This window comes from Paenibacillus sp. LjRoot153, assembly GCF_964253085.1.
Taxonomy (GTDB): Bacteria; Bacillota; Bacilli; order Paenibacillales; family NBRC-103111; genus Paenibacillus_E.
This window is the reverse complement of sequence record NZ_CAXUQH020000001.1, coordinates 6,338,014-6,453,356: the sequence shown is the minus strand read 5'-3', so window position 1 is coordinate 6,453,356 and position 115,343 is coordinate 6,338,014. Positions and strand designations below refer to the sequence as shown.

The 115,343-nt window shown below is 44.2% G+C and carries 93 protein-coding genes and 3 riboswitches (2 of these 96 only partly in view); of the genes, 75 read left to right on the top strand and 18 right to left on the bottom strand.

Going from position 1 to position 115,343, the window contains the following annotated elements:
* From ACSQ8P_RS27795 to galE, 28 genes are all read left to right on the top strand, one after another.
* A protein-coding gene (locus tag ACSQ8P_RS27795; protein WP_436238158.1) for an extracellular solute-binding protein crosses the window boundary here: on the top strand, positions 1 to 759 show its final stretch. 819 nt of this gene lie to the left of the window's left edge; the window shows 759 of its 1,578 coding nt (coding positions 820–1,578); the start codon falls outside the window, past its left edge; the stop codon is at positions 757 to 759.
* A 165-nt stretch (positions 760 to 924) separates the two neighbouring features.
* Positions 925 to 1,887 (top strand): Gfo/Idh/MocA family protein, encoded by a 963-nt coding sequence (locus tag ACSQ8P_RS27790; RefSeq protein WP_436238157.1) that lies wholly within the window; start codon positions 925 to 927, stop codon positions 1,885 to 1,887.
* Positions 1,888 to 1,905: 18 nt separating this feature from the next.
* Positions 1,906 to 4,026, top strand: coding sequence for a TIM-barrel domain-containing protein (locus ACSQ8P_RS27785; protein WP_436238156.1), 2,121 nt, complete (start codon positions 1,906 to 1,908; stop codon positions 4,024 to 4,026).
* A 79-nt stretch (positions 4,027 to 4,105) separates the two neighbouring features.
* Entirely contained in the window at positions 4,106 to 5,125 is a 1,020-nt protein-coding gene (locus ACSQ8P_RS27780; protein WP_436238155.1) for a response regulator transcription factor, read from the top strand.
* Complete coding sequence (locus ACSQ8P_RS27775) at positions 5,122 to 6,957, top strand: cache domain-containing sensor histidine kinase (protein WP_436238154.1); 1,836 nt, start codon at positions 5,122 to 5,124, stop codon at positions 6,955 to 6,957. The genes ACSQ8P_RS27780 and ACSQ8P_RS27775 overlap by 4 nt, the downstream gene beginning before the upstream one ends.
* Before the next feature lie 11 nt (positions 6,958 to 6,968).
* A complete protein-coding gene (locus tag ACSQ8P_RS27770; RefSeq protein ID WP_436238153.1) occupies positions 6,969 to 9,257 on the top strand; it encodes a glycoside hydrolase family 95 protein in 2,289 nt (762 codons plus the stop codon).
* Positions 9,258 to 9,434: 177 nt separating this feature from the next.
* Positions 9,435 to 11,330: a PrkA family serine protein kinase gene (locus tag ACSQ8P_RS27765; protein WP_056624593.1), complete on the top strand. Its 1,896-nt coding sequence runs from the start codon at positions 9,435 to 9,437 to the stop codon at positions 11,328 to 11,330.
* Between the two features lie 149 nt (positions 11,331 to 11,479).
* On the top strand, positions 11,480 to 11,701 hold the full coding sequence (locus tag ACSQ8P_RS27760) for a hypothetical protein (protein ID WP_436238152.1): 222 nt from the start codon (positions 11,480 to 11,482) through the stop codon (positions 11,699 to 11,701).
* Complete coding sequence (locus tag ACSQ8P_RS27755) at positions 11,673 to 11,996, top strand: hypothetical protein (RefSeq protein WP_436238151.1); 324 nt, start codon at positions 11,673 to 11,675, stop codon at positions 11,994 to 11,996. Before ACSQ8P_RS27760 ends, ACSQ8P_RS27755 begins: the two co-directional genes overlap by 29 nt.
* Positions 11,997 to 12,449: 453 nt before the next feature.
* Positions 12,450 to 13,220, top strand: a complete 771-nt coding sequence (locus ACSQ8P_RS27750) for a tyrosine-protein phosphatase (protein WP_436238150.1) — start codon at positions 12,450 to 12,452, stop codon at positions 13,218 to 13,220.
* 41 nt (positions 13,221 to 13,261) lie between these two features.
* Positions 13,262 to 15,706, top strand: coding sequence for an S-layer homology domain-containing protein (locus ACSQ8P_RS27745; RefSeq protein ID WP_436238149.1), 2,445 nt, complete (start codon positions 13,262 to 13,264; stop codon positions 15,704 to 15,706).
* Between the two features lie 122 nt (positions 15,707 to 15,828).
* Positions 15,829 to 16,584, top strand: a complete 756-nt coding sequence (locus ACSQ8P_RS27740) for a YveK family protein (RefSeq protein ID WP_436238148.1) — start codon at positions 15,829 to 15,831, stop codon at positions 16,582 to 16,584.
* Positions 16,565 to 17,254: a CpsD/CapB family tyrosine-protein kinase gene (locus tag ACSQ8P_RS27735; protein WP_436238147.1), complete on the top strand. Its 690-nt coding sequence runs from the start codon at positions 16,565 to 16,567 to the stop codon at positions 17,252 to 17,254. The genes ACSQ8P_RS27740 and ACSQ8P_RS27735 overlap by 20 nt, the downstream gene beginning before the upstream one ends.
* Positions 17,255 to 17,761: 507 nt before the next feature.
* Positions 17,762 to 18,637 (top strand): UTP--glucose-1-phosphate uridylyltransferase GalU, encoded by an 876-nt coding sequence (gene galU / locus ACSQ8P_RS27730; protein ID WP_436238146.1) that lies wholly within the window; start codon positions 17,762 to 17,764, stop codon positions 18,635 to 18,637.
* 893 nt (positions 18,638 to 19,530) lie between these two features.
* Positions 19,531 to 20,181 carry a sugar transferase gene (locus ACSQ8P_RS27725; RefSeq protein ID WP_436239618.1) on the top strand — a complete coding sequence of 217 codons (651 nt, stop codon included), beginning with the start codon at positions 19,531 to 19,533 and terminating at the stop codon, positions 20,179 to 20,181.
* Positions 20,182 to 20,203: 22 nt separating this feature from the next.
* The gene (fcl, locus tag ACSQ8P_RS27720) at positions 20,204 to 21,133 is read left to right on the top strand and encodes a GDP-L-fucose synthase (protein WP_436238145.1); all 930 of its coding nucleotides are present in this window, start codon (positions 20,204 to 20,206) and stop codon (positions 21,131 to 21,133) included.
* A 57-nt stretch (positions 21,134 to 21,190) separates the two neighbouring features.
* Positions 21,191 to 22,186 (top strand): GDP-mannose 4,6-dehydratase, encoded by a 996-nt coding sequence (gene gmd, locus ACSQ8P_RS27715; RefSeq protein WP_436238144.1) that lies wholly within the window; start codon positions 21,191 to 21,193, stop codon positions 22,184 to 22,186.
* A 32-nt stretch (positions 22,187 to 22,218) separates the two neighbouring features.
* Positions 22,219 to 23,667 (top strand): lipopolysaccharide biosynthesis protein, encoded by a 1,449-nt coding sequence (locus tag ACSQ8P_RS27710; protein ID WP_436238143.1) that lies wholly within the window; start codon positions 22,219 to 22,221, stop codon positions 23,665 to 23,667.
* A 170-nt stretch (positions 23,668 to 23,837) separates the two neighbouring features.
* Complete coding sequence (locus tag ACSQ8P_RS27705) at positions 23,838 to 25,013, top strand: glycosyltransferase (RefSeq protein ID WP_436238142.1); 1,176 nt, start codon at positions 23,838 to 23,840, stop codon at positions 25,011 to 25,013.
* Between the two features lie 6 nt (positions 25,014 to 25,019).
* Positions 25,020 to 26,255, top strand: a complete 1,236-nt coding sequence (locus tag ACSQ8P_RS27700) for a glycosyltransferase family 4 protein (RefSeq protein ID WP_436238141.1) — start codon at positions 25,020 to 25,022, stop codon at positions 26,253 to 26,255.
* Between the two features lie 30 nt (positions 26,256 to 26,285).
* On the top strand, positions 26,286 to 27,092 hold the full coding sequence (locus ACSQ8P_RS27695) for a glycosyltransferase family 2 protein (protein WP_436238140.1): 807 nt from the start codon (positions 26,286 to 26,288) through the stop codon (positions 27,090 to 27,092).
* A gap of 25 nt (positions 27,093 to 27,117) precedes the next feature.
* Positions 27,118 to 28,191, top strand: coding sequence for a glycosyltransferase (locus ACSQ8P_RS27690; RefSeq protein ID WP_436238139.1), 1,074 nt, complete (start codon positions 27,118 to 27,120; stop codon positions 28,189 to 28,191).
* 24 nt (positions 28,192 to 28,215) lie between these two features.
* Positions 28,216 to 29,400, top strand: coding sequence for an acyltransferase family protein (locus tag ACSQ8P_RS27685; protein ID WP_436238138.1), 1,185 nt, complete (start codon positions 28,216 to 28,218; stop codon positions 29,398 to 29,400).
* Positions 29,401 to 29,422: 22 nt separating this feature from the next.
* Complete coding sequence (locus ACSQ8P_RS27680; RefSeq protein ID WP_436238137.1) at positions 29,423 to 30,517, top strand: glycosyltransferase; 1,095 nt, start codon at positions 29,423 to 29,425, stop codon at positions 30,515 to 30,517.
* Positions 30,517 to 31,833 carry an O-antigen ligase family protein gene (locus tag ACSQ8P_RS27675; RefSeq protein ID WP_436238136.1) on the top strand — a complete coding sequence of 439 codons (1,317 nt, stop codon included), beginning with the start codon at positions 30,517 to 30,519 and terminating at the stop codon, positions 31,831 to 31,833. The genes ACSQ8P_RS27680 and ACSQ8P_RS27675 overlap by 1 nt, the downstream gene beginning before the upstream one ends.
* The gene (locus tag ACSQ8P_RS27670; RefSeq protein ID WP_436238135.1) at positions 31,808 to 32,941 is read left to right on the top strand and encodes an acyltransferase family protein; all 1,134 of its coding nucleotides are present in this window, start codon (positions 31,808 to 31,810) and stop codon (positions 32,939 to 32,941) included. Before ACSQ8P_RS27675 ends, ACSQ8P_RS27670 begins: the two co-directional genes overlap by 26 nt.
* Positions 32,942 to 33,082: 141 nt before the next feature.
* Positions 33,083 to 34,459 carry a sugar phosphate nucleotidyltransferase gene (locus tag ACSQ8P_RS27665; RefSeq protein ID WP_436238134.1) on the top strand — a complete coding sequence of 459 codons (1,377 nt, stop codon included), beginning with the start codon at positions 33,083 to 33,085 and terminating at the stop codon, positions 34,457 to 34,459.
* Positions 34,460 to 34,634: 175 nt separating this feature from the next.
* A complete protein-coding gene (galE, locus tag ACSQ8P_RS27660; RefSeq protein WP_436238133.1) occupies positions 34,635 to 35,672 on the top strand; it encodes a UDP-glucose 4-epimerase GalE in 1,038 nt (345 codons plus the stop codon).
* A 2,196-nt stretch (positions 35,673 to 37,868) separates the two neighbouring features.
* On the opposite strand, the gene ACSQ8P_RS27655 is transcribed toward galE, so the two are convergent.
* The gene (locus ACSQ8P_RS27655; protein WP_436238132.1) at positions 37,869 to 38,036 is read right to left on the bottom strand and encodes a hypothetical protein; all 168 of its coding nucleotides are present in this window, start codon (positions 38,034 to 38,036) and stop codon (positions 37,869 to 37,871) included.
* An 887-nt stretch (positions 38,037 to 38,923) separates the two neighbouring features.
* Positions 38,924 to 39,012, top strand: a riboswitch (cyclic di-GMP riboswitch).
* 48 nt (positions 39,013 to 39,060) lie between these two features.
* Here ACSQ8P_RS27655 and ACSQ8P_RS27650 point away from each other — a divergent pair.
* From ACSQ8P_RS27650 to ACSQ8P_RS27620, 7 genes are all read left to right on the top strand, one after another.
* The gene (locus ACSQ8P_RS27650; RefSeq protein WP_436238131.1) at positions 39,061 to 39,189 is read left to right on the top strand and encodes a hypothetical protein; all 129 of its coding nucleotides are present in this window, start codon (positions 39,061 to 39,063) and stop codon (positions 39,187 to 39,189) included.
* Positions 39,190 to 39,592: 403 nt separating this feature from the next.
* On the top strand, positions 39,593 to 47,488 hold the full coding sequence (locus ACSQ8P_RS27645) for an immunoglobulin-like domain-containing protein (protein WP_436238130.1): 7,896 nt from the start codon (positions 39,593 to 39,595) through the stop codon (positions 47,486 to 47,488).
* Between the two features lie 319 nt (positions 47,489 to 47,807).
* Positions 47,808 to 47,896: riboswitch (cyclic di-GMP riboswitch) on the top strand.
* 48 nt (positions 47,897 to 47,944) lie between these two features.
* Entirely contained in the window at positions 47,945 to 48,073 is a 129-nt protein-coding gene (locus ACSQ8P_RS27640) for a hypothetical protein (RefSeq protein ID WP_436238129.1), read from the top strand.
* Positions 48,074 to 48,416: 343 nt separating this feature from the next.
* The gene (locus ACSQ8P_RS27635) at positions 48,417 to 49,265 is read left to right on the top strand and encodes a hypothetical protein (RefSeq protein WP_436238128.1); all 849 of its coding nucleotides are present in this window, start codon (positions 48,417 to 48,419) and stop codon (positions 49,263 to 49,265) included.
* 31 nt (positions 49,266 to 49,296) lie between these two features.
* Positions 49,297 to 49,869: a hypothetical protein gene (locus tag ACSQ8P_RS27630; protein ID WP_436238127.1), complete on the top strand. Its 573-nt coding sequence runs from the start codon at positions 49,297 to 49,299 to the stop codon at positions 49,867 to 49,869.
* A gap of 23 nt (positions 49,870 to 49,892) precedes the next feature.
* Positions 49,893 to 50,843, top strand: coding sequence for a copper amine oxidase N-terminal domain-containing protein (locus tag ACSQ8P_RS27625; RefSeq protein ID WP_436238126.1), 951 nt, complete (start codon positions 49,893 to 49,895; stop codon positions 50,841 to 50,843).
* A gap of 107 nt (positions 50,844 to 50,950) precedes the next feature.
* Positions 50,951 to 51,208 carry a hypothetical protein gene (locus ACSQ8P_RS27620; RefSeq protein ID WP_436238125.1) on the top strand — a complete coding sequence of 86 codons (258 nt, stop codon included), beginning with the start codon at positions 50,951 to 50,953 and terminating at the stop codon, positions 51,206 to 51,208.
* Here the strand turns inward: ACSQ8P_RS27620 and ACSQ8P_RS27615 are convergent.
* The gene (locus ACSQ8P_RS27615) at positions 51,185 to 51,514 is read right to left on the bottom strand and encodes a hypothetical protein (RefSeq protein ID WP_436238124.1); all 330 of its coding nucleotides are present in this window, start codon (positions 51,512 to 51,514) and stop codon (positions 51,185 to 51,187) included. The genes ACSQ8P_RS27620 and ACSQ8P_RS27615 overlap by 24 nt on opposite strands.
* 298 nt (positions 51,515 to 51,812) lie before the next feature.
* On the opposite strand from ACSQ8P_RS27615, the gene ACSQ8P_RS27610 reads away from it, so the two are divergent.
* The 9 genes from ACSQ8P_RS27610 to ACSQ8P_RS27570 all read left to right on the top strand — a co-directional run bounded on the left by ACSQ8P_RS27610 (position 51,813) and on the right by ACSQ8P_RS27570 (position 61,351).
* The gene (locus ACSQ8P_RS27610; protein WP_436238123.1) at positions 51,813 to 51,980 is read left to right on the top strand and encodes a hypothetical protein; all 168 of its coding nucleotides are present in this window, start codon (positions 51,813 to 51,815) and stop codon (positions 51,978 to 51,980) included.
* Between the two features lie 63 nt (positions 51,981 to 52,043).
* Positions 52,044 to 52,808, top strand: a complete 765-nt coding sequence (locus ACSQ8P_RS27605; RefSeq protein WP_436238122.1) for a peptidylprolyl isomerase — start codon at positions 52,044 to 52,046, stop codon at positions 52,806 to 52,808.
* A 55-nt stretch (positions 52,809 to 52,863) separates the two neighbouring features.
* The gene (locus ACSQ8P_RS27600; protein ID WP_436238121.1) at positions 52,864 to 55,890 is read left to right on the top strand and encodes a peptidase domain-containing ABC transporter; all 3,027 of its coding nucleotides are present in this window, start codon (positions 52,864 to 52,866) and stop codon (positions 55,888 to 55,890) included.
* Positions 55,891 to 56,005: 115 nt separating this feature from the next.
* Positions 56,006 to 57,793, top strand: coding sequence for a histidine kinase N-terminal 7TM domain-containing protein (locus ACSQ8P_RS27595; protein ID WP_436238120.1), 1,788 nt, complete (start codon positions 56,006 to 56,008; stop codon positions 57,791 to 57,793).
* Positions 57,794 to 57,802: 9 nt separating this feature from the next.
* A complete protein-coding gene (locus ACSQ8P_RS27590) occupies positions 57,803 to 58,951 on the top strand; it encodes a response regulator (protein WP_436238119.1) in 1,149 nt (382 codons plus the stop codon).
* A gap of 219 nt (positions 58,952 to 59,170) precedes the next feature.
* Complete coding sequence (locus ACSQ8P_RS27585) at positions 59,171 to 60,094, top strand: NAD(P)/FAD-dependent oxidoreductase (RefSeq protein WP_436238118.1); 924 nt, start codon at positions 59,171 to 59,173, stop codon at positions 60,092 to 60,094.
* 27 nt (positions 60,095 to 60,121) lie between these two features.
* Positions 60,122 to 60,361, top strand: a complete 240-nt coding sequence (locus ACSQ8P_RS27580) for a glutaredoxin family protein (protein ID WP_056624514.1) — start codon at positions 60,122 to 60,124, stop codon at positions 60,359 to 60,361.
* 31 nt (positions 60,362 to 60,392) lie between these two features.
* Positions 60,393 to 60,962 carry a peroxiredoxin gene (locus tag ACSQ8P_RS27575; RefSeq protein WP_436238117.1) on the top strand — a complete coding sequence of 190 codons (570 nt, stop codon included), beginning with the start codon at positions 60,393 to 60,395 and terminating at the stop codon, positions 60,960 to 60,962.
* A gap of 77 nt (positions 60,963 to 61,039) precedes the next feature.
* Positions 61,040 to 61,351 (top strand): hypothetical protein, encoded by a 312-nt coding sequence (locus tag ACSQ8P_RS27570; protein ID WP_436238116.1) that lies wholly within the window; start codon positions 61,040 to 61,042, stop codon positions 61,349 to 61,351.
* A 348-nt stretch (positions 61,352 to 61,699) separates the two neighbouring features.
* On the opposite strand, the gene ACSQ8P_RS27565 is transcribed toward ACSQ8P_RS27570, so the two are convergent.
* Both ACSQ8P_RS27565 and ACSQ8P_RS27560 read right to left on the bottom strand, forming a co-directional pair.
* Positions 61,700 to 62,218: a DUF4916 domain-containing protein gene (locus ACSQ8P_RS27565; RefSeq protein WP_436238115.1), complete on the bottom strand. Its 519-nt coding sequence runs from the start codon at positions 62,216 to 62,218 to the stop codon at positions 61,700 to 61,702.
* Positions 62,219 to 62,595: 377 nt separating this feature from the next.
* Positions 62,596 to 63,669 carry a LacI family DNA-binding transcriptional regulator gene (locus tag ACSQ8P_RS27560; RefSeq protein ID WP_436238114.1) on the bottom strand — a complete coding sequence of 358 codons (1,074 nt, stop codon included), beginning with the start codon at positions 63,667 to 63,669 and terminating at the stop codon, positions 62,596 to 62,598.
* A gap of 246 nt (positions 63,670 to 63,915) precedes the next feature.
* Here ACSQ8P_RS27560 and ACSQ8P_RS27555 point away from each other — a divergent pair, with 246 nt between their 5' ends.
* The 7 genes from ACSQ8P_RS27555 (at position 63,916) to bioC (ending at position 73,173) form a co-directional block, all read left to right on the top strand.
* Positions 63,916 to 67,032, top strand: coding sequence for a beta-galactosidase (locus ACSQ8P_RS27555; RefSeq protein ID WP_436238113.1), 3,117 nt, complete (start codon positions 63,916 to 63,918; stop codon positions 67,030 to 67,032).
* A gap of 208 nt (positions 67,033 to 67,240) precedes the next feature.
* Positions 67,241 to 68,602, top strand: coding sequence for an adenosylmethionine--8-amino-7-oxononanoate transaminase (gene bioA / locus ACSQ8P_RS27550; RefSeq protein WP_436239617.1), 1,362 nt, complete (start codon positions 67,241 to 67,243; stop codon positions 68,600 to 68,602).
* Positions 68,599 to 69,342, top strand: coding sequence for a dethiobiotin synthase (bioD, locus tag ACSQ8P_RS27545; RefSeq protein WP_436238112.1), 744 nt, complete (start codon positions 68,599 to 68,601; stop codon positions 69,340 to 69,342). Before bioA ends, bioD begins: the two co-directional genes overlap by 4 nt.
* A complete protein-coding gene (gene bioB / locus ACSQ8P_RS27540; protein ID WP_436238111.1) occupies positions 69,339 to 70,337 on the top strand; it encodes a biotin synthase BioB in 999 nt (332 codons plus the stop codon). The genes bioD and bioB overlap by 4 nt, the downstream gene beginning before the upstream one ends.
* A 13-nt stretch (positions 70,338 to 70,350) precedes the next feature.
* Positions 70,351 to 71,523: an 8-amino-7-oxononanoate synthase gene (gene bioF, locus ACSQ8P_RS27535; RefSeq protein WP_436238110.1), complete on the top strand. Its 1,173-nt coding sequence runs from the start codon at positions 70,351 to 70,353 to the stop codon at positions 71,521 to 71,523.
* 2 nt (positions 71,524 to 71,525) lie between these two features.
* Complete coding sequence (locus ACSQ8P_RS27530; RefSeq protein ID WP_436238109.1) at positions 71,526 to 72,314, top strand: alpha/beta hydrolase; 789 nt, start codon at positions 71,526 to 71,528, stop codon at positions 72,312 to 72,314.
* The gene (gene bioC, locus ACSQ8P_RS27525; protein WP_436238108.1) at positions 72,304 to 73,173 is read left to right on the top strand and encodes a malonyl-ACP O-methyltransferase BioC; all 870 of its coding nucleotides are present in this window, start codon (positions 72,304 to 72,306) and stop codon (positions 73,171 to 73,173) included. Before ACSQ8P_RS27530 ends, bioC begins: the two co-directional genes overlap by 11 nt.
* Before the next feature lie 48 nt (positions 73,174 to 73,221).
* Here bioC and thiC read toward each other — a convergent pair whose 3' ends face one another.
* On the bottom strand, positions 73,222 to 74,997 hold the full coding sequence (thiC, locus tag ACSQ8P_RS27520) for a phosphomethylpyrimidine synthase ThiC (RefSeq protein WP_436238107.1): 1,776 nt from the start codon (positions 74,995 to 74,997) through the stop codon (positions 73,222 to 73,224).
* Between the two features lie 93 nt (positions 74,998 to 75,090).
* Positions 75,091 to 75,200: riboswitch (TPP riboswitch) on the bottom strand.
* Between the two features lie 42 nt (positions 75,201 to 75,242).
* Positions 75,243 to 75,479 (bottom strand): AbrB/MazE/SpoVT family DNA-binding domain-containing protein, encoded by a 237-nt coding sequence (locus ACSQ8P_RS27515; RefSeq protein ID WP_436238106.1) that lies wholly within the window; start codon positions 75,477 to 75,479, stop codon positions 75,243 to 75,245.
* Between the two features lie 279 nt (positions 75,480 to 75,758).
* Here ACSQ8P_RS27515 and ACSQ8P_RS27510 point away from each other — a divergent pair, with 279 nt between their 5' ends.
* From ACSQ8P_RS27510 to ACSQ8P_RS27480, 7 genes are all read left to right on the top strand, one after another.
* The gene (locus ACSQ8P_RS27510; RefSeq protein ID WP_436238105.1) at positions 75,759 to 76,613 is read left to right on the top strand and encodes a sugar phosphate isomerase/epimerase family protein; all 855 of its coding nucleotides are present in this window, start codon (positions 75,759 to 75,761) and stop codon (positions 76,611 to 76,613) included.
* 2 nt (positions 76,614 to 76,615) lie between these two features.
* A complete protein-coding gene (locus ACSQ8P_RS27505) occupies positions 76,616 to 77,632 on the top strand; it encodes a Gfo/Idh/MocA family protein (protein ID WP_436238104.1) in 1,017 nt (338 codons plus the stop codon).
* A gap of 18 nt (positions 77,633 to 77,650) precedes the next feature.
* Positions 77,651 to 78,433, top strand: a complete 783-nt coding sequence (locus tag ACSQ8P_RS27500; RefSeq protein ID WP_436238103.1) for a glucosamine-6-phosphate deaminase — start codon at positions 77,651 to 77,653, stop codon at positions 78,431 to 78,433.
* Positions 78,423 to 79,598: an N-acetylglucosamine-6-phosphate deacetylase gene (locus ACSQ8P_RS27495; protein ID WP_436238102.1), complete on the top strand. Its 1,176-nt coding sequence runs from the start codon at positions 78,423 to 78,425 to the stop codon at positions 79,596 to 79,598. Before ACSQ8P_RS27500 ends, ACSQ8P_RS27495 begins: the two co-directional genes overlap by 11 nt.
* A gap of 98 nt (positions 79,599 to 79,696) precedes the next feature.
* Entirely contained in the window at positions 79,697 to 80,602 is a 906-nt protein-coding gene (locus ACSQ8P_RS27490; protein ID WP_436238101.1) for an AraC family transcriptional regulator, read from the top strand.
* A 26-nt stretch (positions 80,603 to 80,628) separates the two neighbouring features.
* Positions 80,629 to 81,708: a Gfo/Idh/MocA family protein gene (locus tag ACSQ8P_RS27485; protein ID WP_436238100.1), complete on the top strand. Its 1,080-nt coding sequence runs from the start codon at positions 80,629 to 80,631 to the stop codon at positions 81,706 to 81,708.
* 654 nt (positions 81,709 to 82,362) lie between these two features.
* The gene (locus ACSQ8P_RS27480; protein ID WP_436238099.1) at positions 82,363 to 83,334 is read left to right on the top strand and encodes a GNAT family N-acetyltransferase; all 972 of its coding nucleotides are present in this window, start codon (positions 82,363 to 82,365) and stop codon (positions 83,332 to 83,334) included.
* 54 nt (positions 83,335 to 83,388) lie between these two features.
* Here ACSQ8P_RS27480 and ACSQ8P_RS27475 read toward each other — a convergent pair whose 3' ends face one another.
* Positions 83,389 to 83,706 (bottom strand): helix-turn-helix domain-containing protein, encoded by a 318-nt coding sequence (locus ACSQ8P_RS27475; RefSeq protein ID WP_436238098.1) that lies wholly within the window; start codon positions 83,704 to 83,706, stop codon positions 83,389 to 83,391.
* Positions 83,707 to 83,977: 271 nt separating this feature from the next.
* Between ACSQ8P_RS27475 and ACSQ8P_RS27470 the strand changes: the two genes are divergently transcribed.
* A complete protein-coding gene (locus tag ACSQ8P_RS27470) occupies positions 83,978 to 85,204 on the top strand; it encodes a GNAT family N-acetyltransferase (RefSeq protein WP_436238097.1) in 1,227 nt (408 codons plus the stop codon).
* Between the two features lie 530 nt (positions 85,205 to 85,734).
* Here the strand turns inward: ACSQ8P_RS27470 and ACSQ8P_RS27465 are convergent.
* Genes ACSQ8P_RS27465 through ACSQ8P_RS27455 form a run of 3 tightly spaced genes read right to left on the bottom strand, consistent with a single transcriptional unit; the run spans position 85,735 to position 89,043 of the window.
* Positions 85,735 to 86,598, bottom strand: coding sequence for a transglutaminase family protein (locus ACSQ8P_RS27465; protein WP_436238096.1), 864 nt, complete (start codon positions 86,596 to 86,598; stop codon positions 85,735 to 85,737).
* Positions 86,595 to 87,554 (bottom strand): alpha-E domain-containing protein, encoded by a 960-nt coding sequence (locus ACSQ8P_RS27460; protein WP_436238095.1) that lies wholly within the window; start codon positions 87,552 to 87,554, stop codon positions 86,595 to 86,597. Before ACSQ8P_RS27460 ends, ACSQ8P_RS27465 begins: the two co-directional genes overlap by 4 nt.
* Before the next feature lie 34 nt (positions 87,555 to 87,588).
* Positions 87,589 to 89,043 (bottom strand): circularly permuted type 2 ATP-grasp protein, encoded by a 1,455-nt coding sequence (locus tag ACSQ8P_RS27455; protein WP_436238094.1) that lies wholly within the window; start codon positions 89,041 to 89,043, stop codon positions 87,589 to 87,591.
* Between the two features lie 349 nt (positions 89,044 to 89,392).
* Between ACSQ8P_RS27455 and ACSQ8P_RS27450 the strand changes: the two genes are divergently transcribed.
* Positions 89,393 to 91,600: a methyl-accepting chemotaxis protein gene (locus tag ACSQ8P_RS27450; protein WP_436238093.1), complete on the top strand. Its 2,208-nt coding sequence runs from the start codon at positions 89,393 to 89,395 to the stop codon at positions 91,598 to 91,600.
* A gap of 154 nt (positions 91,601 to 91,754) precedes the next feature.
* A complete protein-coding gene (locus ACSQ8P_RS27445; protein ID WP_436238092.1) occupies positions 91,755 to 92,321 on the top strand; it encodes a hemerythrin domain-containing protein in 567 nt (188 codons plus the stop codon).
* 314 nt (positions 92,322 to 92,635) lie between these two features.
* On the opposite strand, the gene trhO is transcribed toward ACSQ8P_RS27445, so the two are convergent.
* Positions 92,636 to 93,541, bottom strand: a complete 906-nt coding sequence (trhO, locus tag ACSQ8P_RS27440) for an oxygen-dependent tRNA uridine(34) hydroxylase TrhO (protein ID WP_436238091.1) — start codon at positions 93,539 to 93,541, stop codon at positions 92,636 to 92,638.
* Positions 93,542 to 93,624: 83 nt separating this feature from the next.
* Complete coding sequence (locus ACSQ8P_RS27435) at positions 93,625 to 97,419, bottom strand: response regulator (protein ID WP_436238090.1); 3,795 nt, start codon at positions 97,417 to 97,419, stop codon at positions 93,625 to 93,627.
* Positions 97,420 to 97,493: 74 nt separating this feature from the next.
* Here ACSQ8P_RS27435 and ACSQ8P_RS27430 point away from each other — a divergent pair, with 74 nt between their 5' ends.
* From ACSQ8P_RS27430 to ACSQ8P_RS27405, 6 genes are all read left to right on the top strand, one after another.
* Positions 97,494 to 97,841: a hypothetical protein gene (locus tag ACSQ8P_RS27430; RefSeq protein ID WP_436238089.1), complete on the top strand. Its 348-nt coding sequence runs from the start codon at positions 97,494 to 97,496 to the stop codon at positions 97,839 to 97,841.
* A 117-nt stretch (positions 97,842 to 97,958) separates the two neighbouring features.
* Positions 97,959 to 99,074 (top strand): stalk domain-containing protein, encoded by a 1,116-nt coding sequence (locus ACSQ8P_RS27425; protein ID WP_436238088.1) that lies wholly within the window; start codon positions 97,959 to 97,961, stop codon positions 99,072 to 99,074.
* Positions 99,075 to 99,211: 137 nt separating this feature from the next.
* A complete protein-coding gene (locus tag ACSQ8P_RS27420; RefSeq protein WP_436238087.1) occupies positions 99,212 to 99,532 on the top strand; it encodes an SPW repeat domain-containing protein in 321 nt (106 codons plus the stop codon).
* A 189-nt stretch (positions 99,533 to 99,721) separates the two neighbouring features.
* The gene (locus ACSQ8P_RS27415; RefSeq protein WP_436238086.1) at positions 99,722 to 100,270 is read left to right on the top strand and encodes a cysteine hydrolase family protein; all 549 of its coding nucleotides are present in this window, start codon (positions 99,722 to 99,724) and stop codon (positions 100,268 to 100,270) included.
* Between the two features lie 53 nt (positions 100,271 to 100,323).
* Positions 100,324 to 101,784 (top strand): nicotinate phosphoribosyltransferase, encoded by a 1,461-nt coding sequence (locus ACSQ8P_RS27410; RefSeq protein WP_436238085.1) that lies wholly within the window; start codon positions 100,324 to 100,326, stop codon positions 101,782 to 101,784.
* 120 nt (positions 101,785 to 101,904) lie between these two features.
* A complete protein-coding gene (locus tag ACSQ8P_RS27405) occupies positions 101,905 to 102,744 on the top strand; it encodes an aldo/keto reductase (protein ID WP_436238084.1) in 840 nt (279 codons plus the stop codon).
* Positions 102,745 to 102,845: 101 nt separating this feature from the next.
* Here ACSQ8P_RS27405 and ACSQ8P_RS27400 read toward each other — a convergent pair whose 3' ends face one another.
* Entirely contained in the window at positions 102,846 to 103,637 is a 792-nt protein-coding gene (locus ACSQ8P_RS27400; RefSeq protein WP_436238083.1) for a hypothetical protein, read from the bottom strand.
* 156 nt (positions 103,638 to 103,793) lie between these two features.
* Positions 103,794 to 104,006 (bottom strand): hypothetical protein, encoded by a 213-nt coding sequence (locus tag ACSQ8P_RS27395; RefSeq protein ID WP_157257133.1) that lies wholly within the window; start codon positions 104,004 to 104,006, stop codon positions 103,794 to 103,796.
* Between the two features lie 228 nt (positions 104,007 to 104,234).
* Between ACSQ8P_RS27395 and ACSQ8P_RS27390 the strand changes: the two genes are divergently transcribed.
* From ACSQ8P_RS27390 to ACSQ8P_RS27370, 5 genes are all read left to right on the top strand, one after another.
* Positions 104,235 to 105,182: an ABC transporter ATP-binding protein gene (locus tag ACSQ8P_RS27390; protein ID WP_436238082.1), complete on the top strand. Its 948-nt coding sequence runs from the start codon at positions 104,235 to 104,237 to the stop codon at positions 105,180 to 105,182.
* Positions 105,179 to 106,282, top strand: a complete 1,104-nt coding sequence (locus tag ACSQ8P_RS27385) for an ABC transporter permease (protein WP_436238081.1) — start codon at positions 105,179 to 105,181, stop codon at positions 106,280 to 106,282. The genes ACSQ8P_RS27390 and ACSQ8P_RS27385 overlap by 4 nt, the downstream gene beginning before the upstream one ends.
* A 256-nt stretch (positions 106,283 to 106,538) precedes the next feature.
* On the top strand, positions 106,539 to 107,129 hold the full coding sequence (locus tag ACSQ8P_RS27380; protein ID WP_436238080.1) for a DUF1989 domain-containing protein: 591 nt from the start codon (positions 106,539 to 106,541) through the stop codon (positions 107,127 to 107,129).
* A 69-nt stretch (positions 107,130 to 107,198) separates the two neighbouring features.
* Positions 107,199 to 107,825, top strand: coding sequence for a LysE family translocator (locus ACSQ8P_RS27375; protein ID WP_436238079.1), 627 nt, complete (start codon positions 107,199 to 107,201; stop codon positions 107,823 to 107,825).
* Between the two features lie 102 nt (positions 107,826 to 107,927).
* On the top strand, positions 107,928 to 108,701 hold the full coding sequence (locus ACSQ8P_RS27370) for a YqcI/YcgG family protein (RefSeq protein ID WP_436238078.1): 774 nt from the start codon (positions 107,928 to 107,930) through the stop codon (positions 108,699 to 108,701).
* A 7-nt stretch (positions 108,702 to 108,708) separates the two neighbouring features.
* On the opposite strand, the gene ACSQ8P_RS27365 is transcribed toward ACSQ8P_RS27370, so the two are convergent.
* A complete protein-coding gene (locus ACSQ8P_RS27365; protein ID WP_436238077.1) occupies positions 108,709 to 110,043 on the bottom strand; it encodes an amino acid permease in 1,335 nt (444 codons plus the stop codon).
* A gap of 86 nt (positions 110,044 to 110,129) precedes the next feature.
* Positions 110,130 to 110,768, bottom strand: a complete 639-nt coding sequence (locus tag ACSQ8P_RS27360; RefSeq protein WP_436238076.1) for a spore coat protein — start codon at positions 110,766 to 110,768, stop codon at positions 110,130 to 110,132.
* Positions 110,769 to 110,994: 226 nt separating this feature from the next.
* Between ACSQ8P_RS27360 and ACSQ8P_RS27355 the strand changes: the two genes are divergently transcribed.
* Positions 110,995 to 111,279: a Uma2 family endonuclease gene (locus ACSQ8P_RS27355; RefSeq protein ID WP_436239616.1), complete on the top strand. Its 285-nt coding sequence runs from the start codon at positions 110,995 to 110,997 to the stop codon at positions 111,277 to 111,279.
* Between the two features lie 43 nt (positions 111,280 to 111,322).
* Here ACSQ8P_RS27355 and ACSQ8P_RS27350 read toward each other — a convergent pair whose 3' ends face one another.
* Both ACSQ8P_RS27350 and yhbH read right to left on the bottom strand, forming a co-directional pair.
* Positions 111,323 to 112,756, bottom strand: a complete 1,434-nt coding sequence (locus tag ACSQ8P_RS27350; protein ID WP_436238075.1) for a SpoVR family protein — start codon at positions 112,754 to 112,756, stop codon at positions 111,323 to 111,325.
* On the bottom strand, positions 112,753 to 113,910 hold the full coding sequence (gene yhbH / locus ACSQ8P_RS27345; protein WP_068662927.1) for a sporulation protein YhbH: 1,158 nt from the start codon (positions 113,908 to 113,910) through the stop codon (positions 112,753 to 112,755). Before yhbH ends, ACSQ8P_RS27350 begins: the two co-directional genes overlap by 4 nt.
* Positions 113,911 to 114,132: 222 nt before the next feature.
* Between yhbH and ACSQ8P_RS27340 the strand changes: the two genes are divergently transcribed.
* Complete coding sequence (locus ACSQ8P_RS27340) at positions 114,133 to 115,179, top strand: Wadjet anti-phage system protein JetD domain-containing protein (RefSeq protein WP_436238074.1); 1,047 nt, start codon at positions 114,133 to 114,135, stop codon at positions 115,177 to 115,179.
* Positions 115,167 to 115,343: the beginning of a replicative DNA helicase gene (locus tag ACSQ8P_RS27335; RefSeq protein ID WP_436238073.1), read on the top strand. Its footprint extends 1,350 nt past the window's final position; only the first 177 of its 1,527 coding nucleotides appear in the window; its start codon is at positions 115,167 to 115,169; its stop codon lies off the right edge, out of view. Before ACSQ8P_RS27340 ends, ACSQ8P_RS27335 begins: the two co-directional genes overlap by 13 nt.

Genomic DNA, 115,343 nt, shown 5'->3' with positions numbered 1-115,343 from the left:
ATCAGTTCTACCGATTTCACGAAAAGTATTGAATCAGGCAAAGCGGGCATCTGGTCGCAAAATGCTTCGGGATTACCTGGTTACCGTACGAAGATCCAACAAGCTGCTGCAGGGTCAAAAGTTGATATCATTCCATCACCTAAAGGACCTGAAGGAAAAGGCGGATATTTCTATTATTCACCTGTCATTCGTTCCTTCTTTGTTAATAAAAATGTGAAACCAGATACGGCTGCAGGTATTATTAAAATGTTTGATTGGATGGTTTCGCCAGAAGCTGAGACATTCTTCACCTTTGGGATCGAAGGGGATACCTATACGAAGGATAGCAGCGGGAAAATCACATATAAATTCCCGACGACAAAGGAACAGACGGATGAAGAGGGGTTCCGTAGCGGAACGATGTGGGCTGTGCATGACTCCACCTATAATAAACCTAGATTGCTGCTGAACGAAGATGGAAAAGCAACGCTGAAAGCATTCGATGACGTTCTCGCTAAAGAAGGTTTGCCTGGTATCGGATTTTATCCGGATTTGAGCAGCTTTGCTAAATTCCCGGATCTTGCAGCTCCGCAGCCTGACGTAGGCCCGAAAATCGTCATTGATCACATGATCAAAATGATTTATGGCAAAGAACCAATCACGGATTGGCCGAAGGTGATCGAAGAGTATAAAGCCAAAGGCGGCAACGAAATTATTAAAGAAGCGACTGATCGTTGGAACAAGAAGCAAGGCGCGATTATGATTGACATAAAGAAATAAACAGTCTTTCCAAAGAGGCATCCCACATGCAGAAGAATCTGCGGAGGGATGCCTTTCATCTGCCGAAATCGTAAAAAAACACATGTGGTCTTAATTTAGTCCGTTCTGCTTGGATGAATATTCCCCTATAATGAAATCCATTGAAGCCTTTGGGAGGTCGAACATATGAAAGCGATATTGGTTGGTTTAGGTTCAGCTGGGTTCAGCTGGTATAAACGTCTGAGAGATCAAGGATTATTAGCAGCTGTTGTTGAAGTTGATATAACGATGAAAGAGAAGATGCAGGATGATCCGTTCCCCTTTTACACCTCATTGGAAGATGCTCTGCAGAACGAACAGGCTGATTTTCTAGTAAACGTGACTTCGCCTATGATGCACACCGTGGTGAACCATGCGGCGTTTGACCATAAGTTAGCCGTATTGTGCGAGAAACCGATTTCCTTTGATTATGAGGAATCCATTGATGTCGTCGCTCGAGCGGCTAGGGAAAAGATCCCCTTTATGATCGCAGAGAATTACCGCAGGATGCCTTATATTCGTAAAATGAAACAGCTTTTGGACGAAGGTGTCATCGGCAGTATTTCGTCAATGGATATTCAGTTCTACAGATATCACCATGTAGAGCGGAGATATACCGTTAGTATTCTGGATGACATCGGGGTACATCACTTAGATATGATCCGCTATTTTACTGGAAGAGAAGGGAAGTTGGTTCAATCGAAGCTGTACAATCCAATTGGCGCTTGGCAAGAGGAAGGAGCGCTTATTAATGCCTATGCTTTCATTGAAATGGAGGGCGGCATCACAGCGGCCTACAACGCATCTATCTCTGCAAGAGGGACGGAAACGCCTTGGAGCGGCAATTGGCGAATTGAAGGAACGGAAGGTGCAATAGAAGTCATCGATAAAGAAATTCGCCTCATTCGTGACGGCAAAGTCGTGGTCGTTGATGATAGAAGCGGTATAGATGAAACAGATACATTGGCTGAATTTCTGGCATCACTCCGTGAGGGACGCGAAGCGGAAACGAGCGGAAGGGATTATTTAAAAACCCAAGCACTTGTTCATTACACGAAGCTGGCTAATAAGTCCGGCAGAACGATGTCCATTGAGGTTCCAACAATATAAATGAATGGGGAAATTAAAATGCAGACAACGAATTGGCAACAGTCGGCACCAGGCGTGTGGCGCCTTACGATAGGAGATCCGCAGGGGATGACGCCACTCTCTTTGATGGGCGTTTCACCGAAATCAGAGGCACTAGAACAGCTGCCACAAGTGAATCCTCCCTTTTCAAGGGAAAGCATTGAAATCGAGGATCTAGGTGATTATCGCATTCTATCTATACCGCTTAATCGTACGGAAAAACTGTATGGGACAGGCCTTCAATTATTAAGAATGAATCAACGCGGAAGAAATCGTTATTTGCGGGTGAATAGCGATCCCAAACAGGATACAGGAGAGACGCATGCGCCAGTGCCTTTCTACATAAGCGATCTCGGGTATGGCGTGTTGGTGGATACTTCGCGAATCGTTACCATGTATCTCGGTTCAACCGTGAGACAAGAAGAAACGGTAAGCGAGGATATACGTGATCGAAACAACGATAAGGGATGGAAAGCGACTTTAGTCGCATCGCGTGTAGAGATTAAGATACCTAGTGAAGGTGCAGATATTTACTTGTTTAGCGGACCAACCCTCTCGGATGTAGTTGCTAGATATAATTTATTTTGCGGTGGAGGAACTTTGCCTCCGAAGTGGGGACTTGGCTTCTGGCACCGTGTTCCAACGCTATATACGGATGGGCAAGTGCTCGAAGAAGCAGAGCAGTTCCGTCAGCACGATATGCCCTGTGATGTGATCGGACTCGAACCTGGTTGGCATAGTCAGAGTTACCCGGTCAGTTATGAATGGGAAAACAGCCGTTTCCCTGAACCTGAACAATTCGTAAAAGCACTGGATCGTAAAGGCTTTCGTGTGAACCTCTGGGAGCATCCTTTTGTATCCCCGAAGAGTGAATTATATGAGGAATTGAAGCCGCTATCGGGGAGTCACTCGGTATGGGGAGGGCTTGCTCCTGATTATTCGCTGCCTGAAGCAGTGGCGCTTTATAAGAAGCAGCATGAAGAGCAGCATGTCAATATCGGGGTAGCTGGTTACAAGCTGGATGAATGTGATGGCAGTGATTTGACCAACAACTCGTGGATGTTTCCAGGACATGCTCAGTTTCCATCCGGTCTGGACGGTGAGCAGATGAGACAAATGTATGGGTTAATGTTCCAAAAGATGACGACGGAGCTATTCCGCAGCAAAAATCGGAGAACGTATGGGCTTGTCAGGGCTTCGAATGCCGCGGCTTCCTCCATGCCGTATGTCTTGTATTCGGATCTGTATGATCACAAGCAATTTATTCGCGGGATATGCAGCGCCTCTTTCAGCGGGCTGCTGTGGACGCCAGAAGTGCGAAGAGCCAGAAATGCCGAAGACTGGGTTAGACGGATGCAAACGGTTATCTTTTCGCCACTCGCGATGCTTAATGCTTGGGGAGATGGAACGAAACCGTGGTCTTTCCCAGAGGTTGAGGACACTGTTCGCCATTATATCAAGTTGCGGATGAGACTGCTACCTTATTTGTATACGGCTTTCGCAGCTTACCGAGAGATAGGAATTCCTCCTTTCCGTGCCATGCCATTCGTAATGTCCCCAGCAGAAATCGCTGCAGCCGAGGCAAGGGCAAACGAATTGGCTGAACAAACCTTGAACACGACAGATGGCGCATATGGCAAGAAAAAGGTGAGAGAATGGGATGACCAATACATGGTCGGCGATGCCCTGTTAGTAGCCCCTCTTGTCGAAGGCGAATCTGAGCGAGAAGTCCTACTCCCCCCGGGAATCTGGTATGGATTAGAGACTGGGGAACGATACGAAGGTGGATGCATCATTCGGATTCATTGCGGTTTGGAACGCATTCCCGTATTTGTTAGGAACGGAGCTGTCATTCCGATGATGCCTGCGTTATCGTATGTCCCACGCATGGGTACACAAGTCCCGCTTGAGATTGTTCATTTCGGTGATGCAGCAGGTGAAGGGAATTTGTATGACGATGACGGGGAAACTTTTGACTATGAAGCGGGTAAATGCGGCTTGTGGAGAGCATCTGTCACCCAACAAATAGATGGCTCCTATGTGGGGCAGCTTACTGGACCGGCTGATAAGCCGCAAGCCTACAGTGCTGTCACATGGTGCTTCGCACAAACGCGTTTGTAGTTCCTTCCGTTGAAGAACCTATCACGGTGAGTTATCATAATTGGATATTGATTCTGAGACATGGCAAGGAGGACTGGACATGCATGTATTAATTGTCGACGATGAACCTGTCATACGCAGAGGGATCGTAAAGATGGCGGAAATGTACCAACCTGCTTTCTCACGCATTCAGACGGCTGAGAATGGCCTGGATGCGTTAGAACGAATTCGTGCCTGCGAGCCTGATCTTGTGCTGGTAGACGTTCGTATGCCGAAAATGGACGGATTAGAGCTCTGCAGAATCATTCATGAGGAATTCCCGCAAATCAAAACGGTCGTAATATCCGGATACAGTGATTTTGAATATGCGCAAAAAAGTGTGAATTATGGTGTTCGTCATTATATGTTGAAACCAGTCACGACAGCAGATGTACATGACATGCTGAATCAGTTAATTAAAGAGTCTTCACGCGGCTACATGCCGCCCTCCCGTTACATTGAGTGGATCGATCAAATGGAGCAGCAAATATGGGCTTTGCAAATGGAGGAGCTTGGCAGCTTAATCGATCGTTGGCGAGACTATTGTCTCTCAGTGAATGTATCGCTGGCTGGACTTAAAGAACTATTGGATGATTGCCATGCCCTGTTAGTCAAGCGCTTCCAAGCCCGCAACTACTCACCGTCTATCACGCAAGCCTATAGGAAGGCAGATAGTGTGAAGGAAGCCTTAGACATGTTTAATAGAGGTTTGATTCAAATGGCCAAGGGACTGCAAGCTGTTCGAACCGGAAGCTTCAAAGATCCGATGGAAGAGGCCAAAAGTTATATTGACAGCAGATTATCGGAAGACATTTCGTTAGATCAAGTTGCTGCCATGGTCGGATTGACACCGACGTACTTCAGCTCGCTTTTTAAAAAAGTCACGCATGAGACCTTTGTTCAGTATCGGATTAACAAAAGAATGATGAAGGCGAAGGAAATGTTGGCCATTCCTTATGTTCGAATCGTGGATGTAGCTGCAGATGTCGGGTACGACGATTACCCGCATTTTACGAAAACCTTTAAAAAAATTGTAGGCGTATCGCCTTCTGAATATCGTGCAGGACTTGGTATCAAATGAAAATTAGAGGGTTAACGAAGAAGATATTTGTTTATTTTTTGATCGTTATCATTCTTTCACTTAGCAGTGTTGGTATTTTCTCCTACATGACTTCTTCCGGTGAATTAACGGAAATGGTTGAGAATCAAATGAACCAGATCGTCGGAAATGCGGTTCATCATACCGATCTGTATTTGAAAGATTATGAACGCTCCATTGTATCGCTTTTGACGAACAGACAGGTCATGGAGTTTATTGACTTGAAGGCCGATCGAGAGGAATATGACTATTATATTGCTCGGAAAACGATTCTCGAACTAAGTGTCGATCCGTTATTTATTCGTAATCCGAAGTTGGCTTCTGTCTATTTGCTCAGTGATAAGCTGAATGCGGTTTATTACTATAATGGTGTGAACGAGCAATCTTTCAATTTGGAGGATAAGCGGAAGCAGCGCGAATATTTTCTTGCCAATACAGCGGCTGATGGCAAATTAAGTATTTTGAACCATACAATCATTGAAGGTCAAAATAATCAAATGCTTACGTTAGTTCGCCGTTTTCGAGGATTCACCTCACCTGAATTGAGTGGCATCCTCGCCATCGAGATGCGATCAGCTGATCTGTCCGCCCTATGGAAAGGGATTGATTTAGGCAAATATGGGTACCTATTTATCATTGATAATAAAGGCCGATACATCTATCATCCAGATGGGGAGAAAGTAGGGTCCGATGTCCCAAATGAGTTTGTAGAGAAGATGGAAAAGGCAGGCACTTCTTCCTTCATCGACAGCAGTGAGGGGGATGAACGGATGTATGTGAGTCGGAGGTCCGATTATTCGGATTGGCAGCTTGTCGTATCTATGCCGCTGCATGAACTGCGTAAACCATTGACTAACATTCGCTCGACAACCTTAATTGTCGGTTTATTTACATTGGTGCTGGCGATTTTACTTGCATACCGATTCGGCAAGTCGATTACGAAGCCGATTCAAGTGTTGAAAAATGGGATGAGAGAGACGGAGAAAGGGAATTGGGCGACGATTCCGTTACCCCCTCACAAGGATGAGATCGTTGAGCTCATGGTGCGCTACAATTTGATGGTTAATCGGCTATCCGAAGCCGTTGACCGCGTAGTGCAGGTTGAAATCAGCAACTCTGAGATTCGGATGGAGCGTCAGCAAGCGGAGTTTCAATCTCTGCAGCTGCAGATCAATCCTCATTTTATGTACAACACACTCGAGACGATTGTTTGCTATGCCACGATCCAAGAATCAGAGGAGATATCGGAAATTGTGAAGGCTTTGGCCTACATGCTGCGATACTCGGTTCAAACCAATCTTGAGGAAATAACGGTAGCGAACGAATTGAAGCATGTTTTGTATTATATTGTTGTTCTGAAGCATAGAATTGGACGCGAATTCGAGATTGATGTTGCAATAAAGCCGGAGTACCTGCTTCATGTCATGGTTCGTTTGACCCTCCAGCCTTTAGTCGAAAATGTGTTCCAGCATGCCTTTCCAGATGGGTTGGAAGATTATCACTTCGTTCGCATTGACGGAGGCATTGTTGACGGGATTTTCTGGATCAGTGTTGAGGATAATGGTTCAGGGATGACGGAGGCAAAATTAGCACAGCTCCAAGAGAAATTGAGCGCCAACCGGCTGGCTGATGCGGAAACGGATGAAGCGGGCAAAAAGGGCGGCATTGGCGTGCTGAACGTCCATCGCCGTATTCAAATGGTCTATGGGGAGAGCTACGGCTTAAGGATTGAAAGTGTGGCTGAGCAGGGTACCAAAATGATCATGGTGATGCCAGCATCGTCTAAACAGGGTGATAAACCAAATGTTGGATAGGGGGCGTATTCTTGAATAATCGTGAGAAACTGTGGTATCTGCAACCTGCTAAGGAGTGGGTGGAGGCGCTTCCGATCGGGAACGGTCGGTTGGGCGGGATGATCTTCGGTCATGTCCAGGAGGAACGAATTCAGCTCAATGAAGATTCCATCTGGTACGGAGGTCCTAAGGATGGACTGAACCCTGATGGGCCTCGTTATTTGGCACAAATTCGGGAACTGTTATTTGGCGGGAAGGTGGAGGAGGCCACGCGATTGACGCGTTTGGCTCTTTTCTCCACGCCTAAATATTATAATCCCTATCAACCTTTGGGAGACCTGCGGCTTTATTTTCATGGTCACAAGGGTGAAGTTGAAGGATATCGGCGAGAGTTGGATGTCAAGAATGCCATAGCTCGGACGAGCTATAAGGCAGGCGGAGTCACCTATCATCGTACGATGTATGCCAGCTATCCCGATCAAGTGATCGTCATGCGACTTACGTGTGATCAGCCAGGGCAGCTGAATTTCTCGGCAAATCTCAATCGCAGACCTTACGAGGGGGAAACGGGCAAGTTATCGGCTGACAGCATCTGGATGAGCGGCGAATGCGGGAAACACGGTGTCGAATATGCCTGTGTGTTGAAGGCGAAAGCTGAGGATGGTAGTGTCTCCGTCATTGGCGATTTCCTGTCTGTGGAAGGGGCTAGTTCCGTGACGCTGCTGCTTGCCGCAGCCAGCACATTTCGAGAGTCGGATCCATTAGCTGCATGTCAGCTGCATATCGAGGCCGCGGGGCAGTTTAATGCGGAAGAACTGGAGAGCCGGCATATCCACGATTATCAAACGTTGTACGACCGGGTAAGTTTGCAACTGACGGAACATGATCCGTTAGATGACTTGGCAACCGATGAGCGATTAAAGCTGCTGCAAGAGTCACATTCGAATGGGGACATTGGATTGACGGAGCTTTACTTTCACTACGGCCGGTATTTGCTTATCGCCAGCTCCCGCCCTGGATGCTTACCAGCCAATCTTCAGGGCATATGGAATGACAGCTTTACTCCGCCATGGGAGTCCAAATACACGATTAATATCAATACGCAAATGAATTATTGGCCAGCGGAGGTATGCGGACTATCCGAGTGTCATGAACCTCTGTTTGATCACATAGAACGCATGCAAGTTAGCGGTCGGCAAACAGCAAGGGAGCTGTACGGATGCTCCGGCTTTGTCGCTCACCACAACACAAACCTATGGGGAGAAACACGACCAGAGGGCTTGTTTCCGACTTGTGTGATTTGGCCAATGGGAGCAGCATGGCTGAGCTTGCATCTTTGGGAACAATTTCTGTTTACGGCAGATAAGGATTTTTTACGGGGGAGAGCCTATCCGATCTTGAAGGAAGCCGCGGCTTTTTTCTCCGATTATTTGGTGGAATCGCCGAATGGGCAGCTTGTGACAGGCCCCTCTGTCTCACCAGAAAACCTGTATGTATTGGTGGATGGAACTAGAGGGGCATTGACTATGGGGCCTGCTATGGATTCGCAGATCATCCATGAGTTGTTCACAGCATGTATCCAGAGCATCGATCAGCTACAGGTGGATCGTGAGCTGCGAGATCAGCTCAAAGCGCTTCTAGAACGGCTGCCTAAGCCTCAGATTGGCAGACACGGTCAGATCATGGAATGGTTGGAGGACTATGCGGAGGAGGATCCTGGTCATCGTCATATTTCACAGTTGTTTGCCCTGCATCCGGGAACGCAAATAAGCCCGCACCGCACGCCGGAATTGGCCAAGGCCGCAGCAGCGACCCTTCAGCGCAGATTGGAAAATGGAGGCGGGCATACGGGCTGGAGCAGCGCCTGGATAGTCAATATGTATGCGAGACTTGAAGATGGTGAACAGTCGCATGCGCATCTGAGTCATATGCTGCGGAAATCAACGTATCCCAACCTCTTTGATGCGCATCCCCCCTTTCAGATTGACGGCAATTTCGGAGCGACAGCTGGTATCGTGGAGATGCTGCTGCAGTCACATGCCGGTGAGCTATCTTTGCTGCCAGCTCTTCCTTCTGCGTGGCGACAGGGGGCTGTGAGCGGCCTGAGAGGACGTAATGGATATGTGATTGATCTTACGTGGTCCGATGGCCAATTATCGGAAGCGGTTATCCGTTCAGCCGAGTCTGGCTCATGCAGAGTCCGTACTCGCGAAGCAGTTCTGGTACGCTGTGGAGGAGAGGACATACTTGTGAACAGGGATCATTCGGTTATCGAATTTCGTGTTGAAGCGGGCTGCAGGTATGACATTTTCAGAAAATAGGGAACATTGATTTGATATCCTAGTCATTTCCATTTTCATAAATCGATAAGAGAGAAATCCGTGACATTTTAAAATTTCGGGCAAGTTATCCTTCTTGGGTGCATAGGATTGTAGTACACAATTCACCATCACGAGCTGACCTATTGCCAGTAAAGGCAGCAGTGAAAGGAGGTACCCATGGACATATTCAAAAGAATTTCAGAGCATCGTACGGAGAAGGATTCATTGAGCTGGACCGGTACGTTCGCGGAGTACATAGAATTGCTTCGCAGTAATCCTGGACTCGCGAGAACTGCGCATTCAAGGGTCTATGACATGATTGCTTCGCAAGGGATCAACGATCAAGTTGGCCACAAATCTTACAAATTTTTCAACCAAGAGATCTTTGGCCTGGATCGTGCCGTTGAGAAGCTAGTGGAAGAATATTTCCATTCCGCAGCCCGTCGATTGGATGTTCGTAAACGTATTTTGTTGCTAATGGGTCCTGTAAGCGGTGGGAAATCCACAATTGTGACCATGCTGAAACGCGGATTAGAGCAGTTCGCCAAAACGGATTTAGGGGCAGTCTATGCGATCAAAGGGTGTCCGATGCACGAAGAGCCGCTTCATTTAATTCCGATGGAGCTGCGACCAGAGATTGAGCGCGAGTTGAATGTGAAAATCGAAGGCAGCTTATGCCCATCGTGCCAAATGCGTTTGAAAACGGAGTACAATGGTTGTATTGAAGATGTGCATGTGGAGCGTGTTTTTGTCTCCGAAGAAGGCCGGGTGGGGATTGGTACCTTCAGTCCTTCCGATCCCAAATCGCAGGATATCGCGGACCTAACGGGAAGCATTGACTTTTCAACGATTACAGAGTTTGGTTCTGAGTCGGATCCGCGGGCTTATCGCTTCGATGGCGAACTGAATAAGGCGAACAGGGGGATCATGGAGTTCCAGGAAATGCTGAAATGTGATGAGAAATTCCTCTGGAATCTACTTTCACTTACGCAAGAGGGGAATTTCAAAGCGGGTCGCTTCGCCCTAATTAGTGCGGATGAGTTAATCATCGCGCACACGAATGAAACAGAGTATAAGTCTTTTATCGCGAATAAGAAAAATGAGGCCTTGCAGTCTCGTATGATTGTTATGCCGATCCCTTATAATTTGCGTGTATCCGATGAAGAGAAAATTTACTACAAACTTATTGGACAGAGCGATATGTCACACATCCATATTGCACCGCATGCACTTCGTGTGGCCGCGATCTTCTCGATTCTCACGCGTTTGAAGGAAACGAAGAAGCAAGGTATGGATTTGATCAAGAAAATGCGGATGTACGACGGTGAAGTTGTCGAGGGCTACAAAGAGGCAGATCTGAAGGAAATGCAAAATGAATATCAAGAAGAAGGCATGAGTGGAATTGATCCGCGTTATGTTATTAACCGAATCTCTAGTGCCTTGATCCGCCAGGATCTCCAGTGTATTAATGCCCTAGATGTGCTGCGAGCTTTGAAAGACGGTCTGGATCAGCATCCATCGATTACTAAGGATGAGCGGGAGCGATTCCTCAATTTCATCTCGGTTGCCCGTAAGGAATACGACGATATTGCCAAGAAAGAAGTGCAGAAAGCGTTCGTCTACTCCTTCGAGGAGTCGGCTAGAACCATTTTCGATAACTACTTGGATAATATTGAGGCTTATTGCAACTGGGGGAAAATTAAGGATCCGTTGACCGGTGAGGAGATGGATCCAGATGAGCGCCTCATGCGTTCCATTGAAGAGCAAATTGGTATTTCGGAGAATGCGAAAAAAGCATTCCGCGAAGAAATATTAATCCGTATCTCCTCTTACTCACGCAAAGGCAGAAGATTCGACTATAGCAGTCACGAACGGCTGCGTGAGGCGATTGAGAAGAAGCTATTCGCTGATCTGAAGGACATCGTGAAGATTACGACCTCAACGAAAACGCCAGATGAGAAGCAGCTGAAGAAAATTAATGATGTGACGAAGCAGCTCATCGATGAGCACGGATATTGCCCGGTTTGTGCGAATGAATTACTGCGGTATGTAGGAAGCTTATTGAATAGATAGGCTAACATGCTTGAAGCCAAAGACCTGAGTGGGTGACGACCCCTTAGGTCTTTTTTCCTGTGCTGAGGATGCCGATTGTTGCCTAACACGTAATCTATTAATCTCTCATATACTACTTTAGCTTCATAATAGAGGAGGTGTAGAAGATCATGGCAGGGAACTCAATAAAAATAACAGGCGCTTGTATTTTAATCGTAGTAAGCTTTCTATCGATTATCTTGACATTGGAATTGAAGCTATTGTCACCATTGGGGGGGATTTTCATTGCAGGTGTAAGCTTCGTAGGGGCCGTTCTGATGTGGCAGGATGCCGTCGAGTCAATGCAAGGAGTTGGCACGGAAAATGACAACCGAGCCAAAGCCGATCGCTGATAAACAAGAGGATATTGACAAAACCCCCCAGAAGTCGAAGTCTGAATCCGGGAAGTGGAGTGATTTATTTGGATTCGGCAAAATGATGGACAAACTCCCACTTCATAAACTCTCAGCAAGAATGGCTTATTGCATGTTTTTCGATTTGGTTTTATTGTTTTTTGTTCTCATTCTACGTGTGACAGATACCAAAATGAATGAGTTTCCGAATGCTTGGGATTTCAGACTAATCGTACTCACTACCATTGTTGTTTTCTTCGTAGGGCTGTGCGATTTGATGAAATTCAAGAAATAATCGGGATTATAGTAATAAAGACGAATTCGTTCTAGCCTCATTTGTAGAAAAAGTGCATAGGAGGCTTCTTTTCTAGAAAAAAGACTGATTAAACTGTATGCTACAATTTACAGAAAATTCAACCGGCTATTCTACTTGAAAATCCTTGTCGAAATCACGCGTTTTTTGTCGTATAATGTCGAACTAGAGGGGGTCTTGGTAGTAAATATAAATATACGAAATGAGTCGTAACTTTAGTCATGAATTGTATAAAAATTCGGAACAATTACAAAGATGTAATTTTCATAAAAATTCCACAAAAAAGATGATGTAGTGCTATTTTCCTAGTTTTAGAGGTAGGCAAGAAATGACATTTATGCTATACTTTCGTAAGGCTTTAGTGCGGTAAATTGCCGAAATTACTTATTTTTTGTCGCAATATTACAAAGTAGTCCGAGTGATTGGGGTTTCAGAATGATTGAAATACATAGTCATATACTACCAGATTTAGATGACGGGGCATCTAATTTGGAGCAAGCTGTTCTTATGGCAAGGGAAGCTGTGGAACAGGGTATACATACGGTTATTGCCACCCCACATCATGAGAATGGTAGATTTACGAATGACGCAGGCAGCGTAGAGCTGCAGGTTAAAGCGTTTCAAGAGGAACTGAATAGAAGGAATATCCCTCTACACATACATGCTGGTCAAGAGATCCGAGTGTACCGAGATTTAATTGAAGATGTGGAAACAAAACGTTCAACCACCTTAGGTGGTTCTCGTTACATACTATTGGAATTCCCGTCTGACCAAATACCTAAAGGTATAAATGAAATTGTGTATGAATTACAACTTATGAAGCTAGTGCCGATTATTGCACATCCTGAGCGTAATCGTGAGATCATCGCTAATCCGATGAAACTACTCGAGTTAGTGCAACTCGGGGCTCTGACACAAGTAACAGCTCATTCGTTGCTAAGTCATTTTGGTAAATCCATACAGTCATTTACGTTGGATCTATGTAGGAATAACCTCGCCCACTTTGTATCGTCAGATGCACACAACACGACGAATAGAGGGTTCGCTCTTTCCGAAGCCTATGATGTTTTGCGAACGGAGCTAGGCGATCCATATGTGATTACCTTTCAAAACAATGCCAACAGGGTTATACATAACCTATCTATCGAAACGCAATTCCCTGTCTGGATGAAGCCGAAATGGTTTCAGTTTTGGAAATCTAAATAAAGCAAGACAACTAATTTGAAGAGGTGAAAGTTAGCATGACGATGAAAAAGAAATTAACCGTAACAACGCTAGCGGCAAGTATGCTGTTTGCATCCATTGCAGGACTTCCATTAAGCGAGAAAGGTTTGGCTAGCAAATTAGGAGTTACAGCCGGTGTGGCATCTGCAGCAACTGTTCAAGATCAATTGAATGGCCTACGCACCGAACTTGCAAGAGATACACAAGGAATTGCTGATGTAAGAGCGACTAGAGATTATATTAAGAATAATACCGATACGACAACATTTAATGATGCTAAGAAGATAGAGCTTCTTGGAAATATTTGGACGAAAATTAGTGCGAAATCAACGACTCCAATTAATTTAAATCCAGTATTTACACTTTTCAATGGATTAGAGTTGTTCTATGACGAGTCAGGCGCAATGGTTGATGAATTAATTAATGCTCCTGCTAATAGAACTGTTATTAATGATTTGTTTCTAAAAGTAGGTTTGCCTGGAATTGATGATCCGCAAGGATTAACTAAACAGAAAGTCATTGATTTCCAACAAGCTGCTCTTGCAGCCTTGCAACAAACGGATAGCAAAACAGCGCTTAAAATAGCAATCGCTACTGCATTTCTAAGCGACGGCAGCAATTCACAAGTTATCAAAGATGCAGTAAATAATATCGTTGCGAATAAAGTGTTGAATCAGGCTGTTGATAAGACGAATCCTGCTCTTTTGATTAGCAACTTCTTAAATCTCTATGACATAACCTTAGGCGATCTGAATGCTTTCCAAAACAATGTAGCTAATGAAATTGCACGAGTAGACGCACCAGCCGGTCTAAAAGCTAAAGCAGCTAGATCTGCCATCGAATCTGCCGGAGTAAGATACCTGCTTGCAGGTGAGATTCAGCCTGTACCCGTATCTAGTACAACGACTTCCCTACAACCAGGACTTAAAGTTTTCACACAATCGGTCAATAACTATGTTACTTGGACGTTGCAAAGTGGAACAAACGTTTCCATGAGTAGTGGTGCTAGTGCTGTACTCTCACTTAACAGTGGATCAACTACGGGATCAGGTATTATTCAAGCACGTGACAATAAATTTGGACTTCTTCTATACATCTCCAGCCCACTAACATTAACACAGACATCTACAGGTGGTCCTAGCGGCGGCCCTGGCGGCGTTCAAAGCGATGCTGACAAAGCAATCTCAGAAATTACGGATCTTTTCAAAGACATCGCTGGAGCATCTGCAGAGAAGAAAGATGCGATTCTCAAAGAAGCTCAAGAGAAAGTCAATGAAGCAATCGCAAAACTGTCTACCCTGGATCTTGCTTCATTAGTTACTGTAGAAAATGGAACTGCTAAACCGAAGCTTGATGTTGCTGGATTAGTTAGCAAAGTTAAAGATATCGCAGCACAGGCTAAATTACTTAACGATAAATTGAAAGCATTGAATCCAAATGCAAAAACAGAAGAAGTTACACTTACACTCAACTTTGGCACAATCAGTGCGAAATCAACAGAAATTCCGTTCCCGAAAGATTTGCTTGCCGCTGCAATTGCCGCTGGCGTTGATAAAATTGCAGTTGGCTTAAATGGGCTTACACTTGCTGTAGATCCAGCTGAATTTGGTGCTGATGCAACACTTAAAGTAACAAGTCAAGATGCAACAGTTGCAACGAGCGTAACTACACTTGCTGTAGCATCGGGGGTATATGAATTTGAGTTCACTTCGGGTGGTAACAAAGTTGAAAGCTTCGATACACCTGTTGAAGTAAGCATCCCAGTTCCAAACGGCAAAAACTTCGATACAGAGTTACTTACACTTGCCAAAATTGTTGACGGAAAATTAGAGTTCTACGGTGGTAAATTCGAAGATGGTGTGTTGAATGGTGTTCGTAACTCCTTCTCAACTTACACCGTTGTTGAAAACAAAGTATCCTTCAGCGATACAGCTTCTGTTAAAGCATGGGCTGGAAGACAGATCGAAGTAGCAGCGGCGAAAGGTATTCTTGAAGGTCGAGCTGATCAAGTCTTCGAACCGAATGGATTAGTAACACGCGCTGAATTTGCTAAATTGATTGTTAAAACGTTCAACTTGGAAAATGCAAGTGCAACAGAAAGCTTCAGCGACGTCAATGATTCGGATTGGTTCAAATCCTATGTAGCAGCAGCTGTGAAAAGCGGAATCGTTAACGGGAAGTCCGATGACAAATTTGATCCGAATGGACAAATTACACGTGCTGAGATGGCAGTTATGTCTTCAAGAGCATTGGCGCTTAAAGGTGCATCCCTTGAAGTAAGTAAGATTGATGATGTTCTTAAAGGCTTCAAAGATGTAGATACAATTAATTCTTCATTGAAAAATGGTGTTGCTCTCGCAGCAAGCGAAGGTATCATCGTTGGTGAAGATGGCAATCTTTTCAATCCTAATGCTAACTCCACTCGCGCTCAAGCAGCTGTTGTGATTTATCGCTTATTGAATAAATAATATAGATTTAAATTAGGAGGAATCCTCCTCTCTTCATAAGGGGGGGATTCCTTGTATTGTCTAAGATGAACAATTAAACAATCGATGACGATATTCGACATCATAGCTGCGGAGGGAAAGTAATGGAACTCGAATTAAAGGATTACTTGAAAATATTGCAAAAAAGGGTGTGGATGATTATCGCAATTGTTGTACTGGCGACAGTGACAACAGGAATTATCAGTTACTTTTTTATGCAGCCCGTGTATGAAGCTTCAACAAAACTTATTGTCAATAAATCAAATGACCAAGTGGGCGTAAGTCAAGTGGATATCAATTCGGTTAACTTGAACATCAGATTAATTGACACTTACAAAGAGATCATCAAGACGCCAAGAATCATGGATAAAGTTGTTGCAGATTACCCAGAATTGAAAATTAGTGCCGAGCAATTAGTCAATACGGTCAAAGTCAGCTCGGTTAACAATACACAAGTTATGACCCTTGTCGTACAAGATCCCTCGTATGAGCGAGCAGCGAGCATTGTGAATGCCGTGTCTATTGTCTTCCAAAGTGAGATCCCCAAGATTATGAAAGTGGATAATATCTCCTTATTGAATGAGGCCAAGGATATCGAACTTCCAGTCCCTGTTAAACCGAATAAAACGCTAAATGTTGCCGTCAGTTTCGTTGTGTCTCTCATGATTGCATTAGGAATTGCATTTTTGCTGGAGTATCTAAATGATAAATTAAAGACTGAGGAAGAAGTCGAACAGTACCTAGGTTTACCGACCTTAACCATGATCATGAAGATGAAACCAGAAGATTTTCAACATCATAGCAAGCAACAGAAAGAACAAAGGGTAGGGGAACAATCAAATGTTAAACTCAGTCAATAAGAGACCTATTATTACACATCAGAATCCCAAATCTCCAATTTCTGAGGCATATCGGACGCTGAGAACGAACATCCAATTTTCTTCAATCGATGAAGAGTTGAGAGTTATTATGGTGACATCGGCAGGGCCCGGGGAAGGGAAATCAACGACGTTGATCAACCTAGCAGTCGCCTATGCGCAAACGGACAAGAAAGTATTAGTTATTGATGGGGATCTGAGGAAACCTACCATGCACCATGCTTTACATGTATCTAATCGCTCGGGTCTAACTAATCTATTAACGAATCAACTTACAATTGCTGACGTATTGCAGAGCTCATTTGTTCCCAATTTGCAAATTATCACTTCGGGACCGATTCCACCTAACCCATCTGAAATTCTCTCTTCCAAAAAGATGTTGAGTGTACTCGATGAGTTAAAGCAGCAATTCGATATTATTCTTATCGATGCTCCCCCGGCAATTGCCGTAACTGATGCTCAGATCATAGCTACTCGCTCAGATGGTGTCATAATTGTTGTTAATTCAGACAAGACGAAAAGAGAAGTAGTGCTCAAAGCGAAGCAGAACATGGATAACGTACGTGCAAGAATACTCGGTGTTGTTCTCAATAATGTAGATCGTAATAATAAAGATGCTTACTATTACTATTACTACGGTGAAAATCAATAAGAAGATCCACAGAGACATAGAACATTAACGACTACTTATTCGGTAATACAAGCATTACAGGCGCAAAAAAGACAATTGCTGAATTTATTATTCGAAATTTGCATCGAGTGAGTATGTGGCACCGAATTAGTAGTTTTGTGAACAAGGGGCAATATCGAAATCACAGTATACTTAGCTATAACTATGATTATCTCTCAAGGTAATGTCTACTAAACCTGTATCACTGTAGGTACTCAGTCAAGCTGTTGGTGGTCACCTTAGACATTTTTTGTCGATTGATGGATTGATGTGATGGAGCGTTAGATGCCCATTAATTAAGCTTTTCATGTTTTCCAGTATGAGCTTATTCAAAATAATGGGCTGATTTGAAAATTTTAATCAGTTAATATCACGAATTTTGAAATGAGTCTTTTATTAAAATGAGCTCATATGATGTAAAAATAAAAACAAACCAAATGTTGATTTGGTGTGGCAGATGTTAATTAGGCTATCAAGGGAGAGTAAGTAATGAAAAAAGTAAGAAAAGCGATTATTCCTGCAGCTGGTTTAGGGACAAGATTTTTGCCTGCTACTAAAGCTATGCCGAAAGAAATGCTGCCGATTGTAGATAAGCCAACCATTCAATACATAGTGGAAGAAGCAGTGGAATCCGGTATAGAAGATATTATCATTGTTACGGGAAAAGGAAAAAGAGCTATAGAAGATCATTTTGACAATCATTTTGAGTTGGAACAAAATCTTTTAGAGAATCAAAAACTTGAACTTTTAGAGGTAGTTAAACGCACATCAAGTGTTGATATTCATTATATTCGTCAAAAGGAACCTAAGGGATTAGGGCATGCAGTGTGGTGCGCTCGAAAGTTTATCGGGGACGAGCCATTTGCAGTATTATTGGGAGATGATATTGTTCAAGCTGATACCCCTTGCTTAAAGCAACTTATGAATCGATATGAAGAGGTACAAGCTTCTGTTATTGGGGTTCAAACTGTCCCGGATAATGAAACCAATCGCTATGGAATTATCGATCCATATGAAAATTACGGTCGACTATATAAAGTTAGAAATCTCGTTGAGAAACCTAAGAAAGGAGAAGCTCCCTCCAATTTAGCAATAATGGGACGGTATATTCTTACTCCTCAAATCTTTGAATTCCTTGACAGACAGGAAAAAGGAGCAGGGGGAGAAATTCAACTAACAGATGCTATTCAAAAGCTAAATGAAATCGAAGGCGTATATTCCTATGATTTTGAAGGTACACGCTATGATGTTGGTGAGAAATTTGGCTTTATTAAGACAACAATTGAGTTCGCCTTAATGAAGGAAGATTTAAGATATTCCGTATTAGAATACCTAGAAGAATTACTAAAATATCAAAAATCATAAATTTAGTTCCTCTAGTTTTAAATCAATTTTCTCTGAATCTTCATTATTTTCCGTTTTACTACCGTAAATGGCACAAAAGCTGGTGTACATGAACGATGAGACTGTTGTGCCTGAGAAGATTATCCTGATGCCAGCTAAGAATATGACCGGGGTCAGTTGGATGCGTTAGTCGATGAAGTCGGTCTCACTTATGTGTACGACTGAGGTTACATCGACTACGCCAGGTTCGACGAATATTGTGATCGCGGCGCTCTCTTTGTTGCCCGAACGAAAAAAACGTGTTGCGTCTCATCCACACCGTTGATTCCGAAGTCAAGCAAGTTACCATTCTAACCAACAGGTTTGATTTGAGTGTGTATGAAATCAGTCAGATTTACAGATAGCGATTGCGATAGAGACCTTCTTTAAATGGAAGAGGCAACTAGTTCGGATTAAAAATTTTCACGGAACAAGTGAACAAGCGGTGGTTATGAACCAGGTATGGCTGGCGCTTATTGGCTTTGCCTGCTTGTGCTCATTAAGATGGCTGCGGGCACCAAACAAAGTCTTCTAGGTCTTTATCGCTGGCTGAAGGTCTTGTTATGTTATTTTGCATTGAATTGGATGGTACAGATTCATTTCATGTCAAGTTAATCAACTGCAGGAAGACAAAGCAAAGTTAATAAGATTAGTTGACGTAATCGATGGCTAATTATTACATAAATCACCAAATGAACAGGCTACCTGTAGATAAGATCGATTATTTGGCGAAATGATTCAAAAAAGATTGTTCGGAGTTTTCCGACTACTGTACCTAATAAGTTTTATTCAACGTTAGTGAATTTAGTAAAACATTCTCAGTGATTATGGGGAGAGATTACATGTCATCGTATAATACGGGTAGTGGTTTAAATATGCTGATCAAAGAAGAAAGTTCGAATCATTTTAGTGTCTCCGATAATAGAAGTTATTTACTAATAAAAAGGTTAATAGATATAACGGGATCATTATGTGGATTATTTATTCTCTCACCTGTATTTGTATTGGTAGCATTAATAATTAAACTTGAAGATCCTAGTGGACCTGTATTCTTTAAACAAGTCAGAGTAGGGAAATATGAAGAAGATTTTAATATGTATAAATTTCGTTCTATGGTTTCTAATGCAGAGGAATTGTTAAAAGAACTTTTAGAGGAAAATGAAATTAAAGGTGCTATGTTTAAAATGAAGAAGGATCCTCGCATAACTAAGATTGGACGTTTTATTAGAAAAACAAGTATTGATGAGCTTCCTCAATTATTGAATGTATTGAAAGGTGAAATGAGTTTAGTAGGCCCGAGACCCCCCCTACCCCGTGAGGTTGCTGAGTATACAAGCTATGATAAACAGAGGTTGCTAGTTACCCCTGGATGTACTGGATTATGGCAAGTTAGTGGTAGGAATAGTCTCAGTTTTACTGAAATGGTAGAACTTGATTTGAAGTATATTAAATCAAGAACAGTCTATTGGGATGTCAAGATAATCCTTAAAACGTTCAGTGTATTATTTGGGAAAAATGCTTACTAGAAAATAAGCAAGGGTGAAACTAATGGAGAAACAAGAGAAAATATTTATTGCTGGTCATAGGGGATTAGTTGGTTCGGCTATATTAAGAAACCTTGAAAATCAAGGTTATTCTAATTTATTATATCGGGCAAGTTCAGAAATGGATTTAAGAAATCAACAAGAAGTATTAGAGTTTTTTAAATCTGAAGAACCAGAGTTTGTTTTTTTGGCTGCTGCAAAAGTTGGAGGGATTATTGCAAATAATACATACCCTGCTGATTTCATACGTGATAATTTGATGATACAAAATAATATTATAGATGCCTCTTATAAGTTTGGAGTCAAAAAGTTATTGTTTTTAGGTAGCACATGTATTTACCCGAAATTTGCTCCGCAACCGATGAAAGAAGAGTACTTATTGACTGGTGAATTAGAACCAACCAACGAACCGTATGCAATCGCTAAGATTGCAGGTATAAAAATGTGCCAATCCTATAATCGACAGTATGGTACAAAATATATATCGGTAATGCCTACTAACCTATATGGACCATATGATAATTTTGATTTAGAGACATCACACGTTATGCCAGCATTGATTCGCAAGTTTCATGAAGCGAAAGAAAATGAATCATCTTTTGTAGAAGTATGGGGAACTGGTAATCCAAAACGAGAATTTCTCTATGTGGATGAATTAGCAGATGCCTGCGTTTTCATAATGAATCATTATGAAGAAAATGAAATTGTAAACATAGGTGTAGGTGAAGATATTTCTATCGGAGATTTAGCGAGGTTAATAAAAGATATAGTTGGTTTTAAAGGCGCTATAAGGTTTGATTCATCGAAACCTGATGGAACACCAAGGAAGCTAGTTGACGTAACCAAGTTAAATAAATTAGGCTGGAAAGCAGAAACTTCTTTAGAACAGGGTATAAAGCAGGCGTATAAATGGTTTATGGATAACCAACTCTAAAATCCAACTATATAATATTAATTTTTTGAAAAATGGAATTTAATTAGTGGAGGGAACATGAAAAACGCATTAATTACTGGTGTTACTGGACAAGATGGATCCTATTTAGCAGAGTTTTTACTTAAAAAGGGCTACAAAGTGTACGCTTTAAGACGACGTACTAGTACTCCAAATTATATTAATGTAGAACAAATTAAAGATGATATTGAGTGGATAGATGGTGATTTAACGGATCTAGCTTCTTTAGTGCATGCAGTAACCATTTCAAAACCTGATGAGGTCTATAATTTAGCAGCTCAATCGTTTGTAGCAACATCTTGGCCACAACCTTTAGCAACGGGACAAATTACAGGCCTTGGTGTAACCAATATGCTAGAAGCAGTACGTATAATCAAACCCAATGCGCGATTTTATCAGGCCTCTAGCAGTGAAATGTTTGGGAAAGTTGTTGAAGTACCTCAACGAGAAACAACTCCTTTTTATCCTCGTAGTCCCTATGGTGTAGCTAAGGTATATGGTCATTGGATTACAGTAAACTATCGAGAAAGTTTTAACATGTTTGCTTGCTCAGGGATATTGTTTAATCATGAATCTCCGCGTAGGGGGCTTGAGTTTGTTACACGCAAAGTATCCGATGCAGTGGCTAGAATAAAATTAGGGATTCAAAAAGAGTTGCGAATGGGGAATCTGGATGCAAAACGAGATTGGGGGTTTGCTGGTGATTATGTAAAGGCAATGTGGTTAATGCTACAGCAAGAAGTTCCAGATGATTACGTAATTTCAACTGGAGAAACACATACAGTAAGAAGATTATTAGAGATTGCATTCTCTTATGTCGGATTAAATTATGAAGACCATGTTGTAATTGATCCTAAATTTGCTAGACCTGCAGAAGTTGATTTGCTCTTAGGAGATTGTAAAAAAGCCAAGGATAAACTTGGTTGGGAGTTAGAAGTGACTTTTGAAGGTCTAGTCAAGATGATGGTTGATGCAGATATAAAAAGAGTTAAGGCAGAAATGGAAAGTAATAATATAATTTTAAGAGATTTCTAAAAAAAGGTACTTAAGATGGAGTCTACTCGATAATGGGTAAAAGTTCTTTAGGATCAAAAGTTATTGCTGCTTCCAAATGGTCGATGCTATCAGAACTAGGAACCAAAGCATTTACCCCTCTAATTTTTGTAATACTTGCTAGGATACTAACACCTGAGGACTATGGGGTTGTGTCAATTGCTGCGATGGTAATAACTTTTTCTCAAATTTTTTGGGATACTGGTTTTAGTCGTATAATAATACAGTATAAGTCTGAGGAAGGAATTGATAAAATTGCTAATGTGATATTTTGGGTGAATATCATATTAGGGATTGTTATCTATATTTTTATCTTTTTTTCAGCCGATTTATTTTCTCAATGGTTTCATGATTATAGGATAAAAGATGTACTTCGTATGCAAGGTATTCAAGTGGTATTTTCTTCGTTTAGTTCTATACAAAGTGCAATATTTCAACGTGAGTTTAATTATAAACCATTAACTATTATTCGAATTGTAAGTATAATTATTCCTGGTATAGTCTCACTCTCTTTATCATTGTTTGGTATGGGATACTGGTCTCTAGTTTATGGAACTTTAGTGGGTTCGGTATTACAAAGTATTATCATGTGGAACTTGAGTTCTTGGAAGCCAAAGTTAAGGTTTGAAACGAAATTGTTAAAGCATTTGACTAATTATGGAATTTGGATAACGTTAGAAGGACTGTTAACCTGGTTTTTTTCTTGGATTGATTCTTTTGTCGTAGGTACTTATTTTAATACTCATGATTTGGGTGTATATCGTACTGGAAATACTTTTGTATCAATGATTTTTGGACTTCTTTTAAGTCCGATTTTACCAGTGTTATTTAGTATGTTTTCACGCTTACAAGATAATCCAGAAGAATTTAAAGAAAAATTGCATAAAGTTAGCAAATTTGCCTCTCTGATTTCAATTCCAATAGGTGCAGGATTATTTTTAACTGCGGATAATATATCATTTGTTGTTTTTGGTGAAAATTGGACTGGTGTTTCCCAAGTAATTGCGTTCTTGGGTTTAGCAAACGGAATATCATGGATTGTAGGAGCGAATGAAGAAGCATATAGGGCCATAGGCCGAGCAGATATTAATACTAAACTTATGATTTTTCGTATAATTTTGTATTTACCTACTCTCTTTTTGATTCAAGATTACGGAATGCAAGCCGTTTTATGGACTCGTATTTTTATTGTACTATTAGTAATCCCAATTAATATAGTTCTTGGTAAACGATATTTTGACATTGATTTAAAACCAGTAGTTAGAAATATTAGTTGGATAGTTATTTCTACTTTAGGTATGGTAATTTTACTTACTCTAATAAAAAATGGGCTCTTTTTATCTGGTTTATCTACACTAATAATATTAGTCGTTTGCGGTGCTAGTTGTTTCATTATGTTACTTGCAGTTAAAGAGAAATCATTTATAAAAGAATGTATAAATTTATTGATTAGGAAGACATAAATATGTAGTTAATTAAGCTTAGATATTATGCCGTTTATATGCTTATGCAATAAACGGCATATGTTATTATCTCAAGAGTATATATGAATAATTAAAATGAAAATAAATGTTAAACCTCAAAATTCCTTTTATCAATATGAGATCATTATTCTAGATGGTTAGGGGTTATAATGAAAAAAATTATTAAGAGGTATTTACCAATAAATTTAACAAGAATACTGATGAAATATGTTAAAAAATATTATTTATTCCAAAATATTAATCTCGATGAAACTTTATTAAATCAGAAGAGGGTTTTGATTTCCTATATAACAGATCCAATTAGTAGAGATCAAAATACTTGGTATACACACACAAATATTGCGGAATGTTCACAGATTATCCGTTGTTTTATTGAAATGGACTATATAATAGATTTGATCCATTGCGAAGATCATAAGGGTCTGAATTCAATTATTAATCGGAAATACGATGTTGTATTTGGTTTAGGAAGACCCTTCTATGAAATATCTAAACAAAATCTAGATGCAAAAAAAATTATATACCTCACAGAGTCACACCCTGAATTTTCTTTAAAACAAGAAACAGAAAGAATGGATTACTATTATGAGCGAAATAAAAAAAGATTAAAACATGTAAGATCAAATGCATATTTAAAGAACGATTACATTAATATTGCAGATATAGGGATATTAATTGGAAATAAATTTACATTACAAACATATCGTCAATTTAATTATACAAAAGATATTTTTACTATTACACCTACAGGAATGAGAAATAGAAAATATATTAATGGGGAAAGAAATTATAACTCTACCAAAAAAAATTTTCTATGGTTTGGATCAAGTGGTGCAATACACAAGGGGCTTGATGTTATAGTTGAAGCTTTTAGAGAGATTCCTGATTGCAATTTGTATATTGGCGGATTGCATGAAAATGAGAAGAGATTCATTAATTTAAAAGGTCATAACATCATAGATTTAGGATTTGTTAATATTCAGTCAGATGCTTTTTTAGAACTGATTAATACATGTAGTTTTGTGATATTACCCTCATGCTCTGAAGGTATGGCTACTTCAGTATTAACTTGTATGAATCATGGATTAATACCGATTATTACCAAAGAAACTGGAATTGATCTAATCGACAGTGGATTTTATCTTCATGATTATAGAGTAGAATACTTAAAGGATTTTATTAAGGATTGTTCTAGATTACCAGATGAAATAATAGCTGATGAGCATGTTAAAGTTTATAACTACGCGAAAGACATATTTAATATATCCAATTATTCCAAGCAATTAAAGAAGACACTACAAGATGTACTTCATATTAAAGGATGAGAAACAATGAAAATACTACATTTATCCACTAGTTTTTCAACTCAGAGTGCAGGATATCGTTTACATCAAGGACTAAGATCTATCGGGATAAATTCTAATGTCCTAGTTGGAGCTCGTTCAGTAGATGAACCAACGGTAATAAAACCAAATTCAATTGAGAGAGTTATTGCTTATACTTCGTCTGAAATAGATAAGTTATTAGTAAATATTTATTCTAAACGAAGAAACACTCCATTTTCTGCATCCGTGTTATCCAATAATATTAATAAAAAAATATTTAAACTTAATCCATCGTTAATACATCTACACTGGATTAATGGTGGATTTATTCGAATCGAGCAACTTGAAAAAATAAAAAAGCCCATGTTATGGACACTTCACGATAGTTGGGGCTTTACTGGTGGATGTCATATACCATTCGATTGTAATAGATATCAGACTGGTTGTGGTAAATGTCCCGCTTTGCAGAGCAATAATAACAAGGATTTATCAAGCTGGATATTAAAGAGAAAAATACAATCATGGCAAAGTTTGAATTTGACTCTAGTTACACCAAGTCACTGGTTAGCAAATGCTGCGAGTTCAAGTTTAATATTTAAAGACTTTAGGGTTGAGGTTATACCAAATGGAATTAACACAGATGTCTTCAAACCAATCGATAAGAAACTTGCTCGTAATATTCTCGGACTGTCTGAAAATAAGAAGTATATTTTATTTGGTGCTGTAAATAGCACTAGCGATTATAATAAAGGGTTCCATTTGTTGCAACCTGCTCTTCAATATATTAAGAGCCATGGGCATTATAATGATCTAGAATTAATTGTGTTCGGTTCTAATGAGCCCGCATCAGCTCCAGATTTGGGACTTAAGACAAATTATGTAGGAATGCTTAATGATGCCATTAGCCTTTTAGTTCTTTACAACGCAGCGGATGTTTTTGTTGCTCCATCTTTACAGGAAAATTTTCCGAATACAATACTAGAATCTTTATCATGTGGTACTCCAGCAGTTGCTTTCAAAATTGGTGGTATACCAGATCTAATAGATCATCAAAAAAATGGATTTCTTGCTAAGCCATTTGACAGTGAAGATCTGGCTAATGGAATTATGTGGGTATTGGACGATATTTCGCAATATAAGCAATTATCTATCCAATCAAGAAAAAAAGTAGAATCAAACTTTTCACTAGATATTGTTGCAAATAAATATGGTTTCTTATATAACGAGTTAATATCTCAATAATAAATAGACGATTGAAGGTGTATTTTAATTATGTTGATTGAAAACTTACCAAAGGTAAGTATTATAACCGTAAGTTTTAATAGTAAGGAAACAATAGAAGATACAATTAATAGTGTATTAACTCAAACATACACAAATATAGAGTATATTATTATTGATGGTAACTCAACAGATGGAACAGTGGATATTATCAAGAAATATCAAAGTTATATAACTAGGTGGATTAGTGAACCTGATAATGGGATCTATGATGCTTTTAATAAAGGAATAAGTATGGCTACTGGAGAGATTATAGGAATCGTAAATTCAGATGATTATCTTGAATCTTATGCATTAGATGACGTGGTTAAAATATATTTAAAGTCCCCTGAGGTTGATGTAATACATGGTAACATGAGGATAGTGAATGATTTCTCTAATAAAATGTTTATTACATCTCCCAGGTCTAACTTGGTTAAAGAGAGATTTATAACTATGCCAGTATGTCACCCAGCAACTTTTATAACAAAAAAGTGTTATTTAGAAGAGGGGTTATACAATAAATACTATAAAATATCAAGCGATTATGAGTTCATTCTAAGACTAATTAAAAAAAATAAAAAGTTCATTTATGTTGATAAAGTACTGACAAATATGAGAGAAGGCGGAGCATCAGCAAATTATGTAAAAGGGTTTAAAGAAGCAAAGAAAATAAAAGAAGAATTTGGTTGTGGCAAAATTTCTGCTTTATATTATTTTGTTAGTTCATGTGTAAAGAAATCAATTGGTGATCAGTTATTGAAATACGGGTTGTTTAGAAAGTGGTACGAAAAATATAAAGTCCCAGTAGCAGATTAAATTAGGAAAGGAATCAATTATTAATATGAATACTTTGAAGGTTTTACACATTTTCCCTGTTTTAGATATTGGAGGAACAGAAAAAGTAATATTAAATATATCTAGTTATCTAATCGACGAACTAAAGTGTGAAGTTGCAATTTGTACAACTACCGGACGTAGAAAAGATCTTTTTGAAAGTAAAGGAGTGAATATATATAATATCCCCAAATTTACAAATAAACTTTATATAATGAGTAATTTAAGAGAAATATATAAATGTATAAAATCATTTAGACCAGATATTATACATACACATTCCTTATATTCACTGATATTAGTATATATTTTAAAAAAACAAACCAAATTTTCATACCCCATTGTCCATACGGGACACGGAGGACCAAATAGGAATTATGATAAATTAGCCGCAAAATTTTGTTCCCTACCAAACAGATATATAGCGTTAACCGAACAATCACGTTCTTACTTGGAGAATGCTTCTAAACATTCTAACGTTGTATTAATTGGAAATGGAGTTGAGGAACCTCCAGATGATGAAGTTTGCTTTATTCCGGAAGGGAATAGTTCTCGATTAGAATTAGCTTTTATCGGAAGATTAACTCAACAAAAGGGTGTTCCTATATTAATCCAATCTATAGAACAATTAGTTACTAAAGGTATAGATGTTAATCTTCAGATAATAGGCGATGGAGAACTTAGAGATACATTAGAAAAAACCGTTATATCTAAGAATTTAGAAAAAAATATATTTTTCAGGGGATTTCAAAAAGACCCTTGGAAAGTAGTTTCTAAAATACCTATTATAGTGATGCCTTCACTGTGGGAACAAGGTGCTTTAGTTGCAATGGAAGCAATCGTAAGGAACCATACGTTAATAGCTTCAAATATTCTCGGTGTGAATCATGTTATAGAACCAAATCAGAATGGGTACATGTTTAATGCAGAAAATGTAGAACAATTAGTAAATATTTTACTTGATATATATTCATCGAAACTTCCTCTTATCTCGCTTAATAAGGAGGAACGAACAAAGTATTTGTTTACCAAAAGTACAGCTCCTAAGTTGTTAAATTTATATAGAGAACTCATTGATTAGTGAAAGAATAAGGTGATTTAAATAATGAACAGTCGATTCGAACAATTAGATTCTTTAAGAGGCTTATCAGCTTTAACTGTTGTATTTGGTCACTTATTAGCGGTATTACCTATTATGTTATTGGATACTGGAAAAGAAAAAAAATTATTTTTTATAAATATTTTGAAGTATTCACCACTTCATACTTTATGGTCGGGGCATGAAGCTGTTTTACTTTTCTTTATTTTGAGTGGATTTGTCTTATCACTTCCATATTTTAATGGTATTAAAACTAGTTATTTAAATTATTTAATTAAAAGGTTTTTTAGAATCTATTCTCCTTATTTTTTTGCTCTAATAGTTGGGATCCTTTGTAGAGATCTTTTTAAAAGAAGTGAAATTACAGATTTGAGTGATTGGTTCAATGGCCTATGGGGAACCTCTACAACTAATAAATTACTGTTTAATCACTTTTCACTTGTTTTCTTGGGTAAGTATGACAGTGATGCTTTTAATCCTGTAATTTGGTCACTAGTTCATGAAATGAGAATATCTTTAATTTTTCCTTTTCTTATGTTGTTTATATTAAGATTTAATTGGAAATATAGCTTACTAATCGGCCTCTCTTTATCTTTGATTAGTTTTACTTTTGAGTATTTATATCCTACAGAAAATAATAACATTCTATTAACTGTTCATTATACATTTATGTTTATTATAGGGGCATTACTTGCAAAACATAGGATGTATTTAGTAGAAACTCTATATAAATTAAAGCGAATTAAAAAGTGCGCTATATTATTGATGGGTTTACTATTATACAGTTTTCCCCATTTGCCTGTTTTACTATTAAGTAGCTCTCAAATTTATGTGAAAATCTGCACTAATAATTATTTTAACGAGTGGGTTGCATGCGCTGGAGCGGCCATATTCTTATTAATATCAATATCATCCAATATCGCAAAAACATTCCTAACATTTAAACCTATTATTTATTTAGGGAAAATATCTTATAGCACGTATCTGTACCATCTGATTATCTTGTTTACTCTTATCAATATTCTTTATGGTCGTTTGAATATCTTATTAATTTGGATTTTAACAATACTAATAACATGTATTATATCATCTTTTTCTTATTATTTAGTTGAAATTCCCTCTTCTAAGTTAAGTAAGAGGTTAATAAATGCATTAGAAAAACAATCTAAAGTAGTAGGACGTAAAGTTTAGTAATATTATGGAGGAATAATAATTGAGAGTACTTCACATTTTAGAATATGTAAAAGGTGGCATTTCGACCTATATGGATGAAGTACTTTCATACCAAGCCGAAAGTACAAATATCGAAGATGTTTATGTTTTGTTAAGTGAAAATTGTTCGGATAAGAATTTTAATATTAATCCTTTAAAAATTAAAACTTACCCATATGAGAGAAAAATTACTAGTATACCAAAAGCAATAATGAAGATTAATGAGCAAATTAAGCTAATTAATCCTGATGTAATACATGTTCATTGTTCATTTGCTGGTTTTTTCGTAAGAATACTATACTTTTTCAAAAGAAAGAAAATCAAGATAATTTACTGTCCCCATGGTTGGTCATTCTTAATGGATGTGCCAAAACCGAAAAAGTTATTATATTTATATATTGAAAGGTTTTTGGAAATAAAAACCGATATTATAATAAACATTTCAAAACACGAACAGGAAAATTCATTAAAACTTGGGTTATCTCCAGTTAAATCCGTAATAATTTATAATGGAGTTAAAAGAGAGACTTCTAATAATGATATTGATTTAATAGTAAATGAAGCAAAAATAAACCTTTTATTTGTTGGGAGATTCGACAAGCAAAAGGGGTTAGATATATTAATCGATATTTTTATTAAAAATAATTTTAATAATATAGACCTTTATTTAGCAGGTACTAGTGTTTTAAATAATACACAAGAGCTAGATTTACCAAAAAATGTATATCAACTTGGATGGATACCAAATAACTCCATTGATTCTTACTATAGGCGGTTTGATGCCGTAGTTATACCATCTAGGTGGGAGGGATTTGGTCTGGTTGCTATTGAAGCAATGAAAAATAAAAAATGTGTAATTGCGAGTAATAGAGGAGCTCTACCAGAATTAGTTATTGATAACTATAATGGATACAGTTTTAGTTTGGATAACACAATTGAGCTAGTTAAAATTATTGCAGGACTCGAAAAAGAGCAACTTAAAATACTAGGTGAAAATGGGTATAAATATTTTATTGAAAATTTTACTAGCGATAGAATGAATAAAGAGATCATAGCACAATATAATAAATTACAAAATAACACAAGGAGAATTTGATGAAAATTAAATTCGTTATTATTTTCTATTTAGCTTTAATTTGTTTGCCTTTTGATGAATTTCCATTTGGAGTTTATGGATTTGGTGTAAATAAACCATTGTCTTTATATATATTTCTATTATTTCTTATTTTAAATATCCCAGTGTTATTAAGATTAAGATACAAAAACACAGAGTTAATAATATTCTCGTGCATTCTTTTCCTTATAATATGTAGCTTTTATATTTCATATTTAAGATACAATTCCATAGATAATCAGTATAAAGTACTAAATGAATTTTTAGGAGGAGTAATTACATATCTGTCTTTTAAGGCTTATGCTGATATAAAGGATGAAAAAGCTCTATTAAAAATGTTTAAAATAATATTAGGATCTTATATCCTTGCGTCGATTTTTGGAATAATTGAATTTGTATATATTTATATCGCTAAAAGTGATGTAATAATAAGTTTTCTGCAATTGTTCCTTTCACCTCGATTTTATGGATATTTATATTCTGGACACCGGATTCAATTCTCTTTTGGAGAACCTTCATTTATTGGATTTCATCTGTTTTTAGTAGTTTTCCCGATAATTCTATTATTAAATTTTAAGGGATATAAGATAGGTAAGTTATTAAAATTTAATACTTGCATATTTTTATTGCTATCCTTTATAAGCCTATCTGGAAAGTTTATCTTAGATTTTTTAGTATTTATTCTTGCTTACATTTTTTTATATAAAGAAAGGTTGACAACAACAAAGTTTAAGTTGCTTGGTTTATTGTCTATAGTCACATTAATAGGTGGTTTCTATTTGCTAAACTATACAGATCTCTTTAGTAGGTTTCAAAATGGACTTTACGAAGATTCTTCGGGTAGAGTTAGAAGTGATCTATCTATAATTTCTTTAATAGCTATAAAGGATCATCAATTGATGGGGTATGGACTAGGTAATTTCTTGGATGCTTTTAAAAATAATATATCATATGTAGATGAAAGTTTTGGAGATAATTACGAATTGGTTACCGATTATTATCTTCAGAATTTTTATTTACATTGTTACAATATGTACGGAAGAATTTTAACCGAAACCGGAATTGTAGGGGTTTTTATCTTTATCTTAATATTCTTCAAATTAGCAAAATACTCAAAACATAATTTCAATAAATTTGTTTCTGTGTTGTTATTATACAATTTACTTCAAGTTGATACATTTTCATTTTTTCAATTGAGTTTCTGGATAGCACTTTTTCTATCACCTTCATTTTGGGAATTCTTGAATATGGAACGAAAAGGAGAACAGGAATTTGAAGCAGAAACAAAGGCATCATGAATTAGATAGTATTCGAGGTCTGGCAGCTCTAATTGTGTTTCTTTCGCATGCAGTAGGGATAATCCCATTAAATAATTCTCTAGATTTAATTAATCATAGTATTTTGCATGTTTTTTGGGATGGGACTGCTTCAGTTATTCTTTTTTTTGTTTTAAGCGGTTATTGCTTGGTACTCCCTTTTATCCGTAAGGAATTTAACTTTTCAGAAAATGTGATTTTTATTTTGAAAAGGATATTCAGAATATATCCAGCATACTGGGTAGTTATATTTATAACAATATTTTTGAAAAATCTTTTTTTTAATGTTAATGGTTTGAATACTTTATCAATGTGGATTAATTCCTTTTGGAATCAACCAGTTTATTTTACTGACATTTTTAAACATATTTTATTAATTGGTCCTTTAAACCCTAATTTATTAAATCCAGTAATTTGGTCGTTAGCTGTTGAAATGAAAATATCAATTATATTTCCTTTTATTGCATACTTAGTAACTAAAACTAGGACAGTATATGGATCACTATCTTTATTGCTAGTATCAATTATTATTTGTTATTCCCTCAAACAAATTAACTTTGTTAGCTTTATTCCTTTGTTTATACTAGGTGCTTTAATGGCAAAGTATTATGTGAATATTACTAATTATTTTCGCACCCTATCTAAATTTTCGCTCACTATCTTATTTTTTATTGGTTTAATCTTATATAGTGTTAGGTATTGTATACCGAATTTAAAAATGGATGATACAGTAATTAACTATCTCATTGGTATAGGATGTTCAATTTTCATTTACATTGGATTTAGTATTAATAAAATTTCTAATTTATTATCTAACAATATTTTTAGATTTATTGGTAATATATCTTACAGTTTTTATTTGATACATTTACCAATATTAATTAGTATTACATCTTTTCTTTATCAGTATAATCATTCTATAATTTTGTGCTGGGTTATTAGTCTTATAATGAGCTTGTTAATTGCATTTATTCTTTATAAATATATAGAATTACCATTTATTCAAATTGGTAGGACTATAGCAGATAGTTATACTGTGAAAGTTGCATTCATTAAGAAAATTAGACTGTTAAAGATATTTAAAAGTTAATAAATTATTATATTTTATTTCAAAGACTAAATAAGAGACATATATTTAATTAGTCTCATTTTTGAGTACAAACTAAACAGATTATTGAAGATATTTCTATAAATTTAATTTATTAAATAGAGGTTAAGGATGTGTATAAGAATGAAACTGATACTTTTATCAGGAGGATCAGGAAAGCGTTTATGGCCATTATCTAATGATGCTCGTTCTAAACAATTTTTAAAGGTTTTGGATAATAATGATGGCCACCAAGAATCAATGGTTCAACGTGTATGGAGACAACTAAAGTCGATGGATCTTATTAATTCATCAATTGTTACCACAAGTAAATCACAAGTAGATATGATTCAAAACCAATTAGGTTATAATGTTCCATTAATCGTAGAACCGCAAAGACGTGATACATTCCCTGCTATAGCTTTAGCATCGAGTTTTCTATATTCTGTACGAGGGGTAAGTCTAAATGAAATAGTCGCTGTATTACCTGTCGACCCCTATGTTGAAGATCCATTTTTTGAAAAAGTTAAACAGTTGGAGACCGCTCTGTTGTCTTCAAGTGCTGATTTAGCACTTATTGGCGTACAACCAACATATCCATCAGCTAAATATGGATATATTATTCCAGAAGAAATGTCGGAGCAAAATACGTCCTTTAAGGTTAATCACTTTATTGAAAAACCCACAGAAGATCATGCTAAATATTTAATAGATAATAACCAAGCTTTATGGAATTGTGGTGTATTTGCTTTTAAACTTAACTATATAATTTCTTTGCTCATTGAAAAGGGGTTGCCAACGCATTATGAAGAACTGCTTAAACAATACGACAGGTTGCCTAAAATAAGTTTTGATTATGAAGTTGCTGAAAAGACAAAGCATATTATAGCTGTACCGTATGAAGGCTATTGGAAGGATCTTGGTACTTGGAATACTTTAACTGAAGAGATGTCAACTAATATTATGGGAAAGGGCATCATTAGTAGTGATTCCAGAAATACGCATATTGTCAATGAATTAGATATACCTGTAACCGTTCTTGGGCTTTCTAATATAGTAATTGCAGCAAGTGCAGATGGAATTCTAGTAACTGAGAAGAGCGCTAGTCAAAGGATTAAAGAGGTACTTGGTGATTATGTTGAAAGGCCAATGTATGAGGAGAGACGTTGGGGGTGGTATAGAGTATTGGACTATACTCGTCATGATCAATGTCAAGAGGTACTAACCAAAAGAATATGTGTTCTTCAAGGGAAAAATTCAAGTTACCAGATTCATTACAAACGTAGTGAAGTATGGACGTTTACCAAGGGAGAAGGTGAAATTGTCATTAATGATAGAATTATTCCTGTTAAGGCAGGAGATGTTTGGCAGATCCCCGTTGGGGCTAAGCATGCAGTTCGTGCAATTACCGATCTTGAATTTATTGAAATTCAAAATGGAAGTGAATTGATCGAAGAAGATATTACCCGACTATTAATGACCTGGGAAGATATTCAAGATCAATGTTTAAGTAAATTATGAATATGTATGATGCGCTATATGAAAGAGCCATCACTGCAAAATGCCGAATGAATAGTTATCATATTAGAAGATAGCAGTGTTGGAATTAGTTATTGTTTCTGGAAAAGTAAAATAAATCGATCACAGTTTTTTAAATAAAGGGAATATGTATGAGTCTTAGGAGGAGTTAAGTCAGATGGCAATACTAGTAACTGGGGGAATTGGTTATATCGGTAGTCATACCTGTGTTGAATTGTTGAATAATGGTTATGAAGTTATAGTTATGGATAACCTCTCCAATGGTAATATTATATCCTTGCATCGAATTCATGAATTGACTGGTAACCAAATAAAATTTTATAATGTAGATTTACTCAATAGGGATAGACTTGAAGATATTTTTTTAGAAAACAAGATTGATGTGGTTGTCCATTTTGCTGGTTATAAGGCGGTCGGCGAGTCGGTTGAGATGCCCCTCTGTTATTATCATAACAATGTTACTGGAACACTTATTCTCTGCCAGGTAATGCAAAAGTTCAATGTGAAGAGGATGGTATTCAGTTCTTCAGCAACAGTGTATAGTGTTAGGGGAGACGAGCCAATCTGTGAGGAGTTTCATCTCGGGGCCACTAATCCATATGGGCGTTCTAAATTGATGGTCGAAGAAATCTTTCGTGATCTTTATGCATCAGATAACAATTGGAGTATTTGCTTATTACGATATTTTAATCCGATTGGTGCTCATCCAAGTGGTCGCATCGGAGAAGACCCAAATGGTATACCTAATAATTTAATGCCTTATATTACCCAAGTAGCTGTTGGCAAGTTAAAGGAGCTTCGGGTCTTTGGTAATGATTATCCGACCCCAGATGGGACAGGAGTAAGAGATTACATCCATGTAGTTGACCTTGCGCTAGGGCATTTAAAGGCAATAGAAAAGGTTAAGTCTACCATTGGCGTTGAGGCCTATAACCTTGGTACGGGTAGGGGATATAGTGTATTAGAAATGGTTCAAGCTTTTGAAAAAGTGTCAGCTAAGAAGATTGCTTATAATATTATAGGTCGTAGGCCAGGTGATGTTGCAGTATGTTATGCTGATCCATCTAAGGCAAAAAGAGAATTAGGTTGGGTTGCGGAGAGAGGAATCGAAGAGATGTGTTCTGATGCATGGCGTTGGCAACTAAATAATCCTAACGGTTATATTGAAGAACCACCTGCTATTATTAAAGTTTAAGGTTTGTGGATAATTTAATATTTCCCGTGAAAATGCGATTCCGAAATGGCAGGTTGGAAACAAAGCCATACTCGAACGTGTTGGATAACTCATAATCGATGACCTTGCGATTGCCTGTCCATGATGTTGAATAGGTACATATAACCTTTACCTATCTGATATAACTGATGTCGATACCCCACACGTGTTTAGGACGATCGATAACGAGTCCTCGTATCAGGTAAGGACGAAAGTGGGTGGCATGCAGGCGATTACTCTAGTGTTGCTTTTGATAGATAGTATCCAGACCCATTAATTCTATAAGACGCCTCACACAATTCCGGGGTTTACCCATAGGCCCTGAACTTGAAGTGACTTTGTCATTCATCGGTAGCCGAAAAAAAGGGTGCTTCATAGATTGCCTTGATTCGGTTCATCAACTGTACATTTTCTTAAGTTGGGATGTCTCATCAGGGAGAGACACACTAGTACCATACCGTAGCGTCAGTAGTTCTGATTGCTGCTTGATACTAACGATGGATGATTACTTCACCAAACCTACGTTTGTTGGGACATCGTTTTATTAATATCCAATCCCGTAAGTTCAGATAGACGCATTCAAAGTATTTAGAAATAGCGAGATAATTGTGCTGGTTATTTATTTATTTATTTATTTATTTATTTATTTATTTATTGACTTTTGTACTACGTCAATATATTTAAAACACTCTTCTACTGTTAACTAAATAGGAAGCTTTTTTCAAGTTTTGGCTTATTTAAGTGGGTAGTTGGATTTTCTTGTACTGGTCATACACCTGTAAAGTAGACAGAAGAATAAAGCTACGCAGCCAGTGCGTACCGATACTCAAACGGTGTGGTTTTTTCAGTTTGGATTGAAACCGTTGGTAGTTTTAACAGTAAATATAATCTTACATGGTTTGATGTATGTCAGTTCCTGATTTACATTGGAGTAGATACAACTTCTCTGTCTTGAGGACGCAAAAAATGGATTCGATGTATGCGTTATCTAGGCAGGTGGGTTTGCGAGAGTAGCTGCCTTTAACGCCGGGTGCTTCTAATCGCGTGTTGTACGCCTGAGAAGTATACTGTAAGCCTTGATCTGAATGGAGAACAGCTCCCGCTACATATCTATTTTTCTTTTCCACTGTTCAACAGTATCAACACAAGTTCCAACGCTTCATTTGAATAATCGACTGCATTCCTAGTTCCTTCATGAGCCGCCATGCTTTCATGTGATTGACGAGATGACCCCCTCTCTAATTCAGTCACCATTCGTATATACCCAAAGTAGGGATGCGGAAAATGGATAGACATCATGTGCTTTTTCAACTCATGATCAAGATCTTGTTTAGAAGCACGCTTAGGCTTGCCATTTGTAGTAAGTGGCTCTAGGAATACCTGCAATGGCTAAACAAACTTGTAATGCCGTGCAAAAGACGTAGCTCCTCGACTATTTCATAATTATCTCGCTGACTCGGGGCTTATCCTTTGTTAGATGTGGATACCGCTTTTTTAAGTAATCTACCTGTGCTTTCAGGAAATCCCGTTCTTCCTCTTCCTCTTTTTCTTCTGTTTTGAAGATCCTGCGAGGACGTCCTATATGAGGTGTGGTAGTCTTCTCTGATCGTACCTTAAAAGTCTCTCCGTGTAGCCATTTCTTCACGCATACCTTCGATTGAGTAATGTTCTAATGTCTAACTTTTCAGCTCTCTTTTTATAACTGGATGATCTCTTCTTGCACTCCTGAACGGCAGCTAACTTAAATTACTCTATATACTGATTAAATATTTGCCCTTTTTAGCCATTGAAAAATCCCCTCCAAGTTGTACTCGTTTCATTATTGTACCAAAAGTTTTTTCTGAGTGTCTATTTAAGGGGGATAATAATACCAACTTTTTTCGAATAAAAGGAAGCCGAATTTCTGAATAGCCCTGCGGAATCAGTCCTCAATGATGGACTTGTCCATGACGGGGGAGAACTTACTATGCGGCACAAAACGCGTAGCATCATCCACGAAAAAGTAACCAGAAACACTTGCTTCATCGCTCCACCTGTGGCGGTGGGCAAATACGGGACGAACTTGATGTTCGAATGCAACAACCGATTATGATAGCGATGCTGAAACCTCCCTGCAGCCACATCCTACTCTGCATACTTACGTATATGGCGACTGCTGTAACTGCGCTGTGTGAGTTTTTATGCGGCGTGTTGCGCTTTTAATCTCACCTGGTGCAATGCTGCTTTCCCATTCCAGTAAATGATTAGAGCCACACTGCGACCTGGCACAATTCGACATAGCAGAATAGCTTGCTTCATAAGAGGTCCTGCAATAACGGCGTCAGTTGTTTGTTTTCCCTTGCTCATGGGCTTCAATACATGGAAGCCCTCGCTCTAAATAGTGGCTTAGCGTCCTCCCCGATAGGCTTGTTTGCTATCAAATCTGTACTTTTAGCGCTTTGCTGGCGGGATTTTGCCATTCTGGCAGTAGTGGTGACAACAACTGCACATGCCGTGCGGCGATCTTTTCCGCCTTCTGCTTATCTTTCATTTGTTCCCATCTCGCTTTGCTAGACTACGAACTGAGTCTACCAAAAGCATCTGTGAACAAGAATGCAGAACGGGTATACAGCTATAAATTCAAAGTTGTTAAAATTAAGAAATTTAAATTTGTAGACAATAACCGACTGTATTTTCGTCTCAATTAATGCATAATGTCTTTATTGGCTATGATTATGATTGTCCAGTTCACTTCTGAGAATAGATTAACCTAATAGATAATCGTTGTTTCTCGCCTTGAAGGCGAACATTTCCAAAATGTATATGTTTAGTTTCAGTTCATGGTACTACATGTAATTCCAAGACTGTGTCAAAAAAGAGGTGATACTATTGTCGGATAGCATGAATAATAATGAAAATAATCGTATTTTTATGTTTAAAGGATGTTTATGGGGAATACTGATTACCGTCCCTTGCTGGATATTAGTGATCTATTTATTTATCAAGTTTTTGTAAGCGCTCTTATATAGTTAGACAAAAGCCTTTGTAGGTGGTGATGGCATTGCACATTCTTCTGATTATTTATTATTGTCTTATAGATTCAGCGGGGGCTGTAATCGCATTATTGCTTTACTCTTTATTTCAAAACGTTATCAAGTCTGTACAAAATCCAGCTTCTTAAAAATAATACCTTTGACCGTTGCAGTAATATTTGTATTTGCTAATATATTACTATATATGAAATCACATAAATCGGACTATAAAGGCAAAACTGGTGAAAATCAGTGACGCAAAGCTATAGGGACTAAGGTGGTTCAATCCAGTATGTCAGCCAGCTTCCGAATCATCGTGCCTCCGCCGTGGGTTTATGTGAAATCGAGGAGGAATTAGAATGGATAAGTATTGGCATTCTTTCTGGTTGCGGTTTAATGAAGTGATCTTGGATAGTTGTATCTATGATATTGAGCGAACGAAGATTTTTGATAAAATTAGTTATCACCGAACGAAACTACATACATAAGCGAAAGCACCTAGACAGGTGCTTTTTTCTTTTGAAAGAAGAGGGAATTTATAGCGATTCGTGAATAATTGACCCTAGTAGGCCTTCATATATCCATTTCTCGCGACCGAATGTCGTTCCATTCGTTCGTTAATGGTTGGAAATATACGACTCACTTAGTCCATCCATTTCCCCCCAGAACCGCTCATCCAGTTCGCTTCCCGGTCTACTCGACCTTTCAGTATGCCATAAGAAAGCGAGAAACGTCATAATAACACAAAATATGCAATATACAGAAAGCTGTATAATTTGGTAATATAGGCGTTAGGTCCTATCAATCACGAATAAACAAAAGAAAGGAGAATTAAAAACGAATATTATTCGACAAAAAAGAAGTTTTTCCATTATACTTGCGTTCCTGTTGTTGCTTTCCAGCTTTGGTTTGGGCAATCTTTCATTTTTTATTCCAGTGGCATCCGCTTCGACGAATGTGAAGGCGATGGTATCCGGCGGATATAACCATGCACTAGCTTTGAAGTCGGACGGCACGGTTTGGGCCTGGGGTGACAATACGAACGGACAATTGGGCGACGGTACCTCGGAAGGGCAACAGCCCAGCCCGAGGCAGGTGAAGTATAGTAATGATGAACCATTAACCGACTTTATCAAAGTAGTCGCAGGTGAAAATCATTCTATGGCTTTGAGAAGCGATGGCACATTGTGGGAATGGGGTGACTGGGTCCGGTCTGACAACAATGTGGAAGATATTCTCTCCCCGCGGCAAGTGACACTCCCTAATTCAGTGAAGGACATGGCAACAGGCGGGTTCTTCTGCTTGGCTTTATTAGAAGACGGAACCGTTTGGGGCTGGGGCCAAAATAATTGGGGGCAACTGGCTGCTGGCGCTAGCGGCGTAGCTGAAACATTTTATAATACGCCAGTGCAAGTGGTAGGTCCCTATGGAATAGGTTATCTTACCGATGTCGTAAAGCTTATTTCATCCGATAGTTTTGCAGCTGCCTTAACTGGGGACGGTAGGTTATACGGATGGGGGAATAATTACTCGAATCCTTTGGCATTAGCTAGCTACACCGAGAACGATTGGATGGTCAGTGTACCAACCCTAATTACGGCTTTCCCCGAACCTGTTGTCGATTTAGATTCTGGCGCTTACGGACTTGGAGCGGTACTTAAGAGCGGCAAGGTATGGGCGACTGCGCTCCCTTTCGTTAGTAATAGCCAAGTGTTTACCGGGGATACCTATTATTCAATCCCACCTGTTACGGATGCTAAACAAGTCGTTATGGGCGGCAATTCGATAGCTGCGTTAACGGCTTCTGGAAAGGTTTGGACCAAAGGAGTCAACGGTACGGATGATTACTCCTGGTCGACTTTTATTCTGGGAAATCCGGATGTTGGCTATCAAAGTGATCAAGCACAAGTAAAGGGGCCGAACGGGGAAGGGTATCTTACCGATGCCATGTATCTCAGTGGAGGAAACAACACGGCGTATGTGATCCGAAAAGACGGAACGCTGTGGAGTTGGGGCAGCAATCAAAATGGACAATTAGGAATAGGCACCCCGGGAGAAGGTGAATCGGCTAACGCTAGTAAGGTTCCTGTTGCCGTAACTGTCGAGGGAGCTCCGTTTCAACTGGCTCCATCCGCGGACGCAAGCCTCAGGACTTTATCACTGAACGGCGAGGCTTTAAGTGGCTTTATGCCTGATATAAAGCAGTATGAGGTGAATGCCGATTCCGGAACAGCTTCGGTGACGATTATTGCTGAGCCTTCGGATCTGGCTTCTGTTGTTTCGGTCAATCATGCTCCAGTCGGCGGCGACGGCTCTGCTACGGTTGCTTTGCAAGCAGGATCGAATGTGGTAGGGATTGAGATCACGGCTCCCGATGGGGTTTCCAAAGAATTGTACAGTGTGAAGTTACATGTAGGCTCCGGCGCGGATATTCCGACTAATGACTGGGAAATTCGGCTTGACGACGATAATTCTGCGATGACGCAGTCTGTGAATCTCCCCGATGGGGGTAGTATTGGGATTCAACGCTTACCAACGTCCGACTCGCAAATCATCCGCAGCAAGTATAATGGCGAGATATTGAAAGTTCTCCATTTCTCTAACCATAAGACGGTAGCAGTTTACCCGCTGTCGGACCTGAGCGGTAATTTTGCTCTCGTGAGCAACGTCTCGAACGGTATCGAACTTGTCCAGATGGATCCAGATTTGAATCTGCTGACACCGAGCACGGTTCTTGTTGTGGATGACGTAACATGGACTGGCAAAACAGCTTTGAAGGCTAAACCGTCATCTGACGGCGGGGTTATTATCATCGGTAAAGCGACGCAGGCATCGTCTGGATGGACTATGCCGTATATCGTGAAGCTGGATTCATCCTGGCACAAAGTGATGGAAACTGGATTCGTCGTTAGCGAAGACTTCCCGGACGTCATCAATGATGTCACGGAGGATGGAGCCGGAGGCTATGTCGTAACAGGGACATTATCCGTTGGAGCTGATTCGCCATCTTTGCTGGCAGTCCATTTGGCAAGTGATGGCACGATGGACAATGTGAAGTCTTTTCAGCGTGATGTAGTTCAAGAAGGACAAAGCATTGTTCATACAGGGGATGGCGGTTATGTGATCACCGGAACGTCCGCTTCCGACAGGGATAATACCATCCTGCCAGGTATATGGCTTTTGAAGCTCGATTCTTCCTTGAATTTGGTATGGGATACATACACAGAGAGCAATGGGCCTGCCTCTGTGAAATCTTTGATCCCCTTGGCGGAAGGCGGCTATGCAGCGGCGGGAATGCGCGACGGTATGTCCGGCATGACGGTATTCAGTAAGGATGGATACGAGATTTGGCATGTGTCCGATTCCGGTGGTAGAGAGTGGCTGCATGCAGCACGGACGTTGGATGGCGGTTATATGACTTCAGGATCCACACCGGACGGCAAAGCATTTTACAAAAAGTGGTCCGGTCCGAATCTGAGGTTGTCTTACATACAGGTCGGCTTCGAGGAGAAGACGGTTCCGGTGACGGTGGCCAATCCTCAAGTGGCTGATGTGATCAGCTTCGAAGTAGATGGCAGCAGTTCATCGGTGGCGGTCGTTCCATATTTGGAGAACCCCGATATGAAATTGACGGTTGAAGGTGCGGTACATGGCAGCGGAGACACGATTAACGTCGAATGGCCGGCTGGCACGACATCGAAGACGATTGGGTTGACAGTGCAAACGCCGGACGGCAGGTATGCTAGATCTTATTCGGTTGAATTGAAAGCCATCCCGATTAATAAGGATGCGTTGAAAACAGCTATCGACGAAGCCCAGTCTTTTCTGGATATGGCAGTAGGAGGTACGGAGGTCGGGCAATATCCCGTTAGTGTGATAGAAAGCCTCCATACCTTACTTCAAGACGCTAACATGGTTTATAGCGAAATCGGAAGCAGTCAAAGTTCAGTTGACAATGCGGCCTGGCAATTAAGTGAACAGCTGTCATATATGCCATATGAGCAAATTCCTTATGCCGAAAAGGTTGCGTTGGCTTCGTCGCTTTTGCAAGCTTCACAACTCCTAAAGCAAACTGTTCAGGGCACAGATCCCGGGAATACACCTCCTTCGGCGTTTGAATCGCTTCAAGCGGCGTATGATGTGGCGAAAGCTGTCATGATGAATGTCCGTGCGGGTCAAGAACTAGTAGATACTGAGTTTGGTAACTTACTGGATAGTATCGCAAGCTTTCAGAATGCTTCCATTCTCCCGTCACCCGCGTTCTTTGCGGATTTTGAGAACAATGATGGCGGCTTTCATACGGAAGGTGCGAATTCCACTTGGGCTTATGGGACACCGGATTACAGCAAAGGACCTGAGGGCGCGCATTCGGGGACAGCGGTTTGGGGGACGAACTTAACCGGCAATTATAATGATGAAGAGAACAGTTATCTCATCTCGGGCCCCATCGACGCATCCGGAAATAGCATTAAGAAGGTAGTCGTTTCCGCCTACGTGTGGGAACAAACAGAAAATAATTACGACTATAGCTACATCGATGTCAGCAAGGATGGCGGGCAATCCTGGCAAACCTTGCATGAGTTTACTGGCGGGAACCATTCTTATGAAGGTGAAGGTGAGGGTGAAGGGGAAGTTTACTATCCTCCGGTTTCAACCGATTGGAAGAAGCTTATCTTTGAATTGGACCCGAGCTACGCTGTACCGGATTTGCAGATCCGTTTTCATTTAACTACCGACGGATGGGTAAACGAACCTGGTATCTACGTGGATGATGTCGCAGTGTATGTCGTGAAAAAAGCACTTAAAACTGCGCTGCTTACGGCAGACAAGACACTCGCTGTCGCTCTAGAAGGCCAGCTTCCAGGGCAATACAGATACGGCGTTCGCAACATGCTGCAAAGCGCGTACGAAACCGCTCGGCAGGTTAACGAAGATCCGGCTGCCACCGAAGCCAAGCGTGAGACTCAGTTGAATAGGCTAGAACAAAGCCTACATATAGCCGAAGGGCTGAAGGTGAGTACTTCTTTGGGTGCTACCGTTCCAAACGGCAGCATTGTCTCATATGGCGGACAAAAGTGGATCATGCTGGATCATGATTCCGGCAAAATGATCTCATCCAATGAGATCGGTACTTCTCAGTGGAGCGAGGATGGATCCAATACTTTTAATCCTAATACAGAGGGTTCTCTTGCTTATCAGCTGAATCATTCCTTCTTGATGTCTCTTGAAAACTCAGATTGGGTCCAAGAGCATGCATGGGACGTAAGCGGCTTAGACGGCCGTATTTGGAACGGAACCGGTTCGGTATCCACCAAAGTGGGTCTGCTTTCCGCAAATGAATACTTGCAATACGGAACCGTCTATCCAGGCGGAAGTGGTATGCTTGATCATCTTAGAGATGTTTGGACATTGACACCTGCTACCTTTATTGGTACCGAGATTGGGACTACTGATCAGGGATTGTATCAAGTCAATGATTACGGCAATTTGAGTATTGCTGCTCCCAGAGCTTACAAACACATAAGGCCGGTCATTTATTTAAGGACAGACCTTGTACAGGCTGCAGGCAGTGGATCGGATGAAGATCCGTTTATGCTCACACCAGACACGGACGAGCACCAGATTTCCCTTACAACAGCTATATTGTCTGATTGGTTCCGTGGAATCAATCCAGGGATCGATTCCGTGACAAATGTGGTATATGCGGAGAGGTTAACATTGCCTCTCGAGGATGCTGCTGGTGTAGCAATTCAGTGGAGCTCGAATCAACCGAATGTTATTGATCCGTTGACAGGCGTAGTTAAGAAGCCTCTGCCTGGGCAGCCCGATACTGAAGTTGAATTATCGGCTGTCGTGAGCAAAAATATGTCGACCCGTAACGTGAGCTTCACGCTGGTGGTAAAAGGGAATCCAATCACTGAAGCCGAGATAGTGGCTGGAGACAAATCAGCGCTAACGTTGGCTTCGATCCTAGGAAGCAACGTGGATGAGAGTCAAGTTACGACGAATCTTTTCTTGCCAACGGCGGGTGCGCTCGGTTCCACAATTGAGTGGACGAGTGACAACACGGTGATCGCGCCGGATGGAACAGTGACTCGCGATACGTACACAGAAGGCGACCAGACGGTGCGATTAACAGCAACCGTAAGCAAGGGTACGGCCAGCGAATCGGTAGTCTTCACGCTTGTAGTAAAAGCGAACGCGATCTCGGAAGCTGAGATCGTGGCTGGAGACAAGATAGTGTTGACGCTGGCTTCGATCATAGGAAGCAACGCGGACGAAAGTCACGTAATGACGAACCTAGTACTGCCGACGACAGGAACGCTCGGTTCCGCCATCGCGTGGACGAGTAACAACGCAGCGATCGCACCGGATGGCACAGTCACCCGTGGCACGCACGCAGAAGGCGACCGGACGGTGCAATTGACCGCAACCTTAAGCAAGGGTACGGCAAGCGAATCGGTAGTCTTCACGCTTGTAGTAAAAGCGATCGCGATCTCGGAAGCTGAGATTGTGGCCGCAGACAAGTCGGCGCTGACGCTGGCTTCGATCCTAGGAAGCAACGTGGACGAAAGCAACATCACGACGAACCTAGTACTGCCGACGACAGGAACGCTCGGTTCCGCCATCAAGTGGACGAGTAACAACGCGGCGATCGCGCCGAACGGCACGGTGACTCGCGGCACGTACGCAGAAGGCGACCGGACGGTGCAATTGACCGCAACCTTAACCAAGGATACGGCAAGCGAATCGGTAATCTTCACGCTAGTGGTGAAGGCGAACGCGATCTCGGAAGCCGAGATTGTGGCAGCAGACAAGGAAACGTTGACGCTGGCTTCGATCATAGGAAGCAACGCGGACGCAAGTCACGTAATGACGAACCTAGTACTGCCGACGACAGGAACGCTCGGTTCCGCCATCGAGTGGACTAGTAACAACGCAGCGATCACACCTGACGGCAAAGTCACCCGTGGCTCGCATACAGAAGGCGACCGGACGGTGCAATTGACCGCAACCGTAAGCAAGGGAACGGCAAGCGAATCGGTAAGCTTCACACTAGTGGTGAAGGCGAACGCGATCTCGGAAGCCGAGATTGTGGCCGCAGACAAGGAAGCGCTGACGCTGGCTTCGATCCTAGGAAGCAACGCGGACGAAGGCCACGTCACGACGAACCTAGTACTGCCGACGACAGGAACGTTCGGTTCCGCCATCGTGTGGTCGAGTGACAACTCTGTGATCTCGCCGGATGGCACGGTCACTAGACCGACTACTGCAACCGGAAAAGCGATCGTAAATTTGACGGCAACCTTAACTAAGGGAAGCGCGGAGCTAAACGTCGTTTTTGAAATAACGGTACTAAGTAAGGATCCGATTCCGAATGGCACGCCTACTGTAGTCAACGCTGACGAACCGCTCATTTTCGCGGACGGCATAGTGATTGATTTGCAGGGCATAGTAGTACCTGCAGGTACTACAGTAACCGCTAATTCTGTGAGTCCGGTTTTAACTGGTACTTCGCTGCAGCAAGTTGGTCCTGTCGTCGAGTTCAGATTCCAGGGGATGCAGACCGGCCAGCTTGAGGCGCCGGTTAAACTACAGTTTCCTATCGCTCCAGGGACGGATTTATCGAAAGTCGGTATTTTTTATTTCGACGAGATGACGGGGAAATGGGAGTACCAACGGACGAATATAGATGCCAATGGCCATGTTTCGGCTTTTGTGACTCATTTTTCCACGTACGGCGTCTTTATAGCCGATCAAGCGTCAGCTCCCATTGCGAATCCAGCAAGCGGTTCGATATTGCAAGCAGGTATGTCTATTACACTAACGACAGCAACCGGCGGTGCGGAAATTCGCTATACGACCGACGGGTCTGAGCCTGCATCGGCAAGCACTCTGTACGATTCCGCTCACATACCAACTGCCAGTGCCGGAAACGGTCTGATTGTAAAAGCTATCGTGCAGAAGGACGGAATGATCGACAGTATTGTGCAAACCTTCACTTACACGATTTCGGCTCTAAGCGACAACGCCAAGCTGAGCGGCATACTGGCAAGCACAGACAGTTCATTCTCGAATTTGCTCGCTGTAACTCCAGACGGTTCGGCTGGAACCACCGTATATGCTGCTACAGTATCCAATGTTGTAGACTCGGTGTACGTAAATGCATTTGCGGAGCACTCTGGAGCGCATGTAAGCATATTGAAGGATGGACTTCCGGTAACGGTAAGCAACGCTGTTTACTTGAATGTTGGCGTGAATCCGATTCTTATATTGGTTACAGCTGAGAACGGGGATCGGCAAGAGTACACGTTGAACGTCAACAGGCTGGGCTCCGGCAACGCGGATATCAGTGGCATTCGATATGGAGATGAGCCGCTCCTGCAATCAGGCAATACATTTATGCTGAATGTGGGATGGGACATGGCAACCGTAAATGTTCTCGTGAGCTTATCGGATCCGACCGCTCAAATGACCGTTACGGGTGCGACCTACGACATGAATGTTATCCATATTCCAGATCTTAGTTTTGACGCAAGCCAGAACATATACCCGATTATCGTTACGGCGCAAGACGGAACGGCTAAAACGTACAGTCTCCAAATTGTGCGGAGCCCTGAGCCATCGAAGGACATTCTAGACACTAATCATGACGGCTTCATCTCTATCGATGACGTGTCTAAGCTGGTGCTCGAACAATTTGATGTCGACGGAAACGGTTTTGATTCGAACGACGTGATGTACTTACTTCGCCAAATTGAACCGAGGTTCGTGAAAATGAAGTAGGCTGTTCAATAAGAAAGGCTTCCCATCAGTCTGAACATGACTGTGGGAAGCCTTTTTGTAGTTCCTTGAGGACAGAATAAAATGATATTAAAACCGGGGAGGAGAATTCGTCAAATCATTGAGCTACTGGAGTGGGAGAACAAGGTTTCTCCGGGTACCTTAAAGCGCAGCAAGTTGCAGGATCATCCGCTAGAACGTGGTGTTATCATAACAAATTAGTACTTTAGACATCCCATCTTCCAGAATTAACACGACGAAAAGACCATTGCCGCAAGTTATGCATTTGCTACAATAGGTGTATAAGTCAATCACATAAATCGGACGATAATGGCAAAACTGGTGAAAATCAGTGACGCAAAGCTACAGGGACTAAGGTGGGTCAATCCAATATGTCAGCCAGCTTCCGAATCATCGTGCCTCCGCCGTGGGTTTATGTGAAATCGAGGAGGAATTAGCATGGATAAGTATTGGCATTCTTTCTGGCTGCGGTTTAACGAAGTGATCCTGGAGAGTTGTATCTGTGATATTGAGCGAACGAAGATTTTTGATAAAATTATTTATCACCGAACGAAATTGCATACATAAGCGAAGGCACCTAGACCAGGTGCTTTTTTCTTTTGCTAGAAATGGGAAAGTGTAGCAGATTGATCGTGTGAAATAGGACTATCGACCCTGTCTTTAGTCACTCACCATTTGTGATTTCATGGTTTATTATTGTATAATATTAGAGTCGTCTGCGCCTAAAACCCCAGTATTTTATCCAAATCATTCCTTCATCGTCTTTGAAGAGCTTAATACCTACTAATTTAAATGGCGTCCAAACCTCTGTAAAGTAGTAATTAGGCATTGCTTCGCCTCCTGTTTGATGTAGCTTACATAACTATAACTGCTGGCTTCTGAAAAGTACGTCGAAATTTGTCATTCAATTATGAATGATTTATTTTTTGCGTTAAAAGCACCCCTCAGGGTGTTTTTTTTGCTTTATCCCCCGACAAGATGTGACTTCAAGGCTCAAAAAGTTTATAATAGGAATTATCCAGTTTGTGACTTGGGTGGTGATGAAATGTTAAAGAAGAAATGGAAGAAGCGATTATTATGGGTAGGAAGCAGTCTGGTTGTTCTGCTTGCTATTGGGTATTTTGGCATGAATATAGCTATGTCGTATGTACTACAATCGATGATTCCGCAGGTTCCTATTGAAATTAGCGGACAAGCTTTAGAGAGTGATAGTCAAATAACAGGTTCGATAGGTATTAGTGAGGAAGCTGAAAGTGGTGTAGTGCCAACAGATAAAGCGGCAAAATCTTCGGTTTCTAATGTTACGCAGGGGGAAGCGAACTCCCTAGGTAGTCAGTCTACTACTGCTCCTATTGGAACTTTTAAGAGTAGCGAAGCCGTAGTCTCCGGTTCTAGTGCCGTCAGTGAACCTAGTGTAACTATACGAGATGGGCATACTGCTCCTCCAAAACCACAGGCGACAATGCATAGTTTAGGTTATCAGGCTCAAGTTTCAACGGAGAAAGCGAAAGCAGTCCAAGACGCGATCACGCTTAAGGAGAAGGCAGCGGTAACTTCAGTCCTGTTGAAAAAATTGAGTGCTTCAGATCTTCAACTTTTTGCGAAAATGGCTGGGAATGGCTTATCTATGGAAGAGAAGAAGAATGCTAAGGAAATCATTTTACAGAAGTTATCGGAGAATGAATATAACCAGTTGATTGGGATCGCGGCGAAATATGGATTGAGCCAGGGAAAATCTTATAAAGACACGCAGAAGTAATCTCAGATTTCATATAGGCAGAGGGGATTTTGTGAGAAAACGAAAACGACTCATTCTGGTTTTGGTTAGTATAGGCATTATAGGTGCGGGCGGCTATTCGGCCTATACCTATGCTATGAATGTGATAGGGAACAAAATCGCAGATCGGCTCGTTATTGAAGCTGAGAGTAATCAACAAATGTTTGAGAACATTGATTTGCCTGTAATAACTGAAACCAAAGAAGTTGCATCTTCTGAAGCATCTGTCCCGTCTTCTGAGCCAGGTTTGGCAGACAAGCTGGTGGGTAACTCCAATGCCGTTAATTCGGATCAGGGACAGGCAGAATCGAAGTCTGTTCAGAGCAAGCAAACTCAGCAAGTTGCGGTCAATGAGCAAGAGAAACAAACTGCAACGGAGAAGAAGGATGCTCTGTCATTTGGCGGTAAACAGGAAGCTGTGAAGTTCGTGATGAGCCGTTTTTCGGCATCAGAACTCAACAAGCTTAGGCAAATAGCGAGCGGCGGATTGACAGCTGAGGAGAAAACGGAACTGAAGAAGATCGCATATACGAAGTTTACATCGGCAGAAATTGCTGCAGTACAGAAAGTGGTTTCTTCCCAATAATACATAGAAGAGGTGTTTAGGTAGTGAAAGCAAGTCAACGAATGAAAGCAATAACAGGTTTATCCCTAGCCGTGATGATGGGGATTTCTGCGCAAGCATCAGCAGCACAAGCACCATTGGATGTGGATGTGTATCAGGTTCCGATGCATTTTACGTTTGACGGGAAGGAATATGCGCCGCCAGAAGGTCAGCAGGGTTTTATTTATGAAGGTACGACATATGTTCCCATCCGATTCATCTCTTACTCGCTGGATAAAGCGGTCAACTGGGACCCGAATACCTACACGGTGACGATTGCAGAGCCTAAGGCAGCAGATAAAATAAATATTAGTGAATATAAATTAAACACACAGATTTATTCGAAAAGTACGGAAAAGTTCAATAAATCGAAATTGGCTCCAAGCAATTTGAAAGTATACAAAGAGAAAATTAATTATGTTTTCGACGGCGTTGCAAAAAAACCATCTGATGAATTGCCTGGGTATATTGTTGACGGCAGTTTGTTTGTACCTATTCGTTTCTTTTCGGAGTCCGTTGGCAAAACGATTAACTGGGATCCAGAAACGTACACGGTGGCCGCGGATACGAAGGAAGAGAAGAAGCCAGAGGTTAAATTGCCTGAAACGAAACCAGAGACACCTGGGCCTATTGGCGGCGGAGGGGGCGGAGCTCCTAGTTCTAAACCATCTGAAGCTTCGATTAAGGCTGAGGCTGAGGCTAAAATGGCCCAGCTAAAAGCAGATGCTAAAGCCGCGTTACAAGAGCTATATGATCAATATAAAGAAAATCCAAGCCCAAGTTTAATCGCGGAAGGTTTTGCGAAAGTCGATCAAATTAATAATCAATTTGATCAAATTAATAGTGACACGAAAGCAAAATTAAGTGAGAACGGTTATGATACTTCCATTACAGATACCTACAAAGATCAATTTGAGCAAATGAAGGAAGATGAAATGGCTAAGATAAATAAGTAATCCGCCCATTTTTGGGCTTTCGTTCACCGAGTAGGCTATCGCACACATACAGTATAGTAGATAATCAAACTATACAGAGATTGTGAGTGATTCCGATATGACAAAGCGTGAAGATCAAGAATTTCGTCCGCCACTCGGAGGGCATGGCGGCGGTATTGGCCATGGACCTGGTGGAGGTATTGGCCACGGCCCAGGAGGCCCCGGAGGACCAGGACACTTCCCTGGTGGACCTGGTGGTCCAGGACATTTCCCTGGCGGACCTGGTCACTTCCCGGGAGGCCCCGGCGGTCCAGGTCACTTTCCAGGAGGACCCGGGCACTTTCCCCACCATGGCGGCGGTTTTAACAATTTGCTGCCATGGGTAGTGGCTCCATTGTTATACGGTGCAGCGACGCAACCGTACTATCCACCGTATTACCCATACCCATATCCATACCCATATCCATATCCGCCATACTATCAGCAATATCCACCATATCCGCCGTATCCCGTGATAAGGGATGATCAACAATCATAATAGTATAAGAATCAGAGCTGCCTAACAAGTAGTAATCCCCTGCTTGCAAAGGCAGCTCTATTGCATTAGCGGCTCTTCTCTCTTCTTTATTCATTTCATTCATTCTTTCTTTTCTTCTTAGTCTAACGACATGAAAATAACTTACTAACGACAAGAAAGTCCCTCGAATATAAGCAATTAGAGTTTCAAATGAGGCTATACACATGTAGTAAGGAAATTCAAAATAATTGCTTAAAAAGCATTTAACTACCTTTGGACGACATTATCAGTAAGTAAAAATTCGAACTGCTGAAGGCAGATTTTTCCCGACAGAAATTAAATAATTACATCAATAAAAAACCGCGAAGGCTTGTTGCTACGCGGTTTCTCCTATTTTATGGCCGAATTCTTTCATTATTCTTTTATTTGGCTGTAGTAAACTTGCATTATGAATCCTGAAGGAGGTGAAAAAAATGGAACAGAACAAGAAAGCGGAAGTGAGCAAAGAATCGGTAGAAACAAACAATGCTGCCGAAATCAAGCTTGACAACTTGCCTAAGAAGTTGTCTGAGGAAGAATCAAAGAACGTGACCGGCGGAGTTAAAGATCCATATAAGTATCAATCACGTGCTTCATATTAATCAGGGCGCGGGGGGATTCCCCGCGCTTTTATCTAGAAATAGGACGAAAATAAAGGGGTTGCCATGATATCACTCGATCAGGTTATTGCCCTTCACATAGAAGGATCTAGCTATTCATTAGCGACTGTTCTGCGCTGCGCCAATATGCGTGGGCGTTTCAGCGCGATTGAGGATTATGCATCACATGTACTTATCGCCGCCTACGCGCAAGAGCATCAACTCACAGTCAGTCCGGAGGAGCTCCAGAAGGCTGTCGATGATTGGAGAGCGGAGAACGAGCTCTATCAAGCCTCGGAAGTAAAAGAGTGGTTAGCGGAACGCTCGCTTTCGACTTCCGACTTGGCTGACTATGCCCGAATGAAGATAGTGAAGGACCTCGTCTGCGAGCACGTGGCAGTCGGCAAAGTAGAGAGATACTTCACCGAACAACGTTCTGAGTTCGATGCGGTGGCTTTCGCGCAAATCGTCGTAAACGAACGAGGGATCGCACGTGAGCTTACATTTAAGGCACAGGAGGGAGCCGAGTTTTTCTTACTTGCACGCGAATATTCGACGGATGAGCAATCAAGGCTTGCGGGAGGGTTTGTAGGTCGCCGGGAAAGAATGCAGCTACCCCGAGCGGTTGCAGCGCAAGCATTCGGGTCGGTTTCCGGAACGGTTATCGGACCTCTTGAAATCGACAAACAATTTTACGTGATTAAGGTTGAAGAAGTTTATCCAGCGGAACTGAATGCTGACACTCGTTCGAGAATTGAACAGATCTTGTTCGAGGAGTGGCTTTCTTCCAGACGTAGGCAAGCAAGCGTACATATTCCGCTTTATGGATAAGATCAGGTCATTGGAGATAAGGTGAGAGATGGAGACCAATAAACAGTTCACCTATATGGAAAAAATATCTTTGTTTAGCGTGCTTCGTTCGGATGAAATAAAAGGGTTGTCCCAATATGCTGAGATCGTGCAATTTTCCATCGGACAGACGATCCATGAAAAGGGCGACTTATCGGAGTCTCTTTACTGTGTTGTATCGGGAGAAGTCCGGATGATCGAAGAGCAGTCGAACGGGAAGGAGATTAGCCTTGGTCTATTGTCGGGAGGGGACAGCTTTGGGTGGGGTACCGAGATGGAGCAACCGAGCACACCCATCACCTACAGCGCTGCAGGGAATGTAAGACTGCTAGTCATTCCAACAGAGAAGCTTCGTGAAGTACTGCTGCAAAATCCCGGACTTGAGCATCTGCTTACGACCTACATGTCATCTCGCGCCGTCTCCATGTTTTTAAAACGGACGACTTTGCTATCTTTCGATGATCATCAAGCCATTAGGACATTTCTGGAACGGATGACTGTGACCAAAGCGGAGAAAGGGCAGCCGATCGTGCGTCAGGGAGACGAAGGAGATGCATTTTACATCGTTCACTCCGGGCATTGTGAGGTAATCAAGGAAGAAGACGGAACCATAATAAACCGTCTTATTCCGGGCGATTTTTTCGGAGAATTAGCGCTGCTTACAGGGGCGCAGCGTAAAGCTACGGTTGTAGCCAGCGAGGATACTCAGTTGTTTCGGTTAAGCAAGGATGATTTCGATCAAATGATTGTGGAGCACCCTGCTCTGAAAACGGCGATCGAGAGCATTTCCGCCAATTATGTATCAAGCGCATCCAAGTATGGGGAAGACGATACGATGGATTTTACGATGGATTTGGAGGCTGCTCCAGGCAAACCAACTCTCTGGCAAACGGCTGAAGTGAAGCCTGCAAAACGACGATTCAAGCTGCGTAAATATCCGATTCTCATGCAGCAAAATGAAATGGATTGCGGTCCTACTTGTCTTGCCATGGTGATGGCATACTACGGCTCGCGCATTCATCTGAATCGGATTCGGGAGCAAACGGAAATGTCGCGTTCCGGAAGCTCATTGTACGGCTTGACAGAGACGGCGGAATCACTCGGTCTGGCTGCGCAAGGCTTCACAACACAGCTCGATGAACTTGCCGATATGAAGCTGCCTGTGATTGCGCATTGGAAGGGCGAGCACTTTATCGTCGTGTATGAAGTGACCAAAAGTCATGTTACTGTTGGTGATCCGGCTTATGGTTTGGAAAAAAAGAGCAGAGAAGATTTTCAGGCTGGTTGGAGCGGAGCGATCTTAACGCTCACGCCAACGGAGCGACTAGCATCTCATGAGCGTATTCGCAATCCGATAACTCGGTTTATCGCATATGTGATGCCGAACAAAAAAGCACTGCTATCACTCCTAGTCACGTCATTGCTCGTGCAATTGATCGCCCTTGCGATACCGATCATTACGCAAGTCATTGTAGACATGGTGCTCGTAGATAAGCAGACGGATCTTCTACAAATGCTGTTGATCGGTATGCTTGGGCTCTCTGTTTGTTATATCGTAGTCAATTCGTTCCGAAATTTTTTAGCAGCTCGAATCGCACTGCGTATCGACATCACCATGCTAGGAGATTTCTACAAGCATTTGCTCAGCTTGCCTTTATCGTTTTTTTTGGCACGCACGATCGGCGATTTGACAAGTCGGGTGGGCGAAAACCAGAAAATACGTAGAATGCTGACAACCGGGGCCGTGCAAATGCTGCTTGACGTATTGACGATATTCATCTACGGGACGCTTATGTTCGTCTATCATATGAAGTTGTCGTTTATCGCGTTTGCCATTATTCCGTGCTATATCGCGCTAGTGCTGCTCTTTTCGCCGCTCATGCGCAAAAACAGCCGCAAGCAATTCGAAGCGGAGGCGGAGTCCCAAACGACGATAGTCGAAGCTATCAAATTGATCTCGACCGTCAAAGCCCTTGCCGCTGAATCGGCCATAAGATGGAAGCTGATGGATAACCTGCAGCTTGCTTTGAAGCAGCGGATGAAGGCCATTCAATTACATGTAGCATCTGAAACGATTACGAACAGCATTAAAACGATCGGCAACGCCCTGGTGCTGTACGGTGGAGCGGTTTTCGTTATGCACGGTCAATTGACGGTCGGGCAATTTGTTGCCTTCTTGTCGGTCTACTTTACAGTTACACAGTCGATAACTAGCATGTTGGAGATGCTGAACGAAATAATGGAAGTGCGAGTATCGATGGAACGGATCGACGATGTCTTTCAGGCCCATCCGGAAGAGCGTGAATCGCAAAATATGCGAAGGCTGGCAGCGCTGAAGGGGCACATTCAGTTCGACAATGTGACGTTTCGTTATGAAAAGGACGGCCCCAATATTTTGCAGCAAATTAGTATCCGCATACTACCCGGGCAAACTGTTGCGATCGTCGGAAGAAGCGGATCGGGCAAATCGACTTTTGCCAATTTGCTCACGAAGCTATTTACGCCGACAAGCGGGACGATCCGTCTTGACGGACACGACCTCAGGCAAATTCATGCCGCTTCCTTGCGCCGTAAAATCGGTATCGTCCAGCAAGAAAGTCGCGTGTTCCGTACCACGATTCAGGACAACATCGCGATTCGTTTTCCGTCCGCTACACTTGAAGAAGTCGAAGCAGCCGCCAAGTTGGCAGGAGCTTACGAATTTGTTACCGCTTTGCCGCTCGGTTTCAAGACGATGATTGGCGAGGGCGGATTAAGCTTATCCGGGGGGCAGCTACAGAGGATAGCCATTGCAAGGGCGCTGCTGGGCGAGCCGAGCATTCTTATATTCGATGAGGCTACAAGTGCGCTTGATTCGGAGTCGGAACGGATTATTCAGCAAAATATGGATTCGATGATGAAAGGACGCACCGCTCTAATCATCGCTCATAGATTGAGCACGGTGCAAAAAGCAGATCTCATTCTCGTTATGGATCGCGGAGCGATCGTGGAGTCCGGCTCCCATGCCGAGCTTACCCAGGCTCAGGGTCTTTATTATTACTTAGTTAGTCAGCAGTTAAGTTGAAAATACGATCACTAAACCGAAGATTCATAAACGAAATGCGCTTGATAATAGCTTGATTTCACGTTACGCTATTCATCAGATATTGTCTGAGAGTTAAGGTGATATAGGAGACAGCGTGGATAAAATACAATGGATGTCAGTACTGCTTTTTCTCGCAGCGGCGCTAATGGTGTACGTCGCTTTCCTTTCTTATCAGAAACGTCATCTACCCATCGCTAAAACGATGATTCTAATCATGGTGGGAGCGGCTTGCTACGCAACAGGCTATGCGTTCGAATTGCTTAGCCGAAATCTGTACGAAGTAAAGCTGGCGCTTCAAATTGAATATTTGGGTATTCCTTTCGTCTCTACGCTATGGGTCTTTCAGGTCATTCAATTTACCGGGACAGCGGCTCGATATCGAAAACGCCTTGCACTGGTCTTATTCGTTATCCCAGCGACTATTTTTATTCTCCATTTGACGAACGATTGGCATCACCTGATCTACAAGAGCTATAACTTGAATGAGGGAGCTTCGGTTCCTTTGTACAAGACGGATAAAGGCCTTGGGTATGAAGTACACACCCTCTATAATTATTTCGTTATATTGTGCGGATTTTTTCTGTTTATCCCCATGTATTGGCGGTCTTCTCGGATCGTGCGCAAGCAAGTCATCGTTCTCAGTATGGGTGCTGCCGTGCCCTTGATGTTCAATATGTTATTATGGTTCGGGGTGGTCGTCGATTTGACGCCGTTCGGTTTCACCGTGTCGGGCGTCGTCTATGTGTGGGGGATTTTGCGGTTTAATCTGCTTAAGTTTACCCCGCTTGCGTTGACTCAAGTGTTTGATACAATTCGGGATGGGGTCATCCTGCTCGATTACGAGGATCAAATCGTCAGTTACAACAGCGCAGCCGAAGAGGTACTTCCCGAACTCGGTTTGACCAAGCATTACCCCGCTTACGTTGGTGAGGTTCTGCCTTCCAGTCCAGAACTGGTTGAGCGCATTCGCGCTGCTAGCACTGGAGACGAACGCTTTCCGTTCCAAAGATTCCATGCAAACCACAGTAAGCATTATCACTGCAATTTAGCGTTCATCTACGATTCGGGCGCTCCGATCGGAAAAATATTGATGTTCATTGATATTACGGAGTTGAAGGACAACGAGACTCGATTGCGTGAGAATGCCAGACAGCTATCAGAGTTGAACACGTTCAAGGACAAGATGTTCACCGTCGTCGCGCATGACATTCGCGATCCGATTGCTCTCCTCGTCAGTCTAACCGAACTACTTGGTGAAGAGCTTACTGCCACCGAAGCCCAGCATGCCGAAGTGTTCCGAGAGCTCCAAGGACAAGTGCAGGGCACGTTCCATCTTGTTGAGAATTTGCTCGACTGGTATCGCAGCCAGAAAGGGAGAGTCGTATTTCGACCGCTAGACTGGAATTTGCAGCAGGTCGTTCGTCAGTCTCTGTCGCTTGCCGGAGCGAGGGCAGGCATGAAGCAGATTCGGATGACGGAACGAATCGACGAGAAGCTTGCGGTTAGCGCGGATAAAGAGATGCTGGATCTCATTCTGCGAAATTTACTCTCGAATGCCATCAAATTTACGGGATTCGGCGGGGTAATTGAGATCGGAGCCGTACTGGAAGGCGATCAGATCGTCGTGTCCGTCTGCGATAATGGAGAGGGAATTGATGAGAAGACCACGGAAATGTTGAGTCTGAACGAACAGTTCTTCAAAATGCCGGTCACTGGAGACGATCCTGGGAATATGAGATTCGGACTGGTGCTAGCCAGTCAATTTGTTAAGATTCATGGCGGCAGCCTTTGGTTTGACAGCGCACCTGGAGTTGGGACGACCTTCTCCTTCACCTTGCCCGGACCGGTTGGTGGAAGGAAGTATTCTACAATGGAATGGTAGTGAAGACGCATGAAAGTGATTTTAGTGGACGATGAGCCGGCGATGCATTTGATTTTGCACAAAATGCTGGATAAGCTGCCCGGTGTTCATGTTGCGGGTGCTTTTACAGATGCGCTGTCCGCAGCCTCCTTCTTAAGCGAGAACAACGATATCGGCCTAGCTTTTGTAGACATCTCGATGAAGGGTGAGAATGGGATGGAATTCGCCGCCAAGATGGAAGAATCTGCTTCTGCCACGCAAATCGTCTTCGTCACGTCTCACAAGGATTTCGCCCTGGAAGCTTACGAACTGTCCGTCTTGGATTACTTGGTCAAGCCGGTTTCCAAGGAGAGGCTGCAGCGGACGGTAAATCGCGCGCTCTCGAACTGGCAGCTTTTACGATCACGGCCTCTGCAAGATCCGGCTTCCCAGGATGTGGGGCAGGTCGTCATAACGGCGCTCGGAGACTTCGCTGTCAGAAATGAAGCAGGCCGCGTAAAGTGGATCTCTCGCAAGTGCACGGAGCTGTTTGCTTACCTGGTTCTTTATCGTGGCAGACGTATTCCTCGTTCGAGACTCATTGCAGATATTTATGGAGGCATGGACCAAAAGGGTGCGGAGAATTATCTGAATACGACTGTGTATCAATTGCGCAATTCTTTGGAACCTCTCGGCATGCGCGGAATCATACGCTCGGAGAACGATGGCTACGCGCTCGAATTGAAGGATCCTTTTATCGATTATGTTGAATTCGAAAAACAAGTTGAGAAGCTGCAATCCATTGACGTTGGGAATGTGGATAGAGCAGTGCAGATTGAGCGGCTGTATACCGGAGATCTGTTTGGAGACAAATCCTATTTGTGGGCAACTGACGAAATGGAGCGCTATGCAAAGTTGTACGCTTCATTTTCAATAAAGCTTGCCACAGCACTTATTTCTTTGCGGGATATGACCGCTGCCTCCAAGCTGCTGCTCAAGCTGAAAGAACGCAATCCGTTTGACGAATCTGTCATATGTCATCTTATGATGATATGCGAGCAGACCGGGGACAGAAAAGGATTGACCGCACTGTATACCGGTTATGCTCGGCTTCTCAGCCTAGAGCTTGGCATTCGTCCTTCCGAGGAGCTGATTCAGCAGTACGAGTTGTTGGTAAGCCGATTTTCCGGCAGAAAATAAATAGTTTTAATAAAAGCAAGGTACAGATACCCTCATTTTTTGAAGAGACTGTACCTTTTTTCTGTATAATTCTTGTCGTTATTAGACTCTCCTCTTTTTCTTTTGTTTAGAATTATTATAAATAAGGTTGACTTTATTTTTATATTATTTATAATAATTATTATCTGATATCGATTATCAACGAAAAACATAAGGCCGTATGGAAGGAGTGCATCACCAATGTATGATGTCATTATTGTTGGAGCTGGTCCCGCTGGAGCTTCTGCGGCGATTTATACTGCAAGAGGGAATTTGAAGACGTTAGTTATCGATAAAGCACCGAATACAGGAGCACTAGCCATTACGCATAAAATTGCGAATTACCCCGGTGTCATTGGCGAAATGTCAGGTAAGGATCTGCTGGATACGATGCGCGACCAAGCCAAAGGCTTTGGAGCTGAGTTCATCCAAACAACGATTACGGATGTAGATGTGGAAGGTGAAACGAAATATGTTTTTACCGCTGACGGGATGTTTGAAGGCAAGTCGATCATCATTGCAACGGGCTCTAAGGGACGTAACCGCATGCTGCCCGGTGAGGAAAATCTGACGGGACGCGGCGTGAGTACTTGTGCGACGTGTGATGGTGCTTTTTTCGAAGGGAAAACGGTGGCAGTGATCGGAGATTCGGAAGAGGCGCTGGAAGAAGCCCAGGCGCTCAGCAAGTTCACTAAATCCATCCATTTCGTTGTGCCTCGGCCTGAGCTGCAAGGTGTTCATCACATTCCAGATTTGAAAGGCACTAACATCTTCTACAAGACGAAGCCGCTCGAAATACTTGGAGACAAGCAAGTACAAGGTCTCAAAATTCGTACAAGCTCCGGCAGCGAGGAAGTGCTGGATGTGGATGGTGTCTTCGTTTTCCTATCTGGCAGTAAGCCAGGTACAGACTTCTTGCAGGGGCAAGTTCCTCTTGATGAGGATGGCTTTATGGTCTTGGACAGCTCGATGCAGTCGTCGGTTGCGGGTGTGTTTGGTGCAGGAGAAGTGAGACGTACCCCGGTCAAACAAGCGGTTGTAGCCGCTGCGGATGGTGCGATTGCCGCTATGGCGGTTGATAAATTTATTAATAAACGGGCTCAATTGATCCCGCAATACAAATAATTCAAACTTATTTAGGAGATGACCACTATGTCTAATGTAATCGTATATTCCAGTACCAACTGCCCTTATTGCGTCCAATTGAAAAAATATTTAACAGATCAGCAAGTCGGATTTGAAGAAAGAAACATCGATCTGAATGACCAATTCGGACAAGAGCTGCACGATATGGGCTTAATGTCACTGCCTGTCACCGTCATCGGTGAGCACAAAATTCTTGGTCTCAACGTCACTAAACTCAAAAAAGCACTAGCCGAAATCGCTAGCTAATCTAATCCATAACCCCAAAGGAGATTACATCATGACACAACAACTAACCGTTCAATCCAATGCTACTTTTGCTAAAATAGGGCTGCCAGCACCGAGCTTCTCCTTGCTCTCCACGAAAAATATGGACACGCTCGAGGAAAAAATCTCGCTCGAAGACTACCGCGGCAGATGGCTCGTATTCTTCTTCTGGCCGTTCGACTTCACATTCGTATGCCCGACGGAAATCACCGCATTCAGTGACCATTACGAGCAGTTCCTTGATCTCGATTGTGATATCGTAGGAGCTTCTGTAGACAGCGTCTACACGCATCGTGCGTGGACACAAACACCGCGCGATCAAAGCGGTATTGGCCCTGTGAAGTTTCCGTTGGTCAGTGACTTCTCCAAAGAAACAGCACGTGCCTATGGCGTACTAGATGATGAGACAGGTGCTGCGCACCGTGGCTTGTTCATTATTGATCCGGATGGCGTACTTCGCTATCAAGTGGTCACGGACATGAATGTAGGTCGTTCCGTTGACGAGACACTTCGTGTGCTTCAAGCACTGCAAGCTGGCGGTCTTTGCCCAGCGAACTGGAAGCCAGGCGATCGCACGTTGTAAGCCAAGGAGTCCTAATCGACATGTGGTCGGTTGGGGCTTTTTCTTGTATTCGTAATCGTGCCCTCATTTGAAGTATAATGGGTACACTACAGGTAGACAGTGAGGTCGAGTGCAGCATGGCGTCCATTGCGGACAAGGTTTTTATGGGTTCTTTAATTTTAATGATGGTAGCCGTTGTCATCAGCGGGGTAGGCTTCCAATTCGTGAATTGGAAATCGCAGGTGACCAGTGAGCTAGAGGAAGAAACGAAGACGAGCAGCTCTCGGAAGAAATCCGTTATGGATCGACAAGATAAAAGTCTGAAACGAATCGGGCGCTCTTACTTATTTTGGATTGCGCTAGCCGGCATGCTGATCTCTATAGGGTTAAGTTATTTATCAAATAGGTAGTTGAAATAAAGCGTATAGCTGCTCATGTTCATGATGAGTGCTGTACGCTTTTTTTTTTTTGGTAGGCGGCTAGCCGGAATCCCGCGCGATGAAACGAGCGGATAAAACAAAATGGCTGCTTAGAGCTCTCCTGCAAGCGTTGAGCATGAGTTTGCTGGCCATATAGCTCAGGGCGTTCGCTGTCTCCTGAATACGAAGCGATTCTCTTCACTGACGCCTGTTTTGCCTGAGAGGGATTGGAAACCGTATACTTAGTCGGCCATTATTTCATTTTAGTCACCTCTACTGCGTATAATGATCCAATTGTGAAGTTATTGAAAATCGTTAGTTAAAATAAAAACGAATATTTTAAAAAAGTCCGCGGGCATTTAATAGCTCCATGCAAGAAGAAATTACTTTGTCTTGATGAAACCCAATATCTTGTTTAATGCGTAATTCTGAGATAGAAAACCATTGAAAATCAATTGCTTCGTTTTGTGGTTCAACACATCCGTCCAATTCCAGACTATATGTAAGACCAATTGCATGTTTCCTAGGGTCAACAGCATCAAATTCCTCATGAAGTTCAATAGTTGGGGAGTACTGCGCTACATAAAGAGGTTGGCTTTCAAGCTCACCTTTAATCTGAATATTATTTCCAAGTGTTTCTTTCAATTGTCTGAGTATGCCATTCTGGATTGATTCCCCATATAATAATCGCCCACCTACTGTACACCACTTTTTTCCTTCATGAGGAGTATTGCGTAGTATGAGACCAACTCGCAATATTTCTCCTTTCTCGGATACATTTATTGGAAGAATGTCTACACAAACTATTGGCAACAATTGCTGGATATTATTCCATTCGCTTTCCTCTATCCAATTCACTAATAAAGCCTCCAACCTTTTGGACTTGATTGATTTCCCAAAATTATAACTAATCCTATCAACAATCAAGTTAGTTGGCAAGTGAACTTCGTTTGCTGCGTCCTATAAACATCCTGAAAAATTTGCTAAAGGTTTACTTAACCATACTGTTCAAAAAACTAAGCAATTTGGTAGCTCATTTTTTCGAATCCCAAGGTCGTTTGGGTGTAATCCGTCATAGGTGAACTGATTAACGTTTTTCCCATTAAATCCACTTTCTTTGTACGAATCCATTTCAGTTTGGATATGCAGATGGTGGGAAGATTGAACGAATCGTAACAGCAAACAAACACGCCGAATTCGGCGTGTTTATTTGTCTATGGCTAACAAACTCGATACTACCCAGAATCCCGCGCGATGAAACAAGCAGATAACACCACTTTCTCCACCTGTCTGCCCGGGTGCTGCAATCGATACAGCAGTGTTTCTACAGCTCGAATGCCTAAAGCTTCCTTGCCGAGCTCAATTGTGCTCAGCGTTGGGGTCGCGTAAGCGGCTGCTTCGATATTGTCCAGCCCGATGACTTTAACTTGATTAGGTACGTCGAGGCCGCAGCGCTTCAGAATAGGCAACAACGCTAGCGCGAGGTGATCATTGGCGCAAACAAAACCATCGGGCATAGTTTCCGGAGTCAATGCCGCTACTTTGCGCTCCAATTGGTGAAGCATATGTGTCCCGGAGTAGGTGATTTGCCATTTCTTCAAATGGTAGTGCTCAGAGGGTCCGGCCATATCCTCGAGAGCCATGCGGCAGCCCCACCATCGCTCTTTGAAACTAACGGCGAATTGATCATCGCCTATGAAAATAACACGCTTCGCGCCAGCGGAGAGCAAGCGTTGACAGGCCATTTTGCCAGCGTCCAAATTATTATTGAGCACACTATCGACTTCGATGAGGGGTTCATTATGGTCGATGAGGACGAGTGGAATCCCGCTCTGTTTCAACGAAATAACGGACTGCGCAGGAAAGGTACCTGCTAGCAGCTGCCCAATGCAATGCGACGGATCGAGATAGGAAGGCATTTGCAGTCCCAGTTGATGGTGAGGCGCGATGGGAACGATGAGATGCTCATAACTGAGCTCTTTGCTGGCAGCGGCAATGCCGGTGAGAACCTTTCCCCAGAAAGGGTTGTCCTCTAAATAGGTAGACTGAATCCAGACCAGGATATAGGGAGAGATTTCGGTCGTCATGTGCGCACTTTCAATACCTGTGTGGCTGGCAGCTTGATTACTAGTTGTAGAACGTTGCGGGTGCTTCTGCTGGAGCGTATAGCCCATCGCTTTCGCAGTCTCCTGAATACGAAGACGGTTTTCTTCACTAACGCCTGATTTACCTGACAAAGCTTGAGAAACGGTATATTTGGACATACCTAGTCGGTCAGCAATTTGCTGCATGGATACTTTTGGGCTCATGAGTGACATCCTTCTATGTTATACATACGTTGCGTTTTCAAATCGAACCTAACAAATCTATTGTTCCTGATCAGGGGGGAAATGTCAATATACGCTTATATAAAGGGTCTGTGCAAAAAAAAAGATTGACCGCAACTTAGAAAGTGAGTAAATTATGTTCATAATTAAGAGTTGTTAGCCTAACAAAAATAACAAAATGAATATGGGGTGGCGGTTTAACCATATACCCATTTGGAGGATGAGAGCATGCTTACAACGATCATATTTTACGATCCCACATTTCCATATGAAGGAATTCGGCCCGATGACAAGGCTGTTGCACAGCTTGGAGAGATAGGAAGAGTGGTTGGAGCGGAGGGGCTAGAAGCAGCGCTGCAGCAGGGGGCAGATAGCTTCATCCATCTCCACGGACGTTACTTTCCGAAGTCAGCATGGCATGCAATCTTGACTCATGCGCGTAAGGGCAAAGGATTCGTACATCTGGGCAGCGCACCTTTTCGAGTACCGGCCTACCTAGGCCCAGAGGGCTGGGAACTAGAAATCGAGCAGACTGCTTACCATCAGCAGCTTCAAATTCATGAAATTCTTTCCGTAGACGACGCTCCCATCGCAAGCTATACCGCGAATGCCGATTTGCCGTTGCTGGCAGGTAAGGAAAATCTGTTCGCCATTCAACCAACGGTTGGATTCGCGCTGCATGTGACACGGACCGATGATCATCCAGGTCAAATTGGCTCTAGCGGTCCGATGGACGCGCATTTCACTCCTCTTCTGAAAGGAATTTCTAAGGAGGGACGTGAAGTGGCAGCGCCGATCGTGCTTCTTGAGAATACGAAGGGGGCATTCGCGGGGGGCCGGTGGATTTTCGCCAATGTAGTCACGGATGAAACCTTCTGGGGTAACGGGGGAGGCGCATTAGTCGAGGAGTTAGCAGCGTATACAAGACGAGGCGTTACGGAGATTTGGTTCAAGCCGAACTACGCTTGTTATGATCCAGGCGACCGTGCATCCTTGACGGTTCAATTGCAGACACTTGCGAATCGTACGGAAGTAAGCTCCGAGAATGTGTCATGGAAATTCCATGTGCAAGTATCCAAGGACGGTGATGCAACACCGATCTGGACGACGGAATTCGCGATGAACGCGTCACGTGAGCTCTCCTTTAAAAAGGTAAATATGCCTATCGATATCGAAGCGGGTTACTATACAGCGGTTTGTAAAGCGGTAGCGAATACGGGGGAAACGCGCACGTTTAACCAAGGCTTCTGGGGGTATGATGCTGAGCTGCTTCGCGAAGGGACGCCGATGTCCTGTGATCGCGACTACTTCTGGAAGGACGGACGTCCGCTTCCGATCGTTGGGATGACGTATATGACGAGTGATGTGGCGAGGAAGTTTTTGTTCTTACCGAACGTTTCCGTGTGGGATCGAGATATTGCGCAAATGGTCAAAGCGGGAATCAATCTGCTGCGTACTGGCGTTTGGTCGGCATGGCGTCAAATCATGTTCGTAGACGGACACCCCTATGAGGAAGTACTGCGCAGCATTGATGCATTTATTTTGACTTGCAAAAGACATGGGATCGAAGTCACATTCAATTTCTTCTCTTTTACACCAGAGCTGTGGGAGGGCGTGAATCCGTATTTGGATCCGCGCAGCGTGGAAGCGCAGAAGCGGTTTATATCCTCGGTGGTGTCTAGACATAAGGAAACAACGAATGTGCATTGGGATCTGATCAATGAGCCGTCGATGTTCAATCCGAGCAAACCTTTTGCGGGGCCGCAGTCGGCACATGATGCTTTCGAACACGAAGCATACGTAGCTTGGCTGGAGGAGCGTCATGGGGATATTCGCAAGCTGCAAGAGCGGTGGAATATGTCTCCTGCGGAGCTGCCGAGTTTTGCTAGTGTCCGATTGCTCGATCCTTCTGAGGTGAACATGAGTACCACGGAAACGATGGAGAAAAAAGGCGGGCCATGGCTGGACTACACCCTTTTCACCATGGATATGCATAATCGTTGGGCGAAGGAATTGATCGCGACAATTCGCAGTATCAATCCCGCACAGTTAGCGACTGTGGGACAGGATGAGGGATTAGGCGCACAGCGGCCATCGCCATTCTTTTACGCGGAAGCTGTGGATTATACGACGGTTCATACGTGGTGGTTGATGGATCAGTTGGTGTGGGACGGGATTTTCTCCAAGGCGCCGACGAAGCCAAGCTTGATTCAAGAAACGGGCATTATGTATGTAGAGACTGCGGATGGGCGCGCGAAGCGTTCGGAATATGAGTTGAGAAATATTTTGGAGCGCAAATATGCCTATGCCTTCTCGACAGGTGGGGCGGGGGCTGTTCAGTGGATTTGGAATATCAACTTCTATATGAACAATATCAATGAGTCGCATATTGGTGCGCTTCGGGCAGATGGGACTGAGAAGCCGGAGGCTGATGTTTCCTACGATTTCGGGGCATTCATGGGCGCGATTCGTGATCTCTTCGTTGGACGCAAATTAGAGGATGTCGTGGCTGTGTTCCCGTATTCAAATGATTTTTCCACGCGCAAAGTAGCCGGTGACGCAACAGCGAAGCTGACTCGAACACTAGCTTATGGGATGAATGTACCGTTCCGCGGGTTGAGCGAGTATCATTTGGAAGCTTTGGCGACGGATCAGCCGAAACTAATTATCGTGCCAAGTGCACATAACTTCAGTGATGCCGCGCTTACGAAATTGACGACGCATGTCCGTGAGAATGGCGGAACGCTATTGTTTACGGGGCCGCTTGGTTTAAATGAGTACTGGGCACCAGTTGCTCGCTTGACCGATATTGTAGGTGAAACGGTGCTCAGTAACATCGTGCGGGAAGAAGCGATGGTTTTGGATGGCGAAATGCTTCCTGTGTCCTTTGGAGGATCGCGGATCGCTCAGCTGAATAAAGAGGTTCCACTTTCTGATGATGGAAAATGGAATTCGCAGCATGGCGTCGTTCGTAGCTACGAGCTGGGTAAAGGGCGGCTGATCTGGTGTCCACTCCCAGTGGAGCTTGGTGAGCGCGGCGATGTACTTGAGAAGCTGTACGCGTATGCGATGAAGGCAGCCGGTGTTGAGGCGGAGTTGACGTGGGCGAAAGGCGGGCAGCTGCCGGGCGTGTATGGACGGAAGTTGAGCTTCGATGCTGGCGCGTTGTTTATCTTCGTCTCGGAGTTCGGCGTGGACACGCAGATTGAAGTGACCGATCCGGCAACGGGCCGGAGTTACGCGTTCGAGCTGGAAGCCGAGCGTACCGTGATGTTCGCCGCGAATTCTGCGGGCGAGTTGTTGGCAGTGTATCGACCTGATCAGGTGCAGGTCGAGGTGAAGTAGTAGCAGCTGAATGAAATATAGAAGAGCCCCTGTGGAAGAGAAGCTTATGCTTCTCCTGCAGGGGTTTTTGGTTTTCAGCTTTTCATGCTTACTTGTAAAATTTTCTTTACAGGATTCTCCCCGTTTGTTAAAATTGCCACGATTGATTGTCAACCGAAAATAGTTTATTTTGGTTGACAATCAAATGAATTACGGATGGTGATACATGATGTTAACGGATTATGAACGGCTTGCTACCTTGAATAAGGATCACTTATGGCATCCTTTTACTCAAATGAAAGACTACAATAACGCTGATCCTCTCATTATTGAACGTGGCGAAGGCATAAGGCTGTATGATGTCCATGGCCGAGCTTATTTTGACGGTTTTTCCTCTGTTTGGCTTAACGTACATGGACACAACGTACCTGAGTTAAATCAAGCGATTACTGATCAGTTGGGTCGCGTCGCCCATTCCACTCTGCTCGGAATGGCCAATATACCAGCGATCGAGCTTGCAGAGAAGTTGGTGGGGATTTCGCCGAAAGGGTTAAACAAAGTGTTCTACTCTGATTCAGGAGCGACTGCTGTCGAGATCGCGATCAAAATGGCATTTCAATACTGGTATAACCAGGGAACGCGGTGTAAAACGAGGTTTATCACGATGAATCAAGCGTACCACGGAGATACCATTGGTGCGGTAAGTGTTGGGGCAATTCCTCTCTATCATGAGGTGTTCCGCCCCGTGTTATTTCCTTCTCACATCATTCCATATCCCTACGCTTATCGCCATGATGGCGATGAGAAGAAGGTACTGGAAGCTACGTTAACTACTCTTCGTAAATTGCTTGAGACGAAGGCGGATGAGATTGCGGCGCTCATTGTGGAGCCCATTGTGCAAGGGGCAGGAGGCATCGTTGTCATGCCGCCGGGCTGTCTGCGCGAAATGTCATTGCTATGCCGGAAACACGACGTACTGTTTATCGCTGACGAGGTGGCGACTGGCTTCGGTCGGACGGGTGCCATGTTCGCTTGTGATCTTGAAGAGGTTACACCTGACTTGATGGTGATAGGGAAGGGGCTTACAGGCGGCTATTTGCCAGTGGCTGCAACACTTGCGACAGATGAGATCTACAAGGCATTTTATGCGGATTACCAAGAGCAGAAGACATTTTTTCACGGTCATTCTTACACGGGCAACCCGCTTGGGTGTGCTGTTGCTTTAGCTAGTTTGAAGCTGATGGAGGAGCGCAACATGGTTGAAGGTGTAAGAGCAAAGGCAGCATTTGTCGAGCGTAAGCTCGCAGCGCTGAAGGCTCGACCGCACGTCGGTGAAATCAGGCAGAAGGGACTGATGATCGGAATCGAGCTTGTACGCGATAAGGCTTCACGCGAGCCGTATGAATGGTCAGAACGAATCGGCATACGCACAAGTCTGCGTGCAAGAGAACTAGGAATGCTAACAAGACCGCTTGGTAATGTGATTGTTTTTATCCCTCCGCTTGCTAGTAATGAAGCTGAGCTTGATGCTATGACTGATATTTTAATAGAATCCATCATTAGCGTTACAGAAGGCGGTTCCATGACATGAGCAGAGTGAGAGATGAATCCATACGAGGTTTATTTGTGACAGGGACAGACACTAGTGTCGGGAAGACAATTGTCACTGCGGCTATTACCACTGCTCTTCGCGCTGAAGGGCTGAATGTGGGTGTCTGGAAGCCTGTTCAATCCGGTGCACGGCTGGGCATCGGATTGACAGATAGCGAGAGGTTGCTGCAGATTACGGGAATCGATGAGCGACCAGAGGCTGTGGCGCCATTTACATTCGAAGCTCCGCTTACGCCGCTGCTAGCCGCTAAACAAGCGGGTGTGGCCCTTACGCTCAAGGAGCTGATTGCAGCAGGGATACCCCTTACGAAACGTTACGACACGCTGCTCATCGAAGGTGCAGGCGGTGTCGCTGTACCGCTTACCAACGACGACCTTATGGTGGTGGACTTGATCTCAGAGCTTCGGATCCCTGCGCTGATTATAGCCCGTTCCAGCCTCGGTACGATTAACCACACGCTCCTGACTGTGTCATTCCTGAAGAGTCGCGGAGTTCCAATTACAGGCATTATCATGAATGACGGCGAATGGACCGAGCCGACTGAAGACCCGAGCATAGCTACCAATGCGGAGTTAATCGAACAGTACAGTGGTCTTAAGGTCCTGGGTAGGTTTCCCCGCTTGCACGCCGATTTCAATTCAGAAATGTGGATACATACCGTTCGCCAAACCATACAATTGGGGCCAATCAGACAGGCATTAGGGGGATTATTGAAATGAAAACAATTACTGTTGATTTGAAATGGCAATCAATAGCTCAAAAAGCGTTACATGGGGAGTGTATAACCCTAGAAGAAGGGCTCGCTGTACTTGAAGCCGACAATGATGAGGTGCTGCTTCTGCTGCAGGCTGCCTTTCAAGTGAGAAAACATTTTTATGGTAAAAAAGTGAAGCTAAACATGATCATCAATGCCAAAAGCGGCCTTTGTCCCGAGGACTGCGGCTACTGCTCGCAATCCATTGTTTCGACGGCGCCGGTTGCCAAGTACACCCTGCTTGATAAAGATACATTGCTTGCCGGGGCGCGTGAAGCGTTGGTACGCAAAGCTGGAACCTATTGCATCGTAGCAGCTGGGAAAGGCCCTACAGACAAGGAATTAGATCAAGTCGTAGACGCAGTTAAAGAGATTCGTGAAATGATGCCGCTCAAAATTTGCGCATGTCTGGGTATTCTGAAGGGCGATCAAGCTGAACGTCTTGCAGAAGCGGGCGTGCATCGCTACAACCATAACTTGAACACCAGTAAAGCCAATTACGCATCCATCACCACGACGCATACTTATGACCAACGGGTTGAAACCGTGGATAAAGTAAAGACTCAAGGCATGTCCCCCTGTTCCGGTGTCATTATCGGTATGGGTGAGAGCGATCAAGAGATTGTTGAAATGGCTTATGCATTACGCGAACTCGATGTGGATTCGATTCCGATTAATTTCCTGAATGCGATTCCGGGAACTCCGCTAGAACACGCAGGCCGCACGCCTTCGATGAAAGCGTTGAAGGTACTGGCCCTGTTCCGTTTCATTTGTCCATCCAAAGAAATCCGCGTAGCGGGTGGGCGCGAGGTCAACCTTCGTTCCCTACAGCCTCTGTCGCTGTACGCTGCAAATTCACTCTTTGTAGGTGACTATTTAACAACAGCAGGCCAAGACGTTTCGGCTGATCATCAAATTATTGAAGATTTGGGATTTGAAATTGAATTAAACGCCCTTTAAGGTTGTGACAACCATGGATTGGATAGAAAAAGAACTTGAGTTACTGGCAGACGCCTCTTTGGAGCGCTCCTTGCGTACATGTAGTCCTGTATGTGAAGCTCCAGGCTACACATTGCGTGGGGAACGAAGGCTGCTCAACTTGTCCTCCAATGATTATCTGGGACTTGCGAAGCATCCTGCCATTATTGAAGTGATGCGCGAGAAGCTGCTCACAGAAGGAGCAGGTTCAGGTGCTTCAAGGCTTGTGACGGGCAATCGGCCCCCGTATGATCGTCTTGAAGAAGAGTTAGCCTATTGGCAGAAATGTGAAGCAGCACTTGTTTTTGCAAACGGCTATATGGCTAATTCCGGTGTTATTGCAGCGTTAGTTGGCAGAGGCGATGTTGTTTTCAGCGATCAATGGAATCATGCAAGCATTGCAGATGGTATTATTCTGAGTCGAGCGGAGCACGCTCGGTACCGGCATAATGATATGGCACATTTGCGAGTGTTATTGAATAAGTACCGAGATAAACGACGAAAGCTGATCGTAACAGACGCTGTCTTCTCGATGGATGGCGATCAGGCGCCATTGCGTGAATTGGTCGCGCTCAAACGCGAGTTCGGAGCCATGCTGATGGTAGATGAGGCGCACAGTGGTGGGATTTACGGGAAGCGTGGAGAGGGCTTATGCCATGAGCTTGCAGTCCAGGATGATGTGGATATTCATTTGGGGACGTTCAGCAAATCGTTCGGTGTCTACGGCGCATATATCTGCGGCAGTCGTACGCTCATTCGATGGCTGGTGAACAAAGCGGGGCCACTCATCTACTCGACTGCTTTACCTCCCTCTATTGTAGCTGGTGTTTCAGAGGCATTAGTTGTGGTACAGGGCGAGCCCTGGAGGCGAGAAAAGCTATTCGCGTTATGCATTTTATTTCGGTCCTTGCTGGGGTCATCTGGTTTCACAATCGGTGTGGGTAACTCTCCGATTGTGCCCCTGATCATCGGCGATAACGATATGACCTTACGCTTCAGCAGTGCTCTTGAAGATGAAGGTATCGCAGCAGTAGCCATACGTCCACCGACGGTCCCTGATGGCACTTCTCGTATTCGCTTTTCCTTGTCGGCGGCTCACACGGAAAATGAACTGAGAGATGCTGCTGTACGAATTCGTAACATTGGACTACGACTAGGAGTGATTTAGCTATGATGACATCAGAGATTCACGAAGTAAAGACTCCGAAAGTGAGAAGTACCACCATCATGTGGCTGACAGGCTGGAGCATGTCCGATGAGATATTTGATCCCATGCGTGAGTTATTGCCAGATTTTCATCATATTTCAGTCGATTACAGTGAGGCTGGTTCTCCTGAGGAAATGCTGCTCCTGACTGAAACGGCCGCCGAGAATATCCTGTCTTTGAATGGATTAGCTCCTCAAACGAAGGAGGATCGTAGCAGGCTTCTGATCTGCGGATGGTCGCTCGGCGGACTATTGGCACTGAGATTAGCGGCCAAAGGCTACGGGGATGGGCTTGTGTTGTTTGCGGCAAATGCTCGTTTCACCAGGACAAAGGAAGAGACGGGCCTCGGATGGTCCGTTGCTGCCATTAGACAGATGATTATCGAGCTCAAGCAGAACCCGCAAGACGTTGAAACCAAATTTCGACAGAACCTATTTACGGAAGCTAAAATAGGAACGGGTCACGGGAGGAATCTCCCGTATTCCGGGTGCTGGACAACAGCGGGACTCATCTCGGGCCTCCAGATTTTACGAAGTGAGGAAGTCTTGTCTAAGTTGCCGATGATCGATTGTCCCGTTCTTGTTGTTCACGGCACTGAGGATAAGATTTGTCCTTACAACGCTGCGTTAGAGCTTGTTGCAGGATTGCCTCAAGCAGAGTTACTTACCATTCCTTATTGTGGGCATGTACCGTTTTTGGATAGGGAAGCGGCCACAGTTGATACACTGAGGAGATGGTGGCATGAGCACTAGGATAACTGCGATTCAGCGTCAATTTAACCGTAGTTCGTCAGGTTCGTATGACCGTCATTCTCGTGTGCAGCGTAGTATGGCAGACCGGCTTGCTCAGTCACTCACAGGATGGGTGGGCGATCGTGACGCAGACGGACTCAACCTACTTGAGATCGGCTGCGGCACGGGTGCTCTGACTGAAATTTTGCTGAAGGAGTTATCCTCTGTATCTATTACTGCACTTGATATCGCACCTGAGATGATCAAAGCGGCTGAACAGCGAGTCCTTTCTAGTGCGGTAAACGATTCGGAGTCCTACAAAAGCCTATCGGCTCGCTTGCAATTTCTTCATGCTGATGTTGAGGTGTGGGCGCTAGATGCTCCTTCGAACTCATTTGATCTCATCGTTTCTAACGCCTGTTTTCAATGGCTGAGCAATCAAGGGTCAACGCTAGGCCATCTTCGACGGCTGCTACGTCCTGGAGGTATGCTGGTGTTCACTACCTTCGGACCTGATACGTTCCATGAACTGCACAAGTCATTTCATGAAGTTTATCGAGCTAGCGGCATGGAGCCGCAGAGGCATGGCTTATCCTTTCAATCGACTGATCAGTGGAAGGAGTGGCTTAAGGAGGCTGGATTTTCAAATATCCAATTTGAGCGTGAGGTTCGAAAGGAAACGTATGCTTCCGTAAGAGATTTCCTCTTTTCGGTAAAAGGAATGGGAGCTAGCACATCAGAAGCTGTTGCTTTGCATGGCATCAGCACGCGACGCCTGTTCGCCAAGATGTACCAGGAATACGAGGATAAGTTCGGCATACAGGGAGGCGTCGTTGCTAGTTACGATCTTCTTATGATCCGAGCGTCGGCTGAAGGTTAGAAAAGTAAAAGGGTTGCCGCAGCAACCCTTTTTTTTCTATGCCATTACTTACGTATATAGGGCGTGGCCCGCTTTCTTAAACTCCTCTGACTTTTCACTCATCCCTTTTTCAATGGCTTGAGCTTCCTCAAGGCCTTGTTGTTTAGCGAAGTCTCGGATATCTTGGGAAATTCGCATGGAGCAGAATTTAGGACCGCACATCGAACAAAAATGAGCGACCTTGGCACCTTCTGCAGGAAGTGTCTCATCATGGTATTCAATGGCTCTTTCTGGATCCAAGGATAAGTTGAATTGATCATGCCAGCGGAATTCAAAACGTGCCTTGGATAATGCATTATCGCGGTCCATGGCACCTTTGTGTCCTTTGGCTAAATCAGCGGCATGAGCAGCAATTTTATAAGTGATAACCCCTTCACGAACGTCGTTTTTATTGGGCAAGCCCAAATGCTCTTTGGGCGTTACATAACAGAGCATGGCAGTGCCAAACCAGCCAATCATCGCTGCTCCAATGGCAGAAGTGATATGGTCATAGCCTGGCGCAATATCCGTAGTCAAGGGTCCTAATGTGTAAAATGGAGCTTCGTCACAGATTTCAAGTTGTTTATCCATATTTTCTTTGATTAAATGCATGGGTACGTGACCAGGACCTTCTACCATGACTTGTACATCATGTTTCCAAGCGATTTTGGTGAGTTCACCTAATGTTTCTAGTTCTGCAAACTGGGCTTCATCATTCGCATCTGCAATGGATCCTGGGCGTAAACCGTCTCCTAATGAAAAGGATACATCATAGGTTTTCATGATTTCACAAATCTCTTCAAAATGGGTATACAGAAAGTTTTCCTGATGGTGGGCGAGACACCAGGCTGCCATGATGGAGCCGCCTCGTGAAACAATACCTGTCACTCGTTTGGCCGTAAGAGGAACATAACGCAGCAGAACACCAGCATGAATCGTAAAGTAATCGACACCTTGCTCAGCTTGTTCAATTAGCGTGTCACGGTACACTTCCCACGTCAAATCTTCTGCTTTTCCATTCACTTTCTCTAGTGCTTGATAAATAGGTACGGTACCAATAGGAACAGGGGAATTACGAATAATCCATTCCCGGGTGGTATGAATGTTTTTACCCGTTGAGAGATCCATAATATTATCAGCGCCCCAGCGAGTAGCCCATCTCATTTTTTCCACTTCTTCTTCAATGGAAGACGATACAGCTGAATTCCCAATATTCGCGTTGATCTTAACAAGAAAGTTTCGTCCAATAATCATAGGCTCACTTTCAGGGTGATTAATATTGGCGGGGATAATCGCTCTACCACGAGCGACTTCGTCTTTCACAAATTCCGGAGATACATTTTCGCGAATCGCGATATATTCCATTTCGGACGTGATGATACCTTGACGTGCATAATGCATCTGGGTTACGTTACGACCTGTTTTCGCTCTCATCGGGTGACGATGTAAGCCTGGAAAAACTTCGGTAACGTTCTCTTCCTTGGTATATCCGTTATCTTCCGGTTTAATCGTTCTTCCTTCATATATTTCAACATCGCCGCGTTCTACAATCCAATTCAAACGATTAGGCGCAATACCTGCACGAATATCGGTTTGGATTTCCTCATCTGTATAAGCACCACTCGTATCGTACACACGAACAGGGGCGTTTTCCTGCTCTCCGTAAGCCCCAGTAGTAGGACTCAATTTGATTTCACGCATGGGGACCCTGATGTCCTTTCGTGAGCCCTCGACATAAACTTTTTTGCTTCCCGGAAAAGCGGATGTTGAAGAAGCGACCTTTTCATTACTAGTTTCCATTGACATTTACCTTGCCTCCTAATAGTTGATTTTAATCAAGCGGAGGATTCATGCTGCGAAAAAAAGACCGCATCTATAAATAGAGGCGGTCTCTTGGTATACAAAGAGATCTTGTGTTCCTCCGCTGGCATTATCCAGATCAGGTTTAACGGTCGATAGTTATAACTATCCTCTCAGCCTGGTCTCACCAAGCTCCCGTGATTATGCACTTAGGTATTTAATCTACACTTTATTTCTAATTATTGCAATCGTTATTTTATCTCATCAATACAGTTGCCGCAAACGAGCTTCCCTTTGAAATAGGTCATGTCCTCGAAATTACCACAGAACACACAAGCAGGCATATACTTCTTGAGCGTAATACGCTCAGGGTCCACATAGACCTCGATGGCGTCACCGATCTCAATATGGAGTGTCCGACGCAACTCAATAGGTAAAACGATCCGTCCCAATTCGTCTACTTTTCTTACAATTCCCGTCGATTTCATACATTTACCTCCTTTTTTCATGAACGAAAGAACTACTTCTACTAGTTACAAAGACTCATATTCTGTATATACATCTATTCCACATATGCACTCAAATTCCTTTTATTTACTAGTTATGATTTTCATGGAGTGGGCAAGATGTTCACTGCCGAGTGAAAGCGAAAAAAATGTAAACTTACTTCAATAGAAACGTCAACTTTGCCCCAGACAATCTTGGTATAGTTAGGAAAATAAGAAGAAATCAGAATCGCATTCTTAAGCGAAGTTGGAGGTTATTCATTGATTTGGAATCGATTAGGCGTACTGACGGATGAAGTATCTCCGGATTTCGAGACAGCGTTGAATTGGGCTGCAGAACAGGGTTTACAACATGTCGAAGTAAGAGTTGTGAATGGCATCAATGTATCCGTATTAGATGACGATCAGATCGTTGGCATTCGCAAAATGGTCGAAGAGCGTGGGTTATATGTCTCTGCCATTGCATCTCCTTTGTTTAAATGCGCGTTGGATCCGAAGCGATTGGTTGAATCGGGGGACACGTTTGGTCAGAAGGAACAGAGTATAGAAGAACATTTTAAGAAACTGGATAGAGTGATCGAAATTGCTAAGCTGCTGGGGACGACACGCATTCGTATTTTCTCGTTTTGGCGGGAAATGGACCCACAGCGGCATCGTGATGAGATTGTTCATTATATAAAAAGGGCAGGCGACATCGCAGCGAGGGAAGGCGTGGTCCTGCTCTTAGAGAATGAGCCTTCCTGTAATGGAGGCTTTGCGGAGGAAGTGGCGGCACTTGTATCCGCCGTCGATTCTCCAGCGGTTCGGGGCCTTTGGGATCCAGGCAACGAAGCTTATGGCGCCAGAGAGGCATTCCCGAGCGGGTACCAGTACATGAAGGATGCTTTGGCACATGTCCATCTGAAGGATGCTTACATTCGTCAAGATGGAACACCGAAATGTGTGCCTCTCGGTTCTGGCAATGTAGCTGTGGTGGCTCAGATAAAGGCGCTTGAAGCGGATGGGTATGAGGGGTTGTATACAATTGAAACGCATTTTGTTCCGGAAGGCGGCAGTCAGCTGACAGGTACGCGAATGACGCTGGATGCGCTTCGAGCTCTGCTTGAGGAGGTATAGGGTTGGCTAACTGGAGGTTCGGCATTATCGGTTGTGGATCGGTCGCTGATTTTCATATCGAGGCCATCCGTCATATCGAAGAGGCAAGTCTGGTTGTGGTATCTAGCCGAACGGAAGAGAAGGCGCAAGCGGTTGCAGATCGTGAAGGCTGCTCCTGGACGACGGACTATCACGAGCTCCTTGCCAGGTCCGATGTGGATATCGTCTGTGTCACGACTTCAAGCGGTAGTCACGCGGCCATCGGGCTTGCAGTCGTGAATGCAGGCAAGCATCTGATTATAGAGAAACCAATCAGTATGAATGTGAACGACGCGGAGCGGCTTGTGCAAGCGGCAAGAGCGAAGAATGTTACACTCTCTGTCATTTCACAGAGGCGGTTTGAGGCTCAGAATCAAGCCATTAAACGGGTGTTGGATGAAGGCGCACTCGGAAAACTTCTGCTAGTCGAGGTATCGCTGCCCTTCCATCGATCCCAGTCTTATTATGATAGCGCGGAATGGCGCGGAACGATCGCTGAGGATGGTGGGGCCTTAATGAACCAAGGGATTCATTGCTTAGATCTGCTGCTGTGGTTCGCAGGAGACGTTCACACCGTCTTTGGCAAAGTGGCTACTCAGACGCACGAGATGGAAGCCGAGGATTTAGGATTAGCTATTTTGCAATTTAAAAATGGGACTTTCGGTACAATCATGGCCTCGACCAGCATTGCTCCGGGCTTTGCAGCGACGATTAATTTGTACGGGGAAAAAGGCTCGATCAAGCTGGAAGGCTCGACGATTGTCCATTGGACGGTGCCGGGGCGAAGCGAACCAACTTGGGCGCAGGCGGGTGCCTATGGCGGCATTACGGATCCGCGCAGCATTGTGTCGGATTTCCATCAAAGCCAGCTTCTGGACGTCATGGCTTCTATCGAAGCGGGCGATGAACCGCTGGTTACGGGTGAATCTGGGCTGCGCGCGGTGCAGCTAGTTGAACAGATTTATAAGAGCGCTGCTGAAGGTCGGCAGCTGACTTTTTGATAATGGAGGAACGATCCTATGAGCGAGCCACAATTACAGGTGCAGCCAATCTGGCAGGCACGAATCGATGCTTTGCAGGTTAATGTGTATCAGAATCGGATAGCGTTGGGGCAAGCGGCTGGGCTAGATGCAGCCAACCAAATCAAGTCGCTGCTTGCTGAGAAAGCGGCTATCCGTATTATTTTCGCGGCAGCGCCTTCGCAAAATGAAATGCTCGAAACGCTGGCTCAAGATAAAGCCATCGACTGGTCGCGGATCACTGTGTTTCACATGGATGAATACATCGGGCTGAGAGAGGATGCGCCGCAGAGATTTGGGCGCTTTTTAAACGATCGATTGTTCGATCAGGTAAAGCCAGGCACGGTGCATCTGATTAATAGTCAGAACCAGGCAGAAGAAGAGTGCAGACGGTATAGCGCACTTCTTGAAGAAGCGCCGATTGATATTGTCTGCCTTGGTATTGGTGAGAATGGTCACATCGCCTTCAATGACCCGCCTGTTGCCGATTTCGCTGATCCGGCGTTGATTAAGCCTGTGGAGTTGGATGACGTTTGCCGGCAGCAGCAGGTGAATGACGGATGTTTTGCTAGCTTAGCAGACGTGCCGACACATGCATTAACCCTAACCATTCCAGCGCTGATGTCGGGTGCACATCTGTTCTGCTCCGTACCCGGTGTTACGAAGCATCAGGCAGTGAAGCGTACATTGAACGGGGCCATCTCGACCGAGTGTCCATCGACGATTCTCCGCCAGCATCCGGACTGCACGATGTACTTGGATTGCGATTCCTATGGCCAATAAAACGAGCGTCATGCGCGCACGTCATTATGCTACAGGAGCACCTGTCGCGATTACCGTCCGCGATGGACGGTTTAGTGAAATGATTCAGGTAGAAGAATCAGATGGATTGCCGATCGTCGCCCCCGGCTTGGTCGATTTGCAGATCAATGGCTATGCGGGATTAGACTTCAACCAGCTTCCGCTGCAAGCGGAAACGGTTAGTCAAATCATCCGCAAGCTGTGGCGGGAAGGGGTCACCTCCAGTTACCCCACCGTTATTACGAACACGCCCGATGCGATCGAAAGTGCGCTCGGCAGTATTGCAAGCGCCTGCGCGACGGACCCGGCGACGGAACAAGGCATTGCGGGCATTCATCTCGAAGGCCCGTTCATTTCACCGGATGACGGAGCGCGCGGCGCTCACCGCCTGGATGCCGTAATGCCACCGGATTGGGACCTCTTCTGCCGTTGGCAGGAAGCAGCGGGCGGCCGCATCAAGATTGTGACACTATCGCCGGAATGGCTGGACAGTGCCACATTCATCAAGCGCTGCGCCGATAGTGGCGTGATCGTGTCCATCGGCCACACCGCTGCAGACGCTTCGCAGATTCAGGAAGCTGTCGCGGCAGGCGCTCGGATGTCGACGCATCTGGGTAACGGGGCACACCTGATGCTGCCACGCCATCCGAATTACCTGTGGGAGCAATTGGCACAGGAGAACTTGTGGAGCTGTGTCATCGCGGATGGATTTCATTTGCCGGACCAAGTGTTGAAAGTCGTGCTGAAAGTGAAAGGGGAGCAAGCGCTGCTAGTCAGTGATGCCGTAGCCATCAGCGGTCTTGAACCAGGCGTCTACAAGACACACATCGGTGGAGATGTTGTACTTACCTCAGAAGGCAAGCTTCATTTGGCTTTTGACCCCCGGCTTCTTGCAGGCTCGGCTCAAATGTTGCTGTGGGGCATTGAGCATCTGAACCGACGGGGTATCGCCGAGTTCTCATCAGCGTGGGAAATGGCCTCGACACGCCCGGCTCGCTTGATGGGATTGCCCGTTGCGGAGGGGTTATCGGCGGGAGCTCCTGCCGACTTCGTGCTCCTGGGCGGGGTTCAAGCGGACGGCCGCATCCCCTTGCAACAGACGTACAAAGCTGGCAAGCTCGTCTATGATGGAGGCCGCAAGATCTAAGCCATGCGTCTTGTCACGCGACTGCACAGAAAGGTTGTTCTATTCCGCCAATTGGCATATGCTTGAAGGAAATATGGCTTCGGACAGGTGGTAATCGTATGAGCATGGGGAAGGGAATGTCCTATTTTCAAAGTAAATCCACACTGAAAAAGGAATTTCCTTTTAAAATATTCCGCTACTCCAGCCTCACGCTGAAGCAGCCTTTGCATATCCACGAATATACGCAGATTGCTTATGTGCTCAAGGGTGTGTGCAACCATCAGCTGCGCGGCAAGTCGCTGAATGTCAGCAGAGGGGATATGTTCATCATCACCCCAGGGGTGGAGCATAGCTTGAGCGCTATTGAGGAGCGCGAGTTCGAAGTGGTGCTGGTTGATTTCCTTCCGTATCTGGTGAAGGAGCAGTTGAAGCCTTTCTCGGATACCTTGCAGCCTTTACTTCAAAATGCAGACGAATTACCCGATCTGTCTTCCTTACCGCTGCCGTGGTTGCATATCGCAAAGTCGAAGCAGCTTCTAGTCGAGCAACTGCTGCAAGATATTCAGGATGAATTTGAGCATCGCGAAGCGGGTTATGAATATGCCATTTGTACGAGCCTCGTCAAGCTTCTCATCATTATGGATCGCGAATACCGGCGTGCAAGGCGGAAGCAACATGTACAATCAACCTCAACGAGCCAGCATCCAATCGAAGAAGTAAAACGATATATTCACGACAACTACAGTCAGGATATTCCGCTGGAGCAAGGGGCTTTCTTAGCGAATATGGCGCCTGCTTACTTTAGTACGGTTTTTAAGAAAGAGACAGGGCAGAACTTCGTCGATTATGTAAATGAGGTACGTATTGAAAGGGCGATGGAGTTGATTCAGCGCAACATGCATACGATTACACAAATTGGCTTTCAGGTTGGGTTTCATCATCTCAGTCATTTCATCCGAACATTCAAGAAACGAACAGGCATCACGCCTACTGAATATAAGAAAACGTTTGGCAAGACCCCCTAAACCCATGAAAGAAAGAGGTAGTTGCGATGACCAAGAGAATTGTAAAGGTAGGTATTATTGGACAGGGACGCAGCGGGCGCGATATCCACGGTAATTTGCTCGTTCAGCTGCCTGAGCATTACCGGATTACGGCGGTTGCGGACTCCATTCCAGAACGTCAAGAGCTGGCGAAACAAGAATACGGATGCCAAGCATACGCGTCCTGGGACGAGATGGTGGCCCATGAGGAGCTGGATTTGATCGTGAATGCTTCGCCGAGCCATCAGCATTTTCCGATTACGCTGGAGCTGCTTAACCGCGGACTGCATGTGTTGTGCGAAAAGCCGTTGGCAAAGACAACGGAGGAGGTTGACCAGCTAATCGAGGCATCTGAGCGAAACGGTGCTATATTGGCGGTATTCCAGCAATCCCGTTATCAGCCGGCCTTCGTTCAGCTGCGTAAAGTGATCGAATCCGGCGTGCTGGGTCGCATCGTGCAGATCGACTTCAGCCTGAATGGCTTTGCCCGCCGTTGGGATTGGCAAACGTTGCAAAGCAATAATGGCGGGAGCTTGATGAATACGGGGCCACATCCACTGGATCAAGCATTGCAGCTGTTCGGTGCGGATACACAGCCGGAGGTCATGTGTATCATGGATAGAACGAATACTTTTGGTGATGCGGAGGATTATGTGAAGCTCCTTTTGCGTGGAAAAGGTAGACCTACGATAGATATGGAAATTTCATCCAGTTCTGCATTTCCACATGAGCAGTTCAACATTCAAGGAACGAATGGGGGCCTCCATGGGACGGGGGATAAGCTGGAGTGGAAATATTTTAAACCTGAGGAAGCGTCTGAGCAGAAGCTGATCCGTGAGCCTTTATTTTCAGCAGATGGGAAGCCTGCCTATTGCAGTGAGAAGCTGCCTTGGCAAACGGAAAGCTGGGAGGTGGCGATTCCAGGTGGGAAGACGGCTTTTGAGCATATGACGGAGAAGCTGTACCTGATGTTGTATGATACCCTAACCGAGGGGAAAGAGCTGGAGATTACGCCTCAGCAGGTGCGCAGGCAGCTGTGGGTTATCGAGGAATGTCAACGCCAAAATCCTCACATTTATGCGGAATAAGCATTAAAGGCAAAGCTCCGATCTCGCTATTCAGGTGGGGGAGGGGCTTTTTGAGATATTTCGTGCTGAGAGGGCGGCGAAGCCATTTATTTCGTACGTTTATTTAGGTTTGCAAGGGGGTATTCATTGAAATAAATGGATTTCATACAGCTAATGTTGCACCTTTTCTCCATTTTCAAGGAATAAATGTATTTCCTACAGCTAATTGAACGCAATTTGATGGGAATGGTTGAATTGGGCTACATTAGCTGTACTTTTTACATTTAATCGAGAAATGTTGATGATTTTCCAAAAAATAGATGTACTTTATACAGTTAGTTGTCGGCGAGTGGCGGGCAAGTGGCTAGTGAGTGTGTGTGAGCGAGTGTTGGGAAAGTGGCTAGTGAATGTGTATGTGAACGAGTGTTGGGTAAGTGGCTAGTGAGTGAGTATGTGAGCGAATGGTGGGCAAGTGGCTACAGCGGCACTAATCGGAAATTAGCTGCGATGTCGAAATAACTGGCTTCATTTCATAGGTGATCCTTATCATCTACCAATAAGTGAAAGATTTGCTTATATGCGAGATCGCCACGATGTCCTATATTTCTCAGTAAGGCTATGCCAATTGCCGTAAGTTACGTGTGCGGAATGATGGTGACGAAGAGGAGGAGCAGCATGAACTGGAATTTCGAACAAATGGATGAATCGCATCTGAGTGATCTGGTGGCGCTTTGGGATAAGGATTTATTAGAGTTGTTTCCGATGAGGCTTCGATTGCTGGAGCAGAATGTCGTAGGTGACCGACTTTGGTTAAGAGAAGGATCCTGGGTGGCGCTAGAGCAATCTTCCGGGCGTGTTGTTGGATTCGTCATCGCCAAGATGGCGAGTGAAGTTACTACGCGTTTAGGCATTCGCGGGGATATGGGGTGGATCCAGGCCCTGATGGTAGACCCGCAGCATAGAAACAAGGGAATCGGGAGTTATTTGCTTTACAAAGCCGAAGAAGCCCTGCAGAATGCCGGAGCACGGCGGATCATGCTGGGTAATGATCTGCACGGCCGTCTTTTTCCAGGGATTCCGGATCAGCTCGAGGAAACGAAAACGTGGTTTGAGAAGAGGGATTACGCCTTCCTGGAGAAATCATTCGATCTATTGAACGCTTACAAGGACGATCAGAACGTATCATTGCCAGCTGTCCATGAGGCGACATTCCGAGTAGCGAATCGGGGTGATCGAGAAGGCTTAACAGCGTTCATGACCCGCTGCTTTCCTGGCGCGTGGGATTATCAGCATCGCGACTATTGGGAACGCGGGGGGACGGGTAGAGAGTTCGTTCTGTTAGAGAAACAGGGCTCGATCATTGGGTTTTGCAGGATGAACGATGCTCAGTCTCCTTTGTTAGCTCAGAACATTTATTGGTCACCACTTTTCGAGGGAGAACTAGGGGGAATCGGGCCGCTTGGCATCGACGAGAGCTTCCGAGGACATAAGTACGGTATCTCGATTGTACAAGCGGCGATTCATTACCTGTTGCAGCGTGATGTTCGCCATGTGGTCATTGATACGACACCTTTCGTAGATTTCTACGGAAAGTTGGGCTATCAGAGTTGGAAATGCTATGCGAGATATGCCAAGGATCTAAATTAAGGGAAACAAAAGGGAGCAAATACGCCATCCGGGTGTATCTGCTCCCTTTTTCAATTAATTCTTATTATTAAGCCTTCTGAACTCACTAGGTGTAATCCCGGTATGTCGCTTGAAAACACGGTTGAAAGAAGCAGCTGTGAAGTAACCAACGAGCGAAGCAATTTCCTGCACTTTCAGGTCGGTATCTCGCAGCATTTCAATCGATTTATTCATTCGGACGGTGAAAATATAGTCGCTGAAATTCGTTCCCGTCTTTTCTTTGAAGTAGGTCGATTGATACGGACCGGTAATTCCCAACTTGGCTGAGATGGCTTCCAGTGACAGGTCATCTCCGAAATTGGACTCCACATACTCCATAACGAACTTGGTCATGACGTCGGTTTCAGATTTTTTCTCCTTAATGGCGGCAGCGGACCGGGATAGGAACCAGTGCAGGAATTCCCATACTGATCGTTGCGCTTCTTCATTGTAGTGGCGTAATGCCAGGCGAACTATCGTCTGATTTTTGGAAAATAGCCCTAAATACGTCTATGAGGGTGTGCAGGGTTATCACTTTTTAAGAATGTTGATGGAAATCGGGTTATATGGATTATGTTGAAATCTACATGTTAGAATAGAAGAAAATGGATCAGAAGGAGGCATTATGGATCAGATCAGATTGTTGAAACAGGATGATTTACATGACAGTCTTGCCTTGTCGGAGTTTGCTTTTCAATATACGGTTTTGCCGGAGGAACGAGATGAACGTCTGGCTGGAATGGCGTCCCAACAGTCATGGGGCTATTTCGCCAAAGATCAGCTAGCAGCCAAACTAACGATTCTGGAGCTGGAAACGTGGATAAATGGCAAAGCTTTTGAGATGGGTGGCATTGCGGCTGTAGCGACATGGCCAGAGTATCGTCGACAGGGAATGGTTGGCCAACTATTGTCTAAATCGCTGGAAATGATGAAAGAATCCGGGCAGACTGTATCTTTCCTAGCGCCGTTTGCTTTTGCCTTCTATCGCAAATATGGGTGGGAGGCCTATATCGAATACATGCGATATGAAATTGCAACGCATCAGCTACCGAAGCCAGAGGTGGCAGCTGGCAGCACGCTCCAACGGATTGAAGCGGAACCGGCGGTGCTGAATCCGATCTACGAGGCATATGCGAAACGCTTTAACGGTATGCTCGTTCGGACGGAGGATTGGTGGCGTAAGAGAGATTTCAACAAGAAGAAAGGAATCGTAACCCTATATCTGAATCCTGCTGGAGAACCGGAAGGGTACATCATTTATCAAGTGAAGGAAAAGGTGCTCACTGTGCATGAGTTGATTGCACTAACGGAAGAAGCGAATCGTGGGCTATTGCGATTGATCTCCAATCATGACTCGATGATTGACAAAGTGGTATGCCAGGCACCGCTTGGCGACCCGCTGCCTTTTTTGTTAGCGGATCCCCGGATCAAGCAAGAGATCGTTCCCTATTTTATGGCACGTATTGTTGATGCTGCGGCGTTTCTTCGAGGGTATTCATTTCATACGGTTATGGAAGGTGTTGGCGATGACAAGCCATTGTATCTTCAACTTCGTGATGGACACGCTGAGTGGAATAACGGGATATTCCGAATTCAACCAGGACATGGTGAGGGGAATGAAGTTGTTAACATAAATGAGGAACGAGTGTTCGTTAGTGGGGGAGGCAGCGAAAAAGAGGAAGAACGGCATGTCATTTCGTGTGATATTCAAACATTAACCGCGCTGCTCATGGGTTACAAACGAGCATCGTTGCTGCATCGCATTGGCCGTCTGCAAGGTGACGCAGGTGAGATCTCCAGATTGGAACGATTTATTCCGGAGCGCACAACGTATCTGACGGATTTCTTTTAAATGAGAAAAGGCACGGATCCGAGATCCGTGCCTTTTAGGCATGAGGGTAAGCGAAGCTTCCCCTATTTAATAGGGCGTGATGATGAGTGACATACGGGTTGCGAGTAGAGTGGGACTGGTTGTAGAAATAAGCGTAGATATAGATGTAGAGGTATGAATTTGGATTGCTGAGTCAGAATTGTGAGAAAGTAGGATGAAAGTTTGGTAAATCTCCTACGCTCTATTCAAATAGATGGATTTTCTCCAGTTAAATTTAGTTTTTTTTCGCTCAGACGCTGAATAGATGGATAACCTACAGTTAATTTTAACCATTTTACCCGATCTGAACAAAAGAGGCAGTTTTAACTACATGTTTTACAGTTAAATCGAGTTTTCGAGGGAATTTCACATAAATAACTGGATATTTTCCAGTTAATGCAAATGTCTCTGGAGCAATCGTTCAAACCTCGGGCAAGGTGAGTACACGGTATGGACGTACAGAATGCGGACTCGGAATCTCGGTGCTCAAGCCACTTCCTGCCACCGCAACTCTATTCCACTAGCTTAACATCCACAATAACTTCCAGGTCCTGTGTGCCCGAGCCGCGATAGACACCTTTGACAGGAACGATATCATTATAGTCTCGTCCATGCCCAAGCTTGATATAGCGCCAGTTCACTTCGCAATTGTTCGTTGGGTCATACCCGAACCAGCCAGAGCCGGGGATGAGACATTCCACCCATGCGTGGGAGGCTTGCGTGAAATCCGCGCTGCCTCCTTGCAAATCACCAACGAAGTGGTAACCACTCACGTAACGGGCTGGAATACTTTTTTCGCGGCAAATGGTGATCATGAAATGAGAGTAGTCCTGACAAACACCACGCCGCAGCTTCAACATCTCGCCTACCGTTGTCTGCACGGATGTTGCGGAAACGTCGTAAGTGAAATCGCGATTAATGGTGGTATAGATCGTTTGAAGTAGATCATATAAGGGTACGCCATCATCGAGAATGGCGTCGGAATAAGCTTTTAACTCAGGCGTAAGCCCGGTATAGCTGGTTGGTAATAAGTATTCAGCGTATTCATTCTGGAACTCATCTCCGGATCTTAAAGTTTTGTCTTCATAGAGTGAAGGGACGGAGACAGGATTGTTATTATTTTCATGGGTGACAACAGTGGAGACCATCTTAATCGTGAGTTCGCGATGGAGTTTGTTGACCGTAAAGGCGTGTACCCGGTTGTGGAAATAGTCTGAATAGGTGAAGAAAGCCGATACAGGTTCGGTTGTGATCGCATGGTGATAACAGGACTGACGATTGTCCGTTAATGGAGTTAGCCGAATTTCATTGACACTGTCTTGTGCGGTATCGGTGTAGGAATAACGAGTAATGTGGGTGATCTCCAGCTTCTTCATGCGATAACCTCCTCCCGAGAGGGAAAAAAGACTTTGGACATCCTTACCCCCATCCCATTACAGGAGTCGAGGAGTGTTTGTAATGTTGCTTCTAATTTACCTGATCTCAGATCATCTTCATCCATGCAGGCCAAATTCGCTTTCACTTTCCCTGCTAATTTAGCCAGCTTATGCACGGCGTTGGTGAGTTCAGGATCATCTAATTGAATGCCCTTAAACGATCGCTCCAAAGATTGAATGGAGAAGGCGACCGAACGCGGAAAGGTCTCATTTAACAACAAAAATTTGATGATGCTGTTCAAATTGACCGTATCTGCATATTCTTTTCGATACGATTCGTATCCACTAACCGATTTCAAAACCGCAAGCATGAGCGGATAGGATGAAAAGTCCTCTTTGGCATATTCCGAACAAAGCGATTGAATTAATCGCAGCAGATTCTCAGCACGTTCTAGATAACGCCCAGCTTCAACGAAATGCCATTCGTTCTGACGAGGCATGACGGAAGTTGCCGCACCTTGAAACATAGATAGCGTATCCCGGATAAAGCGATAGAATAAATGAGGCGAATCATTCGTGATATCGCGGACTTCTTTTTCTTTTAGCCATAAATAGAGTCCATTCAAAATATCCCATAGCTCGGAAGGCATTTTCTCCCGAATATTTCGTAGATTAGCACGTGCATGGTTCGTGCAGGCAAGTAGGGAGTTGGCATTATTTTTATCTAGCGTAATGTATTGAAGTACATGCTGTTCGGTGAAGCTGCCGTACTGTTCAAGGAAAACAGCACGGTCCCCGATTGTATCGATGAGTCGGCTCCAGGATTGCTTACTGCTGCCTTCCATGTCCTCACGGATATGATAATACACATCGATCAGCCTAGCGTGATTCTCTGTTCTTTCCGAATATCTACCGATCCAGAATAAAGCTTCCGCTGTTCGTCCCATCATTACCATATCCCTTGGCCTCCATTCGAATTGTAGGTTGCGTTTAGCGAACAACCCACGTATCTTTACATCCCCCGCCTTGCGAAGAATTCACAACGAGGGAGCCTTCTTTCAAAGCAACACGCGTGAGTCCGCCAGGAATCACTTGAATGTCTTCACCTGCGATGACAAAAGCTCGCAAATCAATGTGCCTAGCTGCCATTTGACCATCGACCATGACAGGTGCTCTAGATAGTTGAATCGTAGGTTGCGCGATATAGCGATCAGGGTTGGCTAGTATTTTGAGCCGGAAATCAGCAATTTCGCTCTCTGAAGCCGTTGGCCCAATTAGCATGCCGTAGCCGCCGGATAGCGAAGTTTCCTTCACAACCATTTCATGCAAATGCGCTAGGACATGCGCTCGCTCATCAGGCCGCGAAAGAATATACGTCGGTACGTTGTTTAAAATAGGTTCTTCATTCAAGTAATATCGAATCATATCGGGCACGTAGGCATAGATGGCTTTGTCATCAGCTACACCTGTACCTGGTGCGTTCACAATGTTGATATTGCCTGCGCGATAGGCGTTCATAATGCCAGCGACCCCAAGCATTGAGTTCGGATCGAAAGCGAGTGGATCTAAGAAATCATCATCGATTCGGCGGTAGAGAACATCGATTTGGCGAAGTCCTTTGATACCGCGAATGTACACTTTGTGATCAATGACGACGAGATCGTGTCCTTCAACTAACTCTAATCCCATTTGCTGAGCGAGGAACGTGTGCTCGAAATACGCGGAGTTATAGCAGCCAGGTGTCAAAAGTCCAATGACAGGATCCGGCTTACCTGAGGGACTCAGCTTGCGTAGCGCGGTTAGAAATACATTCAAACTATGCTCAATATCTTGAATGGAATGGCTGAACACAAGTTCAGGGAATAAGTGCGTCATGATTGATCTGCTTTTATATAGGTAAGAGAAGCCAGAGGGGGAACGGAGATTATCCTCAAGAACGAAATATTCACCCTGCTCATCTCGTATTAAATCAATCCCAGAGGCCGTAACATACACATCGTTTGGAATCGAAAGTCGCATCATTTCGGGTCGGAAATAACAATTGGAAAGCACCATTTTTCTAGGAATAATCCCATCTTTCAGAATGGCCTGCTCATGATAAATATCTTTGAGAAACAGATTAAGTGCCTTTACGCGCTGCTTGAGTCCTCGTTCGAGTTTCAACCACTCTTCCTGCGGGATAATCCTAGGGATAGGATCGAAGGGAAGTGTGCGTTCTAGGGCCTCTGTCTGATCGGGACTATAGAGAGTGAAGGTAATGCCTTCTTCCATCATCTTTTTCATCGTAGCAGTTTGGCGCTTGTTTAAGTTACCTGTCTTCATCGACATGAATTGAAGGAAGGTACTTTGATAATGAGGGCGAACCGAGTATGCGTTCATAAACATTTCATCAAAAAAAGGACGAGGATCATAAGGGGTAGTGACCAGATTCTCAGGTTTGGACATCGCAGCTCCCTGGTTTCATCAATATGCATTCGGAAGCTACATGAAGCTAGGGCCCGAAGCAGAAACCAGGCCTCCTTTCTGATCTAAGTTCTTAAATTGTGTTAGATTATATAACACATGAAATGATGGCGTGTGGTTTTCTTATATTGTAAATTTTTCAGAAAATTATGTCAATATAACTAACATGTGAAAATACCGACATTTCTCATTAATTTTTTGTTAATGTTCGGAAAATTCATGAAAAATTCAGTAATTTAGCTTGATTTGCATGAAAAATCACTATAATATTGTCGAATAAGGTGAATGTTAAAAAAAGTCACATTAAATGTGATAAAAGGGGTGTGTTGGTATGTTTGATTGGCTGGGGTTTAGAAAGGGTCTGCCTTTGTGGTGGTCTTACCGCCTGAATCGTCATATCAAGGAAGATGTTGAGCATATTTTCGAAGGAATTGCGCACACAAGAACGGAAATTTTACGTGGCTGGGCCCTCGCCTACTGGTCCAATTTGGATCGATTGCTTGAACAGTTAACAGGAACTGAAGCGTTGAAGGAGCCCGCGTCGAAGGACGCAACAATGGTAGAAAAGCTCCTGACAGCAACAATGAAGAGTGGAGCCGATTTCTCGGAAGTATTTATTTTGAATGAAAAGGCCTCTGTCGTATACTCCACACACAACGCTCATGTGGGAAGATCTTATGCGGCGGGAGGCGTGCTGGGGAAAGGGTTGGAAGAAACGCGCAAAGGTGTGAAATGCTTATTCGGACCCTTCTCGGACCCGCTTACGCTCCAAATCGGTCCAAGCACTTCACCATTTCATGATGCGATGACGATTGCTTTCATTTCACCTATTATGGTAGGGGGGCAATGGAAAGGAGCCGTTTGTGGACGCGTGCCAAATGATGTGCTCGGAGATTTGATCCAGCGCGAGTCAGGACATGTATATCCCGATTCTGGTGATAACTATTTATTTATGGCGAAGCCTGGGTTAAACAAGCAAATCGTTCCTGGAACAGCTTTATCGCGAAGCCGATTCGAAGATTTGACCTTTACGCATGGCGATAATTTAAAAGACGGCGTTCGCACCGATTATGGCATCGTTGGCGTCAAGGAGCATACGGAGTTGGAGCTCGTTTTCACGGATCCTGCGACGGGGCAGCTGCATCCAGGCGTAGCGGGAACAATTGCTAAGGGAAATAATTTATTCGTGGAATACCCTGGATATTCCGATTATCGCCATATTTCTGTTATTGGAAAAGGTGTAACCTTCCAGCTGCCGCATTGCCCGGATGTGTGGGGAATGATGTGTGAAGGGGATTTGGAAGAGGTCTATCGAATTCGTTCGATCGATTGGAAGATGTTCAGTCTGCAAATGCGGTTTATTACTCTCATGCTGTTTGTTTCCGCGGGTAGCTTCTGGTTCTTAAATGGACACGTTTCTAATGGTGTAGGTGCAGCAATCATGGCGAGTGTCAATCTATTCTTCGGGGGGATCGGTGCAAGATTAATTAGACGCCAAGGAAGTAAACCGATTGCTAGACAGCTTGCGCAAATTAATAAGTTTATCCGAATTAATGCAGAAGGTAAAGGGGATTTGACGCAGCGTCTGAAGGTAGATGAGTTCGCTGGCGATGAGACGCGGGATTTGGCCAAATGGATCAATAATATGATCGATTCCTTGGAAGGCATCATGCTGCAAGTGAAGCAAGCGGCTGCTGAGGTGCAGGTGAGCCAAGAACGGATGAATGACTCAACAGGATCTACGGAGCAATCAACGGGACGCATGAGTACCAAAATCCATGATATGATTCGCTCGCTGCGTGGACAGCTGAAGGATATTGATGTCGCGAAGGATGTTACGCAAAATATGAGCGGAACTTTGCGCGAATTAGAACAGAAGGCTTCAGGGCAGATTGCCGTTGCGCAGGATGAGGTTGAACGTATTGGTCAGAAGATGACTGACATTTCAGCGAAAGTTGAGGAAACGAATCAAACCATTCAAACCTTCCTGCAAACGACGCAAGAAATTCCGAAGCTGCTTAAAGTAATTGAAGAAATCTCTGCACAGACGAATCTGCTGTCATTGAATGCTTCCATTGAGGCGGCGCGTGTAGGTGAGCATGGTAAAGGATTTGCCGTTGTTGCTGGAGAGATTCGCAAGTTGGCGGATTTGACCAAGAAATCAACCACGGAAATTAATGCGACGATCGAGCAAATAGAACGACATGCGAATGAAGCATTCATCTCCATGGAAGAAGGCACGAAGGTTGTTCTAGAAGGGACGCAGATTGTTGCTGCGGCGTCTGAGATTCTTAGCACGGCGAACGCTCACGATACCATGAAAACACAGGTCGTAGAGGAAGTTGTGGCATTAATGGAGAAAATTGCAGCGGTAAGCAAAGAGAACCGTCAGATCTCAGCGGAGGTTGAGCATACCGTGAAAGAGCTTCTGCAGGACATGCATCATGTGCGTCAAACGACAGGTGATGTAGGTGCAATAACACACTCTATGCTGTTGCTTGTGAATCAGTTTCATTTGACGGAGAGCCGTATTCGTTAAAAGGTTATTATTAGACTTTCTTTCGCATGTTAACAACCCCATGCCGCATACAATGATAATGCGGTATGGGGTATTTAGGTTCACATGACCTACCAGATGCATTTGGTTACATACGAAGCAAGTTTTCTTACGAAAACTCGGAGGAGGATGTCAAATGAGTGACCGTTTGAGCATTCAAACGAATCGGGCAGATAATGTGAATCCTAGTGAATTTAGAATGCTAGCCCAGCGTTTGAAGGAGGAGCATGTGCAAATGCGTGAGCAGCTCTCCGACATTCGAACGCTAGCTGCAGCTTTGTACACCCTTGATGATTGCTCAATTGGGATGTGTCGTCTGATCGAACTTCAGGACGGCATTCTATCCTTGGTGGAGGAGTTGGAGCAGCATTCGGAATGGGAAGAACAAGTTTTATTCCCAAGTCTGCAAACATATTTACATCCGACGATGGCCATTTCAGTTTCACGGTCCATGCATGTGTTGGAGCAGGATCATGATTTGGCCAAAAGAGTCGTACAGTCATACGTCAACGGTGTCAATGCCATGAGCGTGCCGGTCGACATGGACTTCGTCCATGTGATGGCCTCCGAGCTATTGACAGCGTGCCTCATTCTGCTCAAGCACTTCACGTTGGAGGAGGAGCTTGTCTATCCTTTAATTAATCGGATTATGGACCAGATCGAGGAGTCTGCGAGCACTAGAAGCGCCACTCCACCGCAATAACTGGAAAACCTACATCTAAATCAGGCCACTTCGCCTGATTTGTGTGTATAACTGGAAAAACTCCAGCTAATTTCAGCCATTTACTCGCTTTTCGCGAAAATGGTGAAATCTAACTGGAGTTTTTCCATCTAAATGGTAGAATCAGCTGAATCGAGCCAATTTAGATGTAGTTTTTCCATCAAATCGCGGCCTGAGCTGCGAAAAAAGGGCCTGAAGTTGCTCACCAATCCTCATGATGCCTAGAATTGTACCAGCCCGGGCTATGATCTGACTTGCACCCCACCAGCAGCAGGCAACCCAGGCACACAACAACCCTAAGCCTCCAACGTGCTTAACGTTTTCTCTTCGCACTCTTTGGAACAGAAGCTGTCATGCTCCTCTTCACAAGCTTCGCAGCAAATATGCTTCAAGTGGCAGAGATCGTTGGCACAGTTAATATAGCGATCCTCTGCGGTTCCGCAGTGGTAGCATTTGCCTACAACGATATCTTCATCTGTGCGGTTAATCGGTACGGAGATGCGCTCATCGAACACATAGCATTTCCCGTCAAAGAGGCGACCTTGCACGTCTTCGTCTTTGCCATAAGTGACGATTCCGCCGTCCAATTGATAGACCTCTTTGAAGCCTTCGTTAATAAGAAAGCCTGATAATTTCTCGCAACGGATACCGCCTGTGCAGTAGGTAAGGATTGGCTTATCCTTGAAATCCTGCAGATTGTTGCGAATCCACTCAGGGAATTCCTTGGTCGTTTCGACCTCAGGACGAATGGCGCCACGGAAATGACCGATATCATACTCATAGTGATTACGGCCATCGAGCACGATGACATCTTCATTTTTGAGCTTCTCATAAAATTCCTTCGGCTTCAAATGCGTTCCCGTGAGCTCATTCGGATTCACGTCTTCTTCAAGACGGAAGGTGACGAGCTCCTTTTTCGGACGGACAAATAGCTTCTTGAAGGCATGTCCTTCATGCTCATCAATCTTGTAAACCATATCTTTAAACAATGGCATGAGGTTCATCATCGCCATGTAGGCTTCCGTTTGCTCTACAGTCCCAGAAAGGGTGCCGTTAATGCCCTCAGGAGCAATCAGAATGCGTCCTTTTACACCGAGCTTTTTGCAATAAGCCAAATGTTCGCGCGCCAATGCTTCGTGATCAGCCACGGCGACGAATTTATAATACAACAAGATGCGGTATGGAGCGCCATGTTCAGTCATAACAATAACCACCTATACGTATAAAATGACACACTCCATCAAGATGGAGTATACGCATATAGTGACATAAATTCATGTTTTTTTCAATCAAGCAGCAATTTTTGGATAAGTTGATATACAAACTGCAGCTCGAGCTCTAAAGCTTGAAGCAAATGGAACACACCAGTGAGATCTCGTTCCGCTGCTTGCAGCTTCTTTTGCTCCTTCAAAGAATCCTCCAACTCGCTTGCCGCGGCAAATACACGATTAGCCGAAAGGTTGCTAGAAGAACCGCGTATACCATGAAGCAAACGAAGGGCCTCCTCAAAGTTGCCCGCGTGGATGTCACCTTTCAATTGCACCATAAGCGGGTTGGTTTGGTCTTGAAATTTACGGAGCATCTCACGATAAATGTCTGTTTTTCCGCCCATGCGTTGGAGTGCTTCCTCGATATCGAGTCCAGGTGTTGTCTGATTCTCCACTTGTAGATGAAGTGTGGATTCAATAGCAGCTCTCAGCCGTTCGGGTATGATGGGCTTGGAGATCATTTCACTCATCCCCGCCTCCATGCAGGCCACCCGATTGTCGAGCGTTGAATCCGCTGTTAAGGCAATGATCGGAATATGTGCCCATTTCGGTTCAAGACGAATGCGCTTGGTCGTTTCGATCCCATCGAGCTCGGGTAAGTGAATATCCATGAGGATCAAATCATAGGTATGATTTGCCAAATCGTTCAGCGCCTCGAAACCGTTACCAGCCAATTGAATGTGACAGTTCATCATACTTTCCAAAAGAGAACGCGCCACCGTTTGGTTAATTTCATTATCCTCCACAACCAGAATTCGGAGCGGATCATTACTCAGGCTGTTTAAAGGGAAGAGCGCCCAGTCCTTCTCCCTGTCTTGCGCAATGGTATCTGTCAAATGGGTATGAGCGATCTCCCTTTCAGCATGCAGTGAAACGAGCGTCCTGTACAAGAGACTTCGAGAGATCGGCTTGACCAGAACAGCATCTGGCGATGCTTCTGTGGGAAGCTGTTCAAGTGCATCTCTTCCTGATAACGAAGTGTAAATAATCGTTCTAATCCCCTTTTGCTGGCAAGCTGCCAGCATGGTCAGCCACACATCCTCCCCATACATATCATCTGCCTCCATATCGAGCAAAAGGAAGTCAAGAGGGATGTGATCAATGACCTGAAGGGCTTCCTTCCACGCATACACACCCGCAGCATCGCTGCACATGGACTGCAGGTTTTGGACAAGCACCCTATTAAGGGTAGGATGATCTTCTACGACGAGCATAGCGAGCGGCAAGGGAACGATTGCTATATTGCTTGGCAGGTAGAGCGTGAAGGTAAGGGTGACCAGAAATTCGCTCCCTATACCTTGCATGCTAGTGACGGAGATCGAGCCGCCCATATTTTCGATAATATTTTTGGAAATAACAAGCCCAAGACCCGTTCCCCCGTATTTGCGGCTCGTCACCTCGTCACCTTGGATAAAGGGTTGGAATAAATTGGCCAACTGTTTCTCGTCCATGCCGATCCCCGTATCTGTGACGCTGAATCGGAGAGTTACCTCATTCTCATGCATCTGATCTACGCCAACACGAAGTGTGACGGTCCCTTGCTCCGTGAATTTAATCGCATTGCTGGAGAGATTCAGAAGTACCTGATAGAGCCGCAAAGAATCACCGATCAGTCCACCAGGCACTCCCTCAGGTATATCACAAATGAAATCAACAGGCTTATGACCTAGCAGCACACTCAGCGTTTCACACACACGTTCAATGGTCTCATCTAGCTGAAAAGGGTGATGTTCAATCACGAGCTTATCTACTTCCAGTTTAGAAAAGTCCAGAATATCGTTGATGATATGTGAAAGAGAGAGGGAGGAACGTGAGATTTTCCGTATGTAATCCGTCTGAAGTTCAGTCATTGCTGTTTTCTCAAGCAGGTGGGAAAGTCCAACGATCCCGTTAAGCGGAGTACGTATCTCATGGCTCATCCGGGCAAGGAATACGCCTTTGGCCAAATTGGCATCATCCGCCTCTTGTTTAGCTAGAATAAGCTGCTCCTTAGCATGGATTTGATCCGTGATATCTCTCGTTATCGCTGAGAAGTACAGCTCGCCATTATCAAGAGGGAAGTGAGGGACGATGATAAGCGATGCGATGATACGTTGTTGTTTCTTGGTTATGACTTCCGCTTCGAATTCCCAGAAGCCATCTCGGATCGCCGTTTGAAGCCCTTCCTCAAAATTAATGTCATTCAAGATTTCAACAAACTCATGAAAACGTGTACGTGTATAATCTGTCCCAGCTAATTCCATGGAATGGATGCCAGCGGGATTGATATAGAAGATGTTACCGGCTTGATCGAAGGTGAGAATGGCGTCTCGGGCACTCTCAACAATCGTTAACAGCCGTTCTTTTGTTTCATTACTCGCCTTAATGTCACTGATATCACGTGCAATGAGGACGTATCCTTTTAAATCGCCATTCGGATGCGTGATGCAGCTAACACTCGTTTGCACATAGATCCGGGTGCCGTCTTTGTGATACCAGGTCCACTCTAAATCCTCTTTAAGATGACGCAAGGAACGAATGACAAGTGTTGTGCAGTCTGCGGGAATTGTCTCGCCGAGTTCAGCAGAATACTGCGCTGCTCGTTCATTCAGTTGTTTTTGATCTAACCAGATTAAAGGAGAAGTGATTTTGTGTACGTCTGCAAAAGAATACCCTAGCATCTGCGTCGCTCTGCTGTTGAGATGGTTAATCATAAAGTTCGGATCCATCACGATCATGGCGTATTGATTATGACGAATGAAAGCTTCAAAGGGCTCGAAAAGCTCACGTATATTCTCCATCATGCCATTGACTGATAGGGCAAGCGCACCTAATTCGTCTTTACTTGTAAATACGATGGGTTTCGTGTGGAAATTACCGGCTGCAACCGCCTCGGTTACTTGGAGGATTTGTTTAATTCTTTTGATAATCAGATGATTCGTAGTGAGATGAATTAAGAAAAATATGGAAAGTACTGTCATCAGAATGATCCCCACAGTTGACCAAAGGAGAGGACTTGTGGGAGCTTCGATGGCCCTGATTGGTATGGAATAGGTGAGAAACCAGTCTAATTGAGGGATTCGCGCATAGAACCACCTTGTCTTGTGACCCGTTAGAAAGGATTCGTCAATAAAGCCGCTGCCTTCTCGTAATGCCTTTTGAAAAGCAGGTCCAAGTTCGGGATATTCGGTGAAAATATTCAACTTCAGAATGGTAGGTGCATCGGTAGCATAGAGGGCGAGACCATCTCGATTGATGATCAGTAATTCTCCATTGTCGAGCGGAGCAAGCAAATGTTCTTGAAACAAGGGTGCAGCTTCGAGTGAAGCATTGACGATACTAATCACTTTATGTTGATCGTCAAAGATAGGAGCCGTAATGGAGATCACATAGAAGCCTCTTATTCTGCTTATATAGGGGTCAGAAATATAGCTTTTCCCTTTCAGGGCTTCCTGGAATCGGGGCTCGTTCGAAATGGAGAGTGTATTCCCCGTAGTAAAATGAAGGGTACCGTCCAAATCAACAATACCCATGCTGTAATATTGATTACCATCCGCTTGTAATTCATGGGCTAGGAAATTTAAACGATCCGCTTGTGTGCCTTGTTTCATAATACTTACCCGACTAATGAGCTCAATCTCCGCTAAACGGATGGACAAGAAGTCATACATGTTTCGCGCAGAATTCGATACGGAGGTCAATGATTGCTCATTCATCTGCTGTAACAGCTTATTGCGAGAGAGTGTATAGTTGGTAATCCCTACGACCGCAAGTGAGATCGAGGTGATAAGGACTAACCAGGCGACGAGTTTAAAACGCAAGGATGATGACATTTTTTTCCTCCAAAAAGCCATGTAATTGTTAGATAATCTCATAGTTTCATCAAGATTAGAGTGGAACATATTTAATGATTTCAATTTATGATATATCCAACAGATCAGTTACGTATACACACTTGTTCAAATTTGCCGAGAAAGCGTTCGGTCAAATCGTACAAGCCTCGCAAGAAGTAGCGAGTAAAATTCAAGAAACAGCAGCAGCAGCAGAGCAGATGGCAGCTAGCTCGGAAGAAGTAGCGGCTACAGTTGCTCAAGTTGGCTTCGTTGCACAGCAAACTTCAGGTACAGCGCAATCCGTAGCTGCAGTTACCGAGGAACAGCTGGCATCAGCCGAAGAAATTACGGAGTCAGCCAAAAACCTTGCTGGAATTGCTACAAATTTAAATCAAGTGGTAGGTACTTTCCGTCTTACATAAAAATTTAATTGTGAACAAATGGTGTCGGTCAGACTTTTCCTAAAGCTGGTGCGTCTAGTTATCGTGAAGGTTAAACAAGTGACAAAAACACGATAACTCAGAAGGAGTGAATAGGAAATGAAAAAGAATCCGTGGAACATGTTGAAAATGGGTGTTGTTGGTTGTGCAGTTTTGGTAGGTGTGAGTGCTTCGGTACTGCCAGTTGCAAGCGTTGCTTCAGCGGATACCGTTGTAGCTATCTCAGCACCTACATCATCAGTACCAGTTGTCATTAAAGAAGTGGTGCTTACATCCAAAAGTACAGACTTAACGACGAACATCAAAGTACCTCAGTTGACCGGTATGTTGGATACGAAATATCAAGATGAACTGAATGACATTATTCTATCGCATGCGAACAAAGATTTAGCAAGCTGGGAAAAGGATGCTGCGGAGGCTGCAGCAGCAGCCAAAGATAAGGGATATACGTATCGTCCTTATGGCCTTACGATTGTCTACACATTGAAATCGGATGGCACAGGAAATCCTTCAGGAGTTGTTTCCCTTACTGTTACTACGTACGGAGAAACGGGTGGCACCGGCATGCCGAGAGTGGATACGTATAATGTACTGAATGCGGCAGCGGCTCAGCGTGTAACGTTACAGGATCTGCTTGGTGCAGACTATAAGGCCACGATCGATGCAGGTGTTATTGCCAAAATGAATGAGGAGCCGCAATATTTCTTTAAAGATCAATTTAAAGGAATCACTTCGGAGCAAGGTTTTTATGTAGAAAAAGGGGCAGCGGTTGTTGTGTTCCCCAAATATGCGATTGCAGCTGGCGTTGCTGGAAGTCCAGAATTTCGCTTCATCTTGTCTAAGGATGTGACCATTAAACCGAATCCTACTCCACAGCCTGGTACCGACAAAGTGAAAGTGGATTTGGCACCAGTTGACGTCGAACAGAATGAGGATGGCGTTTCACTTGTTCCTTTCCGTAAAGTAGCAGAAGGTTTGGGCTACAATGTGAAATGGAATCAAGATACGTATGCTGCTGAACTATCGAAAGGTGCGCAGTGGACGAGTGTGAGTGTGGGGAAAGATAGCTATTTCTTTGCCAAAATGGCACCAGTTGCGCTAGGAGCGGCTCCGGTCATTCTGAACGATACCCTTTATGTGCCTACTAAATTTGTGTCAGACATTCTAAAGGCTGATGTGGCAATTGATTCAAAAGGCATTCATATCGAACAATAATGGTGGAAAATCATGTGTCATGAGTGAAAATAAGCCTTCAGTTGCCGATTCAGGTGATCTGAAGGCTTTTCAACTAACACGTTATTGTAAGCGTTTGCATATACTAGAATATCCCGCATTTAGGAGGTGTGATCGGTATGTATCTCAAAAATAGTTTGTCAGCGCTCATGGGTCTTTGGTTTCTGATGACTCCTTGGGTGTTTGGATTTGGAGATGTAACCAATGCGCTTTTCACCTGTGCACTGTTCGGAAGTCTTCAATTCGTAAGTTCTATGTTAGCTTTAGGGAAAACGGGGAAGCATATGTGGCAGAACTGGGTTTGTGTCGGGAGTGGTATTGTTTTTATCGTATTCCCAAATGTGTATCACCTTTCATTTATGGCGTTCTTCTCCTTCGTTGCGCTTGGTTTTATGACGATTCTCATTAATTACGCCAATCTGTACCCAGATTCGCAATAATTTTGCTAGTGCCTGTTGTAAAATGAATTTAATTATGTCATGATGAAATTATCAAATTGACAATATGAAGTGGAAGCACACATGTATGATAACGTGCCTCAGCTGTGCATATACAGTTAGGCTTCTCTTTTTGTTAATTGATAAAGTCGTTATAATAATATTAGATATACAATATAAGGAGTGGTGAACATGAAAGCCTTCATTCTTATTGATTATACGGTGGATTTCGTAGTAGGCAAGCTGCCTTGCGGGGATCCAGCTATTGCCATAGAAGCTCGGCTGTGTGAGCTAACCAAAAGTTTTGTTACAGAGATGGACTTGGTTGTGATGGCTGTAGATTTGCATGAGGAAGGAGATCCCTTCCATCCTGAGACGACCTTGTTTCCACCCCATAATATACGTGATACGGCGGGGAGGGAGCTCTATGGTCGCCTCAAAGAAGTGCATGAAGCTCACAGAGCTGCCATCTATTGGATGGACAAAACGAGATACAGTGCATTCTGCGGAACAGATCTTGAACTGCAGCTTAGAGCTAGAGGTATTCAGGAGCTTCATCTAGCGGGTGTGTGTACAGATATTTGTGTCTTACATACAGCGGTGGATGCGTATAATAAAGGTTTCTCCCTCGTGATTCATGAGGATGCGGTTGCCAGTTTTGATGCGGAAGGCCATGCATGGGCATTGCGGCATTTTGAAAAGACGTTAGGGGCTAAAGTTGTTCGGGATTGGAAAAATTAAGGGAAATAATATTGTGGAAGATGAGTTGATGTATGATGGGGAGGATGAATGGGATGAGCTGGCACACGATGGATGGGATGAATAACTTAACGCTGCACACAGATAAATACCAAATTAATATGATGTACGCCCATTGGTTACAGGGGACGCATACGGAGAGAGCAGTCTTTGAGGTGTATTTCCGCAAGCTGCCTTTTGATGGGGGATATGCGGTCTTCGCGGGGCTTGAGCGAGTGATTCATTATGTGCAAAATCTGCATTTTGGTGAGGAAGAAATCGCTTATTTGCGTGAGCAAGAGGAGAATTATAAGGAAGAGTTCCTTGATGCGCTTCGTGCCTTTACGTTCAAAGGCGATATCCAAGCCGTACCTGAGGGAACGCTTGTCTTCCCGAATGTGCCGCTTGTACGGGTTATTGGAAGCATATTCGAAGCGCAGTTGGTTGAGACGGCGATTCTCAACTTCGTGAACTTCCAGACGCTCATCGCGACCAAAGCCTCGCGCATGAAAGGCGTTGCTCCGCACGATGTGCTGCTGGAGTTCGGCACACGCCGCGCCCAAGAAGCTGACGCCGCCATCTGGGGGGCTAGAGCCGCGTATATCGCGGGGTTCCACGCGACATCGAACCTAAGAGCCGGAATGCTGTTCGGCATCCCGACCAAAGGCACACACGCGCATGCGTGGGTGCAGGCCCACGACACGGAAGAGGACGCCTTCCGTGCGTATGCCGAGGCCCTGCCCGAGCAGGTCACGCTGCTCGTGGACACCTACGACACGCTGCGCAGCGGCGTGCCGAACGCCATTGCGACGGCGCGGCAGCTCGCGAGCCGCGGCAAGCGCTTGAACGCCATTCGCCTCGACAGCGGCGATTTGGCGTATCTATCCCAGCAGGCGCGGCGCATGCTGGATGAGGCGGGCTTTCCGGAGGTGAAGATTGTGGCATCCAATGACTTGGATGAGCACATCATCGCCGGGCTGAAAGCCCAGGGGGCTAAGATCGACAGCTGGGGCATCGGCACCCAGCTGATTACAGCGGCCGACCAGCCGGCGCTGGGCGGGGTGTATAAGCTTGTTGCCCGAGAGAAGGACGGAGCGCTCGTGCCGGTCATTAAGATTTCGGGCAACCCGGAGAAGGTGACGAATCCTGGCTTCAAGGAAGCCTACCGGATTATGAACTTGGCGACGGGCAAAGCGGAAGCTGACTATTTGGCGTTACAGGATGAGGTGGATATTCGGGAAGGTCAGCGAATTAAGTTATTCGACCCCATCCACCCGTATCTGTTCAAATATATCGAGAATTATGAGGCGGTTCCGCTGTTGAAACCGATTTTTGAAGGCGGTAACTTGGTGTATGAGCTTCCTACCTTGGAGAGCATTCGCGACTACCATGCTGAGCAAATGCAGACTGTTTGGCCGCAATATTTGCGGATGCTGAATCCTGAGGTGTATCGCGTTAATTTGAGCACTGCCTTGTGGCAGCTGAAAATGGATTTGATTCATGCGCACCAAGACTAGCTAGTCTTGGTGCCAGCACACGCAAGATTTTGGAATATCCGACTTAGGTGGTATGATTAATGTGAGCTACACGGTAAAGATGCGCTCATTCTAATCTTATTCCGATGGAGGTTATTGCTAATGTCTACGAAAGCGAATCAAGCATTGACAACTGGGGTTACGCTCAACAATGGTGTACATATGCCTTGGCTGGGTCTCGGCGTTTATAAAAGCAAAGAAGGTCAAGAGGTTATCGGAGCGGTTCAAACCGCTTTGCAATTAGGCTATAGAAGCATCGATACGGCTGCGGTATATCGCAACGAAGAAGGCGTTGGTCAGGGTCTTCGCCAAAGTGGCGTGCCGCGTGAGGAGATTTTCGTAACCACGAAAGTGTGGAACGCAGATCAAGGTTACGAGTCTACGCTGCAAGCGTTTGAAGCAAGTCGCAAACGGCTTGGTTTGGAAACGATTGATCTTTACTTGGTGCATTGGGCCGTCTCCGCAACGTACCGAGAAACGTGGAAAGCGCTGGTCCACCTGTACAAAGAAGGGCATGTACGTGCGATTGGCGTGAGTAATTTCCAAATCTCTCATTTGGAGCATGTCATCGAAGATACCGGTATCGTGCCTGCGGTTAATCAAGTGGAGTATCATCCGGAGCTGTCACAAAAAGAGTTGCTCACGTATACCCGTGAACATGGCATCCAATTGGAAGCGTGGAGCCCACTTATGCAGGGAAGGCTGAATCAGCCTGAATTGGCGCAGCTAGCGGCTAAATACGGCAAATCAGCAGCACAAATTGTACTGCGTTGGGATATCCAGCATGGTGTCGTGACGATTCCGAAGTCTGTGACGGAGCATCGTATTCGTGAGAATGCGGACATTTTCGATTTTGAGCTGAGCGCTGAGGATATGGCTTTGGTGGATGCTTTGAATATCAACAAGCGTATTGGCCCGGACCCGGATCATGTGACGTTCTAGTTACTTTTTCCAACTCCAAAGAGGAAACGCCCGTTTGTACGGGGTTTCCTCTTTTTTAGTTGATCATGAGTCAGCGCCGACTAGGTGCGGCCTCCCTCCGCTTATTTCAACAAAGCTATCATCTGATACACCTCGCGGTGGTCACCTGGCAGTAAGAAATTCGCGACCTTCAGCTGAGAAGAACCATCGCCGTCAAGAAAAAGCCCATCGACCAGCTGTTTCTCCCCTACCTGCTCTTGTACCGCTGTACGGAACTCTTCACCGGTACAAGGGGTAGGCGCAACTACCAAATACACGTTGTTCATTCGATCATACACAATACCAGACCGCATGCGCTTCTCGTTAATGACAGGCATTTCTTCCGAAATGGCTTGTTCAGCCCAACCCAATGGATTCGTAAGCCCCATGCTTACGCCTCCCTGCGCCCAATAACGGCTGCGATCCAGCACCTGTAACTCACTCGCATTTTCGACAACTTGGACGGTAAAGGTTTGCGCCTTCTCATCCCACACAAGTGTCCCTCGTTTCCGATCCGTATTGTACCAGCCCGAGCCGTAGTCGCCAGGTTGACCCTTCACAGGCTGATCATTGGTCACTGCGATGCTTAGCAAATACCCCTGCCAGAAAAATCCGCCATTAATCCCATTGTCCTGCCGTTCGGTCACATTTGCAGTAATCGCTTTGAGTCCTATGTTTTCAGGTGACGTTTGGATAACGTGAAGGAGAACGCCATTCGTTGCGGGTTTAATGCTATACTCGGCACTTGCCTTTGGGGGCGGTTGTGTGGTGGAATGAAGGCCCCAAATTAAGGTCCATACGAAACTGATAATCACGATAAGTAGATAGATTAGTAGCTGAGCAGCATGCGCTTTGAAAAGGCGGATAAGGTACATAGATTTCTCCATCCCAGCTGTAGTGGTCTCATTCATTTCTATTAGTCTATGAAAAGAGTAGGAGGGATATGCCTATTTATCTACGAAAAAAAACGCTTACGAAGGAATCTACCATTCGTAGGCGTTGGTCACGAAACATCTATGTAACGAAAAGAATTAGAAAATCGGTATGCGTGCCTTATTCCCATCTGTGGCATATAAAATCGCTTCTGAGCTGAATAAATCTACTCGCTCTAACGAATTAACTAAATTCATGGTGGTGAATTTGTTATGGCGAAGTGCGTTGATCAAAGAGGGAATTAACTTATGGTCCGTGCCGACGAAATTAACGGAAATCGGCTTCTTATTAAATAAAATATTCATTCTCACTTCAACACATCTCCTTCTGATTTTGTTTGTTAAGTAGATATTAAGATTATCATACCTTTCTCAATAAGTTCGTCGATTGGCGTTGTCGGAATTCCACTAGTTCTGTCAGTAGATATTTCATGGTGGTTTTATCCATAATCGCTCCCGTCCTTTAATGGACGGCGTAGCCGTTTATTTTGTATGATAGGGTGAGTTACGTAAAATTTGGAAGCGAAGGGGGCTAGCATTATGGAGTCTTCACATATTGTTATTGAAGCGGATGGTTTAATTAAAAATTATGGGTCCTTCCAGGCTGTGCGGGGCGTTAATTTCCAGGTCTATCAAGGCGAAGTTTTCGGTTTGCTAGGTCCCAATGGTGCCGGGAAAACGACAACGATGGAGATGATCGAAGGGCTGCGGAAGCCAGACGGCGGACGTGCGATTGTAGCAGGATTTGATACGCAGAAGGATTTGGGTAAGGTCAAGGAAGTCATCGGTGTTCAATTGCAATCAACTTCGTTATTCGAGTTGTTGACGGTAGAGGAAATAATGAGGATGTATGCCAGTTTCTATCCGAGCTCTGTTCCGATTGGCCCGCTATTAGAAGATATGACGTTGGTTGATAAAAGGAACGGCCGCGTAAAGCATCTATCCGGTGGGCAAAAGCAGCGGCTTGCCATTGGTCTTGCGCTTTTGAATGATCCCAAGGTCATCTTCTTGGATGAGCCTACAACAGGGTTAGATCCAACAGCAAGACGAACACTGTGGGAGATTATTTTAAAGCTAAAGGAGCGAGGCAAAACGATCGTGCTGTCCACGCATTATATGGAGGAAGCGCACGTGCTTTGCGATCGTATTTGTTTAATGGATCAAGGGAAAGTTGTCGCATTGGATACACCTCGTAATCTAGTGAGCAGCTTGCAATCGGATAGTGCGATCGAGTTTAGATTGCAAGACTTGGTAGAAGCTGACAAGGAATTGGTTGTAGAGGAGCTTCGCGATATTCGTGAAGTCAAGGGCATCGATGTGCGAAAGGATGTGTTCGTCCTTTATACAGATAAGCTTCAGGAATCGCTCATTGATCTCGTGGAGAAAAGCGCTGGTGGCAGATGGCAATTGGCTGACTTGCAGACACGAACGGCTACGCTGGAAGATGTGTTTATTTCCATGACCGGAAGGAGCTTGAAAGAAGAATGAATGCTTATATCCAATTGACCTTAAGCCAGCTTCGTTTTTTTGTCCGTAATCGACAAGTGCTTGTATTCACCTTGTTCATGCCGCTTTTCTTCATGATTATGCTCGGTTCCTTTCTCGGGAAGGGAAATGATATTATCGTCGATGGCGTCGTCATTGATCAGGATCAAACTGCAGAATCCAGGGTCATGGTGGAGGCGCTCCAAGCGAATAGTATTTTGAAGCTAAAACCTGCAGATGACATGGATAAGTCGCTTGAGCAGCTGAAGCATGGCGATCAGAAGTTAGTCGTCGTTATTCAGAAAAATTACGGGCATGCGGTAGGTCTAAAAGGTGCAGATAGCACCAAGGCAAGCTTCTTGCAGGTGTATTATGATCAAACGAACCAGCAGAGTGCGCAGATCGGATTGCAAACTGTCGGGCAGGTAGCGGATAGTGTTTCCAAACAAATCTCCAACTACATCCCGATTGTTCGTATAGATCCGGTGGGCGTGCAAGCTTTACAGCTTCGCTACATCGATTTCCTTGTACCGGGCATTCTGGCGATGATGATCATGACCAACAATTTAAATGGCGTCTCGGGACAAATCGCTTCATGGCGGGAGCGGGGTGTGCTGCGACGCATGCAAAGTACACCGCTGAAGGCATCGACGTTCATCGCCGCGCAAATTACTGCACGCCTTGTGATGAACACGGCGCAAGCCTTAATCGTACTGCTTGTCGGTGCTTTGATTTTCGGCACGCAGGTGAATGGCTCCTGGTGGCTGCTTCTGTTGTTTATCGTCATGGGTACATTGACGTTCATGTCCATCGGTTTTATCATCGCTGGTGTGGCCAAAACCCCGGAGAGTGCCGGGCCAATTTCCGGACTAATCTCGTTCCCGCTCATGTTCTTGGGCGGCGTATTCTTCTCCGTTTCCAGCATGCCGGAGTTCTTGCAGCCGATCGTGAAATCGATCCCGATTACTCAGCTCAGCACGGCCCTTCGGCAGATTATGAATGTGGGTGCTGGCATTGGGGATCTGTGGCAGGAAGGGCTGATGTTGGCCATTTGGTTGGTCGTATCGTTCATCGTGGCTACGTTTACGTTTAAATGGGAGTAGGCTCGTGTTACTAAACGAGAGACTCGGACGTACTGTTTCTAATGATCCGTTATGGTGGCTTTACCACAGGTAAGGGACCTCAGAGCAAACTGAAAGCCCAATCTCTCAGAGGTTGGGCTTTTTAGACTGGAGTTATGGCTTCGGTCTAGGCGAAGCGCGCTCATAGCCCTATAGGTACTCTGCTCACAGTTATCATATATTCACGAACGATAAGCCATACTGTAAGGGTAACTTACCTACAATTAGGAGGATTTGAATGAGTAAACAGCAATGGCTAATCCCGGCTACAGAGGGTCTCGGTCTCCAGCTCAAGATGGGTCAAGTGATTCGGGTTACGGATGTAGAGGGAGAACAAGTTGCCGACTTTGTGGCCTATCGTGGGGATGATATCAGTGAGCGACTTGACCCTAGTGTTACGATGGACGCTTTACATGCGATGAAAGTGAAGCCCGGCGATATCATCTACTCCAATAAATATACGCCTATGCTCACTATCATTAGGGATACGGTAGGACAGCACGATTGGATTAATTCGGCCTGTCGGCCTGAAATGTACGAGTTGCTGTACAATAAGCGAGACCACACCAGCTGCTATATGAACTTAAATGAAGCACTGGCACCATTTGAGATCCCCGCCCCAGATCAGCATTATCCCTTTAATCTATTCATGAACACCATCATTCAGGCATCCGGACAAATCCGTATAGAGAAGCCTCTATCCAAAGCAGGAGATTATATCGAGCTTCGTGCAGAAATGGATCTGATTGTGGCTATTTCTGCTTGTCCCTGCGAAGAAAGTCTCTGCAATGGATACAAGTGTACACCTATTCGCGTTGACATCATCTGATCTTCTAATGAAATAGCACCCGACATACAATAACTTGTACAAGTTAGTTGATATTCAGGGGGCGAAGTTATGCATGATTTTGTCACTTATCTGTTTCTTGGAATTTCGTTATCGGCTCCCATCGGTCCTATAAACGCTGCTCAACTCGATAAGGGAGCCAGATTTGGCTTTACGCAAGCATGGTTGATCGGATTGGGCGCGATGTGTGCCGACTTGCTGTATATGCTGCTTATTTATTTTGGTTTAGCCCATTTCTTAACCACCCCGTTTATGAAAACATTTCTCTGGTTGTTTGGCTGTTTTGTACTTATCTACACGGGCGTTGATACGCTAAGAAACGTGAAGATAACCCAGGAAGCCAGCCCTCGTGAGGTCCAATCCAGCGTAAGATCCTTCCGTTCCGGATTTATTATGGCACTTACCAATCCGCTAAATATCTTGTTTTGGCTCGGTATTTATGGCTCCATTTTAGCCGAAAGTGTGCAGAATTATGGTCTTAACCAAGTGCTTTGGCATAGCTCAGGTATCTTTGCGGGCATCCTTCTATGGGATGTTGCCATGGCCTCGTTCGCCAGCACCTTCCACAAGTTCGGGAATCGTACTACTCTGCAAATGATTTCTGTAGCAGCTGGCCTTTCTCTCATTGGCTTCGGAATTTACTTTGGCTATCAAGCTTATAAGCAGCTAACGGGTTAGCCAGAGGTTTGAACGGTCAGTTGTACCTCTTGACCGGGATACTCACCCATCTATTCTCCTTCGCATAGTATGCTTCGTACTTACGAAGGAGGTTATTACCACATGGCTGATCTATATGCCAAAGACTGGCTTGATGCACATATGACCACTCTTGGCGCATGGCAGCAGGATGCCTTCCGTCAATTCGGCAATATGATTGCAGATCCAGGAAATACGTATCCTTGTATACCTGGCCGTCAAGGCTTCCTTACCAACAACCTGCGCTTTGGCTTTGCAGCAGATCCAAGATCAGAGCAAGCTGCCCTTGACACAGTGGAACTCTTGCAGTCATATGGCCGATGCTCACGGGAAACAGGGAAATTTGCCTCTCTGGTTATATTTTTCCAAACACCTGTAGACATGCTGAATAGCTTCTCTGTAGAAGATTACGAGCGGCTTTTTTGGTCTGTTCTAAGCCGAGTCAGCGCCAAAGATGAAGCGCCATGGCCTGCAAATATTTCAAAGGATCCTTCGCACCATTCATGGGAATTTTGTTGTGATGGGCAGCCGTATTTCTCCTTTTGCGGAACTCCTGCCCATGTGGTTAGAAAAAGCCGAATGTTTTCACATTTCCTCATTGCATTCCAACCGCGATGGGTGTTTGAAGAAATCAACGATTCTACCCCTTTTGGACGCAATATGAAAAGACGTATTCGCCAAAAATTAGTGGCGTACGACGGTGTCCCTGCACATCCTTCTCTGAAATGGTACGGACAAGAGGATAACCAAGAATGGAAGCAATACTTCTTGCGTGATGACGAAAGCATCCCTTCTAAATGTCCCTACACGTATATGAAAAATAAACTAAAAGCCGTGGGCGTGCTATTCCATAAATAGAATAAGGTTACGCAGGCTCTCTTCGTGCCGATTTATGCTTCATCCACAACGTGATTATGACAATCACCATGACGATAAGAAGGCTTGTCCAAAACCCAGGTCTACCGCTTATCTCCAGGAGTGGTCCTGTTGCTGCTGCCATGATAAGAAGGATCGCGGTCCAAGATTTCAGTTGTCCGCTAAGATTTGGGCGAAGTTGTTTGAGATACGATGCAACGATAAGCAACCACGTATATAGGAGAACCAATCCCCCTGCCGTGGTCATATGCTCAAAGATATGGCTTGGCATCACTAGTGCAAGGACGATAGAAACACATAACCCCATTGTATTCACACCTAGTGCATAAAGAGGTAACTGCTTCTTGCCTTTCCTATCGGCCAGCCATGGCGGAGCATCACCGCCTTCTGCTAAAGCAACTAGCATCGTAGATACGCCGTATAGCGAGGCAACGAGGATAGAAAACCCTGCAATAATTAGGACCCCATTCATCATATGCACTAGCACAGGTAACCCCATAATGCCTAGAGAGAGAAGCAGCGGACTTTTATCAGATGTTAATTGCTCCTTGGTGATAAAAAGAAGCGCTAAACTAATAGATAACACATAGAGCACGGTGATCGTAAGCAGCATAAGCCTCCCAGCTTTATAAGCCTCTTTGGGATTTCGCAAATGGATGGCCATAAAGCCCATGACCTCTATGCCGCTAAACGCATAAAACGCATACAAAAGTCCTTTCCATGCGCCTGTCCAACCTGAACCAATCCAATGAGCCGTACTGCCCTGAATCGCGTTTATGCCATGGGTTCCTTTGATGAAAGCAATTCCTGCGATGGCGATGAATAGGAACACTGCCCCCATTTTAACGATAGCGCATATATTCTCCGTTTTGTTAATTCCTTTGGAGCCAAGAATAATAACAAGAAGGGCAAGGAACGAGTAGAAAGCAGTCAACAACCAGAGTGGCAGATTAGGAAGCCAAAATTGCGTGAAAATTCCAATTGCCGTTAAGGAACTACCTAAAATGAGCATTTCCGAGGACCAATACAACCATCCCACGCCAAATCCTGCCCAGCGGCCATATGCTTCCCTAACATAATTTCGAAAAGACCCTTTTTCTGGGTTGGCAGCCGTCATCTGTGCTAAGGCTTCATATACAAATAAGGTGGCTAGTGCTGCCAATAAAAAAATAAAAACAACCACAAACCCACTCTTCTGAATGGCGATGCTGGAACCAAGGAAGAAACCTGTTCCTATTGTGCAGCCAATTCCGAATAAAGCTAACTGCCACCAGGATAGCTTGTTCGTGTTGTTGTCACTGTTCGTATGCCGCAATGTCACCATCCGTCATTGACCTCCATATCCCTGGTTAATAGGAGAAAGCCCAAACAGCAGCCTTTAGGCTGATGCTGGGCTTCACAAGCTGCTAGCTAGTGCACAGACGCTGCTGCTTTGTTATTAGGCGGCATTTGTGGCGCCCCGGTTGCTGGGACGAATGCTGTCAGCATGCTTTGCATATCGGAAGCTTCTAATTGAGGCACCTGGTAGTAGGCAAGTCTATTTTGATAAAGGAAGATTTCATAAGCCATTTCTATGAAATTTTGTACCTGAGAGGCTAATACACGCCGAACGACGGGATTCGTCACTTCCACGGCTGTCATGGTTAGTAAAGACGCATGCGTTTTGATCAGACCTATCATATGCCCGCTTATTCCCGCATCCTTGACATCAGCGAGCGATTGGTTTGGCTTTTTCGGTTGGGTTGGCTTAATGCCGTAAATCGGCTCCGATAATTGCTTAATCATATACGTGGACGTTTCTTGGCTTGGCTTTTGTCCGGTTGTGAAACACTCAGCGGTTAAATTGTACTGGGCAAGTGTGAACTGGTATTGACGATCCAGAATGTCCAGCAGCTCGCTATCTTGTACAAACTGTCTAAACATCATGAATTGGTCCAGCACATTAATGGTACAAGCCAACACCTCATGTAAATCGAAAAGCTCATGACCACCGTGGTTTGTATTAGGCGTAGTTTGCGTTTGATAATTGGGCTGCATTTCCTGTTGCATAACGAAGTCTCCTTTGGAATTGAGGTAATGTAACTTCGTTAATGTTAGTCATAGTTCGTTGGTTTATACATGGATATAACATCTATTGGCAATTGCTCACTTATAAGGGAGCCGCGGGTGTAAAAGTTGGCAACGACTTACTTGATCGTGCTACAATTAGTAAATGTCAAAGTAAAATCAGAAGGAGGCCCAACCTGATCTCTCAGTGGTTTGCTCGAAGGAGTAAATTTCAAAAAGTGGCTGTCAGGGTGCTCCAACAATAATCATTGAAGGTCTATCCCCTTCTACCGCATTGAAAGACTTTAATGAGAAGTTTAATTTATATCAGAAATATGGGGTACAGGAGTATTGGATTGTCGATCCAGGGAACCGAACGGTTCACGTATATTCGCTGCAGGATGGCAGCTACCAGGTTCGTCAACTGTATACGGAACCGGAACAAAATACGATCCAGTCTTTCATATTCAAAGATTTACAGGTGCCGTTAGATAAGTTATTTAATTTAGAATAAATGCACACCCAAAAGCCCAACCCTTCAAGGGTTGGGCTTTCTCTTACAAAAACCGTCGATGATGCTTCTTCCCATCAAAACTAAACAACACCGGCTTATCCTCGACCATCGTATGCATATGAATGGTCTTACCCCACAGTTTATAAATATACGGCAGTGTCCGCTCCACATACTTCAGATCCAGCTCCACGCCTTCAAAAGCATGCTTTAGATACAACTCCCCGTTGCGCTGATAGTCGCCATCTTCCACCACGATGTAAGGGAAACCACCATTCACTCTGGAGTAAATGAGCTGATCTCGCGTATTTTCCCACGTTTTGTCTGTGATTTTCCACTCGGGTCCTTTCTTCTCAAACACGTACAGATCTAACTCTTCAACCAGTGGTTTATTCAAATAGTTGCGGATAAACGAGGTATCAGACTCGTATTCGCGAACTTCGAATATCTTTTTCCTGCCTTGCCCAGGCTTCCGTCCGAATCTGCGGATTTCTTCTTCCGTCGGCGCATCCCAGTGCTTTTCAATGTCCTCAAATATTTTGACGCCCAGATAATAAGGATTCAAAGAATGGCGAGAGGGAACGACGACGGAGGAGTTCAGCTTGGAGTACTCGATCGTTTCTTCCTCGGTCAAATCCAATTCGCGCAGGATGTGTTGATGCCAGTACGAAGCCCAGCCTTCGTTCATGATTTTGGTCTCAAGCTGCGGCCAGAAGTAGAGCATTTCATCGCGCAGCATGGTCAGGATATCCCGTTGCCATTCTTCCATGTAAGGCGCATTTTCTTCGATAAATAGAAGAAGGTCCTTTTCAGGCTTCGGTGGAAAACGTTTCGTATCTTCTTTATCCAAGGAGTCAGCAGCCTTGTTTCGGCTATCTAAGTCCCATAAATCTTCATACCCGTAGGTGGCTTCCGAGCGTACCGCTGGTGTAGCTGCTTTGTTATTTTCTTGGCGTTTGCGAGTTTGGCCATAAGTTAGCGTTAATACAGGGTCAATGTGCTCTTGTATAGCAAGCACGGCATCAATGAATTGTTCAACCTCATCGATCCCATGCTCGATTTCATATTGGCGAATGCGTTCAGCGGTAGCGGACATGCTCTCGACCATATTGCGATTCGTTTTGGAGAAGCGTGCGTTATTTTTGAAAAAGTCGCAGTGGGCAAGCACGTGCGCGACGATCAGTTTATTTTGAATCAGCGAATTTCCGTCTAAAAGGAAGGCGTAGCACGGGTCCGAATTGATGACCAATTCGTAAATTTTACTAAGTCCAAAATCGTACTGCGTTTTCATGCGATGGAAATTTTTACCGAAGCTCCAGTGGCTATAGCGCGTCGGCATCCCGTAGGCACCGAAGGTGTAAATAATTTCTGCCGGACAGATTTCGTACCGCATGGGAAAGAAGTCGAGCCCAAAGCCTTTCGCGATCTCCGTAATTTCATCAATGGCATATTCTAGCTTTTGGATTTCGGATTTACTCACTGTGCAGGCACTCCTTCCTTTTTGGTAAAAAAGGTTTTTAACGCTTTGTACACTTCACCTTTTTCACGGATGACGTAATGCAGGAATTTCGGATTGTTAATATGGCGGAAAGCGGACATCAGCGTAGAGCTGCGGTTATATTGATTCACTTCCCCGTAGCCAAACATGTTTGAGCGCTCCATTAATTGTGTGATCAGCTTTACGCATCGCTCGTTATCGGAGGTTAAATTATCGCCGTCCGAGAAATGGAATGGATAAATGTTGAACTGAGAAGGAGGGTATCTTTTATCAATAATATCAATCGCCGTTTGATAGGCCGAAGAACAGATCGTGCCCCCGCTCTCGCCTTTCGTGAAAAACTCTTCTTCTGTAACCTCTTTAGCCTCGGTATGATGGGCGATAAACACGATTTCAACGTTCTCATATTTCGTGCGCAAGAAGCGGGTCATCCAGAAGAAGAAGCTGCGGGCTATGTACTTCTCAAAGGAGCCCATGGAACCAGAGGTATCCATCATGGCAATAATAAGCGCATTCGAATGCGGTTTCTCGATTTCCTCCCATGTTTTGAAACGCAGATCATCTGGTGAGATATGATGAATACCCGGTGAGCTGCCTCGCGAATTGCGGCGCATATTTTCGAGGATCGTCCGTTTCTTGTCGATGTTGGACATGATCCCTTTTTTACGAATATCGTTGAAAATAACTTCGGTGGATGTCATGTTCCGCTTCTCTTTTTGCTGCAAATTCGGCAGCTCGAGCTCGGAGAATAGCATCGCTTGCAGCTCTTCCATACTCACTTCGGCTTCGTAATAATCATCGCCGGCTTGATCGCCCGCGCCTTCGCCTTTACCTGGACCTTGTGCAGGCTGCGGGTCTGTTCCCAGTACATCGCCTACCTGCGAATCGCCGTCGCCTTGACCGACATGCTTGCCTTTGTTGAAGTTGTAGCGGAAACGGTATTCGTCTAAGCTTTTTATCGGTACCTTCACGACTTGTTTTCCATTGGACATGACAATGCTTTCGTCTGTAACGAGATCAGGAAGGTTCTGTTTAATGGCATCTTTGACCTTCTCTTGATGTCTGGTTTGATCTTGGTATCCTTTGCGGTGGAGTGACCAATCCTCTTTGGAAACGATAAATAAGGGCTCTGTCATGGGGACACCTCCTTGGCGTTTATGATAAGCAGAACGCTAATCAGACATAGGGAAATAAAGCTTGTTATTAAATATATTCAAGTGTGCGGGGGATATGTGGTGAATTGCTGTGGGAATTTATCTAAAAAAGAAGGTAATATTTTCAGTAACCTTAGTTGAACTGTTTAGAAGTTAATTTCTGATATAATAGAACAATCTCACTCAAGTAGGAGTAATGATATAATGGACCCCAGCAATCAGATACGCACGTACTTACAATCAGTAAAGAAAGCCACAGTTTCTCTTCATGATTTAGAACGCCTTTTTCTAGGTCAGCCATGTACCTATGAACAATTCTCGCAGTCTGTACTGGAGCTTGAAGCTGAGGAACTAATAGAGATGGTTCAGAGCAAAGGGAGAACGGGTAAACTACCATCCCTTGCTTATCAATATAGAGTGCAGAAGAATCGTTTAAAGGAAGATACACATAAGGATATCCACCAGGCCAGATTGCTTCTACATCCTTCTATTCAACTGGATAGCTATTATTCTTCAGGAGCTGGGATTTGGGAGCAAGACAGGCCCTTTATTGAACGGATCGATGCCTATTTAAAGAGGGAGATGTTTCCGAGCATCCCAGTACCAGCACCGGAAAGAAGTTTTGAGCTGGTCGCAGATGAGAAATGGATAACAGAGAAGCAAGGGAAAGAGTTGCTGATGCGAATCGGTTTGTGGGACAAGTTTCTTATTATTCCCGTGGAAGATCCCTTGATGTTTGCTGTGAATCCATATAGCTTAACTAAAGCAGTACATAAGCATCTGATCGTTGAAAATAAAACAACCTATCAAGCACTACTTCAGGCGTTGCCGGATGTTCCGTTCACTACCTTAATTTTTGGTGGCGGATATCGTGTAACGAAAAGTATCGAGATGCTGTCTATGCAGCTTCCGCTTAAGGAAGCTGCGCATGAATTCTACTATTTTGGCGATATCGATAGAGAAGGAATTTCCATATGGCATCTATTCAATGAGAGGGTGCTTGCCCTTTTTGGCAAACCGGCTTGTCTGGCACTTCCCTTTTACAGAGCATGTTTGAGCCGAGAGTTTGCTTATGGGAAAGAGAACCAACGTGGCAATGAGCAGGCTCTGCAAGATTTTCTGTCTCATTTTACGGAGGAGGAACACAAATTAATTAACCTTTGTTTAGCAGAGGGCGGTTATTTTCCTCAAGAAATAGTACCAACACACGAGCTTTGCAGGATTTGGAGGCACACAGCATGGACTACGTAGAAATTGGTCAAGTGATTTCCGGGTTTCGGGAACGTATGACCAAGCTGGCACTTTTTGATCCGCTTTATGAGCTTCAGAGAAAGCGGCAAACAGATCGACAAAATAAACCGATTGATTTCATGGAACTTGGGTTGTTAACGCTGCTGTACTTCTTCGAGCAGAAG

Coding starts and splice junctions, on each gene's coding strand:
- ACSQ8P_RS27675 (WP_436238136.1), top strand. CDS start 30,517: ATGAAAATTAAATTCGTTATTATTTTCTATTTAGCTTTAATTTGTTTG.
- ACSQ8P_RS27725 (WP_436239618.1), top strand. CDS start 19,531: ATGCTGATCAAAGAAGAAAGTTCGAATCATTTTAGTGTCTCCGATAAT.
- ACSQ8P_RS27485 (WP_436238100.1), top strand. CDS start 80,629: ATGACCAAGAGAATTGTAAAGGTAGGTATTATTGGACAGGGACGCAGC.
- ACSQ8P_RS27480 (WP_436238099.1), top strand. CDS start 82,363: ATGAACTGGAATTTCGAACAAATGGATGAATCGCATCTGAGTGATCTG.
- ACSQ8P_RS27760 (WP_436238152.1), top strand. CDS start 11,480: ATGGCAGGGAACTCAATAAAAATAACAGGCGCTTGTATTTTAATCGTA.
- ACSQ8P_RS27340 (WP_436238074.1), top strand. CDS start 114,133: ATGGACCCCAGCAATCAGATACGCACGTACTTACAATCAGTAAAGAAA.
- ACSQ8P_RS27360 (WP_436238076.1), bottom strand. CDS start 110,768: ATGCAACAGGAAATGCAGCCCAATTATCAAACGCAAACTACGCCTAAT.
- ACSQ8P_RS27380 (WP_436238080.1), top strand. CDS start 106,539: ATGAGTAAACAGCAATGGCTAATCCCGGCTACAGAGGGTCTCGGTCTC.
- ACSQ8P_RS27415 (WP_436238086.1), top strand. CDS start 99,722: ATGAAAGCCTTCATTCTTATTGATTATACGGTGGATTTCGTAGTAGGC.
- trhO (WP_436238091.1), bottom strand. CDS start 93,541: ATGACTGAACATGGCGCTCCATACCGCATCTTGTTGTATTATAAATTC.
- bioA (WP_436239617.1), top strand. CDS start 67,241: ATGTTAACGGATTATGAACGGCTTGCTACCTTGAATAAGGATCACTTA.
- ACSQ8P_RS27590 (WP_436238119.1), top strand. CDS start 57,803: ATGAAAGTGATTTTAGTGGACGATGAGCCGGCGATGCATTTGATTTTG.
- ACSQ8P_RS27375 (WP_436238079.1), top strand. CDS start 107,199: ATGCATGATTTTGTCACTTATCTGTTTCTTGGAATTTCGTTATCGGCT.
- ACSQ8P_RS27710 (WP_436238143.1), top strand. CDS start 22,219: ATGGGTAAAAGTTCTTTAGGATCAAAAGTTATTGCTGCTTCCAAATGG.
- ACSQ8P_RS27385 (WP_436238081.1), top strand. CDS start 105,179: ATGAATGCTTATATCCAATTGACCTTAAGCCAGCTTCGTTTTTTTGTC.
- ACSQ8P_RS27555 (WP_436238113.1), top strand. CDS start 63,916: ATGCTTACAACGATCATATTTTACGATCCCACATTTCCATATGAAGGA.
- ACSQ8P_RS27515 (WP_436238106.1), bottom strand. CDS start 75,479: ATGAAATCGACGGGAATTGTAAGAAAAGTAGACGAATTGGGACGGATC.
- ACSQ8P_RS27530 (WP_436238109.1), top strand. CDS start 71,526: ATGATGACATCAGAGATTCACGAAGTAAAGACTCCGAAAGTGAGAAGT.
- galU (WP_436238146.1), top strand. CDS start 17,762: ATGAAAAAAGTAAGAAAAGCGATTATTCCTGCAGCTGGTTTAGGGACA.
- ACSQ8P_RS27750 (WP_436238150.1), top strand. CDS start 12,450: ATGATTGAAATACATAGTCATATACTACCAGATTTAGATGACGGGGCA.
- ACSQ8P_RS27640 (WP_436238129.1), top strand. CDS start 47,945: ATGGATAAGTATTGGCATTCTTTCTGGCTGCGGTTTAACGAAGTGATC.
- ACSQ8P_RS27610 (WP_436238123.1), top strand. CDS start 51,813: ATGGAACAGAACAAGAAAGCGGAAGTGAGCAAAGAATCGGTAGAAACA.
- ACSQ8P_RS27390 (WP_436238082.1), top strand. CDS start 104,235: ATGGAGTCTTCACATATTGTTATTGAAGCGGATGGTTTAATTAAAAAT.
- ACSQ8P_RS27755 (WP_436238151.1), top strand. CDS start 11,673: ATGACAACCGAGCCAAAGCCGATCGCTGATAAACAAGAGGATATTGAC.
- ACSQ8P_RS27370 (WP_436238078.1), top strand. CDS start 107,928: ATGGCTGATCTATATGCCAAAGACTGGCTTGATGCACATATGACCACT.
- ACSQ8P_RS27635 (WP_436238128.1), top strand. CDS start 48,417: ATGAATGATTTATTTTTTGCGTTAAAAGCACCCCTCAGGGTGTTTTTT.
- ACSQ8P_RS27735 (WP_436238147.1), top strand. CDS start 16,565: ATGTTAAACTCAGTCAATAAGAGACCTATTATTACACATCAGAATCCC.
- bioF (WP_436238110.1), top strand. CDS start 70,351: ATGGATTGGATAGAAAAAGAACTTGAGTTACTGGCAGACGCCTCTTTG.
- ACSQ8P_RS27455 (WP_436238094.1), bottom strand. CDS start 89,043: ATGTCCAAACCTGAGAATCTGGTCACTACCCCTTATGATCCTCGTCCT.
- ACSQ8P_RS27785 (WP_436238156.1), top strand. CDS start 1,906: ATGCAGACAACGAATTGGCAACAGTCGGCACCAGGCGTGTGGCGCCTT.
- fcl (WP_436238145.1), top strand. CDS start 20,204: ATGGAGAAACAAGAGAAAATATTTATTGCTGGTCATAGGGGATTAGTT.
- ACSQ8P_RS27575 (WP_436238117.1), top strand. CDS start 60,393: ATGACACAACAACTAACCGTTCAATCCAATGCTACTTTTGCTAAAATA.
- ACSQ8P_RS27765 (WP_056624593.1), top strand. CDS start 9,435: ATGGACATATTCAAAAGAATTTCAGAGCATCGTACGGAGAAGGATTCA.
- ACSQ8P_RS27475 (WP_436238098.1), bottom strand. CDS start 83,706: ATGACCAAGTTCGTTATGGAGTATGTGGAGTCCAATTTCGGAGATGAC.
- galE (WP_436238133.1), top strand. CDS start 34,635: ATGGCAATACTAGTAACTGGGGGAATTGGTTATATCGGTAGTCATACC.
- ACSQ8P_RS27445 (WP_436238092.1), top strand. CDS start 91,755: ATGAGTGACCGTTTGAGCATTCAAACGAATCGGGCAGATAATGTGAAT.
- ACSQ8P_RS27400 (WP_436238083.1), bottom strand. CDS start 103,637: ATGTACCTTATCCGCCTTTTCAAAGCGCATGCTGCTCAGCTACTAATC.
- ACSQ8P_RS27410 (WP_436238085.1), top strand. CDS start 100,324: ATGAGCTGGCACACGATGGATGGGATGAATAACTTAACGCTGCACACA.
- ACSQ8P_RS27405 (WP_436238084.1), top strand. CDS start 101,905: ATGTCTACGAAAGCGAATCAAGCATTGACAACTGGGGTTACGCTCAAC.
- ACSQ8P_RS27365 (WP_436238077.1), bottom strand. CDS start 110,043: ATGGTGACATTGCGGCATACGAACAGTGACAACAACACGAACAAGCTA.
- ACSQ8P_RS27570 (WP_436238116.1), top strand. CDS start 61,040: ATGGGTACACTACAGGTAGACAGTGAGGTCGAGTGCAGCATGGCGTCC.
- ACSQ8P_RS27430 (WP_436238089.1), top strand. CDS start 97,494: ATGATTTCAATTTATGATATATCCAACAGATCAGTTACGTATACACAC.
- ACSQ8P_RS27425 (WP_436238088.1), top strand. CDS start 97,959: ATGAAAAAGAATCCGTGGAACATGTTGAAAATGGGTGTTGTTGGTTGT.
- ACSQ8P_RS27420 (WP_436238087.1), top strand. CDS start 99,212: ATGTATCTCAAAAATAGTTTGTCAGCGCTCATGGGTCTTTGGTTTCTG.
- ACSQ8P_RS27705 (WP_436238142.1), top strand. CDS start 23,838: ATGAAAAAAATTATTAAGAGGTATTTACCAATAAATTTAACAAGAATA.
- gmd (WP_436238144.1), top strand. CDS start 21,191: ATGAAAAACGCATTAATTACTGGTGTTACTGGACAAGATGGATCCTAT.
- ACSQ8P_RS27580 (WP_056624514.1), top strand. CDS start 60,122: ATGTCTAATGTAATCGTATATTCCAGTACCAACTGCCCTTATTGCGTC.
- bioD (WP_436238112.1), top strand. CDS start 68,599: ATGAGCAGAGTGAGAGATGAATCCATACGAGGTTTATTTGTGACAGGG.
- ACSQ8P_RS27775 (WP_436238154.1), top strand. CDS start 5,122: ATGAAAATTAGAGGGTTAACGAAGAAGATATTTGTTTATTTTTTGATC.
- thiC (WP_436238107.1), bottom strand. CDS start 74,997: ATGTCAATGGAAACTAGTAATGAAAAGGTCGCTTCTTCAACATCCGCT.
- ACSQ8P_RS27780 (WP_436238155.1), top strand. CDS start 4,106: ATGCATGTATTAATTGTCGACGATGAACCTGTCATACGCAGAGGGATC.
- ACSQ8P_RS27700 (WP_436238141.1), top strand. CDS start 25,020: ATGAAAATACTACATTTATCCACTAGTTTTTCAACTCAGAGTGCAGGA.
- ACSQ8P_RS27740 (WP_436238148.1), top strand. CDS start 15,829: ATGGAACTCGAATTAAAGGATTACTTGAAAATATTGCAAAAAAGGGTG.
- ACSQ8P_RS27560 (WP_436238114.1), bottom strand. CDS start 63,669: ATGAGCCCAAAAGTATCCATGCAGCAAATTGCTGACCGACTAGGTATG.
- ACSQ8P_RS27460 (WP_436238095.1), bottom strand. CDS start 87,554: ATGGTAATGATGGGACGAACAGCGGAAGCTTTATTCTGGATCGGTAGA.
- ACSQ8P_RS27695 (WP_436238140.1), top strand. CDS start 26,286: ATGTTGATTGAAAACTTACCAAAGGTAAGTATTATAACCGTAAGTTTT.
- ACSQ8P_RS27665 (WP_436238134.1), top strand. CDS start 33,083: ATGAAACTGATACTTTTATCAGGAGGATCAGGAAAGCGTTTATGGCCA.
- ACSQ8P_RS27745 (WP_436238149.1), top strand. CDS start 13,262: ATGAAAAAGAAATTAACCGTAACAACGCTAGCGGCAAGTATGCTGTTT.
- ACSQ8P_RS27690 (WP_436238139.1), top strand. CDS start 27,118: ATGAATACTTTGAAGGTTTTACACATTTTCCCTGTTTTAGATATTGGA.
- ACSQ8P_RS27490 (WP_436238101.1), top strand. CDS start 79,697: ATGAGCATGGGGAAGGGAATGTCCTATTTTCAAAGTAAATCCACACTG.
- ACSQ8P_RS27495 (WP_436238102.1), top strand. CDS start 78,423: ATGGCCAATAAAACGAGCGTCATGCGCGCACGTCATTATGCTACAGGA.
- ACSQ8P_RS27585 (WP_436238118.1), top strand. CDS start 59,171: ATGTATGATGTCATTATTGTTGGAGCTGGTCCCGCTGGAGCTTCTGCG.
- ACSQ8P_RS27605 (WP_436238122.1), top strand. CDS start 52,044: ATGATATCACTCGATCAGGTTATTGCCCTTCACATAGAAGGATCTAGC.
- ACSQ8P_RS27790 (WP_436238157.1), top strand. CDS start 925: ATGAAAGCGATATTGGTTGGTTTAGGTTCAGCTGGGTTCAGCTGGTAT.
- ACSQ8P_RS27470 (WP_436238097.1), top strand. CDS start 83,978: ATGGATCAGATCAGATTGTTGAAACAGGATGATTTACATGACAGTCTT.
- ACSQ8P_RS27600 (WP_436238121.1), top strand. CDS start 52,864: ATGGAAAAAATATCTTTGTTTAGCGTGCTTCGTTCGGATGAAATAAAA.
- ACSQ8P_RS27650 (WP_436238131.1), top strand. CDS start 39,061: ATGGATAAGTATTGGCATTCTTTCTGGTTGCGGTTTAATGAAGTGATC.
- bioB (WP_436238111.1), top strand. CDS start 69,339: ATGAAAACAATTACTGTTGATTTGAAATGGCAATCAATAGCTCAAAAA.
- bioC (WP_436238108.1), top strand. CDS start 72,304: ATGAGCACTAGGATAACTGCGATTCAGCGTCAATTTAACCGTAGTTCG.
- yhbH (WP_068662927.1), bottom strand. CDS start 113,910: ATGACAGAGCCCTTATTTATCGTTTCCAAAGAGGATTGGTCACTCCAC.
- ACSQ8P_RS27655 (WP_436238132.1), bottom strand. CDS start 38,036: ATGAGCAAGGGAAAACAAACAACTGACGCCGTTATTGCAGGACCTCTT.
- ACSQ8P_RS27685 (WP_436238138.1), top strand. CDS start 28,216: ATGAACAGTCGATTCGAACAATTAGATTCTTTAAGAGGCTTATCAGCT.
- ACSQ8P_RS27450 (WP_436238093.1), top strand. CDS start 89,393: ATGTTTGATTGGCTGGGGTTTAGAAAGGGTCTGCCTTTGTGGTGGTCT.
- ACSQ8P_RS27435 (WP_436238090.1), bottom strand. CDS start 97,419: ATGTCATCATCCTTGCGTTTTAAACTCGTCGCCTGGTTAGTCCTTATC.
- ACSQ8P_RS27500 (WP_436238103.1), top strand. CDS start 77,651: ATGAGCGAGCCACAATTACAGGTGCAGCCAATCTGGCAGGCACGAATC.
- ACSQ8P_RS27465 (WP_436238096.1), bottom strand. CDS start 86,598: ATGAAGAAGCTGGAGATCACCCACATTACTCGTTATTCCTACACCGAT.